The sequence below is a fragment of the Streptomyces sp. PKU-EA00015 genome, from assembly GCF_013387495.1.
GTDB lineage: Bacteria > Actinomycetota > Actinomycetes > Streptomycetales > Streptomycetaceae > Streptomyces.
Window position 1 is genome coordinate 57672 of record NZ_JABZEE010000028.1, and the last position, 114343, is coordinate 172014.

Annotated in this window: 120 protein-coding genes and 1 pseudogene (2 of these 121 only partly in view); 67 read left to right on the plus strand and 54 right to left on the minus strand. The window is 69.6% G+C overall.

Annotation, left to right across the window (positions count from 1 at the left end; translation table 11 throughout):
* Together HW130_RS18100 and HW130_RS18105 are read right to left on the minus strand one after the other, a co-directional pair.
* Positions 1-229, minus strand: partial view of a DNA-3-methyladenine glycosylase I gene (locus HW130_RS18100; RefSeq protein ID WP_177150650.1) — the start only. Its footprint begins 359 nt before the window's first position; 229 of the gene's 588 nt are visible here — the first part of the coding sequence; it begins with the start codon at positions 227-229; the stop codon falls past the left edge of the window.
* Positions 226-579, minus strand: a complete 354-nt coding sequence (locus HW130_RS18105; RefSeq protein WP_177150651.1) for a DivIVA domain-containing protein — start codon at positions 577-579, stop codon at positions 226-228. The genes HW130_RS18100 and HW130_RS18105 overlap by 4 nt, the downstream gene beginning before the upstream one ends.
* 120 nt (positions 580-699) lie before the next feature.
* Here HW130_RS18105 and folP point away from each other — a divergent pair, with 120 nt between their 5' ends.
* Positions 700-1560, plus strand: coding sequence for a dihydropteroate synthase (gene folP, locus HW130_RS18110; protein WP_177150652.1), 861 nt, complete (start codon positions 700-702; stop codon positions 1558-1560).
* A gap of 58 nt (positions 1561-1618) precedes the next feature.
* On the opposite strand, the gene HW130_RS18115 is transcribed toward folP, so the two are convergent.
* Positions 1619-2371, minus strand: coding sequence for a TIGR00730 family Rossman fold protein (locus tag HW130_RS18115; protein ID WP_177150653.1), 753 nt, complete (start codon positions 2369-2371; stop codon positions 1619-1621).
* Between the two features lie 147 nt (positions 2372-2518).
* Entirely contained in the window at positions 2519-3598 is a 1080-nt protein-coding gene (gene dapE, locus HW130_RS18120) for a succinyl-diaminopimelate desuccinylase (protein ID WP_177150654.1), read from the minus strand.
* Between the two features lie 39 nt (positions 3599-3637).
* On the opposite strand from dapE, the gene HW130_RS18125 reads away from it, so the two are divergent.
* On the plus strand, positions 3638-4603 hold the full coding sequence (locus tag HW130_RS18125) for a hypothetical protein (RefSeq protein WP_177150655.1): 966 nt from the start codon (positions 3638-3640) through the stop codon (positions 4601-4603).
* A 310-nt stretch (positions 4604-4913) separates the two neighbouring features.
* Entirely contained in the window at positions 4914-5351 is a 438-nt protein-coding gene (locus tag HW130_RS18130; RefSeq protein WP_177150656.1) for an ATP-binding protein, read from the plus strand.
* Positions 5352-5495: 144 nt separating this feature from the next.
* Here the strand turns inward: HW130_RS18130 and dapC are convergent, their stop codons facing one another.
* Complete coding sequence (gene dapC, locus HW130_RS18135; RefSeq protein WP_177150657.1) at positions 5496-6590, minus strand: succinyldiaminopimelate transaminase; 1095 nt, start codon at positions 6588-6590, stop codon at positions 5496-5498.
* Between the two features lie 162 nt (positions 6591-6752).
* The gene (fdxA, locus tag HW130_RS18140; RefSeq protein WP_003985062.1) at positions 6753-7073 is read right to left on the minus strand and encodes a ferredoxin; all 321 of its coding nucleotides are present in this window, start codon (positions 7071-7073) and stop codon (positions 6753-6755) included.
* Between the two features lie 114 nt (positions 7074-7187).
* Between fdxA and HW130_RS18145 the strand changes: the two genes are divergently transcribed.
* Positions 7188-8183, plus strand: a complete 996-nt coding sequence (locus HW130_RS18145) for a GNAT family N-acetyltransferase (RefSeq protein WP_177150658.1) — start codon at positions 7188-7190, stop codon at positions 8181-8183.
* Between the two features lie 17 nt (positions 8184-8200).
* The gene (locus HW130_RS18150) at positions 8201-9037 is read left to right on the plus strand and encodes a transglutaminase-like domain-containing protein (RefSeq protein ID WP_177150659.1); all 837 of its coding nucleotides are present in this window, start codon (positions 8201-8203) and stop codon (positions 9035-9037) included.
* Between the two features lie 90 nt (positions 9038-9127).
* On the opposite strand, the gene HW130_RS18155 is transcribed toward HW130_RS18150, so the two are convergent.
* The 5 genes from HW130_RS18155 to HW130_RS18175 all read right to left on the minus strand — a co-directional run bounded on the left by HW130_RS18155 (position 9128) and on the right by HW130_RS18175 (position 14725).
* Positions 9128-10288 (minus strand): S8 family peptidase, encoded by a 1161-nt coding sequence (locus tag HW130_RS18155; protein ID WP_309140468.1) that lies wholly within the window; start codon positions 10286-10288, stop codon positions 9128-9130.
* A gap of 317 nt (positions 10289-10605) precedes the next feature.
* Positions 10606-12741, minus strand: a complete 2136-nt coding sequence (locus HW130_RS18160) for a hypothetical protein (protein ID WP_177150660.1) — start codon at positions 12739-12741, stop codon at positions 10606-10608.
* Between the two features lie 238 nt (positions 12742-12979).
* Positions 12980-13519: a DUF6113 family protein gene (locus HW130_RS18165; protein ID WP_256356156.1), complete on the minus strand. Its 540-nt coding sequence runs from the start codon at positions 13517-13519 to the stop codon at positions 12980-12982.
* Positions 13516-14493 carry an N-acetyl-1-D-myo-inositol-2-amino-2-deoxy-alpha-D-glucopyranoside deacetylase gene (gene mshB / locus HW130_RS18170; RefSeq protein ID WP_177150661.1) on the minus strand — a complete coding sequence of 326 codons (978 nt, stop codon included), beginning with the start codon at positions 14491-14493 and terminating at the stop codon, positions 13516-13518. Before mshB ends, HW130_RS18165 begins: the two co-directional genes overlap by 4 nt.
* A gap of 37 nt (positions 14494-14530) precedes the next feature.
* Positions 14531-14725, minus strand: coding sequence for a hypothetical protein (locus HW130_RS18175; protein WP_177150662.1), 195 nt, complete (start codon positions 14723-14725; stop codon positions 14531-14533).
* 170 nt (positions 14726-14895) lie between these two features.
* Here HW130_RS18175 and HW130_RS18180 point away from each other — a divergent pair, with 170 nt between their 5' ends.
* Positions 14896-17052, plus strand: coding sequence for an alpha/beta fold hydrolase (locus HW130_RS18180; RefSeq protein WP_177150663.1), 2157 nt, complete (start codon positions 14896-14898; stop codon positions 17050-17052).
* A gap of 609 nt (positions 17053-17661) precedes the next feature.
* Here the strand turns inward: HW130_RS18180 and HW130_RS18185 are convergent.
* From HW130_RS18185 to HW130_RS18240, 12 genes are all read right to left on the minus strand, one after another.
* The gene (locus tag HW130_RS18185; protein ID WP_177150664.1) at positions 17662-18732 is read right to left on the minus strand and encodes an ABC transporter ATP-binding protein; all 1071 of its coding nucleotides are present in this window, start codon (positions 18730-18732) and stop codon (positions 17662-17664) included.
* Entirely contained in the window at positions 18725-19696 is a 972-nt protein-coding gene (locus tag HW130_RS18190; protein ID WP_177150797.1) for an ABC transporter ATP-binding protein, read from the minus strand. The genes HW130_RS18185 and HW130_RS18190 overlap by 8 nt, the downstream gene beginning before the upstream one ends.
* Positions 19697-19747: 51 nt before the next feature.
* The gene (locus tag HW130_RS18195; protein ID WP_177150665.1) at positions 19748-20728 is read right to left on the minus strand and encodes an ABC transporter permease; all 981 of its coding nucleotides are present in this window, start codon (positions 20726-20728) and stop codon (positions 19748-19750) included.
* Positions 20721-21644: an ABC transporter permease gene (locus tag HW130_RS18200; RefSeq protein ID WP_177150666.1), complete on the minus strand. Its 924-nt coding sequence runs from the start codon at positions 21642-21644 to the stop codon at positions 20721-20723. Before HW130_RS18200 ends, HW130_RS18195 begins: the two co-directional genes overlap by 8 nt.
* 76 nt (positions 21645-21720) lie before the next feature.
* Positions 21721-23349, minus strand: a complete 1629-nt coding sequence (locus HW130_RS18205; RefSeq protein ID WP_177150667.1) for an ABC transporter substrate-binding protein — start codon at positions 23347-23349, stop codon at positions 21721-21723.
* 293 nt (positions 23350-23642) lie between these two features.
* Positions 23643-24794, minus strand: coding sequence for an ABC transporter ATP-binding protein (locus tag HW130_RS18210; RefSeq protein WP_177150668.1), 1152 nt, complete (start codon positions 24792-24794; stop codon positions 23643-23645).
* Complete coding sequence (locus HW130_RS18215; RefSeq protein ID WP_218183691.1) at positions 24787-25836, minus strand: ABC transporter ATP-binding protein; 1050 nt, start codon at positions 25834-25836, stop codon at positions 24787-24789. Before HW130_RS18215 ends, HW130_RS18210 begins: the two co-directional genes overlap by 8 nt.
* 32 nt (positions 25837-25868) lie before the next feature.
* A complete protein-coding gene (locus HW130_RS18220) occupies positions 25869-26840 on the minus strand; it encodes an ABC transporter permease (RefSeq protein ID WP_177150669.1) in 972 nt (323 codons plus the stop codon).
* Positions 26833-27762 (minus strand): ABC transporter permease, encoded by a 930-nt coding sequence (locus HW130_RS18225; RefSeq protein WP_177150670.1) that lies wholly within the window; start codon positions 27760-27762, stop codon positions 26833-26835. The genes HW130_RS18220 and HW130_RS18225 overlap by 8 nt, the downstream gene beginning before the upstream one ends.
* 139 nt (positions 27763-27901) lie before the next feature.
* Entirely contained in the window at positions 27902-29518 is a 1617-nt protein-coding gene (locus HW130_RS18230) for an ABC transporter substrate-binding protein (protein WP_177150671.1), read from the minus strand.
* Positions 29519-29919: 401 nt separating this feature from the next.
* The gene (gene typA / locus HW130_RS18235; protein WP_177150672.1) at positions 29920-31827 is read right to left on the minus strand and encodes a translational GTPase TypA; all 1908 of its coding nucleotides are present in this window, start codon (positions 31825-31827) and stop codon (positions 29920-29922) included.
* Between the two features lie 401 nt (positions 31828-32228).
* Entirely contained in the window at positions 32229-34541 is a 2313-nt protein-coding gene (locus HW130_RS18240) for an ABC transporter family substrate-binding protein (RefSeq protein WP_177150673.1), read from the minus strand.
* Between the two features lie 319 nt (positions 34542-34860).
* Between HW130_RS18240 and HW130_RS18245 the strand changes: the two genes are divergently transcribed.
* The 6 genes from HW130_RS18245 to HW130_RS18270 all read left to right on the plus strand — a co-directional run bounded on the left by HW130_RS18245 (position 34861) and on the right by HW130_RS18270 (position 41595).
* Complete coding sequence (locus HW130_RS18245) at positions 34861-35103, plus strand: hypothetical protein (protein ID WP_177150674.1); 243 nt, start codon at positions 34861-34863, stop codon at positions 35101-35103.
* A 52-nt stretch (positions 35104-35155) separates the two neighbouring features.
* Positions 35156-35977 (plus strand): hypothetical protein, encoded by an 822-nt coding sequence (locus tag HW130_RS18250; protein WP_177150675.1) that lies wholly within the window; start codon positions 35156-35158, stop codon positions 35975-35977.
* Between the two features lie 18 nt (positions 35978-35995).
* Positions 35996-37924, plus strand: coding sequence for a fumarate reductase/succinate dehydrogenase flavoprotein subunit (locus tag HW130_RS18255; protein WP_177150676.1), 1929 nt, complete (start codon positions 35996-35998; stop codon positions 37922-37924).
* Positions 37921-38703, plus strand: coding sequence for a succinate dehydrogenase/fumarate reductase iron-sulfur subunit (locus HW130_RS18260; protein ID WP_177150677.1), 783 nt, complete (start codon positions 37921-37923; stop codon positions 38701-38703). The genes HW130_RS18255 and HW130_RS18260 overlap by 4 nt, the downstream gene beginning before the upstream one ends.
* Before the next feature lie 78 nt (positions 38704-38781).
* Complete coding sequence (locus HW130_RS18265; protein ID WP_177150678.1) at positions 38782-40842, plus strand: TPM domain-containing protein; 2061 nt, start codon at positions 38782-38784, stop codon at positions 40840-40842.
* Positions 40843-40884: 42 nt separating this feature from the next.
* Entirely contained in the window at positions 40885-41595 is a 711-nt protein-coding gene (locus tag HW130_RS18270; protein WP_177150679.1) for a PspA/IM30 family protein, read from the plus strand.
* 133 nt (positions 41596-41728) lie between these two features.
* Here the strand turns inward: HW130_RS18270 and HW130_RS18275 are convergent, their stop codons facing one another.
* Together HW130_RS18275 and HW130_RS18280 are read right to left on the minus strand one after the other, a co-directional pair.
* Complete coding sequence (locus HW130_RS18275; protein WP_177150799.1) at positions 41729-44287, minus strand: SpoIIE family protein phosphatase; 2559 nt, start codon at positions 44285-44287, stop codon at positions 41729-41731.
* 179 nt (positions 44288-44466) lie between these two features.
* Positions 44467-44883 (minus strand): ATP-binding protein, encoded by a 417-nt coding sequence (locus HW130_RS18280; RefSeq protein ID WP_177150680.1) that lies wholly within the window; start codon positions 44881-44883, stop codon positions 44467-44469.
* A 458-nt stretch (positions 44884-45341) separates the two neighbouring features.
* Between HW130_RS18280 and lxmK the strand changes: the two genes are divergently transcribed.
* The 17 genes from lxmK to HW130_RS18365 all read left to right on the plus strand — a co-directional run bounded on the left by lxmK (position 45342) and on the right by HW130_RS18365 (position 63098).
* Positions 45342-46784 carry a class V lanthionine synthetase subunit LxmK gene (gene lxmK, locus HW130_RS18285; RefSeq protein WP_256356157.1) on the plus strand — a complete coding sequence of 481 codons (1443 nt, stop codon included), beginning with the start codon at positions 45342-45344 and terminating at the stop codon, positions 46782-46784.
* Positions 46781-47743, plus strand: a complete 963-nt coding sequence (locus HW130_RS36745) for a T3SS effector HopA1 family protein (RefSeq protein ID WP_177150681.1) — start codon at positions 46781-46783, stop codon at positions 47741-47743. Before lxmK ends, HW130_RS36745 begins: the two co-directional genes overlap by 4 nt.
* Positions 47744-47909: 166 nt before the next feature.
* The gene (locus tag HW130_RS18295; protein WP_177150682.1) at positions 47910-48077 is read left to right on the plus strand and encodes an LxmA leader domain family RiPP; all 168 of its coding nucleotides are present in this window, start codon (positions 47910-47912) and stop codon (positions 48075-48077) included.
* A 114-nt stretch (positions 48078-48191) separates the two neighbouring features.
* Positions 48192-48377 (plus strand): LxmA leader domain family RiPP, encoded by a 186-nt coding sequence (locus HW130_RS18300; protein WP_177150683.1) that lies wholly within the window; start codon positions 48192-48194, stop codon positions 48375-48377.
* 93 nt (positions 48378-48470) lie between these two features.
* A complete protein-coding gene (locus HW130_RS18305; protein ID WP_177150684.1) occupies positions 48471-49556 on the plus strand; it encodes a methyltransferase in 1086 nt (361 codons plus the stop codon).
* Positions 49549-51363, plus strand: a complete 1815-nt coding sequence (locus tag HW130_RS18310; RefSeq protein WP_309140470.1) for an ABC transporter ATP-binding protein — start codon at positions 49549-49551, stop codon at positions 51361-51363. Before HW130_RS18305 ends, HW130_RS18310 begins: the two co-directional genes overlap by 8 nt.
* Positions 51360-52328 (plus strand): LLM class flavin-dependent oxidoreductase, encoded by a 969-nt coding sequence (locus HW130_RS18315; RefSeq protein ID WP_177150686.1) that lies wholly within the window; start codon positions 51360-51362, stop codon positions 52326-52328. The genes HW130_RS18310 and HW130_RS18315 overlap by 4 nt, the downstream gene beginning before the upstream one ends.
* Positions 52325-53182: a flavoprotein gene (locus HW130_RS18320; protein WP_177150687.1), complete on the plus strand. Its 858-nt coding sequence runs from the start codon at positions 52325-52327 to the stop codon at positions 53180-53182. The genes HW130_RS18315 and HW130_RS18320 overlap by 4 nt, the downstream gene beginning before the upstream one ends.
* On the plus strand, positions 53179-54132 hold the full coding sequence (locus HW130_RS18325) for a phosphotransferase (protein ID WP_177150688.1): 954 nt from the start codon (positions 53179-53181) through the stop codon (positions 54130-54132). The genes HW130_RS18320 and HW130_RS18325 overlap by 4 nt, the downstream gene beginning before the upstream one ends.
* Positions 54133-54152: 20 nt before the next feature.
* Positions 54153-57221 carry a M16 family metallopeptidase gene (locus HW130_RS18330; RefSeq protein WP_177150689.1) on the plus strand — a complete coding sequence of 1023 codons (3069 nt, stop codon included), beginning with the start codon at positions 54153-54155 and terminating at the stop codon, positions 57219-57221.
* Between the two features lie 135 nt (positions 57222-57356).
* Positions 57357-57800, plus strand: a complete 444-nt coding sequence (locus HW130_RS18335) for a hypothetical protein (protein ID WP_177150690.1) — start codon at positions 57357-57359, stop codon at positions 57798-57800.
* Positions 57797-58111: a transcriptional regulator gene (locus tag HW130_RS18340; RefSeq protein ID WP_309140472.1), complete on the plus strand. Its 315-nt coding sequence runs from the start codon at positions 57797-57799 to the stop codon at positions 58109-58111. Before HW130_RS18335 ends, HW130_RS18340 begins: the two co-directional genes overlap by 4 nt.
* Before the next feature lie 41 nt (positions 58112-58152).
* Entirely contained in the window at positions 58153-59316 is a 1164-nt protein-coding gene (locus HW130_RS18345; protein ID WP_177150692.1) for a nucleotide disphospho-sugar-binding domain-containing protein, read from the plus strand.
* A gap of 124 nt (positions 59317-59440) precedes the next feature.
* Positions 59441-60322: an ABC transporter ATP-binding protein gene (locus HW130_RS18350; RefSeq protein WP_177150801.1), complete on the plus strand. Its 882-nt coding sequence runs from the start codon at positions 59441-59443 to the stop codon at positions 60320-60322.
* Positions 60319-61257, plus strand: coding sequence for an ABC transporter permease (locus tag HW130_RS18355; RefSeq protein WP_218183663.1), 939 nt, complete (start codon positions 60319-60321; stop codon positions 61255-61257). The genes HW130_RS18350 and HW130_RS18355 overlap by 4 nt, the downstream gene beginning before the upstream one ends.
* Positions 61258-61307: 50 nt before the next feature.
* Positions 61308-61958, plus strand: a complete 651-nt coding sequence (locus HW130_RS18360) for a GPP34 family phosphoprotein (RefSeq protein ID WP_177150693.1) — start codon at positions 61308-61310, stop codon at positions 61956-61958.
* A gap of 6 nt (positions 61959-61964) precedes the next feature.
* Positions 61965-63098, plus strand: a complete 1134-nt coding sequence (locus tag HW130_RS18365) for a glycosyltransferase (RefSeq protein WP_177150694.1) — start codon at positions 61965-61967, stop codon at positions 63096-63098.
* 79 nt (positions 63099-63177) lie between these two features.
* Here HW130_RS18365 and HW130_RS18370 read toward each other — a convergent pair whose 3' ends face one another.
* The 5 genes from HW130_RS18370 to HW130_RS18390 form a co-directional block, all read right to left on the minus strand.
* Positions 63178-63597 carry a (deoxy)nucleoside triphosphate pyrophosphohydrolase gene (locus tag HW130_RS18370; protein ID WP_177150695.1) on the minus strand — a complete coding sequence of 140 codons (420 nt, stop codon included), beginning with the start codon at positions 63595-63597 and terminating at the stop codon, positions 63178-63180.
* A 39-nt stretch (positions 63598-63636) separates the two neighbouring features.
* A complete protein-coding gene (locus HW130_RS18375; RefSeq protein ID WP_177150696.1) occupies positions 63637-63816 on the minus strand; it encodes an SPOR domain-containing protein in 180 nt (59 codons plus the stop codon).
* A gap of 386 nt (positions 63817-64202) precedes the next feature.
* Positions 64203-64955 (minus strand): GntR family transcriptional regulator, encoded by a 753-nt coding sequence (locus HW130_RS18380; RefSeq protein WP_177150697.1) that lies wholly within the window; start codon positions 64953-64955, stop codon positions 64203-64205.
* A gap of 77 nt (positions 64956-65032) precedes the next feature.
* Positions 65033-65413: a hypothetical protein gene (locus HW130_RS18385; RefSeq protein ID WP_177150698.1), complete on the minus strand. Its 381-nt coding sequence runs from the start codon at positions 65411-65413 to the stop codon at positions 65033-65035.
* 63 nt (positions 65414-65476) lie between these two features.
* Positions 65477-67051: a S8 family peptidase gene (locus HW130_RS18390; protein WP_177150699.1), complete on the minus strand. Its 1575-nt coding sequence runs from the start codon at positions 67049-67051 to the stop codon at positions 65477-65479.
* A gap of 223 nt (positions 67052-67274) precedes the next feature.
* Between HW130_RS18390 and HW130_RS18395 the strand changes: the two genes are divergently transcribed.
* Positions 67275-68369, plus strand: coding sequence for a threonine synthase (locus HW130_RS18395; RefSeq protein WP_177150700.1), 1095 nt, complete (start codon positions 67275-67277; stop codon positions 68367-68369).
* A gap of 147 nt (positions 68370-68516) precedes the next feature.
* On the opposite strand, the gene HW130_RS18400 is transcribed toward HW130_RS18395, so the two are convergent.
* From HW130_RS18400 to HW130_RS18485, 18 genes and pseudogenes are all read right to left on the minus strand, one after another.
* The gene (locus HW130_RS18400) at positions 68517-69680 is read right to left on the minus strand and encodes a thiolase family protein (protein ID WP_177150701.1); all 1164 of its coding nucleotides are present in this window, start codon (positions 69678-69680) and stop codon (positions 68517-68519) included.
* A 1154-nt stretch (positions 69681-70834) separates the two neighbouring features.
* A complete protein-coding gene (locus HW130_RS18405) occupies positions 70835-71305 on the minus strand; it encodes a DIP1984 family protein (protein ID WP_177150702.1) in 471 nt (156 codons plus the stop codon).
* Positions 71306-71505: 200 nt separating this feature from the next.
* Positions 71506-72368: pseudogene (locus tag HW130_RS18410) on the minus strand (ATP-binding protein); the annotation flags it as partial.
* Between the two features lie 348 nt (positions 72369-72716).
* Positions 72717-73997 (minus strand): tyrosine-type recombinase/integrase, encoded by a 1281-nt coding sequence (locus HW130_RS18415; protein ID WP_177150703.1) that lies wholly within the window; start codon positions 73995-73997, stop codon positions 72717-72719.
* Positions 73998-74033: 36 nt separating this feature from the next.
* A complete protein-coding gene (locus HW130_RS18420) occupies positions 74034-74216 on the minus strand; it encodes a helix-turn-helix domain-containing protein (RefSeq protein ID WP_177150704.1) in 183 nt (60 codons plus the stop codon).
* A 27-nt stretch (positions 74217-74243) separates the two neighbouring features.
* Positions 74244-74486 (minus strand): hypothetical protein, encoded by a 243-nt coding sequence (locus HW130_RS18425; RefSeq protein ID WP_177150705.1) that lies wholly within the window; start codon positions 74484-74486, stop codon positions 74244-74246.
* Positions 74487-74497: 11 nt separating this feature from the next.
* The gene (locus HW130_RS18430; protein WP_177150706.1) at positions 74498-74929 is read right to left on the minus strand and encodes a hypothetical protein; all 432 of its coding nucleotides are present in this window, start codon (positions 74927-74929) and stop codon (positions 74498-74500) included.
* 9 nt (positions 74930-74938) lie between these two features.
* Complete coding sequence (locus HW130_RS18435) at positions 74939-75526, minus strand: hypothetical protein (protein ID WP_177150707.1); 588 nt, start codon at positions 75524-75526, stop codon at positions 74939-74941.
* Positions 75527-75558: 32 nt separating this feature from the next.
* A complete protein-coding gene (locus HW130_RS18440) occupies positions 75559-76122 on the minus strand; it encodes a hypothetical protein (RefSeq protein ID WP_177150708.1) in 564 nt (187 codons plus the stop codon).
* An 83-nt stretch (positions 76123-76205) separates the two neighbouring features.
* Positions 76206-76616: a hypothetical protein gene (locus HW130_RS18445; protein WP_177150709.1), complete on the minus strand. Its 411-nt coding sequence runs from the start codon at positions 76614-76616 to the stop codon at positions 76206-76208.
* A gap of 30 nt (positions 76617-76646) precedes the next feature.
* Complete coding sequence (locus HW130_RS18450; RefSeq protein WP_177150710.1) at positions 76647-76871, minus strand: hypothetical protein; 225 nt, start codon at positions 76869-76871, stop codon at positions 76647-76649.
* Between the two features lie 15 nt (positions 76872-76886).
* Entirely contained in the window at positions 76887-77072 is a 186-nt protein-coding gene (locus tag HW130_RS18455; protein ID WP_177150711.1) for a hypothetical protein, read from the minus strand.
* Between the two features lie 81 nt (positions 77073-77153).
* Entirely contained in the window at positions 77154-77879 is a 726-nt protein-coding gene (locus HW130_RS18460; RefSeq protein ID WP_177150712.1) for a DUF2786 domain-containing protein, read from the minus strand.
* Between the two features lie 26 nt (positions 77880-77905).
* A complete protein-coding gene (locus tag HW130_RS18465) occupies positions 77906-78232 on the minus strand; it encodes a hypothetical protein (RefSeq protein ID WP_177150713.1) in 327 nt (108 codons plus the stop codon).
* 76 nt (positions 78233-78308) lie between these two features.
* Entirely contained in the window at positions 78309-78800 is a 492-nt protein-coding gene (locus tag HW130_RS18470) for a hypothetical protein (RefSeq protein ID WP_177150714.1), read from the minus strand.
* Between the two features lie 158 nt (positions 78801-78958).
* The gene (locus HW130_RS18475; RefSeq protein WP_177150715.1) at positions 78959-79585 is read right to left on the minus strand and encodes a hypothetical protein; all 627 of its coding nucleotides are present in this window, start codon (positions 79583-79585) and stop codon (positions 78959-78961) included.
* A gap of 82 nt (positions 79586-79667) precedes the next feature.
* Positions 79668-80087 (minus strand): hypothetical protein, encoded by a 420-nt coding sequence (locus HW130_RS18480; protein WP_177150716.1) that lies wholly within the window; start codon positions 80085-80087, stop codon positions 79668-79670.
* An 860-nt stretch (positions 80088-80947) separates the two neighbouring features.
* Positions 80948-81343 carry a hypothetical protein gene (locus HW130_RS18485; RefSeq protein ID WP_177150717.1) on the minus strand — a complete coding sequence of 132 codons (396 nt, stop codon included), beginning with the start codon at positions 81341-81343 and terminating at the stop codon, positions 80948-80950.
* 459 nt (positions 81344-81802) lie between these two features.
* Between HW130_RS18485 and HW130_RS18490 the strand changes: the two genes are divergently transcribed.
* The 4 genes from HW130_RS18490 to HW130_RS18505 all read left to right on the plus strand — a co-directional run bounded on the left by HW130_RS18490 (position 81803) and on the right by HW130_RS18505 (position 83716).
* Positions 81803-82336 carry a DNA cytosine methyltransferase gene (locus tag HW130_RS18490; RefSeq protein ID WP_177150718.1) on the plus strand — a complete coding sequence of 178 codons (534 nt, stop codon included), beginning with the start codon at positions 81803-81805 and terminating at the stop codon, positions 82334-82336.
* A complete protein-coding gene (locus tag HW130_RS18495; RefSeq protein ID WP_256356158.1) occupies positions 82305-82727 on the plus strand; it encodes a DNA (cytosine-5-)-methyltransferase in 423 nt (140 codons plus the stop codon). The genes HW130_RS18490 and HW130_RS18495 overlap by 32 nt, the downstream gene beginning before the upstream one ends.
* Positions 82728-83051: 324 nt before the next feature.
* The gene (locus tag HW130_RS18500) at positions 83052-83276 is read left to right on the plus strand and encodes a hypothetical protein (RefSeq protein WP_218183711.1); all 225 of its coding nucleotides are present in this window, start codon (positions 83052-83054) and stop codon (positions 83274-83276) included.
* A 74-nt stretch (positions 83277-83350) separates the two neighbouring features.
* Entirely contained in the window at positions 83351-83716 is a 366-nt protein-coding gene (locus tag HW130_RS18505; RefSeq protein WP_309140473.1) for a hypothetical protein, read from the plus strand.
* 2 nt (positions 83717-83718) lie between these two features.
* Here HW130_RS18505 and HW130_RS18510 read toward each other — a convergent pair whose 3' ends face one another.
* Entirely contained in the window at positions 83719-83967 is a 249-nt protein-coding gene (locus HW130_RS18510) for a hypothetical protein (protein ID WP_177150722.1), read from the minus strand.
* A gap of 10 nt (positions 83968-83977) precedes the next feature.
* Positions 83978-84436, minus strand: a complete 459-nt coding sequence (locus tag HW130_RS18515) for a hypothetical protein (RefSeq protein WP_177150723.1) — start codon at positions 84434-84436, stop codon at positions 83978-83980.
* A 127-nt stretch (positions 84437-84563) separates the two neighbouring features.
* On the opposite strand from HW130_RS18515, the gene HW130_RS18520 reads away from it, so the two are divergent.
* The 5 genes from HW130_RS18520 to HW130_RS18540 all read left to right on the plus strand — a co-directional run bounded on the left by HW130_RS18520 (position 84564) and on the right by HW130_RS18540 (position 90302).
* Positions 84564-86135, plus strand: coding sequence for a terminase (locus HW130_RS18520; RefSeq protein ID WP_309140474.1), 1572 nt, complete (start codon positions 84564-84566; stop codon positions 86133-86135).
* A 32-nt stretch (positions 86136-86167) separates the two neighbouring features.
* On the plus strand, positions 86168-87595 hold the full coding sequence (locus tag HW130_RS18525) for a phage portal protein (protein WP_177150724.1): 1428 nt from the start codon (positions 86168-86170) through the stop codon (positions 87593-87595).
* Positions 87596-87609: 14 nt separating this feature from the next.
* Entirely contained in the window at positions 87610-88629 is a 1020-nt protein-coding gene (locus HW130_RS18530; protein ID WP_256356160.1) for a hypothetical protein, read from the plus strand.
* Between the two features lies 1 nt (position 88630).
* Positions 88631-89161, plus strand: a complete 531-nt coding sequence (locus tag HW130_RS18535) for a hypothetical protein (protein WP_177150726.1) — start codon at positions 88631-88633, stop codon at positions 89159-89161.
* A gap of 79 nt (positions 89162-89240) precedes the next feature.
* Complete coding sequence (locus HW130_RS18540) at positions 89241-90302, plus strand: hypothetical protein (protein WP_177150727.1); 1062 nt, start codon at positions 89241-89243, stop codon at positions 90300-90302.
* On the opposite strand, the gene HW130_RS18545 is transcribed toward HW130_RS18540, so the two are convergent.
* Positions 90299-90817 carry a hypothetical protein gene (locus HW130_RS18545; RefSeq protein ID WP_177150728.1) on the minus strand — a complete coding sequence of 173 codons (519 nt, stop codon included), beginning with the start codon at positions 90815-90817 and terminating at the stop codon, positions 90299-90301. The two genes, HW130_RS18540 and HW130_RS18545, sit on opposite strands and share 4 nt — an antisense overlap.
* A 31-nt stretch (positions 90818-90848) precedes the next feature.
* On the opposite strand from HW130_RS18545, the gene HW130_RS18550 reads away from it, so the two are divergent.
* The 14 genes from HW130_RS18550 to HW130_RS18615 all read left to right on the plus strand — a co-directional run bounded on the left by HW130_RS18550 (position 90849) and on the right by HW130_RS18615 (position 104666).
* Positions 90849-91310, plus strand: a complete 462-nt coding sequence (locus HW130_RS18550) for a hypothetical protein (protein WP_177150729.1) — start codon at positions 90849-90851, stop codon at positions 91308-91310.
* Positions 91307-91642, plus strand: a complete 336-nt coding sequence (locus HW130_RS18555) for a phage head-tail adapter protein (RefSeq protein WP_309140475.1) — start codon at positions 91307-91309, stop codon at positions 91640-91642. The genes HW130_RS18550 and HW130_RS18555 overlap by 4 nt, the downstream gene beginning before the upstream one ends.
* Positions 91642-92025, plus strand: a complete 384-nt coding sequence (locus HW130_RS18560) for a DUF5403 family protein (protein ID WP_256356161.1) — start codon at positions 91642-91644, stop codon at positions 92023-92025. The genes HW130_RS18555 and HW130_RS18560 overlap by 1 nt, the downstream gene beginning before the upstream one ends.
* Positions 92025-92522, plus strand: a complete 498-nt coding sequence (locus tag HW130_RS18565; RefSeq protein ID WP_177150731.1) for a hypothetical protein — start codon at positions 92025-92027, stop codon at positions 92520-92522. Before HW130_RS18560 ends, HW130_RS18565 begins: the two co-directional genes overlap by 1 nt.
* A gap of 75 nt (positions 92523-92597) precedes the next feature.
* Positions 92598-93338 (plus strand): hypothetical protein, encoded by a 741-nt coding sequence (locus tag HW130_RS18570; protein WP_177150732.1) that lies wholly within the window; start codon positions 92598-92600, stop codon positions 93336-93338.
* A gap of 108 nt (positions 93339-93446) precedes the next feature.
* Positions 93447-93785, plus strand: a complete 339-nt coding sequence (locus HW130_RS18575) for a phage tail assembly protein (RefSeq protein WP_177150733.1) — start codon at positions 93447-93449, stop codon at positions 93783-93785.
* 140 nt (positions 93786-93925) lie between these two features.
* The gene (locus HW130_RS18580; RefSeq protein WP_218183665.1) at positions 93926-94165 is read left to right on the plus strand and encodes a hypothetical protein; all 240 of its coding nucleotides are present in this window, start codon (positions 93926-93928) and stop codon (positions 94163-94165) included.
* A 4-nt stretch (positions 94166-94169) separates the two neighbouring features.
* The gene (locus tag HW130_RS18585; protein WP_309140476.1) at positions 94170-98894 is read left to right on the plus strand and encodes a hypothetical protein; all 4725 of its coding nucleotides are present in this window, start codon (positions 94170-94172) and stop codon (positions 98892-98894) included.
* Positions 98891-99739 carry a phage tail domain-containing protein gene (locus HW130_RS18590; RefSeq protein ID WP_309140477.1) on the plus strand — a complete coding sequence of 283 codons (849 nt, stop codon included), beginning with the start codon at positions 98891-98893 and terminating at the stop codon, positions 99737-99739. The genes HW130_RS18585 and HW130_RS18590 overlap by 4 nt, the downstream gene beginning before the upstream one ends.
* On the plus strand, positions 99739-101937 hold the full coding sequence (locus HW130_RS18595) for a hypothetical protein (protein ID WP_309140478.1): 2199 nt from the start codon (positions 99739-99741) through the stop codon (positions 101935-101937). Before HW130_RS18590 ends, HW130_RS18595 begins: the two co-directional genes overlap by 1 nt.
* Positions 101938-101949: 12 nt before the next feature.
* Entirely contained in the window at positions 101950-103260 is a 1311-nt protein-coding gene (locus tag HW130_RS18600; RefSeq protein ID WP_177150734.1) for a tail fiber domain-containing protein, read from the plus strand.
* Positions 103257-103604: a DUF2746 domain-containing protein gene (locus HW130_RS18605; RefSeq protein WP_177150735.1), complete on the plus strand. Its 348-nt coding sequence runs from the start codon at positions 103257-103259 to the stop codon at positions 103602-103604. Before HW130_RS18600 ends, HW130_RS18605 begins: the two co-directional genes overlap by 4 nt.
* Positions 103605-103674: 70 nt before the next feature.
* Entirely contained in the window at positions 103675-104460 is a 786-nt protein-coding gene (locus tag HW130_RS18610) for an N-acetylmuramoyl-L-alanine amidase (RefSeq protein WP_177150736.1), read from the plus strand.
* Positions 104457-104666, plus strand: a complete 210-nt coding sequence (locus tag HW130_RS18615; protein ID WP_177150737.1) for a hypothetical protein — start codon at positions 104457-104459, stop codon at positions 104664-104666. The genes HW130_RS18610 and HW130_RS18615 overlap by 4 nt, the downstream gene beginning before the upstream one ends.
* Before the next feature lie 52 nt (positions 104667-104718).
* Here HW130_RS18615 and HW130_RS18620 read toward each other — a convergent pair whose 3' ends face one another.
* The 3 genes from HW130_RS18620 to HW130_RS18630 form a co-directional block, all read right to left on the minus strand.
* A complete protein-coding gene (locus tag HW130_RS18620) occupies positions 104719-105087 on the minus strand; it encodes a hypothetical protein (protein WP_177150738.1) in 369 nt (122 codons plus the stop codon).
* Between the two features lie 78 nt (positions 105088-105165).
* Positions 105166-105864 carry a hypothetical protein gene (locus tag HW130_RS18625; protein ID WP_177150739.1) on the minus strand — a complete coding sequence of 233 codons (699 nt, stop codon included), beginning with the start codon at positions 105862-105864 and terminating at the stop codon, positions 105166-105168.
* A 40-nt stretch (positions 105865-105904) separates the two neighbouring features.
* Positions 105905-106840, minus strand: coding sequence for a hypothetical protein (locus HW130_RS18630; RefSeq protein ID WP_177150740.1), 936 nt, complete (start codon positions 106838-106840; stop codon positions 105905-105907).
* Positions 106841-107105: 265 nt separating this feature from the next.
* Between HW130_RS18630 and HW130_RS18635 the strand changes: the two genes are divergently transcribed.
* The 14 genes from HW130_RS18635 to HW130_RS18700 form a co-directional block, all read left to right on the plus strand.
* Positions 107106-107483, plus strand: a complete 378-nt coding sequence (locus tag HW130_RS18635) for a hypothetical protein (RefSeq protein ID WP_256356162.1) — start codon at positions 107106-107108, stop codon at positions 107481-107483.
* A 367-nt stretch (positions 107484-107850) separates the two neighbouring features.
* On the plus strand, positions 107851-108036 hold the full coding sequence (locus tag HW130_RS18640) for a hypothetical protein (protein ID WP_177150742.1): 186 nt from the start codon (positions 107851-107853) through the stop codon (positions 108034-108036).
* A gap of 16 nt (positions 108037-108052) precedes the next feature.
* Positions 108053-109006: a hypothetical protein gene (locus tag HW130_RS18645; protein WP_177150743.1), complete on the plus strand. Its 954-nt coding sequence runs from the start codon at positions 108053-108055 to the stop codon at positions 109004-109006.
* A gap of 28 nt (positions 109007-109034) precedes the next feature.
* Positions 109035-109526, plus strand: coding sequence for a hypothetical protein (locus HW130_RS18650; protein WP_177150744.1), 492 nt, complete (start codon positions 109035-109037; stop codon positions 109524-109526).
* Between the two features lie 115 nt (positions 109527-109641).
* Positions 109642-110079, plus strand: a complete 438-nt coding sequence (locus HW130_RS18655) for a hypothetical protein (protein WP_177150745.1) — start codon at positions 109642-109644, stop codon at positions 110077-110079.
* A 124-nt stretch (positions 110080-110203) separates the two neighbouring features.
* Positions 110204-111076, plus strand: a complete 873-nt coding sequence (locus HW130_RS18660) for an AAA family ATPase (protein ID WP_177150746.1) — start codon at positions 110204-110206, stop codon at positions 111074-111076.
* Positions 111077-111079: 3 nt separating this feature from the next.
* Complete coding sequence (locus HW130_RS18665) at positions 111080-111454, plus strand: hypothetical protein (protein WP_177150747.1); 375 nt, start codon at positions 111080-111082, stop codon at positions 111452-111454.
* Positions 111451-111603, plus strand: coding sequence for a hypothetical protein (locus tag HW130_RS18670; RefSeq protein WP_177150748.1), 153 nt, complete (start codon positions 111451-111453; stop codon positions 111601-111603). The genes HW130_RS18665 and HW130_RS18670 overlap by 4 nt, the downstream gene beginning before the upstream one ends.
* Positions 111600-112013, plus strand: coding sequence for a CHC2 zinc finger domain-containing protein (locus HW130_RS18675; protein WP_177150749.1), 414 nt, complete (start codon positions 111600-111602; stop codon positions 112011-112013). The genes HW130_RS18670 and HW130_RS18675 overlap by 4 nt, the downstream gene beginning before the upstream one ends.
* Positions 111895-112512: a topoisomerase gene (locus HW130_RS18680; protein WP_256356174.1), complete on the plus strand. Its 618-nt coding sequence runs from the start codon at positions 111895-111897 to the stop codon at positions 112510-112512. The genes HW130_RS18675 and HW130_RS18680 overlap by 119 nt, the downstream gene beginning before the upstream one ends.
* A complete protein-coding gene (locus HW130_RS18685) occupies positions 112509-112871 on the plus strand; it encodes a hypothetical protein (protein ID WP_177150751.1) in 363 nt (120 codons plus the stop codon). The genes HW130_RS18680 and HW130_RS18685 overlap by 4 nt, the downstream gene beginning before the upstream one ends.
* Positions 112868-113074: a hypothetical protein gene (locus HW130_RS18690; RefSeq protein ID WP_177150752.1), complete on the plus strand. Its 207-nt coding sequence runs from the start codon at positions 112868-112870 to the stop codon at positions 113072-113074. Before HW130_RS18685 ends, HW130_RS18690 begins: the two co-directional genes overlap by 4 nt.
* 3 nt (positions 113075-113077) lie before the next feature.
* Positions 113078-114274: a hypothetical protein gene (locus HW130_RS18695; protein WP_177150753.1), complete on the plus strand. Its 1197-nt coding sequence runs from the start codon at positions 113078-113080 to the stop codon at positions 114272-114274.
* Positions 114271-114343, plus strand: partial view of a hypothetical protein gene (locus HW130_RS18700; RefSeq protein ID WP_177150754.1) — the 5' portion only. The gene runs 257 nt beyond the window's last position; 73 of the gene's 330 nt are visible here — the first part of the coding sequence; the start codon lies at positions 114271-114273; its stop codon lies beyond the right edge, outside the window. The genes HW130_RS18695 and HW130_RS18700 overlap by 4 nt, the downstream gene beginning before the upstream one ends.

Below are 114343 nucleotides of genomic sequence, written 5' to 3' on the forward strand. Positions count from 1 at the left end.
CGATCTTGAAGCCGTCGAAGGCGCTGCGGAAGCCCTCCCGGCGGCGCAGGATCGTGATCCAGGACAGACCGGACTGGAAGGCCTCCAGGCAGAGCCGCTCGAAGAGGGCGTCGTCGCCGTGGACGGGACGGCCCCACTCCTCGTCGTGGTAGGCCACGTAGTCCTCGGTGGACAGGCCCCAGGGGCAGCGCAGAGCGCCGTCGGGGCCGGGCACGGCACCGCCGGTCATCGGTCCGTCTCCTCGTCCGGCTTGGCGAACAGGTCGCGGCGGCCGGCGGCCGTCGCCTGTGCGCCGGCCAGCGCCGACTCCAGGTCCGCGATACGCGCGTCCCGCTCGGCGAGCTCGGCGCCGAGCCGGTCGAGGACCTCGTCGACGTCGTCCATCCGGTAGCCCCGCGGGGACACGGGCAGGCGCAGGGCCTCCACGTCCGCGCGACCCAGCGGGCGGTTCAGCGGGAGGGGGTCGGTCAGCTGCTCGGGCGCCACCTCGGGCAGGGCCGCGCTGTCGCCGCCGCCCACGACGGCGAGCGTGACCGCGGCGACGACCACGACCATCGCGATCAGCAAGAACAAGAACACGAGCGACCCTCTCCCCTGACGACCTGGGAACACCCCGAGCGGAAAAACTCCCGTGCCGATCGTGCCACGGGACACTGACAGTAGGGTCGCAGGGCGGACGATCTGAGGAGGAAACAGCGGATGCTGCGGCTGGGACGGCGCGAGTTCGACGCGCACGAGCCGGTGATCATGGCGATCGTGAACCGGACGCCCGACTCCTTCTACGACCAGGGCGCCACGTTCCGCGACGAGCCCGCGCTGTCCCGGGTCGAGCAGGCGGTGGCCGAGGGCGCGGCGATCATCGACATCGGCGGGGTGAAGGCGGGCCCCGGCGAGGAGGTGAGCGCCGAGGAGGAGGCGCGGCGCACGGTGGGGTTCGTGGCGGAGGTCCGCCGACGGCACCCGGACGTGGTGATCAGCGTCGACACCTGGCGGCACGACGTCGGCGAGGCCGTGTGCGAGGCGGGCGCCGACGTGCTGAACGACGCGTGGGGCGGGGTGGACCCCGGCCTGGCCGAGGTCGCCGCGCGGTACGGCGCCGGCCTGGTGTGCACGCACGCGGGCGGCGCCGAGCCCCGAACGCGCCCGCACCGGGTGGCGTACGACGACGTCATGGCGGACATCCTGCGGGTCACGGTCTCTCTCGCCGAGCGGGCCGTCGAGCTGGGCGTACGCCGGGACGGGATCATGATCGACCCCGGTCACGACTTCGGGAAGAACACCCGGCACAGTCTGGAGGCGACCCGCAGGCTGGGTGAGATGACGGCGACCGGCTGGCCGGTGCTGGTCTCGCTGTCCAACAAGGACTTCGTCGGCGAGACGCTCGACAAGCCGGTCAAGGAGCGGGTGCTCGGCACGCTGGCGACGACCGCCGTCTCGGCCTGGCTCGGGGCGCAGGTCTACCGGGTGCACGAGGTGGCCGAGACGAAGCAGGTGCTGGACATGGTGGCGTCGATCGCGGGCCACCGCCCTCCGGCGGTCGCCCGGCGGGGACTGGCCTGACCGCAGGCCGCCGGTGCGCTCCGGGGACGTCCGGGGGCACACCGGCGACGTACGGGCGCTACCTGCCGGTCTCCTTGGTGACCATGGCGACGGCCTCCTCCACGTCGTCCGTGACGTGGAAGAGCAGCAGGTCACGCTCCGACGCCTTGCCCTGCGCGACCACGGTGCCGCGCAGCCAGTCGACCAGGCCGCGCCAGTACTCGCTGCCGAACAGGACGATCGGGAAGCGGGTCACCTTGCGGGTCTGGACGAGGGTGAGCGCCTCGAACAGCTCGTCCAGGGTGCCGAGACCGCCGGGCAGGACGACGAAGCCCTGCGCGTACTTCACGAACATCGTCTTGCGGACGAAGAAGTAGCGGAAGTTCACTCCGATGTCGACGTGCTGGTTGATGCCCTGCTCGAAGGGCAGCTCGATGCCGAGGCCGACGGAGATGCCCTTGGCCTCCCGCGCGCCCTTGTTGGCGGCCTCCATGGCGCCCGGCCCGCCGCCGGTGATCACGGCGAAGCCGGCGTCGACCAGCGCCCGGCCGAGCTGCACCCCGACCTCGTACTCCGGCGTGCCGGGGCGGGTACGGGCGGAGCCGAAGACGCTGATGGCGCTGGGCAGTTCGGCGAGCGCGCCGAAGCCCTCGACGAACTCCGACTGGATGCGCATGACCCGCCAGGGGTCCGTGTGCACCCACTGGGAGTCGCCTTCGGTGTCCAGCAGCCGCTGGTCGGTGGTCGTCGGCTGGACCTGCTCCCTGCGGCGCAGTACCGGTCCCAGTCGCTGCTCCTCCAGCGCGCGCAAACCCTCGGAGTTGCTGCTCATGACCTGCTCCCTCCGCCGAACATCATTTTTCTTCGGGCCAGGGTAGGTCGGCGGACGTTACGAAGGGCGAAATGAGAGCGATCCGCCGGCCTTCGATGTCGGGAAGCACGGCCGCCGCGCAGAGCCACGGACGCATGCCGGGGCGGGTCAGGCGGTGAGCCACTCTCGCAGCCGCTCCTCGCAGTGCGTGATCTTGGCGACGGCCACATGCTCGTCCCGCTTGTGGGCGAGGAGCGCGTTGCCCGGTCCGTAGTTGACGGCCGGGACGCCGAGAGCGCTGAACCGTGAGACGTCGGTCCAGCCGAACTTCGGCTGCGCGGTGCCGCCCACGGCGGCCATGAACGCGGCCGCGGCGGGGTGCGAGAGTCCGGGCAGCGCACCGCCTGTGTGGTCGTCCACCACGAATTCGCTCACTCCGCAGTCGGCGAACACCTCACGGACGTGGGCTTCGGCCTCCTCCATGCTGCGGTCGGGGGCGTAGCGGTAGTTGACGACCACGGTGCACGCGTCGGGGATGACATTGGTGGCCACACCGCCCTCGATGCCGACGGCGTTGAGGCCCTCGCGGTACTCGAGCCCGTCGATCACCGGTCGGCGGGGTTCGTACGCGGCGAGTCGGGCGAGGATCGGGGCGGCGGCGTGAATGGCGTTGGAACCCATCCAGCTGCGCGCGGAGTGGGCGCGCTCGCCCTCCGTGCGGAGGTGGACCCGCAGCGTGCCCTGGCAGCCGCCCTCGACCTGGGCGTCGGAGGGCTCCAGCAGGATCGCGAAGTCACCCGTGAGCCAGTCGGGATGGGCGTCTGCCACATGCCCCAGGCCGTTCAGGTGTGCTGCGACCTCCTCGTTGTCGTAGAAGACGAACGTGAGGTCACGGTTGGGCTCGGGGACCGTGGCCGCGATACGCAGCTGGACGGCGACGCCCGACTTCATGTCGCTGGTGCCGCAGCCCCACAGGATGCCGTTCTCGTCGAGACGCGAGGGCAGGTTCTCCGCGACCGGAACCGTGTCGATGTGCCCGGCGAGCACCACGCGCTCGGCCCGCCCCAGGTGCGTACGGGCCACGATGTTGTTGCCGTGCCGGTCGACGGTGAGGTGCGGCAGGAGGCGCAGGGCCTGCTCGATGGCGTCGGCGAGGGGCTTCTCCTCCCCGCTGACCGAGCGGTGGTCGACCAGCGCGGCGGTGAGCGCCGGGCCGTCCAGGGTGAGGTCAAGCACGGTTTCGGGCATGGCTCAGACCCTAACCCCACCTCCAGTACCGTGGGCGTCGTGTCCGAGACCGCCTCCCCCGTCCGGCGCGGCCGCCTCCTTCGCTTCGCGGCCGCGTTCCTTGTGCTGCTGGCTCTCGTCGGCTACGTCGTCGTGCAGTACGTCAACGGCGGCGGCCCGCCGCGCTGCGTCGTGCGCACGGCGGAGGACGGCGGCACGTCCTACGAACTCTCGGCGGAGCAGGCGGACAACGCGGCGACGATCTCCGCCGTCGGCACCACGCGGGGCATGCCCCAGCGCGCGGTCACGATCGCGCTGGCCACCGCGCTCCAGGAGTCGGCGCTGCGCAACATCGGGCACGGCGACCGGGACTCGCTCGGCCTGTTCCAGCAGCGTCCCTCGCAGGGCTGGGGCACGCCGGAACAGATCCTCGACCCGGTGTACGCGGCCGGGAAGTTCTACGACCACCTCGCCGAGGTGCCCGGATACTCGCGTCTGCCGCTGACCGTGGCCGCTCAGCGCGTCCAGCGCAGCGGCTTCCCGCAGGCGTACGCGAAGCACGAGCCGGACGCCACGCTGCTGGCGGCGGCGCTCACGGGCCGTGCCGCGGCCACGCTGACCTGCGAGTCCCGTCAGGGCGGGCGGTCCGGCGATCCGGTGAGGCTGCGGTCGGAGCTGGTGCGCGCCTTCGGGTCCGACGTGCTGCCGCGCGGTGGTGCGGGGCGTGGGAGCGCCGGCGCGCAGGACATGACGGAGCTTGCCGTTCCGGTGCCGTCCACGGCGGCGGCGGACGACGAGGGCGCGTCCCGGCGGGGCTGGGAGCTGGCGCACTGGGCGGTGGCCCGTGCGGACGCGCTGCGCATCGCGGAGGTCTCGTACGGGGGCCGGGTGTGGAGCACGGCGCAGTCCGGGCAGGGCTGGCGCGAGGAGCCGTCCCGCGCGGGCGGCAGGGCCGGCGCGGGCGCGTCCGGCGGCGGCACCGCCGATCAGGTCACGGGCGACGTCCGCATTCGGCTCGCACAGTAGTCCGTCGCTTCCCTCGAAGGAGGCATTCCACTCCCGTCCCGCGGAGGGCGCACAGCCCCTGTCGCGCCGAGCCGGGAGTATGCGCGAAATCCCTTTCGCGCCAAGGGAAGTGACGGTTCACCAGCGTACCGGACATGGCAATGTTTGCCCGTTTTCCCGCGAAACCGATTATGCGACGCGTTACCAATTCTTTACCTGGGGGCACCGCAACTTCCCCCGCCCTCCTTGCGGTTGTCAGGACGTCCGTACGCCGGACAGCACCATCACGCACCACGCACAGTCCGAACGTCCTCTCGCTTCAAGGAGCATCATGTCCCTCCCCCTGACCCGTCGGATCGCCCGTGCCGCGCTGCTCATCGCGGCGGGAGCAGCTCCCGTGGTCGGTGCGGCCGGCTCCGCAGGCGCCGTGGAACTCCCCCAGGCCCCGGTCGGCGGCCTGACGGCCCTCGACTCGGACAACGTCGACGGCACGGTCGGCGGCGTCTCGAAGGAGACCACCAAGGTGGCCCGCCAGGTCGGCGGCAAGCCGGTCGAGAAGGCCGCCCCCGCCGCGGCGAAGACCGTCGCCAAGACCGTCACCAAGACCGCCAGGACGGCCGCTCCGGTCGCCAGGAAGGCCGCCGCTGACACCGCCGGCGAGGCGGGCGGCCTGATCGGCGGCGCCACCAAGGGCGGTCTGCCGGCCGACTCGCTCGGCGGTGGCGGGCTGCCCACCGGCACGCTCGGCGGTCTGCCGCTGGGCGGCTGATCCGCCTCCGGCCGGCCGGTGCTTCGGCGCATCGACGCGTCGGCTGCCGGCAGGCCGGCAGGTGCACGCGAAGGCCCGGGAGCCACTACTCCCGGGCCCTTCCGCAGATCCGGTGCGCCGACGGCGCACCGGCACGGTGAGGGCTCAGCCCAGACGCTTCACGGCCGCCTCGACCCGCTCGTCGGTGGCCGTGAACGCCACCCGTACGAACCGCTCGCCCGCCTCTCCGTAGAAGTCGCCGGGCGCGACCAGGATGCCGAGGTCCGCCAGGTACCCGACGGTCTCCCAGCACGGCTCGTCGCGCGTCGCCCACAGGTACAGGCTGGCTTCGCTGTGCTCGATGCGGAAGCCGTGCGCCTCGAGCGCCGAGCGCAGCGCCGTGCGGCGGGCCGCGTATCTGGCGCGCTGTTCGAAGACGTGCGCGTCGTCGCCGAGCGCGGCGACGGTCGCCGCCTGCACGGGGGCCGGGGTCATCATCCCGCCGTGCTTGCGGATCCGGAGCAGTTCGCCGAGCACGTCCGCGTCACCGGCGATGAACGCGGCACGGTACCCGGCCAGGTTGGAGCGCTTGGAGAGCGAGTGGACGGCGACGACGCCCTCGTACGTGCCGCCGCAGACGTCCGGGTGCAGCACGGACACCGGCTCGGCGTCCCAGCCGAGCTCCAGGTAGCACTCGTCGCTGAAGACCAGCACGCCGTTCTCGCGCGCCCAGGCGACGATCCGGGTCAGCTCGTCCTTGGCCAGCACCTTGCCCGTGGGGTTGGACGGCGAGTTCAGCCACAACAGCTTGAGGCCGGCCGGGTCGAGCTCGGTCGGGTCGTCGTAGACGACGGGCTCCGCGCCGCACAGGCGCGCGCCCACCTCGTACGTCGGGTAGGCGAGCCGCGGGTGGGCGACCGTGTCCCCCGTGCCGAGGCCGAGCTGTGTGGGCAGCCAGGCCACCAGCTCCTTGGAGCCGACGACGGGCAGGACGTTGGTGTGCTCGACGTTCACCGCCCCGAGCCGGCGCTCCACCCAGCCCACCAGCGCGTCCCGCAGCACGGGCGTGCCCCACACCGTGGGGTAGCCGGGTGAGTCGGCGGCGGCCACGAGGGCCTGCTGGATCAGCGGGGGCACCGGGTCGACGGGCGTGCCGACGGAGAGGTCGACGATCCCGTCGGGGTGGCCGGCGGCCGTCGCCTTGTACGGCTCGAGCTTGTCCCAGGGGAAGACGGGGAGGCGCGAAGAGACTGAGGCCACGGCGGCGCTCGCTTTCTGGTACGTGGGCGTCAAACGCCTCGGTCCCGTACGGACGACGAGCCGTACGGGACCGGAGGATGCGGATCGGAGCTGCCGTCCCGCGGCGGATCAGCGGCTCAGCGGCCGATCCGCCGGCGGGGGCGGATCAGTCCTGGCGGCTGATCAGCCGTTCTGCGGGGGCAGCGCGGCGATGAAGGGGTGGTCGCGCTCGATCAGGCCGAGCTTGGAGGCACCACCGGGCGAACCGAGCTCGTCGAAGAACTCGACGTTCGCCTTGTAGTAGTCCTTCCACTCCTCCGGCGTGTCGTCCTCGTAGAAGATGGCCTCCACGGGGCAGACCGGCTCACAAGCACCGCAGTCGACGCATTCGTCCGGGTGGATGTACAAGGACCGGGAGCCCTCGTAGATGCAGTCGACGGGGCACTCCTCGATGCACGCCTTGTCCTTGACGTCGACACAAGGCTGCGCGATGACGTAGGTCACGCTGTCGTTCCTCCTCGGTAAGGGCTGGCTTGCGCGGGAGCGCGGCGTCGTCGATGCCCGCCCCTAGTATCTCCGTTCTTGGCAACGATCCGAACAGGAGGGGCTCGCAGAGCTGTGGAATTCACTGCCGGCGGACGACTCAAGGTCCGTATTACACCTGATGACGTGGGGAAACGAGTCTCCGTCCGGACCGTGGACGCGCCCGGTGGCCCGGGACACGAGTTCACCGACACGGTAGGTGTTCTCACATCATGGACCGGCGGTGTGCTGCTGATCACACGGCGGACCGGCGAGACCGTCCACATCGCGGAATCGTCCCTGGTCGCGGGCAAGGTCGTGCCCCCGGCCCCGGCCCGGCGGCGGGGTCCGGCGGCCAGCTTCGAGGAGCTCGCGCGGGTGATGGCCGGGGCCTGGCAGCCGGTGGAGAGCGAGCGGCTCGGCGACTGGGAGCTGCGGGCGTCGTCCGGCTTCACCCGGCGCGCCAATTCGGTGCTGCCCCTCGGTGACCCCGGGATGGAGCTCGACGCGGCGCTGGAGCGGGTGCGCGACTGGTACGGACGGCGCGGTCTCCCGGCGTACGTGCAGACCGCGACCGGCGCGGCGGGCACACAGGAGGAGCTGTGCGCCGAGCTGGAGGCGCGCGGGTGGCGGCGCGAGGTGTCGGCACAGGCGCAGGTCGGCGGCCTCGCGCCGGTCGGCGACCTGGACGCGGACGTCACGCGGGTGGAGCTGGCTCGCACCGTCGACGAGACCTGGCTGCGGCGCTACCAGCGGTCAGGTGTACCGGGCCCCCATGTGCTCCAGGTCCTGCGCAGCGGCCCTTCGGTGTGGTTCGCCACCGTACCCGGCACCGGGGAGGTGCCCGCGGCGATCGGCCGGTGTGTGGTCGACGGACGCTGGGCGGGCTTCATGGCGGTGGAGGTCGACCCCGAGTACCGCCGTCAGGGGCTCGCCCGCGCGGTCATGGCGGCCCTGGCCCGCCGGGCGCTGGAGGAAGGCGCGTCGGCCGCCTGGCTGCAGGTGGAGACGGACAACGAGGCGGCCCGTGCGCTGTACGGAGGCATGGGTTTCGCGGTCCACCACCACTACCACCACTTCCGAGCGGCGTAGACGGGTACGAGAGGCGTATGCAGCACGATTCCCGGCGGCAGTCCTGGCGGGAGCGGTTCGCCGAGGAGGCCCGCGCCGAACGCCCCGACCTGGCCCTGCTGTGCCTGCTCATCGGCACGCAGGCGGACCCCGCGCTGGACGAGGCCGGCATCGACGAGGCCCAGATAGAGCTGGACCGTCTCGCGGGGATGCTGCCGTACGGGCTCACCACGCCCCACGCCTGGGCGCGGGCGCTGGCGGACCTGCTCGGCGGCCGCGAGGGCTTCCACGGCAGCCCGGGGGACTACGAGAACCTGGAGTCCTCGCTGCTGCACGAGGTGCTGCGGCGCCGCCGCGGCCTGCCGATCCTGCTCTCGGTCGTCTGGACGGAGGTCGCCCGACGGGCGGGCGGGCACGTGTACGGCGTGGCCCTGCCCGGCCATTTCGTGGTCGGCTTCGGCGAGGCCGACGCACAGGTCCTCGCGGACCCGTTCGCCGCGGGCCGGCTGCTGACGGCGCAGGACACGGAACTCCTCGTCACGAGCACGACGGGCGCACCGCTGACCCCCTCGATGCTGACGCCCGCGGACCCGCTCTCGGTGGTGTCGCGCGTCCTGAACAACATCCGCGCCTGGGCGGCGCCCCGCCCGGAACGCTCGGAGGTGGCCCTCTGGGCGCTCGACCTGCTCCTGCTTCTCCCCGCCCACCCGGCCCGGATCCGCTACGAACGGGCCCGCCTGCTGGTCCAGCGCGGCGAGTTCACGACGGGCGCGGCGGAGATGGAGGCGTACGCGGACGTGGTGTCCGCGGTCGACCCCACGACCGCGGAGGCGGTCAGGGCCCGGGCCCGGGCGGCACGGGCGATGCTGAACTGACGGGGCGGCCCGTCTTCCCGGGGCGCGGGACCGCCCTTCTGGCCGGCCCGGTCGTGGTGGGCCGGGCCGGCCGGGGGGCGGGGGCCGCGGTCAGAGGGTGTTCTTGTAGAGCAGCAGGTTCGGGGTGCCCGCCGGGTTGTTCTTGATCGCGCCCTTGGTGGCTTTGGTGGTGATCCAGCTGTTCACCGTGGAGGAGGCCGCGTCGCCCATGGCGCCCTTGTAGAGCGCTCCGACGCCGGCGACGTGCGGGCTGGCCATCGAGGTGCCGCTGATGGTGTTGGTGCCGCCGAGGAGCCAGGCGGAGGTGATGCCCACACCCGGTGCGTAGGTCTCGACGCAGGAGCCGTGGTTGGTGAAGGAGGCCGCGGTGTCCGTCTTGTCGGATGCGGCGACCGTCATCACGCCGGAGGCGCTCGCCGGGGAGGTCGCGCAGGCGTCCTCCCCGTCGTTGCCCGCCGCGACGGCGAGGAAGACGCCCGCGTTGTTGAGGCTGGTGGCGGCGCTGTTGACGGTGGCGGAGAAGCCGCCGCCGAGCGACATGTTGGCGACGGCCGGCTTGACCGCGTGCGTGCGGACCCAGTCCATGCCCTCGATCACGTCGGCGTTGGTGCCGATGCCGGCGCAGTTGAGAACGCGTACGCCGCGCAGTTTGACGCCCTTGGCCACGCCGTAGGCGGAGCCGCCGATGGTGCCGGCGACGTGGGTGCCGTGGCCGTTGCAGTCCAGGCCGGTGCCTTCGAGGGTGGCGTCGTAGGCGATCGCGGCCCGGCCGCCGAAGTCCGGGTGGCCCGGGTCGATGCCGGTGTCGATGACGTACGCCGTCACGTTCGAGGCTGTGGTGGTGTAGCCGTACGTGGTGGACAGCGGCAGGGTGCGCTGGTCGATGCGGTCCAGCCCCCAGGTGGCGTTGTTCTGGGTGGCGCCGGCACGGACCTCCTGGTCCTCCTCGATGCGCGTCACCGACGGGTGCTTGCGCAGGGCGGTCAGCTGACCGGGGGTGAGTGCGGCGGCGAAGCCGTCGATGACGGCGTCGTAGGTGTGCTGGGTCCGCACACCCGCGAGGCGGGCCAGACCGGCGGCGCTCGTGCCGGACTCGAGGGTGACGATGTAGTGGCCGGGTACGGCCTTGCCGGTGGCCCGGACCACCTCGACCAGAGGGCCGTCCGAGGGGGTCGCGGCCTCCGCGGTAGCGGGCAGGGCGGCCACGGCGAGGGGGATCGCCATCAGGGCGGCGGCAGTTCGTGTCTTCACGGGGTGCCAGTCCTCCTTGTCGACGTCCGCCGAGGGTTCACCACGGCGGACGTTCCGTGTGGGGGGCGCGACAGGGAACGTATGAGCGACGAATGCCGGCGGCAAGGGGCGGGACAAGGTTTTCTTCACGAGTGGAGGGTTGTGCCTCACTTCGCTGCCCCTCCACCGCATACCGGTCAACTACCGTTCGGCCGCGGTGACTTCATGACGGCATCGACCGAGGCGCAGTCCCCCGCGAGTGGACGGCCGCTCAGCACGCGACAAAGCCCCTGCCCGACTCGGGCAGGGGCTTCGACCGGCGGTTTCGCTCAGATCGCTCAGTTCGGGTCGAGCGAGATCACGGCCGTGCGCTCCGCGGGGGTCTTGCCGCGCAGGGCCGGCCCCATCGCCTGGGCCACGTCGTCGGCGGACACCTGGTGCTGCTTGCCGTCGCCCTTGGTGATCATGATCCCGTCGAAGACACCGTCCAGCAGCTCCTCGATGGCCCGCTTGTCGTAGACCTCGACCAGCTTCCCGTCGATCGGCTTCATGGAGAGGATCTTCGGCAGGGACTTCGCCGGCCCGAACTGGATCGACTTGTCACCTGCCTTGATCGTGATCAGGCCGGACATCGCGGGCTGGGCGAACTCCTTCATCGCCCGGTCCAGTTCCGCCTTCGTGATCGTCGGCTCGCGGGTGGTCACCGGGACTTCGACCACGTTCGGCCTGCCGGTCTCGACCTGGGCGCGGTACGCGTCCTTCACCGAGATCATCGAGCGGCCGACGTCCAGGGACTGGCCCGCCTTGCCCGGCACGGCGACCGCCTTGCCCGGCTCGAAACGGATCGTGCCGTCGGTGGCCGAACCGGACGTGCCCGCGAGGTCCGCGAGCGCCACGCTCAGCTTCTCCTCGTCGACGAGGATCACCGGCTCGGCGACGCGCTCGCCGCCGAAGAGGGAGCCGATCACCGACACCGGGTTGTAGTCGCTGCCCGCGGCGGCGCGCACCGTCGCCTGGCTGTCCAGGGAGAGGCCGGCCTTGTCCGGGGCGAGCTCGGCCTTCTTGCCGCCGACCGAGAGCTGGAGCGGCGTGCCGGCCCGCTCACCGAGCGCCGCGTCGAGCTTGTTGACGGCCTCGTCCCGCGTGCCGCCGCCGATGTCCACCCCGAGGACCGTGGTGCTCTTCGGCACGTCCGAGTGATTGAGCAGCAGACCGGCGCCGTACGCGATGCCGAGCACGGCGATCACGCCGACGCCCGCGAGCACCAGCTTGGAGCGGCCCTTCTTCGCGGGCGCGGGCGCGGGCCGGGGCGCCGGCCGCGGCTCCGCGGTGGACACGGGTCCGGCCGGCCCCGCCGGGCCGCCGCCGGGGCCGGCCGGGAACTCCGGCGCGGAGAACTCGGCTTCCGGCCCGTGCGGGCCGCCCAGCGTCGGGAACGGGGAGCGGTGCTCCTCGGGGACGACGGGAATGCCGCTGGTCAGCGTGTCGCCGGAGACGTGGCCGCCGCCCGGTCCGGGCGCGGGCTTCTGCGGGGTGAGCACCGCGGTGTCGTCGGACATGCGGGGAGCGACGCCGGGGCCGCTGGGCATTCCGCCGGGCGTCATCGCGCCGGTGGCGGGGCCGGACGTGGGGCCCGCAGGGCCGGAACGACCCGGTCCGCCCGGCGGACGCACGCCCAGCGGGGGCGTGTTGCGGCCGGGGGCGAAGCTGTTGCCGTTCTGGCCGGGGCCCTCCTGACCGGGGCCTGCCTGGCCGCGACCGCCGCTTGGACCGCCCGGGCCGGGCGCGCCGCCGGGGCCGGGCCGGGGGCCGTCGGAGAAGTACGGGGTGCCCGTGCCGGGAGGCGTGCCGGTGCCTGGAGGCGTGCCGGTGCCGCCGCGCGGGCGCGTGGGGAGGGGAGGCGCACCGGCGTCCTCGGCGAGCGCCGCGAGTCCCGACTTGCGGGGTGCGCCGTCGCCCGCGCCCGGCCCCTGGGGCCCGCCGTCGGCGGAACCCGGACCGCCGGCCGCCGGGCCACCCTGCGGTGCCGGTGCCGGTGCAGCGGACTTGCGCGGCGCGAACCAGTCGCTCGCCGCCTGCTTCTCCTCGGCCGCCGGAGCCTCCGTCGTCTCCTGGGAGGCGGCGGGCCGCGGGACGCTCCCGGTGCGCTCGCTCTCGCGCTCGCCGGTGTCGGCACCGGCGTCGGCCGCCGATCCGTTGCGCGCGGCGGCGTCGGTGTCGCCCATCGGTGTACGCATCACGACGGGCGGGATCGGCCTCGACCCCGGGATGTTGATCCGGATCCGCGTCGTCAGCGTGGTCTCGGTCTTCTTCTCCTCCGGCTGCCGCGGGGAAGCGGCGCCCTCGTCCGGAACGTCCTGCGTCGGATGCAGCGACGGATACTGGCGGGATCCGTACGGCGGTGTTCCCGAGGGGTACGCGGCTCCACCGCGCCCCTGGGGGCCGGAGGACGAACTGTCAGTTTCACGACTCAAAGCAGGTTCTCCCGGTTGGCTTCGCCGCCCGTTCTTACTGGATAGCTACTGCTGCGGGCGGCTCGGCGGCGCGCACCACCATACTGGCCACCAACGACGCAGACCCGGGGACTGCGGGAAGCGGCCCCCGGCGGCCCTTCGGCGGGCCATACGGGCATGGCCGGTTCGGGGGCTCCCCGGCCCGTCGGTCGACCTACCTTAGGGGGCCGCCGAACCGGCTGCGTGCTGGGGGTACGGGTTACGGCTGCCCGCCAAGTCGGCCCGGCCCGCCGCCCTGTTGCGGCAGTCGCGACAGGGTGGCGCAGATCACAGCCGTGGCCATGCCGCCGAGCATGTAGACGAGCGGCCCGATCCCGGAGGTGAACATGGCGTCGCCCTCGGGGCGTCCGACGCTGAGGACGACGATGGACAGCAGCCAGCCGACGGCGGACGCGGCCACCCCGAGCTGCCCCCCGGTCACCCGCAGCGAGCCGTAGAACAAGGCGGCCGTGGCGGCCAGCGCGAGCGCCAAACCGCCCGGGAACCAGGCGCCTTGGAGGAGCGAGCCCGCGATGCCGACGGCCGCGCCGAGGAGCGCGAGACCGAGGTACGCGACGGCACGGCCGGGCCGCGGGGGGCGGGCGAGGAAGGAGCCGGCGGCGCCCCCGCCCGGCCCCTGCGCACCGCCCTGACCGGCCGCACCGCCGGAACCGGCCTTCCCGCTCTGTCCCTTCGTTCCGCTTTTTCCGGTCGTGTCGGCGCGCCCGCGCGTTCCGCCCTTTCCGGTCGTTCCGCTCATGTGGTCACCCCCGAAGTCCCCTCAGGATCCTCACCTCGTGAGAGCTTCCCAAATGCCGCGTTCTGCGCGAGCCCTTCCTGCTCCCCGGGCTCTTCGATGCCCGCGAAGAGGTCGTGCTCGCGCTCGCCGGCCGACGCTCCGGAAGTGCCGGCGGCCAACTGGTAGTACTCGGTGGTGAACAGCGGCTGCCCCAGGTCGTTGGAGAGCGCGAAGAACGTGCCGTCCACCGCGATCTGTGTGGCGTGTGCGCGCATCGCGGCCGCCTTGCGCTCCGCGTACGCGGTGCCGTCGATCTCCGTGGTGATCTCGGAGTCCTCCACCACGCCCGGAATGTCGCCGATATCCGCGATGCCGGGAAAGTCCGCCCCCGCGGCGCGCAGCCGGGCGAATCCCTCCTCGGCGGCCGACCTCGGCACCCGGTTCCAGTAGATCTTGGCGATGACGTGCGGAGCTCCGAGGTCGCGCCGGTAGGCGGGCTCGGCGGCCAGCTCGGCGGCGCGCATCGCGACGCGGTGGGTCTGGATGTGGTCGGGGTGGCCGTACCCTCCGTCGGGGTCGTACGTCACCATCACCTGCGGGCGCACGGAGCGGATGATCTCCACGAGGTGTGCGGCGGCCTCGTCGACCTCGGTGTTCCAGAACGCGCCCTCGCGGTGGTTCTGCTCGACACCCATCATTCCCGAGTCGCGGAACCGGCCCTGTCCCCCCAGGAAGCGGTGGTCGGTGACGCCCAGCTCCTTCATCGCGGCGGCCAGTTCGCCGACGCGGTAGGGGCCCAGCCGGTCCTCCCGGTCGGGCGCGAGATGGGCGAGATCGGCCGGGATGACCTCGCCCTCCTCGCCGAGGGTGCAGGTCACCAGGGTGACCTGGGCGCCGGCGGCCGCGTACCGGGCCATCGTGGCCCCGTTGTTGATCGACTCGTCGTCCGGGTGCGCGTGCACCAGGAGCAGACGACGGGCGGGAACATCCTTCATACCGGACAGACTAGGCCCCCGCCGTCGAGGGCCCTGCTCAGAACTTGATGCCCCCGATCATTCCCGCCACGTTCGTGGTCAGCTCCGTGATCGTCGGAGCCACCGAGGAGCTGGCGAGGTAGAACCCGAGCAACACGCAGACCGCCGCATGTCCGCCCTTCAACCCGGCTTTCCGGATCAGCAGGAAGACGACGATCGCCAGCAGCACCACCGCCGAAATCGAGAGTGCCACGGCGGTTCACCTCCACAGATATTCGGTCGGGACGGGCCAGTTGCATGTGCCGGGGGGGTTCATACCCACCTTGCGCTACGGATCATAACTATCCGTGCCTACGCATCGATCGGTGCACGGCAGCACACGGGGGCGCACACGCGCGGTCCCGGTGCCTTAGGTTCGGTGCCATGACAGCGACGCAGCAGCTCTCCTTTCCGCGTCAGTCGGCGCGGACCCAGCGCTTCACGCTCGGCGCTCCCCGGTCCTTCACCGTTTCGCCGGACGGCTCGCGGGTGGTCTTCCTGCGGTCGGCGTCCGGCACGGACCGGACCGGCCTGCTCTGGGTGCTCGACCTCGACGGCGCCGCCCCCGCGGAACGGCCGGCCGCCGACCCGCGCGACCTTCTCGGCGGCTCCGCCGAGCACCTGTCGCCCGAGGAGCGGGCGCGGCGTGAACGCAGCCGGGAGGGGTCGGCGGGCATCGTCGGTTACGCGGTGGACCAAGCGGTCGAGTTGGCGGCGTTCGCCCTGTCCGGGCGGCTGTTCACGGCAGAGCTGCGGGCCGGGACCGCGCGCGAACTGACCACCCCCGGGCCGGTGATCGACCCCCGGCCCTCCCCCGACGGACGGCACATCGCCTACGTCGCGCGGGGCGCGCTGCGGGTGACGGGCGCCGAGGGCGAGGGGGACCGCGCGCTGGCCGAACCGGAGGACCGGAATGTCACCTGGGGTCTGGCCGAGTTCATCGCCGCCGAGGAGATGGGGCGTTCACGCGGCTTCTGGTGGTCGCCCGAGTCCGACCGGCTGCTCGTGGCCCGCGCCGACGACCGGGAGGTGCGGCGCTGGTGGATCGCGGACCCGGCGCATCCGGACCGGGAACCGGCGAAGGTCGCGTACCCGGCGGCCGGGACGCCCAACGCCGAGGTCCGGCTGTACTTCGTCACCTTGGACGGCCTGCGCACCGAGGTCTCGTGGGACCGGGTCCGCTATCCGTACCTCGCGCGCGTGCACTGGTCGGCCTCCGGCCCGCCGCTGCTGCTCGTGCAGTCGCGCGACCAGTGCACGCAGCTGCACCTGGCGGTCGACCCGGAGACGGGAGGCACGCGGACGGTGCACGTGGACGAGGATCCTGCGTGGCTGGAACTGTTCCCCGGGGCGCCCGCGTGGGCGCCCGAGTCGTCGTACGCGCACGGTTTCGGCGGCGGGATGCTGGTGCGGATCGCCGACGAGGGCGGCGCGCGGGTGCTCGCGGTGGGCGACCGGGTGCTGACGGGGGCCCAGTTGCAGCTGCACGCCGTGCTCGACATCGGCGAGAGCGATGTCCTCGTGTCGGCGGCGGCGGGCGAGGAGGCCGCGGATCCGGAGATCGGCGAGATCCACGTGTACCGGGTCAACGAGCTGGGGGTGGAGCGCGTCTCGGACGGGCCGGGCGTGCATGCGGCCGTCCGCTCGGGCGGGGTCACGGTTCTCGCGTCCTCGGTCACCGGGGCGAGCGGCACGAGCGTGCGTGTGCTGCGGGACGGCAAGCAGATCGCGGAGGTCGTGTCGTACGCGGAGCGGCCGGTGCTCACCGCCCGCCCGCGGCTCGTCGAGGCGGGCGGGCACCGGATTCCGTGCGCGGTGCTGCTGCCGTCCGGCTACCGGGAGTCGGACGGTCCGCTGCCGGTGCTGCTCGATCCGTACGGCGGGCCGCACGGCCAGCGGGTGCTGGCCGCGCACAACCCGTACCTGACCTCGCAGTGGTTCGCCGATCACGGCTTCGCGGTGATCGTCGCGGACGGGCGGGGCGCGCCGGGCCGCTCCCCCGCCTGGGAGAAGGCGGTCAAGAACGCGTTCACGCTGACGCTCGACGACCAGATCGAGGCGCTGCACGCGCTGGCCGGATCGCATCCGCTGGACCTGGACCGGGTGGCGATCCGCGGCTGGTCGTACGGCGGTTACCTGGCGGCGATGGCCGTGCTGCGCCGCCCGGACGTCTTCCACGCGGCGGTGTCGGGCGCGCCGGTGACGGACCTGCGGCTGTACGACACGCACTACACGGAGCGCTACCTGGGCGACCCTGCCGCACAGCCCGAGGTGTACGGCGCCAACTCCCTGGTCACCGACGACGGTCTGACGGTGGCCGAGACGCCGCACCGCCCGCTGATGATCATCCATGGTCTGGCGGACGACAACGTGGTGGTGGCCCACAGCCTGCGGTTGTCGTCGGCGCTGCTGGCCGCGGGACGCCCGCACGAGGTGCTGCCCCTCACGGGCGTGACGCACATGACCCCGCAGGAGCAGATCGCGGAGAACCTGCTGCTGCTCCAGGTGGACTTCCTGAAGCGGTCGCTGGGCCTCGCCTGACGGCGTTCTGCCCCGGCCGCCGTCCCCGTCCACCGGTCCGGGGGCGGGGACGGCGGCCGGGTCGGCGCGTTCGGTCCCGCGACCAGCGCGAGGGCGGCGACGAGGACGGCAAGCCATGCCGACGGTGTCTCCAGCAGCCGCACCGGCGTCCCTTCACCGCCGGTGAAGCGGTCGAGGTAGGCGTCGGCACCCGACGTGTACGCCCAGCGGACCTGCCATGCGGCCGTCACCGCGCCGGCCGTGCCCAGCAGCACGGAAGGCGGACAAGGGCACACGGGGCCCACACGGGACATGGCCGGAAACGGGCGGGGGGCCGGCCGGGGCCACATGGCGAGGCCCCGGCCGGCCCAACGGCACCCGCACGGCCGTACGCTGTTCAGCGTGACGCGTTCGTATATCGGAGTTGCGACAGTCAAGTTGCCTGCGTGTTAACGAATTTGGTGGGCATTCCGCATGCTTTGGGCCTCGTTCCGACGGCCTGTCGAGCACGTCGCCACGTCGATCCACCACACCTTCGCTCAAGAGGCGTTCTCGTGCGGTTTGTTCCCTCGCCGGGTCCTCACAGAGACAGCGGTTGCCACAGTCCCTTCAACCGTTCCTGGCATTGGGTCAGGGGGACGTGTAAAGCGTCGCCCCGCCGCCGTCCGGCTCGTCCCCGCCCGGCACCACATGCCGTTCCTCCGCGAAGTGGCACGCCGACGGATGCTGTACGGGCCCCTCGGCGGTCCGCAGATGGGCGGGCACGGCCAGCAGCGGCACCTCCCGTGCGCAGCGCTCCTGTGCCTTCCAGCACCGCGTGCGGAACCGGCAGCCCGAGGGGATGTTGGTCGGTGACGGCACGTCCCCGGTCAGGATGATCCTCTCCCGGTGCTCGCGCGCCTCGGGGTCCGGGACGGGGACGGCCGAGAGCAGCGCCTGGGTGTACGGGTGGGTGGGGTGGTCGTAGATCTCGGCGTCCTTGCCGATCTCCACCACGCGCCCGAGGTACATCACGCCGACCCGGTCGGAGATGTGGCGCACGATCGACAGGTCGTGGGCGATGAAGACGTAGCTCAGCGAGAACTCGCTCTGCAGCCTCTCCAGCAGGTTGACGACCTGCGCCTGCACCGACACGTCGAGCGCGGAGACCGGCTCGTCGGCCACGATGATCTCGGGCCGGAGCGCGAGCCCGCGCGCGATGCCGATGCGCTGGCGCTGGCCGCCGGAGAACTGGTGCGGATAGCGGTTGACGAACTCCGGGTTGAGCCCGACGACGTCCAGCAGCTCCTGCACCTTCTGTCGGCGCGAGCCCTTCGGCGCGACCTCGGGGTGGATCTCGAAGGGCTCGCCGATGATGTCGCCGACCGTCATACGCGGGTTCAGCGACGTGTACGGGTCCTGGAACACCATCTGGATGTTGCGGCGCACGGCCTTGAGCGCGCGCCCCGACAGCCTGGTGACGTCCTCGCCCCTGTACCGGATCGAACCGGCCGTCGGCCGCTCCAGGTGGACGAGCATCCTGGCGAGCGTGGACTTGCCGCAGCCCGACTCCCCCACGATGCCGAGCGTCTCGCCCGCCAGCAGGTCGAGGTCGACGCCGTCGACCGCCTTGACCGCGCCGACCTGCTTCTTGAACAGGACGCCGCGCGTGAGCGGGTAGTGCTTGTACAGGTCGCGGACCTCCAGGATCGCCTCAGCCATTCAGGGCCTCCTCCCAGAAGTGGCACGCGCTCCCGCGTTCCTCGTTCACCTCGTACAGCGGCGGCTCGTCGGTGCGGCACACGTCCCGGGCGAGCGGGCAGCGCGGGTGGAAGGCGCAGCCGGGCGGGATGTGCATCAGGTTCGGCGGCAGGCCCTTGATCGCGTAGAGCTCCTGGCCCTTCCGGTCCAGGCGCGGGATCGACTCGAGCAGACCCCGGGTGTACGGGTGGGCGGGCGCCTTGTAGATGTCGTGCACGGGGGCGGTCTCGACGATGTGGCCCGCGTACATCACGGCGATCCTGTCGGCGACGTCGGCGACGACGCCGAGGTCGTGGGTGATCAGGATCAGCCCCATGCCGAGCTCGCGCTGGAGCTCGGCGAGCAGGTCCATCACCTGCGCCTGCACGGTGACGTCGAGGGCGGTCGTCGGCTCGTCGGCGGTGATCAGGTCCGGCTCCAGGGAGAGCGCCATCGCGATCATGATGCGCTGACGCATGCCGCCGGAGAACTGGTGGGGGTACTGGCCGACGCGTTCCTTCGCGGCCGGGATGCGCACCCGCTCCATCAGCTCGACCGCCTTGGCCTTCGCGTCCTTGCGGGACATGCCCCGGTGCACGACGAACATCTCGCCGAGCTGGTCGCCGACGCTGAGGACGGGATTGAGCGAGGAGAGCGCGTCCTGGAAGATCATGGCCATCTCGGCGCCCCTGACCGTCCGCCGCTCGTCCTCCCCCAGCTTCAGCAGGTCCCGCCCCTTGAAGAGGATCTCGCCGCCCGCGATCCTGCCGGGCGGCGTGTCGAGGATCCCCATGACGGCCTGGGCGGTGACCGACTTCCCGGAGCCGGACTCGCCGAGGACGGCGAGCGTCTCACCGGCAAAGACCGAGCAGTCGACGCCGTTGACGGCCTTGGCGACCCCGTCGCGGGTGCGGAACTCGACGTACAGGCCCCGTACGTCGAGCAGCGGCCCCGACTCGGCCGGCGCGGCTGATGTGACGGACACGGCGGACACCTCCTAACGCAGCTTGGGGTCGAGGGCGTCGCGCACCGCGTCGCCGAGCATGATGAACGCGAGCACGGTGACCGCCAGCGCCCCGGCGGGCCAGAGCATCATGTGCGGGGCATTGCGGATGTAGGGGGACGCCGAGGAGATGTCGATGCCCCAGGAGACGGTCGGCGGCTTCAGTCCGGCGCCGAGGTAGGAGAGCGTCGCCTCCAGCGCGATGTAGGTGCCGAGGGCGATCGTGGCGACGACGATCACCGGCGCGACGGCGTTGGGCGCGATGTGCCGCAGCAGCATGCGGGTGTTGGACGCGCCGAGGGCCCTCGCGGCCTGGACGTAGTCGTTCTGCTTGGCGGTGATGACCGAGCCGCGGGCGATACGGGAGATCTGCGGCCAGCCGAGCAGCACCATGAAGCCGACGACGGGCCATACGGTGGTCGAGCGGACGACGGACAGCAGGACGAGGCCGCCGAGCACGACGGGGATGCCGAAGAAGATGTCGGTGAGCCGGGACAGGATCGCGTCCCAGAACCCGCCGAAGAACCCGGCGAGCGCTCCCAGTACGGAGCCGAGCAGCGCGACCCCGAGCGTGGCGCAGACGCCGACGGTGACCGAGGTCCGCGCGCCGTAGACGGTCCGCGTGTACACGTCGCAGCCCTGCCCGTTGAAGCCGAACGGGTGGCCGGGCTGGGAGCCCTCCTGGGCCTTGGCGAGATCGCATGTGAGCGGGTTGCCGGAGGCGATCAGCGAGGGCCACAGGGAGATGACGACCAGGAAGAGGATCACCAGGGCGGAGACGACGAAGACCGGGTTGCGCCGCAGGTCGCGCCAGGCGTCGGACCACAGGCTGCGCGGCTTGCCGGACGGCCCGGCGCCGAGCGGGCCACCCGGTGTCCTCTCCAGGGTCTCGCCCTCGCTCATCGCGAGGTCGGTCCCGCCACCCGCTCCGGTGGACGCGATGGCGCTGTCGTCGAAGGGCTGCTGCTCAGGCATACCGGATCCTCGGGTCGAGAACGGCGTACAGGAGATCGACGAGCAGGTTCGCCAGCAGGAAGACGATGACGAGCACGGTCACGAAGCCGACGACGGTCTGCGTGTTCTGGCGGAGGATCCCCTGGTAGAGCTGGTAGCCGACGCCGTGGATGTTGAAGATGCGCTCGGTGACGATGGCACCGCCCATCAGGGCGCCGACGTCCGTGCCGATGAAGGTGACGACCGGGATCAGCGAGTTGCGCAGCAGATGACGGCGGATGACCCGCCCCCGGGGAAGGCCCTTCGCCTTGGCGGTGCGGACGTAGTCGGAACGCGAGTTCTCGGCGATCGAGGTCCGGGTGAGACGGGTGACGTACGCGAGGGAGACCGAGGCGAGCACCAGGCCGGGCACGATGAGTTCGTCGAGGCGTGCGTCGGAGGACACGGACGGGTCGATGACGGCCCATTCGATGCCGAGCACCAGCTGGACGATCAGACCGGTGACGAAGGTGGGCACGGCGATGACCACCAGGGTGATCAGCAGGACGCCGGAGTCCACGGGGCGGCCGCGGCGCAGCCCGGTGACGACGCCGAGGGTGATGCCGATGAGGATCTCGAAGAAGATGGCCACGAGGGTCAGCCGGATGGTGACCGGGAAGGCGTCGCCCATCAGCTCGGTGACCTTCTGCCCGTTGAACGCGGTGCCGAAGTCTCCGGTGAAGACGTTGCCCATGTAGGTCAGGTATTGCTGCCACACGGGCTTGTCGAGACCGAACTCCTTGCGCAGCCGGGCGGCCGTGGCGGGGTCGCACTGCCGGTCGCCGCAGAGGCCGGCGACCGGGTCGCCCATGATGTTGACCATCAGGAAGATCAGCAGCGTGGTGCCGAAGAAGACCGGGATCATCTGCAGCAGACGCCGGATCACATAGCGTCCCATGAGGCGCTCCTGGGGTCGTCGTGGGAAGGGGTACGGCCCGGCGCGGGCGGTGCGCCGGGCCGGATGGCTTCCGCCGTCAGTTGACCGTGATCTCTTCGTAGACGGGAACGCTGAACGGGTTCAGGGCGACATGGGAGAGCCGCTCCGAGTAGCCGGCGCTGCCGTTCTGGTACCAGAGCGGGATGGCGGCCATCTCGTCCCGCACGACCTTCTCGGCCTCCTTGAAGGTCTCGACGGCCTTGGCCTGGTCGCTCTCGGCGTTGGCCCGGTCGACGAGGTCGTCGAACTTCTCGTTGGTCCACTTGCCGTCGTTGGAGGAGGCGTTGGTGTAGTAGAGCGGCTGCAGGAAGTTCTGGATCAGCGGGTAGTCCATCTGCCAGCCGGCCCGGAAGGGGCCGGGCATCTTCCGGTCGCCGATCTGGTTGCGGAAGTCCGCGAAGGTGCCGACGGGTGCGCCGACACAGGCCCTGTCGTTCCCGAGGGCGTTGTTGACCGAGTTGCACACGGCGTCGACCCAGTCCTTGTGGGAGCCGGTGTCCGCGTTGTACGTGATCTTCACCTGGCCGCCGGGGATGCCGCCGCCCTCCTGGATCAGCCTCTTCGCCGCCGCGGGGTCGTACTCGCAGGCCTCGCCGCACAGGGTGTCGTCGAAGCCGCCCTCGGCGCCCAGCACCGGGGAGGTCCAGTCCTTGGCGGGGGTGCGGGTTTTCTGGAAGATCGTGTCGGTGATCTGCTCGCGGTTGATCGCCCTCGACAGACCGGTGCGCACCTTGGCCCCGTCAGGGGTGTTCCACGCCTTGTCGTAGAAGGGGAAGGCGAGGGTCTGCAGGATGCCCGCCGGTGTGTTGATGTACCGGTCCCCGAGGTCGGCCCGGACGTTCTTGAGCTGGGCGGCCGGGACGTCGTCGACGAGGTCGATGTTGCCCGCGATCAGGTCCGTGTAGGCGGTGTTGTTGTCGGTGTAGACCATGAGGTCGATGCCGCCGTTCTTCGCCTTGTCCGGACCCTTGTAGCCGTCCCAGCGGCGCAGCTCCGCCATCGATCCCTTCTTGTAGGAGCTCAGGGTGTACGGTCCGTTGCCGATCGGCTTGGAGACCCAGGCGTCGTGGTCGTCGAAGAAGGCGCGGGGCAGCGGGGCGAAGGCCGCGTAGCCGAGGGTGTCGGGCCAGGTGGAGAACTTCTGGCTGAGCTCGACCGTGAAGCGGAGGTCGTCGACGACCTTCAGTCCGGACATCGTCTCGGCGGTGGCCTCGCCCTTCTCGGGGTGGACCTGTTCGTAGCCCTCGATGTAGCCGAAGAAGTAGGCGTTCTTCTGGTTGTTCCTGATGTGGGCGCCGTAGTTCCAGGCGTCGACGTAGGACTTGGCGGTGACCTTCTCGCCGTTGCTGAAGGTCCAGCCGTCCTTGAGGGTGACCGTGAAGTTCCTCGAGTCGGTGCTCTCGATCTTCTCGGCCATCATGTCCGTGGCCGCGCCGGTCTTCGGGTCGTATCTCTTCAGGCCGCGGAAGATCATGTCGAGGACCTTGCCGCCCTGCACCTCGTTGGTGTTGGCGGGCTCCAGCGGGTTCTGCGGGTCGGTCCAGGAGGACTTCACGATCCCGTCGGCGCCGCTGCCTCCGCTGTCGCTCCCACCGCCGCAGCCCGTCGCCGCCAGGGCGACGACGACCGCGCATGCGGCCCACTTGGCGGGCGTGGCTCGACGCATGGGGTTCCTCCCGTGTCCTCAGCATGGCTTAGGACCGATATATCACCCCATAGCGGATCTAACGCACTTTCAGAGCGTCCGGGTGGTCGGTGCGGTCACCGGGAGGGTGACACCCCACGTGTCGACGGCGTGGTGCGGGGTCATCGCGTGCGCCTCGCACAGGGAGAGCGTGCAGGTCGGTCTCCGGGCGGCCGATCTCGACGAGGCCGACGGCGTTCATCGGTTCGGTTTTCTCTACGAGAAGACCCCGCCCGCCGCGGTGCGGCAGACGGGGCCCTCGTGTGCGCGGATGACTAGTGCACCGCGTGGACGACGTCCTTCTCCTCGGCGAAGTGGCACGCCGACTCGTGCGCGGCCGGGGAGTCCGAGCCCTGGAAGCGCTCGGGGATCGCCAGCAGCGGCACCTCGGTGGCGCACTTGTCCTGGGCCTTCCAGCAGCGGGTGCGGAAGCGGCAGCCCGACGGCGGGTTGGCCGGCGAGGGGACGTCGCCGGTGAGGATGATCCGCTCGCGGCCCTCGCGGGCCTCGGGGTCGGGCACCGGGACGGCCGACAGCAGCGCCTGTGTGTAGGGGTGCGTCGGGTGGTCGTAGATCTGCGTGTCCGTGCCGATCTCGGCCATCTTGCCGAGGTACATGACGCCGACCCGGTCCGAGATGTGACGGACGATCGACAGGTCGTGCGCGATGAAGACGTAGGACAGGTTGAACTCGTCCTGCAGCTTCTCCATCAGGTTGACGACCTGCGCCTGCACCGACACGTCCAGCGCCGAGACCGGCTCGTCGCAGATGATGATCTCGGGGTTGAGCGCGAGACCGCGGGCGATGCCGATGCGCTGGCGCTGACCACCGGAGAACTGGTGCGGGTAGCGGTGGATGTACTCGGGGTTGAGACCCACGACGTCCAGCAGCTCCTGCACCCTGCGGCGCCGGTCGCCCTTCGGGGCCACCTCGGGGTGGATCTCGAAGGGCTCGCCGATGATGTCGCCGACCGTCATTCGCGGGTTCAGCGAGGTGTACGGGTCCTGGAACACCATCTGGATGTTGCGGCGCACGGCCTTGAGCGCGCGCCCCGACAGCCTGGTGATGTCCTGGCCCTTGTAGAACACCTCGCCCGCGGTGGCGGTCTCCAGCGTCATCAGCAGCTTGGCCACCGTGGACTTGCCGCAGCCGGACTCGCCGACGATGCCGAGCGTCTCGCCCTGGTACAGGTCGAAGGAGACCCCGTCCACGGCCTTGACCGCGCCGACCTGCTTCTTGAAGAGGATGCCCTGGGTAAGCGGGAAGTGCTTGACCAGGTTGCGCACCTGAAGGATCGGCTCACCGCGCTGGACCGGGGCCTCGATCGCCGCCACCGCCTCCTGGGTGGTGGCGGCGTCGACCGTCTCGACCTCGGTGACGTTGGGAGTCGCGTCCACGGCCTCGTCCGTCTTCCTGAGCTCAGCCATGGATCGTCTCCTTCCAGAAGTGGCACGCGCTGCCGCGGCCGGGCAGCTCGGTGCCGTCCTGCTCGGTCACCGGCGCGAGGGCCGGGATCTCGGTGCGGCAGATGTCGTCCGCCTTCGGGCAGCGCGGGTTGAAGGCGCAGCCCGCCGGGATCTTGAGCAGGTTGGGCGGCAGGCCCTTGATCGCGTACAGCTCCTGGCCCTTCTGGTCCAGGCGCGGGATCGAGTCCAGAAGTCCCCGGGCGTAGGGGTGCGCCGGACGCTTGTAGAGCTCGTGCACGGGGGCGGTCTCGACGATCCGGCCCGCGTACATGACCGCGATCTTGTCCGCGACGTCGGCGACGACGCCGAGGTCGTGGGTGATCAGGATCAGGCCCATGTTGTACTCGCGCTGGAGCTCGGCGAGCAGGTCCATGACCTGCGCCTGCACGGTGACGTCCAGTGCGGTGGTCGGCTCGTCCGCGATGATCAGGTCCGGCTCGAGGGCCAGGGCCATGGCGATCATGATGCGCTGGCGCATACCGCCGGAGAACTGGTGCGGGTAGTCGCCGACCCGGGCCTTGGCGGCGGGGATCTTCACCCGGTCCATCAGCTCGATCGCCTTGGCCTTGGCGTCCTTCTTGGACAGGCCCTGGTGCACCCGGAACATCTCGCCGAGCTGGTAGCCGACGGACAGCACCGGGTTCAGCGAGGACAGCGCGTCCTGGAAGATCATGGCGATCTTCCGGCCGCGGATCTTCCGGCGCTCCTCGGCGGACATGGTGAGCATGTCCTGGCCGCGGAAGAAGATCTGACCCTGGGGGATGCGGCCGGGCGGCATGTCGAGGATGCCCATGACGGCCTGGGCCGTCACGGACTTGCCGGAGCCGGACTCGCCGAGGACGGCGAGCGTCTCGCCCGCGTCCACGCTGTAGTTGACGCCGTTCACGGCCTTGGCGACACCGTCACGGGTGTGGAACTCCACGTGCAGGTCGCGTACTTCGAGCAGATGGCCCTCGTGGTCCCCGGAACTCCGGGGCCTGGGGACGGCTGTCGTCTTGTCCAGCGGACTGTCGATACTGGTCACGTACGCCTCCCTCAGCGCATCTTCGGGTCGAGGGCGTTGCGTACCGCATCGCCGAACATGAGGAACGAGAGCACCGTGATCGAGACCATCACCGAGGGGATGATCAGCACGTATGGCGCGTTGCGCAGCTGCTCCCGGCCGCTGGAGACGTCCACGCCCCAGGAGACGGTCGGGTCGGCGAGGCCGACACCGAGGAAGGACAGCGTGGCCTCGGCGGCGATGTAGCCGCCGAGCGCGATCGTCGCGACGACGATGATCGGGGCGAGCGCGTTGGGCAGCACGTGCTTGAAGAGGATGCGCGTGGTCGAGGCGCCGAGCGCCTTGGCCGCCACGACGTAGTCGGCCTGCTTGATGGTGATGACCGCACCGCGGGCGACGCGGGCGATCTGGGTCCAGCCGAGGAAGGCCAGGGCGAGGATCACGACCCAGATGGCACGGTCGTCGAAGGTGGTGAGCACGACGAGCGCGCCCAGCAGGAACGGGATGCCCATGAAGATGTCGGTGACGCGGGACAGCAGCGTGTCGGTGATGCCGCCGAAGTAGCCGGCCAGCATGCCGACGATCGTGCCGAGGACGCTCACCAGCAGGGTGACGCCGACGCCGACGATGATCGAGGCGCGGGCGCCGTAGATGACACGCGCGTAGATGGAGCGTCCCTGTCCGTCGTAGCCGAACCAGTCGGGGGCGAAGAAGTGACCCCAGTTGGGGTGCTGCAGGTAGTGCTTCGCGAGGTCCGCGTCACGCGGCGAGGCCGAAGTGAACAGACCCGGGAACGCGGCGATCACCAGCAGCAGGACGATCAGCCCGGCGGAGATGAGGAACAGCGGGTTGCGGCGCAGATCGCCCCAGGCGTCGGACCACAGGCTGCGCGCCTTGTCCGGCTTGGGGGCGCCCGCGACGAGCGCGGTGTCCGGGGCGGCGGCGGTGGTCGTGACCTTCTCGGTCTCGGTGGACGCCGCGGTGGCTGCGGTCTTCTCAGGCATACCGGATCCTCGGGTCCAGGACCGCGTAGAGCAGGTCGACGAGCAGGCTGCAGAGCAGGTAGACGAGGACGATCAGCGAGGCGATGCCCACGACCGTCGCGCCCTCGCGGCTGACAAGAGCCCGGAAGATGGCGTTGCCGACGCCATGCACATTGAAGATGCCCTCGGTGACGATCGCGCCGGTCATCAGGTTGCCGATGTCCGTGCCGAGGAAGGTGACCACCGGGACAAGGGAGTTGCGCATCAGGTGGACACCGACGACGCGACGGCGCGGCAGGCCCTTGGCCACCGCGGTGCGCATGTAGTCGGCTCGCAGGTTCTCCGCCATCGACGTGCGGGTCAGACGGGCCACGTAGGCCAGGGAGAGCGAGCCGAGGACGATCGCCGGCAGGAACAGGTCGCCGAAGCTCTCGGAGTCCTGCACGGTCGGGGTGATCAACTTCAACTGGAAGGCGAACAGGTACTGCATCAGGTAGCCCAGCACGAAGGAGGGCATCGAGATCAGTACGAGGGTGAGGCCGAGAAGGCCGCGGTCCCGCACCGACTCCGGCTTCAGGCCCGCGACCATGCCGAGGCCGATGCCGACGACCACCGTGAAGGTGAAGGCGAAGAGCGTCAGCCGGAGGGTGACCGGGAACGCCATGCTGATGGTGTCGGCGATGGGGAGCCCGCTGCCGATCTCCGTACCGAAGTCGCCCTGCAGCAGCCCGGTGAAGTAGTTCAGGTACTGCTGCCACAGCGGCAGGTCGAGACCGAGTTCGTGCCGCTTCGCTTCGAGGATCGCCGGATCGAACTGCTGTTCTCCCATGAGCGCTCTGACGGGGTCTCCGGGCAGCGCGTACATCATGGCGAAGATCAGAAAGGTTGACCCGATGAACACCGGGATCATCTGGAGCAGTCGTCGTGCGACGTAGCGCCCCATAGGTGCCTCCGTGAGGGGTTGACACGCCCGGGGGCGTCCCTGAGTGCAGCAGGGCACCCCCGGACAACCGCCGCCGCCGGATGACCGACGGCGGCGGGTTATGGCCGAGTGGGGATTGGGCCCGTCAAGCGCGTGGCGCTTACTTGACGGTGACTCCGGTCAGCTCGAGGTCGCCGTGGAAGTCGACCTGGACGTTGTCGACGCCCTTGCCGTGGCCACCGTTGATGCGGTAGTACCACAGCGGGATCGCCGGCATCTTCTCGAGCAGCTTCTTCTCGACCTCCTGGTAGCCCTTCACGGACTCTTCCAGGGAGTTGGCCTTGTCGGCCTCCGCCATCATCTTGTCGATCTCGGCGTCCTTGAAGCGACCGTTGTTCGCCTCGGCCTTGGAGTTGTAGAGCTCCTTGATGAAGTTCACGTTGACCGGGTAGTCGGCCACCCAGCCACCGCGGTACATCGACTTCACCTGGTCGTTGTCACGGGCCTCGAGGTCCGTGGCGAAGTCCGGCTTGGCGTCGCCGACGCAGTCGACGCCGGTCGCCTTGCGGATGGACTCGCAGACCGCGGTCACCCACTCCTTGTGGCCACCGTCGGCGTTGTACTGGATCATGATCTTGTTGCCGGGGACGCCGCCGCCCTCGGTCACCAGCTGCTTCGCCTTGGCGGGGTTGTACGTGAAGACGTCCGTGCCCAGGTCCTGGTTGCCCTTGACCTGCGGCGGCGTGAAGCTCGTCGCGGGGGTACGGGTGTTGTTCAGGACGGTCTTGGTGATCGTCTCACGGTCGATCGCCATGGACAGACCCTGGCGGACCTTGGGGTCCATCTCCTTGAACGTCGCGGTGTAGAACGCCGGGACGAGCGTCTGGATCGCCGCGTACGGCTGCTCGATGGCGCCGTCGCCGAGGTCCTGCTTGTACTTCGGCAGGTCGGTCGGGCCGACCTGGCGGATGATGTCCAGGTTGCCGGAGACGACGTCCTGGTACGCGGCCTCGACGGTCGCGTAGTTCTTGAACTGGATGCCCTTGTTCTGCGCCTTGTTCGGGCCCTGGTAGTCAGGGTTCGCGGCGACCTGGATGAGCTTCTTGTGGGTCCACTTCTCGAACTTGTACGGGCCGTTGCCGATCGGCTTCTGGCCGAACGCCTTCGGGTCGTCGTAGAAGACCTTGGGCAGCGGCGCGAACGTCGCGTAGCCGAGCTTGTAGTTGAAGTACGGGACCTTCTCGGTCAGCTCGATCGTGAAGGTGGTGTCGTCCACGACCTTCAGACCCGACATCTTGTCGGACTTCGGGTCGCCCTTCTCGGGGTGCACGTCGGCGTAGCCGGCGATGTCGCTGAACCAGAAGCTGTTCTGCTGCTGGTTCTTGACGTTGGCGTACCAGTTCCACGCGTCCACGTAGGACTGCGCGGTGACGGCCTCGCCGTTGTGGAACTTCCAGCCGGACTTGAGCTTCACGGTCCAGGTCTTGGAGTCCTCCGTCTCCACGGACTCGGCGTTCGTGTAGACGATGTTGCCCTTGGCGTCGAAGTCCAGCAGCTGGGTGAAGAGCGACTGAATCACGTACGAGCCGAGGCTCTCGTTGGTGTCCGCCGGGATCAGCGGCTTCTGCGGCTCACCGACGTCGATCGAGACGTAGCCCGCGGGCTTGCCCGAGGCGTTGTTCTTGTCCGAGCCACTGTCGCTGCCGCCACAGGCAGTTGCCGACAGGGCGACGACGATCGCACCCGCGACCCACTTGGCGCTCTTGGCACCGCGCATGGGTTCCTCCTCATGAGTCCACTTGTCACTACAAGAAGGGCACTGGAAGTTGCGCCGACACCCCTGACGACGCTGTGTCAATGCCCCGAGTGTGCTCGTGAGTCGGCGCTCCCCACAGCGCGTGACCCATTGACCCGAGCTCAATGGAGCCAACTATTAAGTACGTCCGGGCGGTAAACCACACTTAAAGGGTCTCGTTTTGACAACATCAGCTGGCGTTCACAGATCGAAATCCGGACAAAGCGAGCACAGACAGACACCCGCGAAACGGACCGTTAACACATGTTCCGGAGAGCGACGGCCGATATGCGGACACTCGGACCGTTAAAACGAGTTGACGAAACGGCCCGGCCCCCCACACTGTCTGCGGGGGGCCGGGCCGTCGGTCAAGGGCTGCTGCGTCAGCCGTGCTTGGCGCGCGAGGCGGCGCGGCCGCGCTCCTTCTGGTCGAGCACGACCTTGCGGATACGCACGGCCTCCGGGGTCACCTCGACACACTCGTCGTCGCGGCAGAACTCCAGGGACTGCTCCAGCGACAGCTTGCGCGGCGGGACGATCGCCTCGAACGAGTCGGCCGAGGACGACCGCATGTTCGTGAGCTTCTTCTCCTTGGTGATGTTCACGTCCATGTCGTCGGAGCGCGAGTTCTCGCCGACGATCATGCCCTCGTAGACCTCGGTGCCCGGGTCGACGAAGAGGACGCCGCGCTCCTGAAGGTTCGTCATCGCGAAGGCGGTGACGGAGCCGGACCGGTCGGCGACCAGCGAGCCGTTGTTACGGGTCGTCAGCGTGCCGAACCACGGCTCGTGGCCCTCGTGGATGGAGTGGGCGATACCCGTACCGCGGGTGTTCGTCAGGAACTCCGTACGGAAGCCGATCAGGCCGCGGGACGGGACGACGAACTCCATGCGGACCCAGCCGGAGCCGTGGTTGGACATGTTGTCCATGCGGCCCTTGCGGACGCCCATGAGCTGCGTGACGGCGCCCATGTGCTCCTCGGGCACGTCGATCGTCATGCGCTCGACCGGCTCGTGGACCTTGCCGTCGATCTCCTTGGTGACGACCTGCGGCTTGCCGATGGTCAGCTCGAAGCCCTCGCGGCGCATCTGCTCGACCAGGATCGCCAGCGCCAGCTCACCGCGGCCCTGCACCTCCCAGGCGTCCGGGCGCTCGGTGTCCAGCACGCGCAGCGAGACGTTACCGATCAGCTCGCGGTCCAGACGGTCCTTGACCTGACGGGCCGTGACCTTGCGGTCCTTGACCGCGGCCTTGGCGTCCGCGCCCTTGCCGGTGCCGCCCCGGCCGACCAGCGGCGAGGTGTTGGTGCCGATGACCATGGAGATGGCGGGCTCGTCGACGGTGATCAGCGGCAGCGCGATCGGGTTCTCCGGGTCGGCCAGCGTCTCGCCGATCATGATGTCCGGGATACCGGCGACCGCGCAGATGTCACCGGGGCCGGCCACCTCGGCCGGCTTGCGGGTGAGCGCCTCGGTCATCATCAGCTCGCTGATGCGGACGTTGGAGATCGTGCCGTCCCGCTTGATCCAGGCCACTGTCTGGCCCTTGCGCAGCTCACCCTGCTCGACACGGAGCAGAGCGATACGGCCGAGGAAGTTGTCGGCGTCGAGGTTGGTGACGTGCGCCTGCAGCGGGGCGGCCTCGTCGTACTCGGGGGCCGGGACGTGCGACAGGATCGTGGTGAAGAACGGCTCGAGGTTCTCGCTGTCGGCCGGGACGGTGCCGTCCTCCGGCTTGGTCAGCGAGGCGACGCCGTCACGGGCACAGGCGTAGACGATCGGGAACTCGATCTGGTCCTCGTCGGCGTCCAGGTCCAGGAACAGGTCGTACGTCTCGTTGACGACCTCGTCGATCCGGGAGTCCGGGCGGTCCGTCTTGTTGATGCAGAGAATGACCGGCATCCGGGCCTGAAGCGCCTTGCGCAGCACGAAGCGCGTCTGCGGGAGCGGGCCCTCGGACGCGTCGACGAGGAGCACGACCGCGTCCACCATCGACAGGCCGCGCTCGACCTCGCCGCCGAAGTCGGCGTGGCCGGGGGTGTCGATGATGTTGATGGTGATCGGGTCGCCGCCGTCCTTGGGGTGGTACTTGACGGCGGTGTTCTTGGCCAGGATCGTGATGCCCTTCTCACGCTCCAGGTCGTTCGAGTCCATCATCCGGTCGTCGAGGTGCTCGGCGGCGTGCGCGGCGAAGGCACCGGCCTGCTTCAGCATGGCGTCGACCAGGGTGGTCTTGCCATGGTCGACGTGGGCGACGATGGCGACGTTACGGATGTCGTGGCGCGTGGGCATGCTGGCTGGCGCTTCTCTCGATCGTGGGATGCGGCGTCTTTCCTCGTACGCCCGCCGGGCGGACACGCCACGGCTCCTCCCATGGTACGGGCACGCCGGACGAACAGGCTTCCGGGACGGATGGGGGAGGCCGAAGGAGGCGGGGATCACGCCGAGGAGCAGCGCGCGGGGGTGTGACCGGCAACAGCCGGAGAAACGGGAGGCGTCGTACGGGTGCCGGGCTGCGAGCGCGCTGTTCGGGGAGCACGCCGGCTGCTGTCGGCGCCGGGCGGAGCTGGGTCGGGAGGCGGCACGAGCTTGCCCGCCGGCGCGACCGGCGGGCAAGGGACTTGAGGGACTTCTGAGGTTGGCGGGACAAGGGGTGCCCGGCGGCCGAGGGGCGGACGGCCCGGGGACGGGCCCTACTGCGCGGCGGCGCCCTCGGCCCCGGCCTTCTTGAAGCCGATGTCCTGGTAGACGGGGGTGGCGAAGCCGAAGGCGCCGACGTTGACCAGCCCGGAGCGCACCGCGACCAGCTCGGGGCGCTGGTAGAGGGGAATCGACCCGGCCGCGGCCCAGATGCGGGCGTCGGCCCGGCGCATCAGATCACGGGCGGCGTCCTCGTCCAGCTCGCCGGCCGCGTGGTCGAAGAGCTGGTCGATGTGGTCCGTGCCGACGCGGGTGTAGTTCTGCTCGACCAGCAGCGAGCCATCCGACGCCGGACGCGGCTTGGCGTAGATCGGGCGGGCGTCGGTCGCCGGGTAGGCGCTCGCAGGCCAGGAGTAGAGGGCGAGGTCGAAGTCGCCGGACGCGATGTGGTCCGTGAAGTAGCTGTCGTCGGAGACCTTGCTGATCTCGGTGCGGATGCCGATGCGGCGCAGCATCTCGGAGATCTTCTCGCCCACCGTGCGCACCACCTCCGAGCCGGGGCCCGAGGGGAGCACGAAGCGCAGGCTCAGCGGCTTGCCGTTCTTGCCGACGGCCCCTCCGGCGGACGCCGGATCGGGGGCGGCCGTGCCGCGCGGGGCGTAGGCCCCGGCCGTGCCGTCGTCCTCCCGTGCCGTGATGTCCGTGCGGCGGCCCCCGGTCCCGTCGCCTTCGGAGAGCGACCGCGCCTGGCGCTCGATGACGAGGCTCTGGAGGGCGGCGGCCGGGGCGGGGGCAAGGACGTGCCTGCCGGAGGCGGCGGGGTCGCGCAGGCGGGCGTCGGCCGGGGGCTTGTCGTCCCCGCCGATGTAGAGGCCCTCGTCAGAGGCGCTGTCGCCCGCGCCCGAGGACTTCTGGCCGGGCTTCTGCGCGTCCTTGTTCTTCCCCGACCCGGTGGCCTCGCCGCCCGCCTTGGCCGGCCCGGAGGTCTTCAGGGCGCCGTCGGGCGTCCAGCCGGCGTCGGCGAGCAGGGCCTGCGCCTCCTGCGTGTTCTGGTCGCCGAGCGCACCGCTGTTGTCGCTGTACGCGCGCTGCCCGGCCAGCGCGACATGGCTGCCGGGCGGGTCGGCGGGCAGTCCGAGCGGTGTCAGCACGGTTTCGGCCAGTTCCTTGCGGTCGATGGCACGGGCGACGGCGCGCCGGACACGGTCGTCGGACAGCGGCCCGGACTCACCGTTCATCGCGAGCTGGGTGTAGGCGGGCTCCAGCGACTTGCGGACCTGGAAACGGCGCAGCACCGACTGCTCCGCGGCGTACTGCGCCTGCGCCTTCGCGGTGCGCTCGCGGGCCGCCCGCGCCGTCTCGGCCAGGTTCTCGTCGGAGCCGTACGCCTGCGCCCAGGACCTGAGCGCGGCGGAGGGGGTGATGTCGGAGCCGGGGCCGTGCGCGAGCGGCCGGCCGCCGCGGCCGGCGTCCTTCGCGGCGTAGGAGATACGTTCCGCCGCGGACCTGTCGACGTCCGCCACGTCGAGCGTGCCGGAGGTGAGCGCGGTGACGCGCCCCTCGCGCGGCACGGCGGCGAACACCAGGGTGTCGAGCTTGGCCTGCCGCCCCCACCAGCGCGGATTGCGGACCAGGGTCGTGGCGGCGGCCTTGCGGTCGATCTTCTTGACCGTGAAGGGTCCGGCCGTCCTCGCGAGCCTGGCACGGGCGCCGTCGTTGAAGGCGGCCGGCGTCGCCGTCACCTCCTTCGGGTACAGCGGCGTGAAGAGCGCCCGCCAGTCCGCGTAGGGCTTGGCGAAGGTGACCTTGACCTCGAGGTCGTCCTTGCCGCGCTCGATCCGCTCGATCCGCTCGTAGCCGGCGTTGCGGGCCGTCCAGTACGCGGAGTCCTTGCCGCTCAGCGCGCGCCACTGGGCGAGGAAGTCGGGTGCGCCGATCTCGCGGCCGTCGCTCCACACGGCTTGCTGGTTGAGCTTGTAGAGGACGACCTGCTTGGGCTCGCGCTCGACGATCTCGGCCGATTCCAGATAGTCGGGGTTGCGCTCGGGGCGGCCGTTCTCGTCGAGGACGAACAGTGCGGGCAGCACGGCTCCGGCGATCCGGCTCGTGGTGGCGTCGGCGTCGGCCTGGAACGCGTTCAGCGTGGCGGGCACGCTGTCGACGGCCCACCGCACGGTGCCGCCGTCGGCCGTCTTGTCCCGTCCGGCCGGAGCGATGTCCTGGGCCACGGGCTTGCCCGTGTCCTCGTCGTCGCCCGAGCCGCAGCCGGCGAGGACGGGCAGGGCGAGCACACCGCTGGTGAGCAGCGCGACGGAGCGGAGCTTTCGGGAGCATGTCCGCCCGCGGAGGGCCTCGACCTGGGACATGGCTTATACCTCTTAGTCCTGGTTTGTCGATTTTGGAGATGATCACACCTATTCCCCCCACTGAAGTGGACGAGGGCGGCGGGCCGCCGCCGACACGGCGAAGGTTCGCGGAAGGTCACCCGCGCGGGTCAACCGCGAATGCCGCACCGACGTGCATAAAGGAACAAAATGGGGGAGCGAGACACCAACCACGAGGGGCGCGCCGACAGCGCGTGCGCCGGGAATCCCCTGCACGTCCCTTCACAAGCGGGGATGTGACGCGCGACACTCTCAGGCGCATGAGCGATGCCACCGCACCCTGCGGAAGTGAGGACACGTCATGTCCCAGCAGGAAGAGATGACGGCGATGCGGCAGCGCATCGACGAGCTGGTCCAGCGCGTCGGACAGCTGGAGCGGACCGTCGATCAGCTGCGGGTGTCGGGCCGGGCCGAGCCCGGCGGCCGACCGAAGGAGCCGAGCCGCCCCGAGCTGGTCACCATCCCGGACACCCCCTACAACCACGCCCTGTGGACGGACACGGACGACGAGGGGCTGGGCGCGCGCGACCGGCACGCACCCTGACCGGCACGCACCCCCCGGACCTCACCCGATCCCACTCCACCCGGAGTCCTCGTTGGCCACAGGTACCGAACCACCACAAATCCACAAGGGCGTGCACGGGCGGACGCGCGCCGCCATCGGCCCCCGCCATCTGCGGACGGACCGGTGGTGGCTCGCCCCGGCCCTCACCACCGCCGGACTGCTCGCCTTCATCGTCTACTCGACCTGGCGCGCGTTCGCGAACGCCGACTACTACGCGGCGCCGTACGTATCGCCGTTCTACTCGCCGTGTCTGGCCGAGAACTGCGTGCCGATGCGGGCGGGACCCAACTGGGAGATCTTCGGCAGCTGGTGGGGGCTGTCCCCCGCCCTGCTGATCCTGATCTTCCCGCTCGGCTTCCGGCTGACCTGCTACTACTACCGCAAGGCCTACTACCGGGGCTTCTGGGCCTCGCCGCCGGCCTGCGCGGTCGCCGAGCCGCACACGAAGTACAGCGGCGAGACGCGCTTCCCGCTGATCCTGCAGAACATCCACCGGTACTTCTTCTACGCCGCCCTGCCCGTCGCCGGGATCCTCACCTACGACACCGTGCTCGCCTTCCGCGACGAGCACTACACCTGGGGACACATGGGCCTCGGCACGCTCGTCTTCCTGGTGAACATCGTGCTGATCTGGGCGTACACCCTCTCCTGCCACTCCTGCCGGCACATCGTCGGCGGCCGGCTGCGGCACTTCTCCAAGCACCCGGTGCGCTACCGCCTGTGGAGCTGGGTCGGCGCACTGAACGCCCGGCACATGCAGCTCGCCTGGGCCTCGCTGTTCAGCGTCGCGTTCGCCGACCTCTACGTCTACCTCGTCGCGTCGGGCGCCTTCGACGATCCGCGCTTCTTCTAGGGGAAGGTGCCAACCGACATGACACAGCTCGAACGGCAGGAGTGGGACGTCGTCGTGGTCGGCGCGGGCGGCGCCGGTCTGCGCGCCGCCATCGAGGCGCGCGAGCGGGGGGCGCGTACGGCCGTCGTCTGCAAGTCCCTGTTCGGCAAGGCGCACACCGTCATGGCCGAGGGCGGCATCGCCGCCTCCATGGCCAACGTCAACGAACACGACAACTGGCAGGTCCACTTCCGCGACACGATGCGCGGCGGCAAGTTCCTCAACCAGTGGCGGATGGCCGAGCTGCACGCCCAGGAGGCGCCCGAGCGGGTGTGGGAGCTGGAGACCTGGGGCGCGCTCTTCGACCGCACGAAGGACGGCCGGATCTCCCAGCGCAACTTCGGCGGCCACGAGTACCCGCGCCTCGCGCACGTCGGCGACCGGACCGGCCTGGAGCTGATCCGCACGCTCCAGCAGAAGATCGTATCGTTGCAGCAGGAGGACAAGGAGGAGTTCGGGGAGTACGAGGCCCGGCTCAAGGTCTTCCAGGAGTGCACGGTCACCCGCGTGCTGAAGGAGGGCGACAGAGTAGCCGGGGCCTTCTGCTACGAGCGCGAGACCGGCCGCTTCTTCACCCTCGAAGCGCCCTCCGTGGTGCTGGCCACCGGCGGCATCGGCAAGTCCTTCAAGGTCACGTCGAACTCGTGGGAGTACACCGGCGACGGGCACGCGCTGGCCCTCCTGGCGGGGGCCCCGCTGCTCAACATGGAGTTCGTGCAGTTCCATCCGACCGGCATGGTCTGGCCGCCGTCGGTGAAGGGCATCCTGGTCACCGAATCGGTGCGCGGCGACGGCGGGGTGCTGCGCAACTCCGAGGGCAAGCGGTTCATGTTCGACTACATCCCCGACGTGTTCAAGGAGAAGTACGCCGAGTCCGAGGACGAGGGCGACCGCTGGTACGACGACCCGGACAACAACCGTCGCCCGCCCGAGCTGCTGCCCCGCGACGAGGTGGCCCGCGCCATCAACGCCGAGGTGAAGGCCGGCCGTGGCTCCCCGCACGGCGGCGTCTTCCTCGACGTGTCGACCCGGATGCCGGCCGAGGTCATCCGGCGCCGGCTCCCGTCGATGTACCACCAGTTCAAGGAGCTCGCGGACGTCGACATCACCGCCGAGGCGATGGAGGTCGGGCCCACCTGCCACTACGTGATGGGCGGGATCGCCGTCGAGTCCGACACCGCCGCCGCGGTGGGCGTCCCCGGCCTGTTCGCCGCCGGGGAGGTGGCGGGCGGGATGCACGGCTCCAACCGGCTCGGCGGGAACTCCCTCTCCGACCTGCTGGTCTTCGGCAGGCGGGCCGGGCTGTACGCGGCCGAGTACGCCGAGGGCCAGGCCGTCCGCCCGGTCGTGGACGGGGCCCAGATCGACGCCGCGGCGGCCGAGGCACTGCGCCCGTTCAGCGCGGAGGGGGCCGAGCCCGGGGCGACGCCGGAGAACCCGTACGCACTCCACCAGGAACTCCAGCAGACGATGAACGACCTGGTCGGGATCATCCGGCGCGCGGGCGAGATGCAGCAGGCGCTCGACAAGCTCGCCGAGCTGCGGGTGCGGGCGCGCCGGGCCGGGGTCGAGGGGCACCGGCAGTTCAATCCCGGCTGGCACCTGTCCCTGGACCTGCGGAACATGCTGCTCGTCAGCGAGTGCATCGCACGGGCCGCGCTGGAGCGCACGGAGAGCCGCGGCGGCCACACCCGCGAGGACTGCCCCGCGATGGAGCGCTCCTGGCGCCGGGTGAACCTGGTGTGCCGGCTCGCCGGTCCGGGCGGTGACGTCGCGGCCACCGACCCCGAGCGCGGCCGGATCGTCCTGGAACGCACGACGACCGAGCCCATCCGACCCGACCTGCTCGGCCTCTTCGAGAAGGAGGAGCTGGTCAAGTACCTCGCCGAAGAGGAGCTGACCGAATGAGCACGTACGACGCCCGCTTCAGGGTGTGGCGGGGCGACCAGGACGGCGGGGCGCTCACGGACTTCACCGTCGAGGTGAACGACGGCGAGGTCGTCCTCGACATCATCCACCGCCTCCAGGCCACCCAGGCTCCCGATCTCGCGGTCCGCTGGAACTGCAAGGCGGGCAAGTGCGGATCGTGCAGCGCGGAGATCAACGGCCGGCCGCGGCTGTTGTGCATGACCCGGATGTCGGTGTTCTCGCCCGAGGAGACGATCACGGTCACCCCGCTGCGGGCGTTTCCCGTCGTACGGGACCTGGTGACCGACGTGTCCTTCAACTACGAGAAGGCGCGCGAGGTCCCCTCCTTCGTGCCGCCGCCGGGCGTGGCGGCGGGCGAGTACCGGATGCAGCAGATCGACGTGGAACGCTCGCAGGAGTTCCGCAAGTGCATCGAGTGCTTCCTGTGCCAGGACACCTGCCATGTGGTGCGCGATCACGAGGAGAACAAGGCGGCGTTCGCCGGCCCCCGCTTCCTGATGCGCGTCGCCGAACTGGACATGCACCCGCTGGACGCGGCGTCCGCCTCGGGCCTCGACCGGAAGACGACGGCCCAGGACGACCACGGCCTCGGCTACTGCAACATCACCAAATGCTGCACGGAGGTGTGCCCGGAGGGCATCAAGATCACCGACAACGCGCTGATTCCGCTGAAGGAGCGCGCGGCGGACCGCAAGTACGACCCGCTGGTGTGGCTGGGGGCCAGGATCCGGCGGCGCAAGGATGATGCGATCGAGTGATGCCCAGGCCTTCTCTGAGGGGTTCCCGCGGCGGGCGTGCGGTCGCGGGCGTTCCGTACCGGGCATAGCCTCCCCAATGTGACACGAAGAGCCACCCGGACCGCCCTCGCCGTGCTGGTGGCGGCGTGGTGGCTGGTCGTGCCCGCCGCCCCGGGTGTCCGTGCCGACGACCCCGTCGAACTGTCGCGGCAGGGGCAGATCACCGACCGGGTGGGCGCGCTGGGCGACCGGGAGCCGCAGGTCGTACAGGCGCTGGACCGGCTCTACGACGAGCAGCGGCTCCAGCTGTTCGTGGTGTACGTCCGCGACTTCTCGGGCCTCGGCGCACAGCAGTGGGCCGGCGAGACGGCCGGCCGGAACGGCCTCGGACAGAGCGACGTCCTGCTCGCCGTCGCCACCCACGACCGGCAGTACGCGTACTGGGTCGACGCCGCCTCACGCCTGACCGACCCCCAGCTCGCCGAGGTCGCCGCGAGGGGCGTCGAGCCCGCGCTGCGGCAGAACGACTGGGCGGGCGCGGCGATCGGCGCCGCCGAGGGCTACGGCGCCGTACTGGCCGGCCGGCCGGCGCCCGAGGTCTCCGTCACCCCGGGCGTCGCGGATCCCGGCTCGGACCAGGGCGCCGGGACGGGCGCGGGCGACCTGGTGCTGCCGGTCGCGGTGCTCGGCGGGGCCGCCGCGCTGGCCGCCTACGCGTACGCCAGGCGCCGGCGGCGCACGGCGACCCGTACCACTCCGCAGGGCGGTCAGGAAGGCTGGGGGGAACCGCGGCACAGACCGCTTCCCGAACTCGACGCCGCGGCGAAGCGGGCCCTCGTGGACACCGACGACGCGCTGCGCACCAGCCAGGAGGAACTGGGCTTCGCCGTCGCGCAGTTCGGTGAGGAGGCGGCCGGGCCGTTCACCGCGGCCGTCGAGCACGCGAGGAACGAACTCACCGCGGCGTTCCGGCTGCGGCAACAGCTCGACGACGCCAGTCCGGAGGACGACGCGACCCGGCGCCGGATGCTGGACGAGATCCTCGCCAGATGCGCGGAGGCCAACCGCCGCCTGGACGCGGAGTCCGAGGACTTCGACCGGCTGCGCGCCCTCGAACAGAATGCCCCCCAGGCACTCGCCGCGGCCGAGGCCGCCCTCGACGACGTCGGCGGGCGCATGGTGAGCGCGGAGGCCGCTCTGGGCGTGATGCGCGAGCGGTACGCGCCGACGGCGTCCGCTCCGGTCTCCGACGACGTGGAGCAGGCGAAGGACCGCCTGGAGTTCGCGACGAACGGTCTCGGACGGGCGCGCGAGGCCGTCGAGAGCGGTGACAGCGGCACGGCCGCCGTCCACGTACGCGCCGCCGAAGGCGCGGTCGCCCAGGCGGTACGGCTCGTCGACGCGGTCGACCGGCGGGCGCAGGAGCTGGCGGAGGCGGCCGGGAAGCTCCCCGGGGCGCTCACCGAGACCGAGGCCGACCTGGCGGAGGCCCGCGGGCTGCTGGAGGGGACCGCGGGCGGCGTGTCCACCGCCGCGCTGCGGGGGCGGGTCGCCCGCGCGGAGACGGTGTCGGCCGAGGTGCGGCAGGAGTTCGACGCGGGGCCGTACGACCCCATCGACGCCCTGCGGCGGGTCGAGGAGGCCGACGCCGGGCTCGACGAGGCTCTGGCGGAGGTACGGAAAGGCGAACAGGGGACGCTGCGCGCCCGCGCGCTGCTGGACCACGCCCTGCTCGGCGCGCGCGCGGCGACCGACGCTGCGGCCGACTACATCGCCACCCACCGCGGCGCGGTCGGCAGCGAGGCCCGCACCCGGCTCGCGGAGGCGCAGCGTCGGCTGGAACGGGCCCGGGCGCTGGGCGAGGGTGACGCCCGGACGGCGCTGGCCGAGGCCCAGAACGCGGACGCGCTGGCGCGGCAGGCGCAGTCGCTGGCGGAGAACGACGTACGGGGTCACCCGGGTCACGGGGACTTCGGGGGCGCCTTCGGAGGCGGGGGCGGACTGGGCGGTGCCGTGCTGGGCGGGATCATCCTCGGCGGAATGCTGGGCGGCGGGGGCAGGGGCGGGGGTGGTGGCTTCGGGGGCGGTTTCGGAGGCGGGGCGCCCGGGAGCTTCGGTGGCGGGGGCACGCGGGGTCGGATGGGCGGTGGCCGTTTCTGACCCTGCTCCGATCCCGACCGTACGGCGTTCAAGGAGAGTGCGATGACCAAGCAGACCGTCCTCGGACGGGTCGCCCGGTTGGCCAAGGCGAACATCAATGCGCTGCTGGACCAGGCGGAGGACCCGCAGAAGATGCTCGACCAGCTGATCCGCGACTACACGGACAACATCGCCGAGGCGGAGCAGGCGATCGCGGCCACCATCGGCAACCTGCGGCTGATGGAACAGGACCACCGGGAGGACGTGGAGGCAGCCGAGGAGTGGGGCGGGAAGGCGCTCGCGGCGAGCCGGAAGGCGGACGAGCTGCGCGCCGCGGGGCAGTCGGCGGACGCGGACAGGTTCGACAGCCTGGCGAAGGTGGCGCTCGGCAGGCAGCTGCGGTCCGAGGGGGAGGCGAGTACGGCGGAGCCGACGATCGCCGCGCAGACGGAGGTCGTGGACAGGCTGAGGTCCGGACTGGAGCAGATGAAGTCGAAGCTGACCCAGCTTCGGGCGAAGCGGGACGAGCTGGTGGCGCGGGCGGCGTCGGCGCAGGCGCAGAACCGGATGATGGACGCGGTGAAGAGCATCGACGTGCTCGACCCGACGAGCGAACTGAGCCGCTTCGAGGACAAGGTCCGCCGCGAGGAGGCGCGGGCGCTGGGCAAGCAGGAACTGGCGGCGTCGTCGCTGGACGCACAGTTCGAGGAGCTGGAGGCGATGGGCGACCGCGCGGAGATCGAGGCGAGGCTGGCGGCGCTGAAGTCACGGTAGGGGGCGGGGCCGCTGCGCGGACCACCGAACGGCTGCAAAGCAGCCCCGCTGGGGGCACTTGCTCTGGCTTCGCCGGGCCCCCGCCCACGGCCGCCAGGCCGTGGGGCCGGGTGGGGAAACGGCGCCCGCCCCGTCAGAACATGCTCAGCAGCTGCTCCACCGTGGGCTCCGCCGACCCCCCGCCGTCCGGGAGCGGGAGTTCGAACCAGACCGTCTTGCCCCGGGGCGTCCGTCGGGAGCCCCACGACGCGCTCAGCAGGCCCACCAGTTGCAGGCCGCGGCCGCCCTCGTCCGTGTCGCGGGCGCGGCGGCGGCGGGGCTGGACCAGGCCCGCGTCCCAGACCTCGCAGACCAGCGTCCGGTCGCGCAGCAGGCGCAGCCTGATCTCGCCCTCTCCGTAGCGCAGCGCGTTGGTGACCAGTTCGCTGACGAGCAGCTCGACGGTGTCGACCAGCGCCTCGAGGTCCCAGGCCACGAGCTGCCCGCGGGCCAGCTCTCGGGCCCGGCCCACCGAGCGGGGTTCGCGCGGCAGGCGCCAGTCGCCGACGGACTCGGCCGGCAGGCCCTGGACACGGGCCATGAGGAGGGCGATGTCGTCCTCTCCGTGCCGCGTGTCCAGCGTGCTCAGCACGTGGTCGCAGACGTCCTCCAGCGGACGTCCCGGATCGGTGAGCGCCGTGCGGAAGGCTTGCAGGCCCTCGTCGAGGGGGTGGTCGCGGGACTCTACGAGGCCGTCGGTGTAGAGCGCGAGGAGGGCTCCTTCGGGGAGCTCGACCTCCACCTCCTCGAAGGGCTCGCCGCCCACTCCCAGCGGCATCCCGGGCGGTACGTCGAGCAGCAGCGCCTCCTCGTCCGGTTCGACGAGGACGGGTGGCAGATGGCCGGCGTTGGCGAAGGTGCAGCGCCGGGTGACCGGGTCGTAGACGGCGTACACGCACGTGGCGAGGTAGACCTCGGAGAGGTCCGCCTCGCGTGACCTGGGCGAGGCCTGGTGCGGGACCTGGGCGCCTCCCGTGGAGCGGCGGAGCTGGGAGGGGCTGCCCGGGCTGCCGAGGCCGCGGGCGATCTCGTCGAGCGCGGAGAGCACCTCGGCCGGTTCCAGGTCGAGCAGCGCCAACGTCCGTACGGCTGTGCGCAGTTCGCCCATGGCGACCGCGGCCCGCAGCCCGCGGCCCATCACGTCGCCGACGACGAGCGCGGTGCGGTGCCCGGGGAGTTCGATGACGTCGAACCAGTCCCCGCCCACCTCGGTGGCCGTGGTGCCGGGCAGGTAGCGGCAGGCGATGTCGAGGCCGGCGGCCTCGGGGTCGCCGGGCGGGAGCAGGCTGCGCTGCAGGATGAGCGCGCGCTCGTGCTCCCGGCGGTAGAGGCGGGCGTTGTCGATGCAGACGGCCGCGCGCGCCGCGAGCTCGACGGCGAGCGCCCGGTCCCGGTCCCCGAAGGGTTCACTGCCCTTGGCGCGGGCGAACTGCACCAGGCCGACGACCGTGTCGTGCGCCACCATCGGGACGGCGAGCGTGGACTGGACGAGGCTGCCGTCGCGCCCGGGGATGTTCTGCGGGCTCGCGGTCCGAAGGGCGCTCGCGCAGGGCGAGTTGAAAGGGTAGCGGTGGACCTCGCCGACCTCGGTGGGGCCGCCGCCCTCGGGCACGCAGTCCGGTGTGGTCATCAGGGGCGCGTCGGACACGGCGCTGGCGAAGGCGACCCGGCGCAGTTCGGCGCTGCCCCCGCCGAAGCTCTCGGCGTGCACGGCGGCGAACTGTCCGGGCGGCGCCTCGTCCCCGGTGAGCAGGCCCTGGTAGAGGTCGACGGAGGCGAGGTCGCAGAAGCCGGGGACGGCGACGTCGAGCAGCTCCCGGGCGGTGGTCTCCAGATCGAGGGAGTTGCCTATCCGCGCGCTCGCCTCGTTGAGCAGGGCGAGGTTGCGCCGGGCGTTCGCCGCCTCGCGTGCGGCCATGTGACGCCGTGTGACATCAGTGCCGAGTCCCGCGACCCCGACGGGCCGGCCCGATCCGCCGTGGACCCGGTAGAGGTTGATCGACCAGTGCCTGCGGTCGGTGCTGCCGGGTACCGTGCCCACGATCTGGAGGTCGGTGACGGCATCACCGGTCTCCAGGACGCGGCGCAGGGCGGCGTTCATCCGGTCGGCCTCGGGGCGGGAGAGGTAGTCGTCGACGGTGCGTCCGCGGTGCTCCTCGACCGCGCCGCCGAAGACGGTGGCGAAGCGCTGGTTGGCACGCTGCACGGTGAGGTCCGTGCCGAAGAGCAGGAAGCCGAAGGGGGATTGACCGAAAATGGCCTGCGATGCGGCGAGATCGCTCTCGATCCGGCGCAGCGCCCGTACGTCGACGACGATGCACAGCGCGGCCTGTTCGCCGTGCTCGGTCTCGCTCGGCATCACATAGATCTCGGCGAGCCCGTGGGTACGGTCCTGGCCCGGCACACGGAAGGGGACGAGGCCCGTCCACTCCTTGCCGTCCAGGATCTCGGCGACCTTGCGGTGACCTCGTGGTCTGAGGTCGGCCGGCATGAAGACATCGACGGGGTCCTTGCCCCTGACCTCCTCGGCAGTGATGCCGAAGAGCTCCGCGGCGCGTTTGCTCCACTGATCGACGAGCCCATCGGGGCCGATCGAGAACGATGCGACCTTGATGTAGTCATAGATCGAGCCAGGCGCGCTGCTCTGCCACATGGCACCGCTCGCCGTCCCAGGTATCTCGCTCACGCGACCGTCCCCTCCAGCTCACCGCACCGGACCGGCCATGACCGCAGTATTCAGCACTACGGCTCCGACCGGCACGGCGTTCACGATCACAGAGAGGTCTCGTTCATTTTCGGCCGAGCCCCCGTGATCGTCGTCCCTCCAGACTCCTAACCCGTCAGGGCCAGCTCGAACCACACCGTCTTGCCGGTCCTGCCCCGCCGGGTACCCCAGCGACGAGCCGTGCAGGCCACCAGTTGAAGACCTCGGCCGCCCTCGTCGTCGGGGTGGGCGGACCGCTCGGTGGGGGGATCCGGCAGCGGGTCCGACACCTCCACCCGCAGGGTCGGCGCGGCGCCGTCGCCGTTGGGGCGGACCATCCGCAGGCCGATCGGGCCCGAGGTGTAGCGCTGGGAATTGGTCACCAGCTCGCTGACCAGCAGCACGGTCACATCGCCGACGGCGGTGTCCAGGCCCCACGCCCTGAGGGTCTCGCGGACGGCGTGGCGCGCGGCACGCACGGCGTTCGGCTGCGCCGGGAAGGTCCATTCGGCGCTGTCGCCTTCGCTGCCGGTCACGCCGATCACTTCCCCAGACCGAACACGGGAGCAATGACCCTTTTAATGGTGTCAATCAGGACATACCCGATATTCGGTGCCGAGTATCGCGGTACGGGCGGGATCCGGGGCACGGTGGCCCGTACGGCGCACCCCTCGCGCCGCGCGGCGTCCGACGCGCCCCGCACCCTCTCCCCAAACGCCGGCCCAAACGCCGGAATGTCATGCTCCAGTCACCCACGGGCCGCCGGCACCTCGCGCTCGGGACACCTGTGCCCGTGCCGGACATCCGACCCGCGACGGACACGAACGACTCTTCACCCCTTATCGGGGCGCAGAATTCCGGCCCGCCGCCGAAGAATGCATCCATGTAAATAGGGAGTAAAGACATCCATGTGACCTGGATCACAGTATGGTGTTCCGAACTTGTGCGCTGGATCACTTGCTGCCTAGGGTTGTGGCCATCGCCGACCGGTATAGCCGGACGATTGCAGGACCTGAAGCAATACGGGGAACAGGACAGCAACAATGGCACGGGGGATTCACAGGGGACGCGCTTCGATCGCGCCCCGCATGCCCGGATCGGGCACACGACCATTTCCGCCGCGTTCGCGGCATCTCTGACGACGCACGACCTTCCCGGCCGTCGGCCGCGGCATGGCAGAACCATGCCGTTTCCGATCACGCCGTCATTCCGCGACATCGTCGCGCATTCACGTCGGCTGACACCGGCCGACGAGAATCCTTTATGCGGCCTGCAAAGCCGCACCTGGACACGCGTGTGTCCCAACGGGGATTCAGCCATGCTTCGAGGGGAAATGCAGATGGCTGTCATGCAAAAAGAAGTGGCGTCCATTGATCTGGACGCCACTCCGGAGGTCGACAGACTGCTCGTCGATCTCGGTCTCGGCACCATGGTGCGGGAGTCGGTCACGTCTCCGATCGGCAGGAACGACGCCTGGGCCGGAATCACCACCGGCGGCAGGGACGTGTTCGTCAAACGCCTCACGGGCGCCGAGCCCGATGTCAGGGCGCGGATGCGGCGGATGCTCGCCTTCGAGGAGTACGCGGGTGCCGCCCGCCCGCCGGAGCTCTTCCGGCCGGCGCTGCTGGGGACCGACACCGAGCATCACATCGTGGCGTTCGAGCGGGTCATGGACGCGCAGAACGGCGCCCAGCTGATGGTGGACGAGGTCTTCACCGGTGACCACGCGTACCGGGTGGGGCGCATCATCGGCCGGCTGCACGGCACCCCGCCGCCCACGGCGATGGAGGTGGACAGCGTGCCGCCGCCGTTTCCCCCGGTGGCCTTCCTGCGCGGACTGCCCATGTCCGTGTACACCCGCTCCAGCGCCGGGGAGCTGGAGGCCTGGCGCCTGCTGCAGAACGACGCGGTCCTCGTCCGCGCCCTCGAGCGGCTGCGCGACATGGAGGCGGACTCGCCGCGCGTGCCGTCGCACTGCGACTTCCGCGTGGACCAGCTGCTGGTGCGCCCGGAGGCCGTCTACGTCGCCGACTGGGAGGAATTCCGGCTGGCGGACCCGGCCCGCGACGTCGGCGCTTTCGCGGGTGAATGGATCTACCGGTCCGTCCTGGACGTCGTCACGAACAGGGGAGACGACGTCTTCACCGACGTCGAATTCACCCACGACATGATCATCCAGCGCGGCGTGGCGAAGATGCAGCGCCTTCTCCCGCTCGTGGGGGAGTTCTGGCGGGGTTACCGCGAAGTACTGCCCGTGGTCGACGAGGGGCTGGCCGTGCGCGCGACCGCATTCGCCGGATGGCATTTGCTCGACCGACTTGTCGCCGGCGCGCTTTCCTCTTCGCGCCTCACGGGAATTCAGCGTGCCGCGGCCGGCGTCGGACGAGCAGCCGTGGCGAATCCGGAGAAATTCGCGTTGACGCTCGGGTTCGAGGATGTGAAGTGACCGTGGAAATTCGGGGGACCAACGAGTTGCTGTCGTCGGACGTACGCGCGGTCATGCAGCGGATCAGTGTGTCCGCGGACCGTTCGAAGGCCGTTGTCGGCGAGCGGGAGATCGAGGCGGAAACCCCTCGGGAACTGCGGCGACTGCTCGCCGAGGCCATTTACGACGTATTCCATTCGGGTCAAGGACACGGAAAGGTGCCCACCCGGCTGAGGGACGACGAACTGGAGGTGCGGCTGGCCGCCGCCGTGCCGCACAAGGAAATCGCCACCCGCGCACTGGCCCGCTCATCGGCCGAGTCGGACGACAAGGGGAACGTCCGGGTCCTCGTGGAGCGCGAGGGCGTCAGGTTCTGGGCGCCCGAAGCGGCGCTGCGGAACACGGAGGTGAGGGAGGGGGAGGTCGTCGAACTGACCATGCCCTCCGTCCGCGCGGGCCTCTCCCCCGGCTTCTTCCTGGTCGACGGCTCGGTCCCGCGCAAGGGCGACCGGGACGTGCTGCGGGTGTACGTGAACGTCAGGACCGTCGACGACGCCGTACGGGTGTGGGGCGCCACGCTCACGTTCCTGGAGGACCGCGGGCTCCCCTACCGCGCGAAGGTGCTCTCCGCGCCGGAGCTTTACCCGCGGCGCGACGCGGTCGTGGTCTACCTGGACGCGGAGTACGCCCACGCCGCGCCCGAACTGGCCCGACGGGTCCGGGAACTGCCCGGTCTCGGCACCGATGTCTCCTGTTTCACCGAGGAGTTGTGCCCGGGCGTGGCCACCGCCTGGGAGCCCGCCGATCCCCATTCCGGCAGGCAGGGCCTCAGCTTCGGGCAGCACCGCGCCAGCGTGCTGGCGAGCGCGCTCGTGGACAGCGCCGATGTCCGCGAAGAGGCCGAGCGCACCGTGGCCGAGCAGTTCACGCAGGCCGGGATCGATCCCGCCCACCCCGCGCGCAATCTGCCACGCGCCTGAGTGGCGCACGCCGGCCGCACCGAAGGCACGGCAACGTCCTGCGGCCGCCCGGAGCGTGGCCGGCACCACTCTCCGGGCGTACGGCACCGGGCGCTGAACCCATCACTGGGAGCGTCACCGACGCTCTCAGCCTTGAGTTCAACGACTCGGAAACGAAAGGACTGTCATGAACAGCACCGACAGCATCATGGACCTCGTCGCCGGTTACGAGACCTACATGGACGCGAGCGAGCTCGACGTCACCGCGGTCGCCGACGCCCCGGCCACCACCTGGTACTGCGCGTCCGCCGCGGTCAGCTTCCTCAGCGCCATCACCTACGAGGCCACCTGCTGACTCGGCCTGCGCCGACGCGCCCGCGAACGCGAACAGGCCGACGACGGGCGCACCACATGCACCACAGCACACCGATTCCCATTCATCCGCTCACCCCTGAGGGAGAGAAAGAGCATGGAGAAGGCATCTTCCATCGTCGAGCTGCTGTCCGGCTACGAGGCCTACAGCTCGCCCGAGGACATCAACCTGTCGGCGGCCTCGGACGCCCCCGCCACCACCTGGGGCTGCGCCGCCGTGACGGCCAGCATCAGCTGGATGAGCGGCCAGGTCGTCTCCAAGACCATCGACGACGGCTGCTGACAGCCGTCCGTCCCGCGTGAAACGGCGTGTGTGGGCCACGGACCGGCCCACACACGCCGCCCAACCCCAATTTCTACCCTGAGGCGGCGAAAGATGGCAGAGCCCCAGCCCTACGAGAAACTGTTGTCCCTGGCGGATCTGCTGACACCTGCCGCCATCCGCGCCGCGGCCACACTCGGCCTCGCGGACCACATCCGCGCCGGCGCGACCACCTCCGCCGCCGTCGCCGAGAAGGCGGGCACCCAACCGGACGTCACGGACTCGCTGCTGCGCCACCTCGTCGACACCGGCCTGCTGACCAGCTCGGCCGAGGACGGCGATCGGCACTTCGCACTGACCCCGCTCGGCGAGCCGCTGCTGAGCGACCACCCCACCAGCCTGCGCCAGGTGCTCCGCAACGACAGCATGATCGGCCGAGGCACCCAGGCCCTGCTCCACCTCGACCACACCGTGCGCACCGGCGAGCCCGCGCACGCCGCGGGCCCCGGCGGCGGCTACTGGGAAACCGTCAACAACGACCCCGCCTTCGCGGCGGAATGGGCCGAGCAGGCCCGCGCCGTGGACGCCACCCAGGACCAGCCGCTGGGCTGGGGCGCGCAGCACATCGTCGCCGACTACGACTGGAGCGGCGTCACCAGCGTCGTGGACGTCGGCGGCCACCTCGGCGCCATCCTGATGGGGCTGCTGCGGGCGCACCCGCACCTGAGGGGCACGCTCGTCGATCTCAGGAACGTCTCCGAGCAGGCCGGCGCCCGGTTCGCACGCAGCGACGTGGCCGACCGCGCGACCGCCGTCGTCGGCAGCTTCTTCGACCCGCTGCCCAAGGGCTCCGACGTCTATCTGCTCTCCGCGATCCTCGCCGACTGGGCCGACGACGACGCCGTACGGATCCTGGCACGCTGCCGCGAGGCCGCCGGTACGAACGGCAAGGTGCTGCTTGCCGACGTGGCCATGCCGGCCCACGGACCCGCCACCGAACTCCAGTACCGCTCGATGATGCCCGCGCCCTCGCGGTCCGTCGCGGACCTGGAGAGGCTCTGCGACCGAGCCGGGCTCGACATCACCTGGCGGGGCCCGACCACCGGCCTCCGGTCCCTGCTGGAGCTGACCCCCCGTCCGGGCCCGGTCACCGCCGGGGATGCGGACGCGTGCCGGGAGAGGAGCGGCGACCGTGGCTGACCGGACGACGACACACAAGGCGGGCGCGCCCGCGCCCGACCGGGACTTCCGCATCATGCGGGAGCTGGCCGCGGACCGGGGTGGCCAGCTCGCCCTGATCGCCCTGATGGCCCTGCTCTCCACCGCCTCCACGCTGGCGCTGCCCTGGGCCGTGGGCAAACTGATCGCCTCGCTCGACGAGAACGGGCTGAGCGCCTACACCTGGCTCCTCGTCGGGCTCGGCCTCGGTTCCGCGCTCGCCGGAGCCGGTGCGACGTTCCTGCTGTCCCGGCTCGGCCAGCAGATGATCTGCCGGCTGCGGGTGCGGACGATGCGGCACACGCTGGGCATGCGGGTGCCCGACATCCGGCAGGAGGGCAGCGGCAACCTGGTGGCCCGCATCACCGCGGACACCGCGCGGGTGAAGAAGCTCATCGACGCCGGCCCCGTCCAGCTGCCGATGGCCGCGCTGACGACCGTGGGCACGCTGGTGATCATGGGGTTCATCGACTGGATGCTGCTCCTCGTCACGCTCGGGGCGTTCCTGGTCGCCGCGGCACTGATCTTCGCCGTGGTCAAGGGGCTCCGGCACAGCTACGTCGCCGTGCAGGAGGCCACGAGCGGCCTGGCCCAGCGCTACATCGCCGCCACCGACGCCGTGAAGGTGATCAAGGCGTACCGGGCGGAGCGGCAGGTCGGCGACGACCTGGCCGAGCATGCCGAGGGCGTGGCGCGGCGGGAGATCGCCGCGGCGCGGATGGAAGCGCTGATGATGCCGACGATCACGCTGGGGCAGCAGATCGCCCTGGTCGCGGTGATCACCGGCGGCGGTGCGCGGATGCTCGACGGCAGGCTGTCGCTGGCCGACTTCGTGGCGTTCCTGCTCTATCTCCTCCAGCTGACCGGACCGTTGATGATGATCGCCTCGTCCGTGACCGCGCTGAAGATGGGCGTCGTCGCACGCGAGCGCTTCACCAGCCTGTTCGCCAAGGACAGGGAGCAGGACGGTGACGCCGGCCCGGCCCCCCAGGCCGATGAGCACGCGGGCTCCGCCGCCCCCGCCGTCCGGTTCGACCAGGTGCACTTCAGCTACGGCGCCAATCCGGTGCTGCGCGGCGCCGACTTCCACGTACCGGCGCGGGGCCTGACCGCGATGGTCGGCCTGTCCGGCTCGGGCAAGACGACCAGCCTGGAGCTGATGCAGCGGTTCGCCACCGCCGACAGCGGCAGCGTCGAGATCTTCGGGCGGGACACGTCGCAGTGGCCGCTGTCGGAACTGCGCGGCCGGATGGCGTATGTCGACCAGTCCTCGACCCTCGTCCAGGACACCATCCGCGCCAACCTCACCCTCGGCCGCGATCCGTCGGCGGTGTCCGACGAGGAGTTGCTGCGGGTCCTCGACCGTGTGGGGCTCGCCACCGAGCTCGGCCGCACACCGCAGGGCCTGGACACCGTCCTCGCGGGCAACGTCGACCTGTCCGGCGGCCAGCGCCAGCGCCTCGCCATCGCCCGCGCGATGCTCACCGACGCGGACCTGGTGCTCCTCGACGAGCCGTCGTCGCAGCTGGACAGCATCAACGAACAGAAGCTCCGCGACCTCGTGGACGAACTCTCCCGGGAGCGTGCCCTGCTCGTCGTCGCCCACCGGATCTCGACCGTGCAGCACGCCGACCACGTGATCGTCTTCGAGGCCGGCCGCACCGTGGGCGAGGGCGACCACGCCACCCTGATGCACGAGTGCCCGGCGTACGCCCAGCTGGTGCACGGCCAGATGCTGACCGCCGGGGACGGCGGCCGAACGACTGTGAAGGCGGGAATGCCGGCATGACAGACCACTCGTTTCTCGTTCCGTTCGTCCCGACCCGGCCCGAGCAGCTGCTGCCGTTCGCCGCGCTCGCGCAGTGGAGCAGGGCCGTCCGGCTCTGGCAGGGCCAGGGCACGGCCAGCGACACGCACCAGGCGTTCAGCTACGCCGCCGCCACCGGCTTCCGGGTCCCCGTCGGCACCTCGGTGTCGCTGATGCCCTTCTGCCATCCGTACGACGCGGCCCTGCGCGCCCAGAGCCTGGCGGCCGCGATGGGGCACTCGGTGGTGGCCGGCTACGGTCCCGGCGCCAAGGTGCTGCAGCGCAGCATTCTCGGCTCGCCGTACCGGAGCCAGCTCGGCGCGGTGCGCGACTACGTCACGATCCTGCGCGGGCTGCTCACCGACGGGAAGGCCGACCACGAGGGCGAGTTCTACAGCTGCAGCGCCGTGCTGCCGCGGCTGCCGCTGCCCCCGGTCGAGATCGGTCTCGGGGTGCTGCGCCCCCGGATGGCGGAGCTCGCCGGGGAGGTGGCCGACGTGGCCATCACCTGGCTGACCCCGGCCGCCTATCTCAAGGACACGGTCGTCCCCGCCCTGCGCGCGGGTGCGGAGCGAGCCGGGCGTGCGATGCCGCGGGTCGTGGCGATGGTGCCCGTCGCGCTGGACGGGCCGGAGCGTGACGCGACGAAGCTGGCGCTGGCGGGCAACTCCGGCCACATGAGCCTGCCGCACTACACCGACATGCTCAGCCGGTCCGGCATCGACGTCGACATGAGGGCCGACCCGGAGGCCAGCGGCAAGGCGCTGGTCGGCGGAAACGCGTTCCTGTTCGGCAACGAGAGCGAACTGCGCGACAAACTGCGGGAGTTCGCCGACGCCGGGGCCGACGAGATCGTGTTCAACGTCACGGGTGTCGCGTTGACACAGGGCGGCACGGCGGCACTGCGGGAACTGGAGCAGCTGCTGCGACTGGTGGACGCGGCATGACCGTGCCCGCGACACCGGGCGGGCACGGGCCGCACCCGGGACCCGCCGGGCGGGGCGGTCCGAAGGCGTCTGGACCGGACGCGGGCGGCCCCGAGGCGACCGCCGACGCGCTGACCGTGCCGCCCTTCGGCATCCGCCGGCTGCTGCTGGTGGTCACCGGCTCGACGACGGCGGCCGGACTGCCCCAGTGGCTGACCTGGCTGCGCCAGGGCTACCCCGAGCTGACCGTGCGGGTGGTGATGAGCCGCAGCGCGCAGCGCTTCGTCACCCCGCTCTCGCTCGGTCTGCGGGTGGACGGCGGGGTGGACACCGACGCGTGGGAGGAATGCGACGACGCCCGCCATGTGGAGTACGCGCAGTGGGCGGAGGCGGTCCTCGTCTATCCGTCGACGTTCCACTTCACGGCACGGCTCGCGCTCGGCCTCGCCGACACCCCGGCGCTGCTGGCCCTCCAGTGCACCGACGCGCTGGTGGCCGTCGCGCCGTCGCTGCCGCCCGGCGGTTTCGACAGCCCCGCGTTCCGCGCGCACTGGGCGGCGCTCGCGGCGCGCCCCAACGCGGTGCTGGTGCCGCCCGTCCCGGGCTACAGCCTGACCACCGGGCGCGAGGACGGCTGGGTACCGCCGCCGATCAGCGATGTGGTGCGGCGGATCGAGGACCGCAGAACGGCCCGGGAGAGGGAGCGCGCCGCCGCGGCGGACGGCCCGGGCACGACCCCGTACGCGGCCCTGCTGGCCGACGGCGCCGACGCGGCGGTGCACGGGGGCCGGACGGCGTCCGCCCGTACGCCGGCAGCGGCGAGCGGCGCCGGGGCCGAGGCCGGGTCGACAGCAGGAGCGGGGGCAGGGGCATGAACAGCACGGCAGCGGGCCCGACAGCGACGGAGACCGGCGCCGCGGCACCCGAACGGGCCGCGGCTGGCAGGGACTTCGGCACCGGACTCCTGCGCACCCGGGTGACCGGCGGCACGGAGGGCGGCGGCTACACATGGGTGCGCCGCCCCGGCCCGCAGGCGCCGGCGCCGTTCGCCGCCCCCGTCCCGGACCTCGACGCGCTGATCGCGGCGGGGTGCGCAGGCCGGCACGTCCTGTGGGCGCCCGGCACAGTCACCGGCGACGGCGCCGGACGCGTCTACCGGGTGCGCGGCCCCGAGTCGGCCGCCGGCCGGCTGCTCCACCACGGCCCGGACGACGGCCTGGCGGAGCTGCTGCGGGGCCTCGGCCGTGCGCTGCGGGCCCTGCACGACACCCCCGTCCCGCCCTCGGCCGCCGACGCGCTCCGAACCGCGCCCCGCGGCCTGGACCGGTTCACCGACTGGCTGGCGGGGCGCTCACCCGAACCGCGCGCGGCCTACGCCGAGTCGCTGCTGCGGCCCCGGCTGGGCGAGGTGCGCATGGCGGCGCTCCACGAGCTGTGCGAGCGCATCGCGGCGGACGGGGACCGGGTGCTGTGCCACGGCGCGCCGGCCCTCGGCTCCCTCGTCCCCGCGGAGGGCACATCGCCGGGTGCCGCCGACATGCTGATCGGCGAGGACGTCTGCCTGGCCCCGTGGTACCTGGACCTCGGCTGGACCCTGGGCGAACTCGTCGAACTCAAGTGGTACCGCGGCGACAGCGGTCCCGCCTGGCCCCTCCTGCTGAACGCGCTGTTCGAGGGCTACGGCCGCGACCTCGGCGACACCTGGCCGCGCCTGGCGGCCCTGCGCGTCCTGCTGCATCTGCACGACTACACCGCCTATGTCGGCTGGGACGAGAAGAACTTCGAGAAGTACACGGGGTTCGTGATGTTCCTGCTGGACCTCTGACCGCTGTCAGGAGCACTTACATGACCAGCCCTCACCCGACACCGGACGCCGGCGCGGCGGGCGGCCCGCACCGGCGCACGCTGGCCAACGGGCTGCGCATCGTCCTGGCCCCGCACTGGCCCACGCCCCGTACGGCCGTCGCCGTGCACTACGGAGCGGGCTTCCGTTCCGAGCGTCCGGGCCAGGAGGGCATGGCCCACCTCTTCGAGCATCTGATGTTCCGGGGCAGCGAAAGCCTCCCGGACGGTGCCTTCTACGACGCGCTGCACCCGCTCGCGGGCGCGGCCAACGGCACGACGCACCAGGACTACACGGACTACTTCCAGACCGTGCCCGCGCAGGCGCTGGAGCAGGCGCTGTTCCGCGAGGCCGACCGGATGCGGGCGCCCCGCTTCACCCCCGGCCAGCTCGCCGCCCAACTCGCCGAGGTGGCACGGGAGATCGAGCACATGCGGGACGGCCGGCCGTACGGCGGGCTGCCGTGGCCGCTGCTGCCGCAGGTGATGTTCCGCGACTTCGCCAGCGCGCACGACGGCTACGGCGACGCGCGGGAGCTGGGCCGGGTCACGGTCGAGGACTGTGCGCGCTTCTTCGAGGCGTACTACACCCCGTCCAACGCCGTGGTGACGGTCGTCGGTCCGCACCGGCCCGAGGACGTCTGGCCGCTGGTGGAACGGCACTTCGGCGACATCCCCCGCCGCGCGACGGCCGAGCCGCCGCCGCTCGACGAGCCGCTGCCCACCGGTGAGCGGCGGCTGCGCCGCACGGTCGCGGGGGTGCCCCGTACGGCGGTCGCGGTCGGCCACCGGCTGCCGGACCCGGCGGCACGACCCGGCGCGTACCTGGCCCACATGGTGCTCGCAGAGCTGACACAGCGCTCGGCCGCCCAGGAACTCGCGGCACCCGTGAGCGCGGGCTGCGGCTTCTTCGGTCCGCTCGACGCGCGGGGGCCCGACGCGCTGGTGGTCACGTCGCTGCTGCCGCGGGGACTGACGGCCGGCGAGTTCACCGACCGGCTCACCGCGTGGTGGGCCCGGCACGGCGACCCGCGGACGGTGGCCGGCGCGGCCGAGGGGGCGGTCCGCTCCCTCGCCTCGCGCCTGCGGCGCGAGCACGCCGACCTCCAGCAGCGCTGCCGTGCGCTGGGCCGGCTGGAGCTGCTGTTCGGCCGCGCGGAACTCGTCGACGAGCTGCCCGGACTGGTCGAGGCGATCGCCTCCGACGACCTCGCGCAAGCGGCCACCGCACTGGCCGCCGCACCCCGGGCGGTCCTGGTGCTGGAGCCGGAGGCCGTACCGGCGGAGGGGGCGGAGCCACCGACGCGGACGGAGGCCGCGCCTGCGCAGGCCGCGGCGACGTCGGCCACGCCTGCGGCGGGCGCGCCGAGGCCCGGAACGCCTGCGCCGTTGACCCAAGGCGCGCCACTGTCCGAGGCCACCGCCGCGCCGGCGCAGGGCTCTCCCGCACACGACACACCGAGGCACACAACGCCCGCCGCAACGCCCGCCGCACCAACAGCGCACAGCGCGACCACACCCGCCGCGCCGGCGCAGGTCGCACCAGCGCCCGGCGCGTCAACGCACGCCGCTCCCGCCGCACCGGCAGCGCGACGCCCACCCACCGTACGGGCACAGGGGGAACCGGGGCAGGACGCACCCGCACCAGGCACGCCGGCGCCCGCCGTGCCGGCCGTTGACGCACCCGTGCGCAGCGCATCAGCGCGGGAAGCGAAGGTCGGCGGCGCGCCAACTGCCTTTCTCTGTGCATCGCTTGGAACGAGCACCGCCCAGGCCCTCGCCCCGCGCGGCGCCGTCGAGCTGGGGCGCACGTCCCTCGGGCCGCGGCCTCTGCCGCCGCCCGGCGAGCCCGTCGGGCCGCGCTTCACGGGGGCGAAGGAGACCGTCCTGGCGGGCGGACCGCGGGTGCTGGCCGTGCCGGACCGGCGCGCCGGCCTGGTGGAGGTGCGGCTGAGGGTGCCGCTCGGCCCCGACGGCTGGCGCAGGCCGGCCGAGTCCGCGTGGCTGCTGCGCCGCGCCGACGCCGCCACCGGGGCGTCCGCCCGCGCCCGGCGCCTCGGCGGCGAGCTGCGGGTGTCCACCGGAGGCCAGTGGGTGGACATCGGCGGATGGGCACCGCGTGAGGCGTACAGCAATCTGCTGCGCATCGTCGCGGACCTGCTCGAACCACCGCCGCTGCCCGACGCCTTCCCCCCGGCCGCCGCCGTCGCACCCCGCCTGTCGCCGGAGCAGCGGATGGACCAGGCGCTGCGACTCCACTGGCTGGGCGGCGACGCGGACGACGTTCTTCCGCCCACCGCCCTGTATCGCCGGATGCTGGCGCCCAAGGGCACGGTGTTCGTCGTGGTCGGTGACGTGGAGCCGGAGCGAGCGGCGGAGGAGGCCGCCCGGCTGCTCGGCCCCTGGGCCTCGTCGGCCGCGGCGGAGAGGGCCGACGCGCCGACGACCGGGACCGGGCCCCCCGGTACGGCGGACGCACCTGTGGTGCTGGTCGTGCGCGAGCCGTCGGCGGGCGGTGCCGTGGGCATGACCCTGTGCGCACCGGAACCGGCCCACAGCGACGACGTCCCCGCTCGCTATCTGGCCACCGCCCTGCTCGGCGGCCACTACGGGGCGCGGCTGGCCGAGCGCTGCCGACGGCTGGGCCGTGCCGGGCACGTGATGTTCGCGGCGCGGGATGTCGTCGCCGACCGGGCGCGGGCCCTGGTCCGGGTGACCGCGCCACGCGCCGAGGTGGCCCAGGCCCTGCACGACGTACGGGAGGAGGCGGCCGCTCTGGCGGCCGTACCGCCGACGCGGGACGAGCTGGATGTCGTCCGGCGGTACTGCGGCGCCCAGTTGCTGACGGCCTTCGACTCACCGGGGCTGCTGGCGGACGCGTTGCGGCACACCATGATCTCCGGCCGAGGACTGGAGTGGGTGATCAGCAGGCCCCAGCTCCTCGGTGCGACAACGGGCGAGGAGGTGGCGTCGGCGGCCAAGGCCCTCTTCGTACCCGTAACGAACACCGTCGTCGCCCTGGGAGACGTCGAACAGCAGGCGCTGGCAGGCGAGTTGGAGGCCGACCGGTGACACGCCCAAGCTTCCGGCCAGGGCGTCGGACAGCACGCTCCTCCCCTTGCCACTCCGGAAAGAGAAGGCTACTGTTTCCACCATGGAAAGTGGCGGATCGCCGAAGGGGGCCGCTGCCGGACGGAAGGGGACGCGATGAATTCGGAGGAGGCGCGACAAGCGCTCGCGCAGGCCGGGGCCGCCAGGGCGGGAGTCGCCGCCCGAGCCGCCGCCCCGCGGTGGTACTACCCGGCGGTCGGCGGCTGCTTCCTGTTCGCCTTCGCCTCGGTCAGCATCGACTGGGACCTCATCCCGTTCGGCGTCGTGCTCGGCATCTCGCTGGGGCCGACGCTGCTGACGATGGCCGCGGGCCACGCCACGGGCGTGTCGTTCAACCGCTACTACGCCACGCCCGGGGCACGCCGGATCACCTCCGTCCTCGGCCCTCTCCTGGTGACACTCATCGCCCTTGGTCTCGTCCTGGAATGGGGCGCGGACCTGCGGTGGTCCATGGCGGCGTGCGGAGTGGTCGCCCTGGTCGCCACGGTGGTCGCCGGCCGCAGGCTGGACCGGGCCGTGACCGAGGAGCTGCGGGCGTGATCCAGCCGGTGTTCGACGAGGTGATCCACCCGATCAACCGGCTGCGGATCTGCTCCATGCTGGCGCCGGTGGACTCGCTCGCCTTCTCCGCCGTGCGGGACGAACTGGGTCTGAGCGACTCCGTGCTCAGCAAGCAGGTGAAGATCCTTCAGACGGCCGGGTACGTGACGCTGCGCAAGGAACCGCTCAACTCCCGCGTGCGGGCCTGGCTGAGCCTCACCCCCGAGGGCCGTACCGCCCTGGCCGCCCATCTGGCACATCTGCGGATCATCGCGGAGGCCGCGACCGCTCCGGGCGGCACGGAGAGCTGAGGACCGCGCCGCACGCACCGCACACAAGGGAAGAGCTGTCCATGCACGAAGCCCCGGGCGCGCACATCGCCCTGATGTCCGTGCCACTGCACGGCCATGTGAACCCGATGCTCGGCCTCGCGGCCGAACTGACCGCACGCGGCCACCGGGTCACCTTCGCCACCGGTGACGACTTCGTCCCGCTGGTCGAGGAGACCGGCGCCGAGGCCGTCGGCTACCGCTCCACCTTCCCCTCCCTGCGGGGGGCCTTCGGCGACTGGCTGCCCGCCGAGGACGACGGCACACTCGCCGTGGCCGCCTTCGACCGCGAGTGCGCGGCGGCACTCCCCCAGCTGGCCGGGGCGTACGCACAGGACGTCCCCGACTTCGTCGTGTACGACACGGTGACCGGCCACGCCCCGCTGCTGGCCCGCCGCTGGGGCGCGGGCGAGGTCCAGTTCTCGCCGACGCACGCCTTCCCCGACGCTGTCGCGGGACCCGCGGTGGGCACGGGCGCGGCGGCACTGGCACATGAGGTGCCGTGCGTGGTGGCCATGCCGCGGTCGCTTCAGTTCCGGCCGGAGGAGATCAGCGACCGGCACGTCTTCGTCGGGCCGGTCGCCGGACAGCGGCGGGCGCACGGCGACTGGTCCCCGCCGCCGGGTGCGCGGAAGACCGCGCTGGTCTCGCTCGGGACGACGTACAACCGGCGCACGGACATCTTCCGCGCATGCGTCCGTGCCCTGCGCGGCCTCGGTGACGGCCGGCACGTGGTCGTCGCCACCGGCCACGCCGCCACGACGGACGAACTGCGGGACCTGGCCCGCGAGAACGGCGTCGAGGTCCATACCTGGGTGCCGCAGATGAGGGTGCTCGACCACGCCGACGTGTTCGTCACCGCGGGCGGCACCGGCAGCGTGCTCGAGGGTCTCGCGCACGGTGTTCCGCTCGTCGTCCTGCCGCAGGCCGTGGAGCAGTTCGTGACCGCGGAACGGGTCGCGGCCCTCGGCGTCGGCCGCGTCCTCGCGCCCGGGACCGCCGACACGGCGTCCCTCGCCGCGGCGGTGCGGGACCTCCTGGCCGATGCGTCGGCAGCCGCCCGCCTGTCGGACATCCGGGCGGAGATGGCAGCCGCGGGTGGCGCCCGCGCCGCCGCCGACGTCGTCGAAGCGGTGCTCGAGGACGGACCGGGCTCGCGGACACGACGGACCGTCACGGCCCGCTGACACACCCGAAGAGAACGAGAACAAGCACGGAACAGGGGGAGATCCGGTGACGGAGACCGTCGAGCCGGCCGCCCCGGCGACCGGAAGCACCACACCACTCGTCATCGATGTGCGTGACCTGCACATGCGGTACGGCAGCCACGAGGTGCTGCGCGGTGTGGACTTCAAGGTCCGCCGCGGCGAGGTCGTCGCGCTGCTGGGACCCAACGGCGCGGGCAAGAGCACCACCATCGAGATCCTGGAAGGCTTCCGGGACCGGTCCTCCGGGGCCGTGCGGGTCCTCGGCAGCGATCCGGCCGAAGGAGACGAGCGCTGGCGCTCCCGCCTCGGGATCGTCCTCCAGTCGTGGCGCGACCACGGCAAGTGGCGCGTCCGGGAACTGCTGCGCCACTTCGCCGCGTTCTACGGGCCGTACTCCACTCCCGGACACCCCGGGCCGTGGGACGCCGACGAACTGCTCGCCCTCGTCGGGCTGACGGAGCAGGCGGGCCGGCGCATCACGAGCCTGTCCGGCGGGCAGCGTCGCCGCCTCGACATCGCGCTCGGCGTCGTCGGCCGCCCCGAGGTGCTCTTCCTCGACGAGCCCACCGTCGGCTTCGATCCCGAGGCACGCCAGGAGTTCCACGCGCTGGTGCGGTCCCTGGCCCGGGCACGGAACACGATCCTGCTCACGACGCACGACCTCCAGGAAGCGCAGAAGCTGGCCGACCGCGTCCTGATCCTCGTCGGCGGCCGGATCATCGCGCAGGGCACCGTCGGCGAACTCGCCCACCGCGTCGGCGTGGACGCCGAGGTGACCTGGACCAGCGGCGGCACCGCCCACCGCCACAGCACATCCGACGTCACCGGCTTCGTCCGGCGGCTCTTCGAGGAGTACGGAGACGACGTGAGCGACCTCGACGTGCGGCGCGTCGGCCTGGAGGACGTCTATCTGGCCATGGTCAGGGAGGCCGAAGCCGGTCGCGAGGACGAGGCGGCCCGCCACTTCGAGGGAGCGGTGCGATGAGCCCGACGACCCGTACGCGTCCTGCCGGATACGCCCGTCCCGCCGGCTCCCCGCCCGACGCCGCTCAGGGGCCCACCACGCCCGTGAGCCCGCTGCGGAACACGCTGCGCGAGGGGCTGCGCCGCGGCGGCCGCGAACTGCAGCAGATGGCCACGACCAGGCAGGATCTGATCAGCAACCTCGTCTGGCTGGCCGGCCTGCTCGCGCCGCTGCACATGCTCCGGGACAACGAACTGGCGGGCACCGGCATGTCCGTCGCCGGATTCCTGCTGCCCAGCCTGATGAGCATGTGCGTCGCCTTCAACGGCATGCTCGGCCTGACCCAGCAGCTGATCGTGGAGCGCCAGGACGGCACCCTGCTGCGGCTCAAGGCCCTGCCCAACGGCATGCCGAGCTACCTGGTCGGCAAGCTGGTCGCCGTCTCCGGGACCGTCCTGTTCGCCTGCGCCGTCGTCACCCTGACCGGCATCGTCATGCTGCCGGACGTCTCGGCCTCCGACCCGGGGGTCTGGACCGCGCTCGCCTGGGTGCTGCCTCTCGGACTGCTCGCCATGCTGCCGGTCGGCGCGATCCTGGGCTCGCTGATCGAGAGCCCCCGCAACCTCGGCCTGGTGATGCTGCCGCTGTTCGGACTCGCGTCGATCTCCGGCATCTTCTACCCGGCGTCCCACCTGCCCGTCTGGCTCCAGCACGTGGCCGAGGTCTTCCCGCTGTACTGGCTCGGTCTGGCCGCCCGCGCCGCGCTCCTGCCCGACTCGGCCGTCACGGCGGAGATCGGCGACTCGTGGCGGCACTGGGAGACCGTCGGCGTACTCGGCGCCTGGGCGGTCGTGGGCCTGCTCGTCGCGCCGATGGTGCTGCGCCGGATGGCCCGCCGCGAGTCCGGGTCGGTCATGGCCAACCGGCGCGAGCACGCGATGAAGCGGCCCGTCTGAACCCGCCGCCCCTGTCTCATTCACCCTCCACCCAACGGAAAGAGGCACCCATGTCCGTCCTCGCCCAGGACCTCGCCCTGCTGCTCCTCGACAACGAATCCGGCCGGAGCACGGTCGACCTCGGCCGCCGCCACCGCGCGGTGGGCAGCGCGATCCTGCTGGACCTGATCCGTACCGGCAAGGTGACCGTCGACGTCCCCGCCGGTGACCCGAAGGCCGCCCGGCCCGTCGTGCGCGACACCGCGGCCACTGGTGACGCCGTGCTCGACAAGGCCCTGTCCGTCCTCGCCGACAAGGACAGGAAGCTGGGCTGGGCCGCGGAGAACATCGGCCACGCGTGCTGGCGCCCGCTGCTCGACGCGCTGACCGACCGCGGCCTGGTACGGCACGAGGAGGGACGCTTCCTCGGGGTCGTTCACACCAACTCATGGCCTTCCGGCGACCCTTCGCACGAAGAGGCCGTCGTGGACCGCATCCGCGACGCCGTCGTCGGCGGACAGGAGCCCGACGAGCCGACCCTTCTGCTCGTGATGATCCTCAACGGGATCGGCGCCCTTCCCGCGCTGCTGCCGGACGAGGACAAGAAGGCCGTCACCGAGCAGGCTGCCCGGCTGGTGCGGGAGCACACGGAGAACGGCCCCTGGGGCGAGGTGTTCAAGGGCCTGGACGCCGCCCTGTTCACCGTGCTGCTGGCAGGCTGAGCGCCGATGAGCGACGCGCACCGGGCACCCGGCACGGCCGGCGTCGTCCTCGTCGTCGACCACCAGCTGCCCTCACCGGACCAGGACTCGGGATCCGTACGGATGTCCCGGATGATCGAGGAACTGGTACGGCTCGGGCGCCAGGTGATCGTCTTCCCGCTGGACGGCCACACCGACGTTCCGTACGCCACAAGGCTGAAGGAGCTGGGAGTCGCGGTCCTCGGAGGGAGGGCGCGGCAGCTGCGGTTCCTGCGCGAGCAGGGACACCGCATCGGTCTGGCGCTGCTGTGCCGTCCGCAGCCCGCGATCCAGCTGCTCGGGGAGATACGGGACGCGGCGCCGCACTGCACGGTGGTGTACGACACCGTGGACCTCCACTTCCGCCGCCTCGGCCGCGCCGCGGACCTCGCCGAACGCGAAGGCCGCACCGACCGCTTCGCGCTGCGGGCCCAGGCCGAGTCCACGCGGGCGCTGGAGCTGTTCCTCGCCCGGACGTGCGACGTCACCCTCGTCGTGTCCGGCGAGGAGCGCGCCGCACTGCGCTCACTGGTCCCGGAGGCGGACGTACGGGTGCTCTCCAACATCCACGTCCCGGTCACGGACGGCGCACCGGGCACGGCGGCCGGCTCCCGGGTGCTGTTCGTCGGCCACTACCTGCACGAGCCGAACGTGGACGCCGCGCAGTGGCTGGCCCGCGACATCATGCCTTTGGTCCGCCGGGAGATCCCGGAGGCGGAACTGGACCTGGTGGGCGGTGCGGCGCCGGAGTCCGTCCTCTCGCTGGCGGGGGACGGGGTCACCGTGCACGGCTGGGTGGAGGACCTGTCCCCGCTGTACGCGGCCGCACGCGTGGCGGTCGCCCCGCTGCGGTACGGGGCCGGGGTCAAGGGCAAGGTCGGCGAGGCACTGGAGCACGGCCGGCCGGTCGCCGGGACATCCCTCGCCTTCGAGGGCATGGGCCTGCGGCACGACGCCCAGGTGCTGATCGGCGACACCGCGCAGGAACTCGCCGCGGAGATCGTCCGGCTGATGAGGGACGACGCGCTGTGCGAGCGGCTGGTCCGGTCGGCGCTGCCGCACCTGACAGCGGAGTTCGGCCCGGCCCGGGCGCGCGGGACGCTGCTCGGCCTGCTGGCGTGACCACCGCCCCGGCCGGCCGGGCTCCGCGGCGCGGGCGCGCGCCGGCCCTCTGGTATCCGTGGCCGGGCCCGGTCGCGTCTCAGGTCCGCGTCGTGCCGTTCCCCGGTCGCGAGAGCAGCAGGCGCGCGGCCTCCGCCACCGCGGGCCGGTCCTGGTCGAGCCAGTCGACGTCGTCGCTCTCGTGGGGCGCGAGCCAGCGCAGCTCGTCATGGTCCTGCAGGGCGCGGGGGCGGCCGGAGACCAGCCGCACCGTCCAGACCTGGAGCACATAGCCTGGCTTCAGCGGCCACTCGCCGGGGATGCGCTCCATCGGCTCGGTCTCCACGCCCAGCTCCTCGCGCAGCTCGCGCACCAGCGCCTGCTCGGGGCTCTCCCCCGGCTCCAGCTTGCCGCCGGGCAGCTCCCAACGGCCCGCCAGCTCCTCGGGGGCGCTGCGCCGGGCGGCGAGGAGCCGCCCCCGGTCGTACACGGCTCCGGCCACCACCACGCGATCACTCATGTGCCGGAGCGTACTGCGGCATTCGCGGGCGGCCGGCTGTCAGGGGCCCGTCGGCCCGACGCGCTCCACCGAGTAGAGCTGCTTGTGGCCCCGGCCGTCGAGGGTGTCCGCTATCTGCTGGGCCTCGTCGCGCGTGGCGTAGCGGCCGACGCGATAGCGGTTGCCGTTGTCGTCCTGGCGGACGACCTGCCAGGGGAGCGCGGCGCCGCCGTCGTTCATCGCGACCCTCCTCGACTCGCCCTGCCTGCCCGTAAGTTGATGCTTGAAACCCCACTCAGCATATGCCCAAGCGTACGCCTGACCTTCACTGAGCGGATACGGGTTTTCACAAAGAGGTACGCGAAGGGGGCGCATCCGGCTGGATACGCCCCCTGTTCCGCCTGAAAGGCCCGATCGCGCGCTGCCCGGCCGGGGCTCCCTCAGCAGGCCCGCACCGTGGGCAGGGGCATCAGGACCGGTTCCCGGGCCGGTTCCTTGCGGCACGCGTCACCGCATGCGGCGTCCAGGGAACAACACAGCGAACAGATCGGGCCGCATGGGAACGGCCGACCGCCTCCAGCGCCACGAAGGCGAGGAACGCGCCGTCACCGACCGGGCCGACACCCTCACTTCACGGGAAGGTGGTACGCGACCCGGTAACGGTCCGCCGGCACGACCACGTCCGCCGTCTCGACCGCGCGCCCCGACGCGTAGTACGTCCGCTCGATCACCATCACCACATGGCCCGGTACGCCGCCGAGCGCGAGCAGCTCCTCCGCGAGGCCGGGCCGCGCGCCGACCTCCTCCACCACGTTGTCCACGACGACGTCGATGGCGGCCATGCGCTCGACCACACCGCATCCGCCGAGCGGTCCCTCCTCGGGGAGCATCACCGGCGTCCGGCCCGTGACCTCCAGGGGCTCCCAGGAGGTGGAGATCATCATGGGCTCACCCGCGTCCCGGTAGAGATAGCGGGTGCGCATGACCCGGTCGCCGCGCTGGATGCCGAGCCGGGCGGCGATCTCCGGGCTCGCGCCCTCCTGCTCGCTGCTGGACTCCCAGGTACCCCGGATACCGCCCTCCGCCTGCTCCTGGCGGAACGGACTCGCGCCCGACGGCGGCCGGAACCCGGAACGGGCCACCCGCCGCGGAACGGGTCGCTCGCGCACGTACGTCCCGGATCCGGAACGGCCCTCGACGAGCCCCTCCGCCATGAGCACCTTGCGGGCCTCGAGGGCGACGGTGTCCGAGACGCCGTACTCCTCGCGGATGCGCGCCTGCGAGGGAAGCCGGGTGTGCGGCGGCAGCGAGCCGTTCACGATCTTCTCCCGCAGATCGCTCGCAACGCGCAAGTAGGCGGGCTGCTCACCGAATGACACTGGCCACTCCCAACAGGTTGACAGACAGCAACAGACTGGCAACCGTTAGTCGTTGACCGCAAGTGTGGGCCAAAGTTTCACTCGATGTGATGATTTGCCGGTCGACGGCGGTTTACCGCCGGTACGTCCGGGTTCCGAACGCGCTCAGATCCCGGCCCCGTCGCCCTCGGATCGTCGGCGGCCGCGCGGCCTTGCAGGCTTCCCGTGAGCTTGCCCTCGGTCGCCGCACAGGCGCAGGTCAGGGTGCGGCCACCGGTCCGCCAACTGTCCTTGGTGGGGACGTAGTAGTACAGCTCGGCGTTCGACGGAACCGCGGCGGGGGCGACGTACGCGTCGTTGATCGCCCGGCAGCGTTCCTGGACGTCCGCATCGGCCTCCTCGGAGCCCGGGTAGCCGTGCGCCCCGCGACGGGACGCCTGCCGGCCGGCAGGCGGCGGACACTCGGGACACCCCGACACGGAGAAAGGGGCGGCCGCGAACGGCCGCCCCTCCCGATTGTCAGATCCCTACGAGGGCTGAGCTCAGAACTGCAGCGCCCAGACGTCGATCCTGCCCGTGTCGTAGCGCGCGTTGTCGCTCACCCGCAGCTTCCAGGTGCCGTTGGCCGGCTCGGACGACGCGTTCACCGTGTAGGTGGTGATCACGTTGTCCGCACTGCCGCCGGACCCGTAGGCCTTCAGGTTGTAGAGCGAGCCGTCGGGGGCGACGAGGTCGATCTTCAGGTCACCGATGTAGGTGTGCTTGATGTCGACCGAGACGGCGAGGTTCGAGGGCGCGTTGCCCGTGACACCGCTGACGGTGATCGGCGACTCGACGGTGGCGTTGTCGTTGATCGCGTAGTCGCCGGTGTTCTCGAACTTCGGTCCGGGCGGGGTGGTGCTGCCGCCGCCGACGTACAGCAGGCGGTTGGCCGAGCCGGTGCCCGGGTTGCCCACCACGCCGGAGGTGGCGGCGGCGGTCAGGGCCGAGGACACCTGGGCCGGGGTCGCGGTCCTGTTGTCGGCCAGGTACAGCGCGGCCGCACCCGCGACGTGCGGCGTCGCCATCGAGGTGCCGGAGATGGTGTTCGTCGCCGTGTCGCTGGTGTTCCAGGTCGACTTGATCGACGAGCCCGGGGCGAAGATGTCCAGCACGCTGCCGTAGTTGGAGAAGCTGGAACGGGCGTCGGTGCTGGTGGTGGAGCCGACGGTGATGGCCTCGGTCACCCGCGCGGGCGAGTAGTTGGAGGCGTTGGACCCGTCGTTGCCCGCCGCGACCGCGTAGGTGATGCCGGAGGCGATGGAGTTGCGCACGGCCGTGTCGAGGGCGGTGTCGACGCCGCCGCCGAGGCTCATGTTGGCGACGGCCGGCTTGACGGCGTTCTGCGTCACCCAGTCGATGCCGGCGACGACCTGCTCGGTCGTACCCGAGCCGGAGTTGTCGAGCACGCGGACGCCGACGATCTTGGCCTTCTTGGCCACACCGTGGGAGGACCCGGCGACGGTGCCGGCGACGTGCGTGCCGTGACCGTGGCCGTCCTGTGCCGTGTTGTCGTTGTCGATGGCGTCGTAGCCGTAGGACGCGCGGCCGCCGAAGTCGCTGTGGGAGATGCGCACGCCGGTGTCGATGACGTACGCCGTCACACCCTCACCCGCGGTGTCGGGGTAGGTGTAGCTCTGGTTGAGCGGGAGCGCCCTCTGGTCGACCCGGTCGAGGCCCCAGGACGGCGGGCTCGGCTGCGTGCCGGAGATCGTGAAGACGCGGTTCTGCACGACGGACTCGACGGCCGGGTCCGCCGCGAACTTCTTGGCCTGCGCCTCGGTGAGCTGCACGGAGTAGCCGTTGAGCGCGGCGTCGAACGTCCGCTTGATCTTCGCGCCGTACTCGGCCGCGAGAGCCTTGCCCGCCTTCGAGCCCGCGTCTGCCTCGGACTCGTCGAGCGTGACGATGTAGCTGCCCTTGATGGCGCCGGGGGCGCCGGCGTTCTCGATGACGCCTTCCGGCGCAGCGGCGGCCGCGACGGCCGGAAGGGCGGAGACCGTGCCGAGCGAGAGCGCGGCGACGGCTATGGCGCTGGCCGCGGCGAGTCTTCGCCGCGAGTCACGCATCACAGACATGTGAGGGGTCCTCCTCATAGGTGGTGCGTTGCTGTGGGGGTCATGACAGAAGGACGACAGGGGCATGCCAACGATTCGGTCTCAATGCGACTACCCCCCTTGTCCGTCCGCCGAGCGAAAGATTGGCGGATCCATAGGAATCGCACAAGAGGACGGACGGCAGTGAAACGCAACCGCCACACAGCCGCCATCAGGCACCACAGGGCTGCCATGCTGGCGGCCCATGACGTCCTACCGCTGTCCCGATTGCACGAGTTACTGGCCGGTCGATTCTGACATCTGGTGCTGCCCGGCCTGCCGGAGCCCCCTCGACCTGGACTTCCCCGCCTCGGCCGTTCCCCGTTCCGCGCTGGCGGGCCGCGTGAATTCGCTGTGGCGTTACGAAGAGGCGCTTCCGCTGTCCGCGCCCGCGGCCACGCTCGGCGAGGGCCGGACCCCGCTCGTTCCCCTCACGGCGAACGTGTCGGCGAAGCTCGACTTCGTCATGCCGACGCTGTCCTTCAAGGACCGGGGCGCGGTCATGCTGGCGGAGCTGGCCCGCCGGCTGGGGCCGCGCCGGGTGATCGCCGACAGCAGCGGGAACGCGGGCACGTCCGTCGCCGCGTACTGCGCGCGGGCGGGCCTGCGGTGCACCGTGTACGTCCCCGAGGGCACGTCCGCGAAGAAGACCGAGCAGATCCGGGCGCACGGCGCCCGCCTGGAGGTTGTCCGCGGCGACCGCGAGGCCACGGCGTCCGCCGCGCGGGCCGCGGCCGGCGAACCCGGTGTCTTCTACGCGAGCCACGTCTACAACCCGTACTTCCTGCACGGCACCAAGACCTATGTCTACGAGCTCTGGGAGGACCTGGGCGGCCGGCTCCCCGAGGCGGTCGTCGTGCCCGTCGGCAACGGCACCCTGCTGCTCGGCGCCGCGCTCGCGCTCGACGAACTGCTCGCCCACGGACTGATCGACGCCCGCCCCGCCCTGGTCGCCGTGCAGGCGGAGGCGGTCTCCCCGCTGGCGGCGGCGTTCCGCGCGGGCGCGCAGGACCTGCTCGCTCCGGCCCGTGCGACGCCCACGCTCGCGGAGGGCATCGCGATCTCCCGCCCGCCGCGCGCCCGTCAGATCCTGCGGGCGGTACGGGAGTCGGGCGGCGAGTTCCTGACGGTGACGGAGCCCGAGATCCGCGCGGCGCAGAAGGACCTGGCGGCACGGGGCCTGTTCGTGGAGTCGACGGGCGTGGCGTGCTGGGCGGCGGCCGGTTCGTGGACCGACCGCACGGCGGTGGTGCCCCTGTGCGGCGCGGGCCTGAAGACGGGGTTCGTCGGCGACGACTGAGGCGTGGGTACGTGTGAAGCCCCGGCGGCGGCGCGACAGAGGCGTACGGCGGGCCGACCGGCAGCCCCGCCGGCGCGATGGAGGCGCGGCCCGTCAAGGCGGCGGCCCACCGGGGAATCCCGGTGGGCCGGCCGTGCCCACGCTGCATCAGAGGCGCTCGAGGACCGTCGCGTTGGCCATGCCCCCCGCCTCGCACATCGTCTGGAGGCCGAAGCGGGCGCCCCGGTCCTCCATGGCGTGCAGCATCGTCGTCATGATGCGGGCCCCGCTGGCGCCCAGCGGGTGCCCGATGGCGATCGCGCCCCCGCGCACGTTCACCTTCGCGTGGTCCGCACCCGTCTCGCGCAGCCAGGCGAGCACCACCGACGCGAACGCCTCGTTGACCTCGAACAGATCGATGTCCCCGATCGACAGCCCGACCCGCGCGAGCACCTTCTCCGTCGCCGGGACGATCGCTGTGAGCATCAGCAGCGGATCGTCGCCTGCGACGGCGAAGGAGTGGAAGCGGGCACGCGGCCGCAGCCCCAGCCGCTCCGCCACGTCCGCGCCCATGACGAGCACGGCCGCGGCTCCGTCGTTGACCGGTGAGCTGTTGCCCGCCGTGACCTGCCATCCGATCTCCGGGAAGCGCTCGGCGACGGCGGCGTCGTGGTACGCGGACCCGAGCCCTGCCAGCGCCTCGGCGGACGTCGTGGGCCGTACGCTCTCGTCCCGCTGCCCGGTCCAGGCCACCTCGCGGTCGAACTCCCCCCGCTCCCAGGCCTCGGCGGCACGGCGATGCGACTCCAGGGCGTACGCGTCCTGTTCCTCGCGGGAGATCTTCCAGCGGGCTGCGATGAGTTCGGCGCTGACGCCCTGTCCGACGAGCCCGCCCGGGTAGCGCTCCGCGAGCCGCAGCCCGAACGGATCGCTGCCCGGCAGCACGGCGGACCCCATCGGGACCCGGGACATCGACTCGACGCCGCAGGCGATGGCGATGTCGTACGCCCCGCTGATGACGCCCTGCGCGGCGATGTGCGCGGCCTGCTGCGAGGAACCGCACTGCCGGTCGACGGTCATGCCCGGCACGCTCTCGGGGAACCCGGCGGCGAGCACGGCGTTGCGCGTGATGTTGTACGACTGGTCCCCCACCTGTGTCACGCACCCGCCGATGACGTCGTCGACGAGCCCCGGGTCGATCCCGGCCCGCTCGACGAGCGCGACGAGGGTGCGCGCGAGCAGATCGACGGGCCGCTCCTCGTGCAGCGCACCTCCTGACTTCCCCCTGCCGACGGGCGTACGCACCGCCTCGACGATCACCGCGTCCCGCACGACAACCTCCTGAGTTGGAATTCCGAACCGTCCATGGCAGCGACTATTCCGTGGTCGGTTGGAATTCACAACCCACTCACGGAAACGCATCGCGTGGGCCCGGTCACAACACCGCTCCACTTGTCGGCTGCACTTCGCGGGCGGCACGGGTGACGAAGGGTTCACGGCGGCTCACCGTCGACGGCGTCGACACCGCTGGAGCGAGCGACCGCCCGACCCACGTCCAGGGCCTGTGCTGGTCACCGCTGACGTACGCGGTCGAGCTCGCCGACCGGCCGGGCGCGACGCCGATCGCCGCGCCGGACCGCCCGGCCGCCCGGCCGCCCGGCCGCCCGGCCAACTGGAGGGCCGCCGCCTCAGGTGGGCGTCCGGCTGGACGCCCACGGCACCGGGTACCCGTCCCAGCTCGACCGGCCGAAGGGCTTCACCCCCGGATCGCCCCTGACCCCCGCGGTCACTCTCCCGACCGGACCGGCGCCGATCAGCTCCCGCCGTCAGCCGCTCCGGTAAAGCCGAGCGCCTCGGCGTGCCGGCGGCTCCCGCAGCCATTCGCGGCCCGGGCGCGCCACTGCCGGCTGCGGTCACTATCCGCGCGGGCGACCTCCGCGTCGTACGCGGCGGCGCGAGGCTCACGGTCGAACCCCGAAACGCTGAGGGACGCGAACGACGTCGTTGAACACCATGTCGCCGGCCTGGAACTCGGAGACCTACTCGGCCAGTTGCTCAGAACGTGTGCCGGGGACGCCGCCGAGCAACGGCCGGCCGGGATGCTCTCGTCCGGACACTGCGCGTACGCGCAGAACGGCGGAACGGGCACAGCGGCCCTCTCGATGGCCGTCACCGCGCGGAGCGGAGCTCGATTCTTTGGACTGCGCGCGGCATGCCGCCACGAGCCCGGAGCCGCGAGGCGACAGAAGCCGCTCGGCAGCGTGATGTGGAGATACCCCGATCCCGCCCTCACCGTCCCGGATCTGCACATGGTGGTGAACTGTGCGCTGTGCACGGTCACCTGTGCGCTGTGCTGAGCTGCTGTGTGATCCGGGGAATCGAACCCCTGCGCTGCTCTCCACGCACCAGGCGAGGGCCGAATTGACCGCCGGCCCGCGGCTTGTGCACGCCTCCGTGACGACTACCTGCTCCACACCGGGCACCGCTCAGTCCAGCAGATCGACCTCCCAGTTCGACCGCTGGATCAGGACGTCGATCTCGCGGATCTCACGGGCCAGCACATCCGCCTGCGCGCGCAACTCCGCGACCGGGAGTGCCGAGAGCATCTTCAGCTCGGATCTCAACTGCCGGACCATACCGTGCTGGTCACGGCCGGCGGCCGCGTCGGCCGCCGAAGTGATGACAGCGTGGCGGAGGCGCAGCACGTCCCGCCGCGCCAGCGCATCGGTGAGGGTGCCGCCCCCGTCGATGACCGCCTGGGCGTTGGTCCGGTTGATCCGCCGGATCAACGACTCGAGTGCGTCCAGCGTCTCTCCCGCCTCCGCCAGCAGGCTCGCCGAGTCCTCGGCCGGCGCTTCGCCCTCCTGGTACCGGGCGTTGTCGACGACGCGGGCGCGCAACTGCTCCACCCGACGTACCGCGTCCGCACGCAGCGCCAGCGCTTCGGCGAGCTTCAAGGTTCCGCACCTCCATCACCATGAGTCCGGATGAAGTATGCCTGTGCACCCACCTGTCGCCGTCCGACGGGTAGGGGTTCCGGGCCGGACTCGCCCCTTGCACCCGCGGGTGGAATCCGCAACGTCTGCGGCCTGATCGCGCTCACCAAGTCCGTCACCCCCGTCGGACAGCGCACATCACCTCGCCGACAGTCCGCTGCTCACAGCGGCCAGGCGGTCAGCAAATCGCCGGGGCCGTAAACAGCATCGAGCCCCGGACAGTCGAGGGGTTCGTCAGTGAGGGCTGCCCGGTGTCGATGGAGAGCTGCCAAGTCGCGCCGATCGAAGGGCGACTGCTCCAGCCACTTGATGGAGCCGACGAAGAGCAGCTCCTTGGCAACGGGGGCGCGATCCGCCCCGACGATGTCGATCTCGACGTCGTTGGTGCGGGTCCAATAGCCGCCCACAGCGGGGGCCGCGGGGAGCCGGCCGTCGGGCAGTATCCGGGCGAGCGCCTCGCGGATGAGCGGCTCGATCGCCCGGCCGCGCCAGCTGGTCCAGCTCTCCCGGATCCGCGCCAAGGTCACATCGCCCCGCCCTCGCTCGATCTCCTCCATGGACGGGCCGAGCAGGTGCAGCCAAAACCGCAGGTAGGGATCTGTCACCCGGTAACGGCGGTCCTTCGACGGACGCGGCGATACGGGTAGCTCAGCGGCGACGATCCGCTTGTCCGTATGCAGCTCCAGCGCTCGCTGCAGCGGCGTGGCCCGATTCCGCCGGCCGCACGGGCGATGTTGGTGAAGGTCCGCTCGCCACTGCCGATAGCCGCCAGCACCGTGCGCGCCTGAGCCTGCGGGCGGAATTCGGCAGCCAACGAGCGCTCGGCCGACACCAGCAGGGCCGAGACGGGGTCTGTCAGGGCTTCGCCGAGGAAGTCCCACAGCCCCGCGCCATGCGGCCACTCCGCGCAGATCAGCGGCAGCCCGCCGGTGACCAGCGCGGCGTCGAAGGCTTCCGCCGGATCCAGCCCGAGCATCCGCCCCACCGCGGCAGGGTTCAGCGGCCCGAGCACCATCTCCCGGCCGGAGCCGCACAATCGTCTCGGCCGCGGCCTTCGCAGCCCCGTACGGGGTGATCGGGCCTGGGTCGCAGGTCTCGTCGTAGTGGACCCGGCCAGGGATGAGCAGGGGCGGGGGCAGGTGACAAGGGGTCAGCTGTCCCAGCGCCATTCCAGCACGGGAAAAGATCAGGGGCCCGACCCCGGAGAGTCGGACCCCTCTTGACCTGCACATGTGCCAGATCAGCGATGCGGCGGCATGTCATCCGCTACACGTTGAAGCGGAACGTCTACCACAACGCTCTCACCTGCGGAAACGTGCCTCTGCAGGATCCAAGTCAGCACAGAATCAGCACGGGGAACCAAGGTCAGCACCTACGCCGCTTCGTCGTATCCCTCGGGCACCTGAGGCGCCTCGCTGGGGACCTCCACCGGCACAGGCCGCATGGCATTCTGCATGACCTCACGGCAGCGGTGCCAGGCTCCCGGCACGAGGTGCCCGTAGATGTCCACGGTCGTCTTGATCGACTTGTGACCGAGCCAGCGCGAGACCTCGTGAATCGGGATGCCGTTCGCCAACGCCGTCGAGGCGAAGAAGTGCCTCAGGGAGTGCGGGGTGTACTTCGGCTTGCCGTTCGCATCAACCAGCCCGGCTGCCTTGCACGCCTTCTTGAAGTGGTAGCCGTACGTCGAGGCAGTGGGCATGGTGCCCTTGCCGCGCTCGCGGGGAGCGAAGAGAACGTCGAGCTGCCGATCCTTCCCCGCCCTGTCCTTGAAGATCACCGGGATCGGGCCCCATTGCTCCATGTGGGCGTCAATCTCTTCCTCAAGGAAGGGGGCGATGGGAATGTCGCGATACTCACCCTCGGCCCTGTGCTTCAGCGGGACAAACGTCGTCCGACAGTCTCCTCGGTTCGCCTTCGAGCTCACCTGCCAACGGACGCGGATGAAGTCGGTCCGCCGGCACTCACTCGCGAAGGCCAGGGTCTCGCTGATGCGCAGGCCAGCGCCCGCCTGCAAGTAGATCGTGAGCCGATACTGAGGCGAGATGCACTTCCCCAGGAGCTCGACCTCTTCTAGCGTCGGAATCTCGTCCTCGTCCACGGCAAGCGAGCTCGTCCGGGGGATCTTGACGCCCTTCGCGGGGTTCTCGGAGATGCGCTTCTCGACGACGGCGGCATCGAGCATTGCCGTCACGAACTTCATGCGGTCGTTGATCGTCGAGGCGGCCATGCCCTCACCCTTTCGGTGCAGGGCAGAGACGAAGCGTTCGAAGTCGGCCTTCGCGAGCCCCGCCAGGGTCTTGCGGCCGAGGTGCGGAACGAGGTGGTTCTTCGTGAACCCCTCATAGTTCCGTATGGTGCCTTCGCCGATGACCTGCCGTTCGAGCCACTCCTTTGCCCAAGCACGCAGGGTTATCGCACCTCGCTGCGGGTCGAGGTAGATCCCCATCCCCTTGTCGTGTTCGACCTTGGAGGCGAATGCGTCAGCTCCGTCGGGTCCGGTCTTCTTGGCGAACGTCTTCTCTCTCTGGCGGGCGGTCCTGCCGCCAGGCTCTCGGTAGCGGACCGTCCAGTTGTGGCCGCAGCGGCTTTTCTCGCACGGGTAGTTCTGATTCGTCGGGTCTGTCTTGCACTTCTGAAAGACAGTGGCCATGTGGCCTCCCTTCCTTGCAGGGGCAGGGCTTTGCCCTCACCCGTAGTGGTTGTCGAGGTAGGCGACGATGTCCCGTTCCCGGAATCGCAGAAGGCGACCAACCTTCTGGGCTTTCAGCCCCCAGGACCGGTACTTGTTCTTGACGGTGGTCTCGCTGACCTTGAGCCACGCGGCGACTTCCTCCGGCGTCAGCAGCCGATTACTTCCGCCAGCGGTCACGGGCCCCTCCTGGTTACATGTTTACATTCAGGCGGCAAGGCGTGCGGCGCCCTCTTCGTAGGAGCGGCGGGACTGCTTCGTGAGGTGCCACATGCCGTAGTCGCACTGGTAAATGCGGTTCTCGCGGTTCATCGGGTGGCGATTTTCCCAGCGCTGGGCCTGGCGGTCGCGCTTGGCCTGGGCTCGGCCGAGGGCCTTCTCTGCGGACCGACGGTCAGCGAAGGCTCGTTTCTCGGAGCACTCGCAGGTGTGGAACTCGACGGTCTTCATTGGGGCGTCTCCTACTTCTGTTGGAACTTGCCGCACGGGCAGGTTGGGATCTGGCACGCGCCTCGGGCGGCGCTGGCAAGGGAGTGGGTGAAGGGTGCGTGGCCGCACTCCGGATGGAAGCACCACCCCTTCCAGCCCTTCTTGCCGTCGACGTTGGCGAGCATGATGCCGGGGGCGTACAGCTTGACCAGGTGGCAGGTCCCCCCGATCGACAGTTTGTTGGCGAAGGATTTCGCCTCTGCCTCGTTGCCGAACGGGGCCCAGTTCAGGCCGCGACTGCCGTCCTTCCACGTGTGTACGAGTGCGACCCAGTCACGCATCTGGAGAATCTCGCCGACTTGCTTGATCACTGCCTTGGCCATTTGGTCGGCACTCTCGAAGGTGGGGTCCTCCAAGAGCGCCTTAACCGCCTCGACCTCTTCCTTCCGTGGGGTCAATCTCATGGCTCCACCTTAACATTGTGGTTCCATGTTTACAGAAGGCTCCCGCGGGATGAGCTGCATCACACGGTCGTGGAGTTGCCCCACGGTGCCGTCATTGCGGATCACGTCGTCGAACAGGTACCCGGCGAGGGCGTTCTCGCTGACGTGGCCCGCCTCGCGTATCGGCTCCAAGCCGGGGCGCTCGATCGCCACCACTAGCCCGCCACGGGCCCGGATCGCGTCGGCCTCGTTGGGGAACCGCACGTCCGTGATGACGGTGGGCCCCCACGTTTCGAAGTCGCCGAGAAGGGCGTTTACCCACACGTCCTTGCCGAGGACCCCCCGGCCGCCCTCGGTGCCGAGGCGCTGAAGGTAAGTGCGGACCACGGGGAACAGTTCCTTCACGGTGTCCCATCCGTACGTGTCGACCTCGTAGCGGAGGCTCTGGGCGCACTCGCAGCAACTCTCGTCGACCACGATCGGGTCGAGGGCGTACAGCATGGCCTTCACGTTGTCAGCGAACGCCTTGCGCTGCCATCCGGCGTCGAGGAGGGCCTGAGCGGCGCTGTCCTTGCCGGACCGGGCAGTCCCGGCGAAGCCAACCAGGGGGATGCGCATTGCAGTGATTCCCTTCTCCGGGGTGTAGGTGGTCAGACGGAGGTGCCGGCGGAACGTCCGGCGTAGAAGCGGAGGGCATCGCGGGCCTGGCCTCGGGCGTACGGACCGCCGTAGAAAGCGGAGCAGGAGTCGACGTGCTGCCACTCGGTCTCGTCGTCGTCCGGGTCGGCGGCCTCCTCGACGACGAAGCCCCACACGTCCCCGGAGAGCCACGCCTCGTACTCCCGCATCTCCGCCTCGATGTATCCCTCGGAGAGAAGTCCGCAGTCGAGGTCGAAGATCTCCTCGCCGGTCATGTACCAGAGGGAACGCGGGCCGTTATCGGGGCTGGATTCGAGGACGATTCCGCCGTGCATGATCGCCACGTAGCGAGTGAAGGTCTCTACGCCCTTCCACTGGTTCCAGGCCAGGCGACGCCAGGCGTGGGCGAGGGGGCCACCGTCCTTGTCGACCGGCCCGTACTGGCCGAGGTGGGTGTCGATGGTGATCACGTGGGCGAGGGTGTCGGCGTCGTTGCGGGGGTTTTCCGCGTGTTCGTCGCGGACCAGACGCACACGGAAGCGGCCGTCGTCGGTAGTGGCAAGAACGTCGGACATGTGGACTCCTTCGAGGGTTCGGGGTGGGCCGCCCTGGGCTCTCCCTGTGTGCCAGGGCGGCCCGTGATGGGTGCGAAGATTGGTCAGTCGGTCGGGACGGCGGCACGGGCGTCGGTGTCCCACGCGGGGATGGGGCGGCCGATCTCGATGTAGCGGGCGGCGCGCTTGATGGCGTTCGCCGGGCCCGAGTACGGGCAGCCCTTATGGCGTCGCGGCGGTGCGGAGTTGGCGCCCTTCCGGTCCCGCATGTGCGAGTAGTAGACCTCGATCTCGGCGCCGCATAGCTCGTCGACCAGGGCCCAGCGGTGTTCGCTGCCGGGGTAGCCGTGGTGGGCGCCCGCGCACCGGGTGCGGGTGCAGCCTTCCGGCTCGGCAACCGGGGTGGTGCGGGGGGAGTAGCCGAGTTCGTGCATACGAGCCCAAGCGGCTTGGAGGCTCTCCAGGTTGCGCGGGGTGGCACGCAGATGGGAGGAGAGGAACGGGCCGGTGGTCATGTGTCCTGCCTTTCAGGTGAGTTGGGGAGATCAGCTGCCGTTGAGGCGGTCGAGGGTCTCGTCGGCGTGGCGTTCGAGGATTCGGTGAGCGATCTCGTGCTGTCGGTACTCGCTGGAGAGGAGTCGGATCTTCTGGCCGTAGTTGGCGAGGTAGCCGAGGTACGGGCCGAACTCCAAGGTCACGGCGTACTGCATGTCGTCCTCGATCTCTGCCTTCTCGTCGGTCAGCTCGATGTGGTCGCGCAGGTTCTTCATGTCGGGGCCTTCGGGTCAGATGGAATCGGGCTCGGGGAGGTAGCAGAGGGTGCTAGCGGAGTCGACGGCCCAGACCTCGCCGGGGTCGAGGACCAGATCGAGGACGGTGATCTCGGAACCGCAGTCGTCGCAGCGGAAGAGTCCGGAGGGCTGGACGCCGAGAGGGGCCTTGCTGCACTCGGCGCAGATGATCGTGATCACGGGTAGCCTTTCTGGGCGGCCCCTCCCTCTCCCTGTGGGAGGGGCCGCGTGCGTCAGGAAGCGGTGATGGATGGGGGGAGATCAGGCGGTGAGGGCGCGGCGCCGCTGGCCGACGCGGGTCTGTCCCAGGTCCGCGCGCTTGGCGGCTTCCTGTCCGGCGGCGTATCCGGTCCCGCGTCGCCGCGTGGTGCGGCCCGCGTTACGGGCGTTGGGGTATGCGGCGTTGAAGCGCGCCAGGACGACGGTCTTGCGGTCTGCGACGACCAGCTCGGCGGAGCGACCCGAAGCGGCTGCCGGGGCTTCCTGCCGGGCGCGGGCCTCAATCTCCTGGAGCCGCTTGTAGACGGTCAGGATGAACCCGGCGAGCCACGACTTCCGGTAGGTGACCACCTTCTCCCCGTAGGCGGGGCGGCCCTGGCGCATGCCGTTAAACGCCTGGAGGCACAGGGAGGTGAACAGCAGCTCAACTCGGTCGAGGTCGGACTCGTAGCCGAAGAGGTGGACTTCGGTCCTCCCCCGGTTCTTGTCCTTTGTGATGCCGTGGCAGTTCAGGGCGTCGGCGATGTAGCCGAGGAGATAGATCCGGTCGTTGGAGTACGTGCCCTCGACGACGATCACTCGGTCGCCCGGCCGGTCGAGGTCAGGGTCGGCGTCGGCGAGCATCGCCCGCTCGATCCCGTACTTAGCCATCAGCTCGGCGGCCTTCGCGAAGAACGCTTCCGCTTCCTCGGGCGTGGCAGCCGGGTCCTCGGCCTTCGCAAGTATCGCGCGGATCTTGGCGAGCTTCGGATCACTATTCGGGTTCATGTTTACACTCCGTGCTGTTGAAGGAATTAGGCCGGGATCTTGACCGCGGTCGGCTGCATAACGGCCGCGTACTGGGCGGCCACGAAGGCAATCCACGTCTCGCGGAACTCGCGGTCCCGCAGGGGCAGTACCGCCCCGAGGTGGAGGATCACGCGGTCGAGAAGGCCGGTCATGTCGTCGGCGTCGACCAGGGACGAGCACGCGATGCAGGCTCGCCAGGTGCCGTCGTCGTCCATCAGGGCCACGTCGCCGAGGCCGTTCGCCAGGCCGACGATCGGCCGGTCGGGGCCGAGCACGTAAACCCATGCGGCGGTGCCGGCGAGGTTGCAGAAGTCGCAGTCCTGCTTGTTCATGGAGTCCTCACGTTCGAGGTAGGGGCCGCCCCTGCCCTCTCCCTGTGTGGGAAGGGGCGGCCGGGAGAGGTGGAGGTCAGGTGGCGGGCTCGTACGGGGCCAGCTCGCCGACCTCGCGCAGTGCGTTGCGTACGGCCGTGAGTCCGGCCTTGACCTCAGCGAGGGCCTCGGCCCGCTTCGTGGCCGCCCTGTACTGCCAGGACTGGACCTTGAAAACCGGGGCATCGGTCGGGCCCTCGTATGTCGGGAGCCACTTCAGGACCGAGGAAACGAGTGCGCGGTCGGTGGCCTCGCGGCGGACGACGGCCGCCAAGATCGCCTGCCAGTGGTGCTCAACCCAGAAGGCCGGGGTGGCGACGAGGTTCGTGAGGGCGGTACCGACGTACCCCGCGAGTCCGGCCTCGTCGTCGCGCTCGTTGGCGATGTTGTGGATGCCCTTCTCACGGAACCGGCGGGCGGAGAGGCGCAGTTCCTCGCGGTCGGTTGAGAGGGCGAGGACCACGACCTCGCGGTGCTTCTCAACGAGGGTCGCGGCCGACTGCACCGCGGATCGGACTACGGGCTTCATAGAGTCCTCGCATTCGAGGTAGATGGACTGACGCCGGTTGGCATCGTCAGAGGGCAGGTCCCGCCTGCCGCTGACGCCCGGAGGGCGTTTCGCCTTTGCGTTCTGGAGGTGGCTGCCCCTCCCCTCTCCCTGTGGGGGAAGGGGCAGCTGGGGGAAGATCAGGCCCGCGCAAGGTCCGAGTTGCTCGTAACCTCCTGCACGGAGATCCCGTGCTCGTGCAGGACGCCGCAGTCGTCCTCGCCGCACTCGCACTCGTCGCGGAGCGTCTGTGCATGCATCTCGGCGCAGCCCTGGGCGTACTGCCAGGCCGACCACAGCGAGGTGAAGTGGGACTCGGCGTCGCGCTCGTATCCCTCGCGCTGCGTCACCAGGACCCGGCCGTTCGCCTGCGCCTCGACCTCCCACAGGCCCACCAGGTCGCCGTTCTCGCGCCAGACCCGCACCTCATGGTTCGGCTCGCACTCGCCCTCGAAGGTGCACCCGGAGCCATCGCAGTAGCCGGTGAAGCAGTGCCACGACTCGGCCGGGTCGCACTCGCCGTCACGGCAGGTGTCGCACTCTCGGGCGTTCATGATGTGCGACCCGCAACACTCGCAGTCGTACGCGCCTCGGATGATCTCCTGGGACTCGTCTTCGAGCAGGTCCCAGCCCTCGGGGATGAACTCCCACACGTCGGCGGGCTCGTCGTCGAGGTAGTGGTCGATGTACGTCGTCTCGCCCTGGTCGTCCTCGACGATCAGCATCAGGTACCAGCGGGCCTCGGAGGGGGCAACGATGGCAGTCATGCGTCCTCGCATTCGAGAGAGGGGCCGCCCCTGCCCTCTCCCTGTATGGGAAGGGGCGACCGGGTCAATGTTTACACCAGCCCTAGAAGGCGGCGGTCTCCGCGAAACCGGTCTCCCGCTCGGTGCCCTCGCCCTTGAGGCGCGCTATCTCCGCCCGCAGTGCGTCGTTCTGCTGCCGGGCCTTGTCGAGTGCGTACGACACCTCTTCGACGCGGCGACCCAGGTTGTAGGCGATCGTCAGCAGGTCGAACCGCTGGACCTCACGCTTCGCGAGGTTGACCGGACGGACGGGCTTCGGCACCTCCAACTGGGCGATGACCTCCGAGGTAATGAAGACGAAGCCGGCACAGTAGGTGCACCTCTCCCCGGCGTCCGGCTCGGAGACCTCCCGCTCGTAGAAGCTGAAGTCGATGCACTGGTAGCACCGGAAGTCACCTTCCGAGCGCTTGACCCCAACCTTCTTGCCGTACTGGCGGTCGGTGTCGCTGAACACGTACTCCATGTGGACCGTGCCTTCCCTGGGCGACTGGCTTCAACTTTACACCAGCCGGAAAGTTCCGCCGAGCCGGTTGGCTCAGCGCGGTTCAAATTTTACTGCACCGTCGGGCTGGAGTTTCGCGTTTGGGCTGGTCAGCGCCGCGATCCCTTTCGCGACGCCCGGACCCTTGCCCGGTTGCGAGCTTCCCGGATCTTGTGACCCGTTCCGTTCGGGTGTGGCTACATCTTAACACTCTGGCTGGTTCGCTCCGCAACCCTTGCGTGAGCTGCGGTTTCTGCCTGCCTGTGGGCGCCTGCCGGTCGTCGTTGCCGGGACTTCATTCGATGTGGCTACACCTTAACACGATCCGACGGGGGCGCGTCCACTCCTGCCCTGTCTCTGGCCTGCCCTGTGCTGCCTGTCCGTGCGTACGTACGTGTGAGGCAGGCAGACAGCGGCCCAGCGTCCGGGCATGTCTGCCCGGCCCGCTCATGTGCCGCTATGTGCGCTGTTGCCCTACGTGTGCTCGCATACGTCATCACATACGTTCGATGAGCTGCTACCCCTTACGGCCCGATGCGGCATCACATGCCCCTGCATGGCCGTATTGAATTGGAACGCCGACCTGGTGCCCGCGTGCGCGCTCTCGACACGCCTTGCCTGCCCTTGCCCCGGGGGGTGGGGGTACGACCCGGCCGGCGTTGGCTTCCCGGCCGCCGGGTCTTAGCAGCCCGGATTCTGCCACGGTTCCAAGGTCGACGAGGCCCCCCTCGCGCCTCGTCAGGCAGCCTCATACCCGCAGGTCAGCGGCGGCGCGAGCGTTCTGCAGTGCCTCCGCCGGAACTGCACAGGAATGGGAGGCCGCGGCGGCTCCGTCCAGGTGTTCAGGCTGCCTTTCCGTACATCCAGCGGCGAACCACGGTGTAACCATCAGGAAGCTCGTCCCCTGTCAGTTCCCTGTACCTCGCCCTGGCCTCGTCGCTGGCGCGCTGACCGGGAGGGAGCCTTCGGAGGAAGGGGTCGCGGTCAGGATTGGGGGAGGACTGACGGGGCTCGCTCGCGGCTTCAGGAGGGAGGAACGGCCCCTGATCGTCGGCGTCTTCAGCGTCCCGCCCTTCCATGAGGCGGGCGACTGCGGCAGTCAGGGCCGCGCTGACGACCACGCCGCCGACGGCATGGATCTTCTCCCTGTGCTTCTGGTACAGCCCCTTCGCCTTCTGGGTGAAGGACGTGGGCTTGCTGTCCTCGGGGGCGGGCTCGCAGGGCGTGGAGTCAGTCACATGCACACATCTACCGGACTCAGCTCCCATCTGTCAGGAGATCACGCGACATCGGCCGATCAGGGGCAGTGGCGCTCGCCAGACTGAAGTACGTCTTCGCGTCTTCACGAAGGGGCGGCCTACCGGCCGCCACAGCCGCAAGCCGTCTTCCCGCTGTCCGCCCTCCGGGCGGCACTGCTCCTTCGCCGCTGCACTCCTTCTCCGTCGCCCTTCGGGCGCCGCCGGAGTGTGAGTGAGGTCACAGGATTTCCCGTTTCCGGAAGCAAGATCATTTAGCGACTTGTAAGTGTAAGTACGTAAGTCGCGAGGCTCGCAAGGCTTGAGCCCCTGTCGGGGCTCGCCTGCATGAAGACGCCGTACGTACATCGCAGGTCGCAGGCTTGGCCCCCGAAGGGGGCCTCCTGAACGAAGACGAAGGACGCGAGTACGTACGTACGTCTTTCGCGCGAGGGGGTCTGCTTGAGACTCCTCGAACTCTGCGCTGGGTACGGCGGCCTGGGTATGGCTGTGGCCCCTCTCGTGAACGGCCGCGTCGTGTACGTGGCCGAGAGTGCGCCCGGCCCGAACGCCGTCCTGGCCGAGAGATACCCGGACGCTCCCAACAACCTCGGCGACATCCGCGAGATCGACTGGGCTCAGCTCGTCGGCCGGGTCGATGCGATCACCGCAGGGTTCCCCTGCCAGGACATCTCGATTGCGGGGAACCGGGTTGGCATACGAGGCGCTCGCTCTGGAGTTTGGGTCCACGTCGCTGAAGCAGTTCGCGTCATACGACCCCGAATCCTCTTCCTGGAGAACGTCTCGAACCTCCGGACGCGCGGCCTCGAAGTCGTCATCGCCGACCTGGCCGCGATCGGGTACAGCGCACGGTGGGTGTGCGTACGAGCTTCCGAAGCTGGTGCTCCACACCTCAGAGACCGTTGGTTCTGCATCGCGACCCCTGAAGACACCGACTGCGAACTTGGGGTCGAACGGCGGGCCCCGTCACCCTGACGAACGCCGAGCTGGTGGTCACGGCCCCACGCTGGACGACGAGGCGAGCTTCGTCCTCCCCTACTCGATCGCGCTCCGTGAAGGCCGCGAGCCCGAGCCTGAGATCGACGGTCCCCACTCCCCCGCCTCCTGGTGGGGCGAGTACCTTCCCGGCATTCGGCGCTGGGAGGGCGTGACCGGCCGGGCCGCTCCCTCGCCTACCGAGATCGGCCTTCAGGGCAGCCCGCGCGTCAGCGCTCGGTGGGTCGAGTGGCTCATGGGCCTGCCTCGCGGATACGTCACCGACGTACCCGGCCTGACGCGCGGACAGCAGCTCCAGATCCTCGGCAACGGCGTGGTCCCCCAGCAGGCTTCGGCGGCGTTCGCCGCGCTCCTCGACCTGGGGGTGTGAATGCCGAACTGGTCCTCGTCGGACAGGCGCGAGCGCCTGCCGGCGGATTGGCCGCGAATCCGACTCCGCGTCCTACGGCGAGACGGACACCGCTGCACCGCCCGCGATCAGTACGGGCAGCGCTGCGAGGAACCGGCCACGGACGTAGATCACATCGTGCCTGGTGATGACCATCGAGAGACCAACCTACGAGCGCTCTGCGGGTTTCACCACCAGGTCAAATCCTCTCGCGAGGGAGCCCTCGCACTCGCCGCACGACGGCGCCGGATCGACAAGCGCTTCAAGCGGACGGAGGCCCATCCGGGCCTCATGTAGGGGGTGGCCGTGTTCACTGCCGCATGGGTCGCCTGGATCGCCGCCTTCTGCGTGATCGAGGGCGTCGCCCTGTACCGGAAGCAGCCAGGCGACACCTTGTCCGAGCATGTCTGGAAGTGGTTTCACACCGCGAAGGGCACCGCGCCGGACCGGACAACCCGGCTGCGCCGCTTCGTCCTGGTCGCGTTCATGGCATGGCTCTCCGCCCACTTGCTGACGGGCGGGACAGTCTGATGCCCGGCCCCGTACCCAACCGTGAAGCCGACCTGGCTCGCCCGCGCGAGCGTAAGGGCGGCGACGTTCAGTCCGTGACGCGCGGCGTCGCCCGCCCCACAAAGGTGCCGAACGGCGACCGCTCCTGGCACCCGATCGCGAAGCGCCTGTGGGACTCCCTGAAAGAGTCCGGCCAGGCCGACTTCTACCAGGCGAGCGACTGGGCCCTCGCCTACTCCCTCTGCGAAGACCTCTCCTTCTACAAGAAGTCCGGAAAGAGGTCGGGTCAGATGCTCCAGACCATCTACGGCGCCTTCGAGCGGCTCCTCGTCGCCGAGGGCGACCGGCGCCGTGTGCGCATCGAATTGCATGAGCCCGAGTCGGACGAGACGTCGGCCGCGGTCCTGGCCATCGCGGATTACAAGAAGGCTCTGGGCGTGACAGAGCGTGGCGACGCCTGAGATCAGCGCATCCCAGTGCCGGCGATAAGATCGTCGTCGGCGTCTATGGTCTCGATGACATCTCCAGCAGCGTTCCGCTTGATCGTCTGCGTTACGTAGCCGTCCCCATCGCGGATGATCTCGATCCTAGCGACGACGTCGTCTCTCGGCTCGTCGTGCTCCGATTCCCTGACGTGTGTCACGCCGTAACCCTTCACTATGCCCTTCAGTAGGTGGGCTATTTCGTGTTCCGTCTTCATGATTCGGTTCATGTTGGCACTCCTAGCCGAAGATCGCGCCCGCAGCTCGGCAGGCTGCCGCAACGGCGAGTGCGACGACCGCTGCCGTCAGTGTACGTTGCCGCCCTCTGATCTGGTGCTTTTTGTTTTTTTTCAGGGCGTTCAGCGACGCCTGTAGGAGTTTGTCTTCCAGTCGGGTCGGATGGTTGTCCAGCAGGTCCTGGATCTTCTCGTGGCTGACGCCCTGAATCGCCGGTCGCAGCAGGGGCTTTTTGAGCCGTAGTCCCACGAGGTTGAAGATCAGGACGACGATGCTGGCGAACAGGAAGTATGCGGAAATCGTATTCCACCACGTGTCGGAATTCACAAGTGCCACCGCGGCCCCTTCAAAGCCGAGCAAGGCGGTTGCAGAGACCTGAAGCGCATCGATCTGCGAGACCTGCTTGGTCTCTTCGTGACGCCCTGCTTCAAGCGCAGCGCGTGTGTACGGATCGGTGGCCATGACACGAGCATGACCTCGGCCTGGTTGTGCCGCACTTTCAAGTAGTGCAAGGGGGCGAGCTGCCATAGTCGCCCTGACTACCGAAGATATCGAAGCCCTGGAGCCCGCGTTCCTCGGGCCTACGTGGGTGAAGGACGCGTCCGGTCAGTGGAAGCTGCCGCAGCGCACGCTGGGCTGGCAGATCGCTGGCTGGTGCGCGGAGTACCTGAAGGCCGAGAGCGGCGGCTCCTGGAAGTTCACCAAGGAGCAACTCCGCTTCGTCCTCCACTGGTACGCCGTCGACGAGAACGGGCGGTTCACGTACCGCAAGGGCGTGCTCCAGAGACTCAAGGGCTGGGGCAAGGACCCGCTTCTCGCCGTGATCAGCCTCGTCGAGTTCGTCGGCCCAAGCCGCTTCTCGCACTGGGGCCCGGACGGACAACCGGTCGGCGTGCCCCACCCGCAGGCGTGGGTGCAGATCGCGGCCGTCAGCCGCGACCAGACCCGTAACACGATGACCCTGATGCCGAGCCTCATGAGCGACAAGCTCATCGAGACGTACGGCATCAAGGCCGGGGCCGAGCTGATCCGTGCGAACGGTGGCCGGCAGAGACTCGAAGCGGTCACCAGCTCGTTCCGCGCCCTCGAAGGCGGCCGAGTCACCTTCACCGTGCTGAACGAGACGCACCACTGGGTGACCGGCAACAACGGCGACCGCATGTACGAGACGATCGACGGTAACGCGACGAAGAAGGACTCGCGGTATCTGGCGATCACGAACGCTTACCTTCCCGGCGAAGACTCCGTGGCCGAGAAGATGCGCGAGGCGTACGAGAAGATCCTCGAAGGCCGTGCGGCCGACATCGGCTTCATGTACGACTCGATCGAGGCTCACCCCGCAACTCCCCTGACGCCCGAAGCGATTCGGATCGTCCTGCCGAAGATCCGCGGTGACGCGGTGTGGCTCCGAGTCGAGACGATCCTTCAGTCGATCCTCGACACGACGATCGCGCCCAGCCGCTCGCGGCGTATGTGGCTGAACCAGATCGTTGCGAGCGAGGACGCCCTCTTCGGCCCAGCCGAGTGGGATGTCCTGCGGGACGACGAGAAGCAGCTCCGACCAGGCGACGAGATCACGCTCGGGTTCGACGGCGGCCTCCGCGACGACAGCACAGCCCTGGTGGCTCTGCGCGTCACGGATATGTGCGCCTTCGTACTCGGCCTGTGGGAGAAGCCGGACGGGCCGCAGGGTAAGGACTGGGAAGTCCCCCGCGCTCAGGTCGACTCGGCGGTGCACGACGCCTTCCGTCTGTTCGAGGTGCAGGGCTTCTACGCCGACGTGGCGCTCTGGGAGTCCTATATCTCCGAGTGGTCGGCAACGTACGGCGAGGGCCTGGCCGTGAAGGCGCCCGGTAAAGACGCGATCGGCTGGGACATGCGTACCAGCCTGAAGGCGTCGACCCTCGCGAACGAGCGCCTCATGAGGTCGATCTTCGACCGGAAGGTCTCCCACGACGGCGACCGCAAGCTCCGCCGGCACGTACTGAACGCGCGGCGCCGGACGAACAACTACGGGGTCAGCTTCGGCAAGGAAAGCCGAGAGAGCCCCAAGAAGGTCGACGCCTACGCGGCGCTCATGCTCGCGCACGAGGCCCTGGTCGACCTTCGCGCCCGTGGCAAGAAGGTCCGTAAGCGGACCGGCCGAGGGTTCTTCCTGTAGCGGTGTAAACATGTAACCAAGGGTGGTGAACCATGGCCGACCCCTCGCCCGCCTCCCTGGCGGTGCAGCTCCTCGCCATCCTTGGCCGGGACAAAGACCGGCTGACCCGGATCGACAGCTATCTCCACGGCAAGCATGACGACCCGTACATGCCTGCCATGGCTGACGACGAGTACCGGCTCCTCGCGAAGCGGGCCATCTCGAACTGGACGCCTCTCCTGGTCAACACCCCGGCGCAGGCCCTCTATGTGGACGGCTACCGCGCGGGTGACGACGAGGGCAAGGGCTCGGCGACGGACCTCACCTCCCCGCAGTGGGAGCACTGGCAGCGGTCCCGGCTCGACGCCCGGCAGTCGGCCATCTACAAGGGCGCTCTCACGTACGGTCACTCGTTCACGCTGACCGAGCGCGTCAAGGGCGTGGTCCTGACGAAGGGCCTGTCCGCGCTGCGGACGGCCGCCCTGTACGAGGACCCGGCGAACGACGACACCCCGTATGCGGCCTTGACCGTCACGTCCTGGCCGTCCGGCGAATCCGTCGGCACCGCCCGCATGTGGGACAGCCGCTTCGAGTACGCGGTCCGCTTCAAGTCCCTCGACGACGCGGACGGCGTGAAGGTCGCCAAGGGCAAGCGCCACGGCGCGAGCGAGTGCCCCGTCACTCGCTTCGCCGCATCGGTCGACCTCGAAGGCCGCACGGTCGGCGTGATCGAGCCGATGATCCCGCTGCAAAACAGAATCAATCAGACCATCTTCGATCTGTTGCTCGCACAGTCCTACGGCAGCACGAAGGTGCGGACGGTTACGGGCATGGCCCCGCCGGTCCAGCGTGACCCGGAGACGGGCGAGGTGGTCTACGACGAGCAGGGCAATCCGATCCCCCTGCCGATGAACCACAACGCGAAGCGTTTCCTTTTCGCGGAAGATCCGGATGTCAAGTTTGGATCGCTCGACGAGACGCCGCTCGGCGGGTTCATCGACTCGATCGACATGAGCATCCGGCACCTCAGCGCCGTCGCGCAGGTGCCCCCGCACCACCTACTCGGGCAGATCGCGAACCTCTCGGCCGAAGCCTTGCAGGCTGCCGAGACGGCGCTCTCCCGCAAGATCCAGGAGTTCCGGACCGTGTTCGGCGAAGCGTGGGAGAGAGTGTTCCGCTTGGCCGCCGAGCTGGAAGGCGCGGCCGGTGTGGACGACTTCAAGGGCGAGGTCATCTGGCGCGACATGGAACAGCGCTCCTTGGCCCAGGCCGCTGACGCGCTGGGCAAGCTGCGCGAGCAGCTCGGCATCCCGGCGAAGGGTCTATGGAAGCGCGTCCCGAACGTCACGCAAACCGAGCTGGACGAGTGGGACGACCTCGCGGACGAGGAAGACTCCGTGGGTCAGCTCGCTTCCGCGCTGACGCGGGCGACCTCCGAGCCTAAACCGGTCACCGCGGATTCGGTGGCGGTGGCCGCGTAATGGCCCTGTCGAGGATGGCTGAGACCGACGAGGTTGCAGCCGCCTTCCACGTTGCGCTGACGGAGATAGGGGCCAGGACCACAGCTGAGGCCCTGGCCCTGTGGCAGGACGTTCCGCCCGAGCGGCGGGCGGCTACGGCTGGGGCCTGGCTGCGTAAGGCAATCACGCTCGTGATGAGCAGACGCCGGCAGAGCCGGGACCTCGCGCGGGCCTACTACCGGCTCGCCCGAGCGCTCCAGACCGGCCGGACCGTCGCCGACCCCTACCACCCTGAACCGTCGTACGTGACCCTGGCGGATCTGCGCAGGGAGTTCGCCGAACTGGCAGGCACCTACGAGCCGCCCACGGAACAGGGCGGGGCCGCGACCGTCGAGGACGGGGAAGCCCCGCCTGCCCAGCCCGACGAGGACGACGAGGACGCGCCCGAATGGGAGCGGGTTCTCGTCGAGGACCTCGAAGGGCTTCGCGAGGAAGAGGAGCGCATCGAGCGCCAGGCCGAGGCCGAGCTTCGGATCGCGCTGGAAGCCCTCGGAACCGCCAACCTCGACCGCCGGCTGATTCTCGAGGATTCAGATCCCGAGGAAGCGCACCGCCAGGCGGGCGCCCAGCAAGCCGCAGCCGCGTCCCGCGTCGCGATGAACGGCGCCCGGTCAACGAACTGGAACCACATGCGCCGCGACGGGCGGGCCCTCGGGTACGTGCGCCTGTCCCGCACGGGAACGCCGTGCGGCTGGTGCGCCATGTTGATCAGCCGGGGGCCGGTCTACAAGAGCCGCGAGTCCGCGCTGTTCAACGACGGCGACAAGTACCACGACAACTGCCACTGCTACGCGATGCCGGTCTGGAACCGGGATCAGTACCAGTCGAGCGAGCTGACTGCGCTCTCGCGGCAGTACGAGGCCCTGTGGCCGGAGGTCACGAAGGGCCATAGCGGAAAGGCCGCGGTGACCGTATGGCGCCGCTTCATCCGCAGCAAGCAGAGAGCCGCAGCCCAGGAGGCGCGGCAGTCCACTGACACAGCCCCGGAGGCGTGAAGTGCCCGAAGAGAAGCCTGACGACAAGCCGACCGAGGAGAAGCCCGGCGAGACTCCGCCCGGCCAGAAGCCGGACGACGAGCAGAAGCCGGAGGCCAAGGCCGGTGCCGGCGGCGAGTCCAGCAGCTCAGAAGACGAGCTGCCCGACTGGGCCCGCAAGGAGCTGGCCAAGGTCCGCAACGAGGCGGCCGGTTACCGCACTCGACTGCGGGACGCCGAGACGAAGCTCTCCGAGGCGAAGACCCCGGAGGAAGTCGAGGCCGCGCTCGCGGACGTGAAGGCGAAGAACGCCGAGCTGGAGCGGTCGCTCGTCGTCGCCACCGTGGCCAGGAAGTTCGACCTGCCTGCCGAGCTTGCCGGACGCCTTCAGGGTGCGACTCCCGAGGAGCTGGAAGCCGACGCGAAGGCCCTTCAGGCACTCCTCACCCCTGCCGCCCCGCCCGCTCTGGGTGGCGGCCTCACTCCGTCCGACGACGAGGACGACGGAGAGATGGACCCGCGCAAGCTCGCGCGGCGCACTCGGCGCTTCTAGCGCCCCCGATGACTCCCCTTACTCAACCCCCGTGCTGACTCGGCCGGGGGTTTTCTCATGCCCCCGGAGGTAGCTCCCCTTGCCCACTCCTCAGCACCAGGTAGTCAAGCCGCAGAAGCTCGTCAATGCGGCTGTCGGGATGCTGGAACAGGAACTCCTGATCCCGAACCTCTTCCAGAAGCAGGGCGTCGACCAGTTCAAGGGCGCCGAGAACGACACGATCTCAATGAAGGTGGAAGGCATCCTGCCCTTCCACGACTACGCGTGGCGAAACGACCGCTCCAGCCCGATCGTCTTCGACGAGTACGCGGAGCGGACCATCGCCGTGACCTTCGGCGGCAACGTCTACTCGGCGGTCAAGCTCACCGACGAGCAGAACGACTTCGACATCGACAACTGGTCGAAGCTCCTGCGCCCGCAGTCCAAGGCGGTTGCTCGGGGTCTTCAGCGCCGGGCCGTCAACCTTCTGACCGGCCAGACGTACAACGTCACCATCGGCAACTCGCAGCAGAACCTTCGCGGTGCGCTGATCGAGGCGCGGCGCGTTCTGAACGCCTTCCACGCCCCGAAGGAGGGGCGTTACCTCCTGGTCGGCACGGAGTTCGAGTCGGCGCTCCTGAACGACGACAAGCTGAACCTCGCGCAGAACGTCGGCGACAGCGAGGCCGAGTCCGCGCTTCGCACCGCGAGCATCGGCGACCGCATGGGCTTCCGGATCGTGGTCGACCAGACCATCCCGGCCGACACCGCGTACGCCTTCGCGTCCAGCGCGTTCATCTTCCTGTCCGGCGCCCCCTCGGTTCCGCAGTCCGTTCCCTACGGCGCGACCACGAGCTTCGAGAACATCGCCCTGCGCTGGGTCCGCGACTACGACCCGCTGTACATGCAGGACCGCTCGGTCGTGAACACGTACGCGGGCTTCCGCTCCGTGACCGATGTCCTGGTCGGCTGGGACAACGTGAACCAGAAGGAGATCGTCTCGACCGGCGAGCACTTCGTCCGGGGCATCAAGCTCACGCTCGACGGCTCGTCCAACTACCCGGCCGCCGCATCCGAGCTGGCCACCATCACCGGCGTCTCTGACGCGAAGGTCTGGACCCCGACCGGCATGAAGGCCGAGACCGACCCGGCCAACGCCTAGTTGTCCTCCTCTGCCGCGACGGACGCTTCCTTCAGTTCCTCGACTTCTGTTTCGGCCGAGTGCTTGTCGCCAAGGGCCCGAGCAACATCGTTCAACAGAACGAGGTCGACCCTCGCCACGCGGCGAGCGGTCGCAACGAGGGTGCGCAGCCGTCGCGGCAGCCGGTCGTCCGGCCGGACGCCGTACCACTGTTCGGCGATCAGCTCCTTTACCTCGCGTTCCGACATCTTGAGCACTTCCGCGATGCCAGGGATGTACTTCGGCGCGGGAGGGGTGTCCATGTGGTAGTTGGCCATGTTGTTCCACCATCCCGAGGATCGGCTCTCCTCCTTCCCGCCGACTTCCCAGGTCTTCGCCTCCATCTGGCTGTAGGTCATACCTGCGGCGTTGCGTGCGCGTACCGCTTGGCTGAATACGTCTCTGAACACGTCCCCGGTCACGCCCACATCCTTCAGCCAGATGAACGTGCCGTCTAGCTGATTGAAGAAACTGGAACGGATCGTTTGAGAATCCACCTGAACACCGGGTGGCAGAGAGGAGGGTTGAGTGTCCTATGCAGACCTCGACGAGCTGAAGGGCCGCCTCGACTGGGACCTCGATCCCGACGAACTACGGATCGCGGCCGGGGCGTTGGAAGACGCCTCCGACCTTGCGGCCACCTACGGGCGCGAGTGGCCTGAGGAGACCGTTCCGCGCCTGGTGCGCACCCTGGTCCTGAAGGCTGCGGCGCGGTACCTGCGCAACCCCAACGGCTACACGCAGAGCCGGGCCGGTGACGAGACGCTGGCCTGGTCGGACGCTCACGGCCGAGACGCCGGCAGCGTGTATTTCACGCGAGACGAGATCCGTCTCCTCGAAGACCTCGCCGGGCGCAAGCGCGGCATCTACAGCGCGGCCGTCTCCGCCTGGGGCACGAAGCTCCCCGCACGAGACGCGGCCGGATACGTACCCGTCGACTACAACGGCGACCCCTTCCCCCTGTTCGGGGATGAGGTGAGCCCCTGGTGAGCGTGCAACGCAGGCGAGGCCAGACGGCCCGCGTGTGGCGGACGAAGGAAGTCGTCGACAACCGGGGCAACACGGTGATCGCCGTGGACGAGGACAACCCCGTCACGGTCAAGGCCGCCTTCATCCCGCAGCGTTCGGGCAAGGCCGAGGTCCCCGGTCAGCAGCAGATCAACGTGACGCGGATGATCGTGGACGCCCATGTCGAGGGCGTCACCCTATGGTCCCGCGTCGAGTACCAGGGCCGCATGTGGGACATCGTGACGCCGCCCGCCTACCACCACGGCGACCGCCGCACACGGCACTGGTCGATCGACATTCGGGAGCGGCCCTGATGGCAGAGATCGAAGACAAGGTGGGCGGTAAGAAGCTGGAGGAGTACATCGCCCGCTTGCGCGGTGTTCAGGACACGCTCGACGAGGCCCGCTTCGAGGTCGCCGCGCGAGCCGAGGCCCTGCTTCTCCAGCACCGACAGGAAGGCCACGCCACGATCGACGTGGAAGACGGCCGGATCGACAAGTACGTGATCCTCGACGACGAGCGAGGCAAGGACGCCGCCCTGTCGATCGAGTACGGCCGCGCAGAGTCGAACGTCGTGAAGAAGCGCAAGGACGGAACCACGTACCTCGACGTGATCCCGGCTTCTGAGGGCCTGTTCATCCTGGCTCGCGCCGCGAACCTCCCGAAGAAGCGGAAGGGGAAGGTGCACCTCGACTGATGGCAGGACTCCCCGACCACATCAAGGCCATGGCGGAGCTGTCGCCAGTCGAGGATCTCCTTCTCGCTGTGCTACGCGAGGGCCTGCCCGGAGTTCGGGTCAAGTCCCTCGTCGACCTGCACGAGAAGTTCCCTCTCGTCCTGGTCCGCCGCGACCCGACCTGGGGTGAGTGGCAGGGCGACACCCGCTTCACGGATGCGGCTCGCATCGTGATCAACACGTTCGCGCCCGACCCCAACGGGGACGAGGACGCGGCGATTCTCGGCGAGGCCGTCCGCGTCGTGATGCGCGACGCCTGGCTGAACCAGAAGGTGTATCCGCGCCTCGGCCACATCATCCGCGTGGACCTCAACTCCGCGCCGAGGCGGGCTACGGACTGGGCGACCGCTACCGGCCCCGTCCAGTACGCCGACCTCCCCACGGGGATCTGGCGTTACGAGTCGATCTACGACGTGCAGATCCGCAAGCCGCGGACTCGCCCCTATCTCCCCCAGTAAGCGCAGCAGACGAAAGGCCCGACCCCTTCGGGGGTCCGGGCCTTTTTTCATGCCCAAACGAAGGAACGTTTCTCCTTGGCGATCAACGATGACGCAACCCTTGTCGTCGGGTCCGGTAACTACCTGACCGCGCCCGTCGGAACGGCGATGCCGGCGGATCTCCTGACACCCACTTCCCCGTGGCAGAACGTCGGGCACACCAGCCTCGAAGACATCTTCGGCATCACGTCCGAGGGCGGCGAGGCGACCACGATCGGGTCGCTTCAGAACAAGTCCCTGCGCACGAAGTACAGCGCGCGCACCGAGACCATGACGTTCACGCTCCAGCAGTTCGACACGGCCGCGCTGAAGCTGTACTTCGGCGCCAACGCGCCGATCCTGCCTGACGGCAGCGTGGGCGTCCCGACCGACCCGGAGCCCACCCAGTCCGCCTTCCTCGCCGTGTTCGTCGATGGCGACAACCACTTCGCGTTCTACGCACCCCGCGCCGAGATTTACCGCGCGGACGACATGGCGATCTCGGACACCGAGTCCCTGGCGGGCCTGCCCCTCGGCATCAAGCCGATGGCCCACGGCTCGAACGTCTGGACGTACGCGATCACCCCGCTGGGCGGCATCCTCGCCACGGGTGCGACCGCCGGTTCGCCGGGCTCCTTCACCCCGGCTGGCGCGGACGCCCCGGCCAACCTCGCCGCGATGTCGAGCGTCATCGCCTCGCCGTCCACCGCCTGGACCACGGGTCAGCACGTCGTTCTCGGCGACGCCTCGAAGGCGTACTGGAACGGAACTGCCTGGGTCGCTGGTCAGGCCGCCTGATGGCTCCCGGCGCGGGTGTGATGCGGACCCGCCCGCGCCGGGTCTGCCCCTTCTCTCTCAGGTCCGCAGCCCTTTCCCTGTCTTCTCACTCTGGAGGTCCGCACCCCCATGGCTTCTTTCTCCCTCGACGACATCCGCGCCGCCGCAGAGCGCAAGTACGGCTCGACCGACATCACCTTCGGCGAGGACACCGTTCGTCTCCTCAACCCGCTCCGCCTGCCCAAGGCTCGGCGTGACGCGCTCCTGGCCCTTCAGGAAGAGATGGGCAAGGAGGAGTCCGACCAGGCCGAGCTTCTGGCTCAGGCCATCCGCACCATCGCGGAGTCGGAGAAGGCCGCCGAGAAGCTCCTCGAAGCCGTGGATGGGGACCTCGCGATCCTCGCCGAGATCTTCGGTCACTACGGCGAGAGCACTCAGGTGGGGGAAGCCTCGGCCTCGCAGGACTGATCGACAAATACGCAGAGGGCCTCTACCCGGATCTCCTCTTTCACTTCGGCGTCGACCTCGCCGACGTAATCGAGGGCCGGGGGCCCTCTCCTGCGCTCGTCCTTCTCCTGATTCAGAGGCTTCCCGACACCTCCCTCACGATGGCCCTCGCGTCCGGCGGCCGTGAGCATTTCGGCTGGGGTCAGGACCGGCATATAGCCGCCGACCTATTCGACGCGCTCAACCAAAACACCAGAGCGACCGGCCAGTGGGGTAAGGGCAAGGCTCCCAAGATCCCCGCCTATCCCAGGCCGAAGGCGACCAAGGCCGAGAAGAAAAAGGACCAGGCCAAGAAGCCGCGGACCGTCGCGGAGATTTACAAGCACTTCCAGCGGAGGTAAGCCCGTGGCGTCGGAACCGAATATCGTCGGTCGGATCGCGGTCAAGGTCATGCCGGACACCACCGGCTTCAAGCAAGACCTGAAGACCAAGCTCGAAAAGATCGAGAACGATCTCGCGATCACGATTCGCACGAAGGCCGACGCCGCCGGCGCACGCGCGGATGTTCTTCAGGCCGTCCGGGACATCAACCGCGACAACAAGTCGACGGACTCCCGGAAGATCCGCTTCTACACGAAGCTCGACCTGACCGGCATGTCGTCCGAGGTCAAGAAGGCTGCGCAGGCGTACCAGCAGAGGGCGAACCAGCACCGCATCACCTTCCGGGCCTCCGGTCAGCAGATGATCCAGGAAGCCCGCCGCGTCCGCCAGGGCGCCGATGCAGAGCTGTCGGACCTGAGCCTCGGCGTCAACCTCGACTCGCAGGCGTCGGTGTCCAAGGCGATATCGAAGGTCCGGGCCGCGCTCGACGAACTCGCCCAGACCGACATCGACATCGACATCAACGCGGACTCACTGAACGCGGCCGTCGGCCTGTTCGAGGAGCGCCTCGGCGAGATCGCGCACATCAACCTGCGCGTCGACAAGGACTCACAGTCCTCGGTCAAGTCGGCTATCGCGCAGATCGACCGCGATCTTTCCGACCTCCGCGCCGTCAGCATCAAGGTGAAGCTCGACGAGGCGTCACTCGAAGCTGAGAAGGAGCGGCTCGAAAAGCTCCTCCGCCTGGAGATCCGCTTCAACCCCCGCTCGACGAATTCCGTCAAGGCCGCTATCGCGAAGATTGACGCCGAGCTGGAGAAGTTCAAGGAGATCGACCTCTCGGTCAAGATGGACGAGGCGTCTCTCCTGAAGGCGCGGAAGCGCCTCGAAAAGCACCTGACTCTTGACCTCGCCGTCGACAAGAAGTCGATGTCCTCTGTCGAGGGCGCGCTGAAGCAGATCGAAGACCAGCTCGCGGAAATGGGCCGGGAAGAGATCAAGGTCAAGATGGACAAGCGGTCTCTCCTGACCGCTCAGGCCGAGATGAAGGCCGTTCTCGAAGCCCAGATCCAGGCCAAGGTCACCGCGGATCGCGAGGCTGCCCAGAAGGCGCGCGACGAGATCCAAGCCCAGATGGACGGGATCAGGGTCCGGCCGAAGCTCGACAAGGAGATGGTCGCCCAGACGAAGCGTCAACTCGAAGCCTCCTTCGAGCAGATGCGGGAGCTGAAGGCGAAGATCACGCCCGAGCTGGACGCGATGGAGAAGCGCAAGGTCGAACGCGAGGTCGAGGAGCTTCAGGACAAGATCAAGAAGCTGCGGTCGACGATCGAGCCCGAGGTCTCGCGTGCCGGCATCATGGCGTCGATCGCGCACCTGGCAGCTCTCTCGCGGGACCGGATCGTCGAGCTGATCCCGCGCGTGAAGCTCTCGGCCGCCGCGACGGCTACCGCGATGCTGCAAGCCCTGTCGGGCGCCCGCGTCCTGGGCGACATGTTCGAGCGCCTCGGTAACTCGATCAAGAATCTCGACCGGAACGCGCCGATCATCGGCACCCTGGCGACCGCGATAGCGGGCCTTTCGGCGTGGGGTATCAGCGCGGCCTCGAACCTCTTCACGATGTCCGCCTCGCTGGCGCAGATCGGAGCAACGTCCCTCGCCCTGCCGGGAATTCTCGGCGGAATGGCGATCGGGCTTGGTGTCACGGTTGCCGCCTTCAAGGACTTTAATAAGGTCCTGCCCGAGGTCAAGGGCAAGTTCTCGGAACTCCAGAACCTCATCAGCAACAACTTCTGGGCCAAGGCCAAGGCGCCGATCCGAGAGCTGATCGACACCCTCATACCCGAGCTGGAAGCCGGGTTCGGGAAAACCTCTACGCAGCTCGGCCAGTTCTTCGGCGGATTCGCCACCGCCATTCAGTCGACCGTCGCCCCCGCACTGGGCGGCATGTTCGATGACCTCTCCAAGTCGATCGAGATCGCCACGGGCGGCACTGCCACCTGGGCGAACATGATCAAGATTCTGGGCGAGGTCGGCGCTGGTTATCTCCCGCGACTCGCGCAGTGGTTCGTGGATGCCTCCGAGAAGGCAAACGCCTGGATGGAGAAGAAGGGCGAGTCCGGCCTCCGTCAGGAGATCGACGCCGGTATCCAAGCCCTGAAGGATCTGGGCGGAATTCTGTACGAGGTCGGCGGAATCTTCGCCGGTATCGCTCGTGCAGCGAGTGAGGCTGGCGGCTCCACGCTCGGGATGATCCGGAGCACGCTCGCGGGGATTCACACGGCAATCGACAGCTCTGGCGTTCAGGACGCCATGCGGATGCTGTTCTACGCCGCGCACGTGGCGATTGAAGAGATCGGGATTGTCGGCGGCTCTCAGCTAAGGGAATTTCTGGGGGAGTTCGTCGGTCTCCTGACGAGCGTTCTCCCGCAGGTCGGCAACATCATCGGTACGGCTGTGGGCGCCATCGCTAGCGCGCTGAATCAGCCGGCGGTTACCGAGGGCATCCGGGCCGTTTTCGACGGCATGCAGCAGACGGTGAACGCCCTCGCCCCGGCGATGGCGCCGCTCGGTACTGCGCTCGGCGCCCTTCTGTCCCTGGTCGGCTCGTTCCTGACGATGCTCGGCCCGCTGGTCGCGGCCGTCCTGACGCCTCTGTCCGAGGCGTTCACGATGCTCGCCCCGGCGATCGAGCCCCTGATCGGTCTCTTCGGCGAGGCCCTGGGCGGCGTGGTCGCCGCGCTAGCTCCGCTCATCATGGCCGTGGTCGCGGCTGTCGTTCCGCTGATCGACGCGCTCGTTGCGGGTCTGACTCCGATCATCCCCATCCTGACCGAGGCATTCGCCACGATGTCGGCCGCCCTTCAGCCGGTCATCGAGATTCTTATGTCGATTCTGTCGGCTGCGATCCTGCCGCTTATCCCGGTTGTGCAGCGCCTCGCCGCCGAATTCCTCCCGAAGATCTCCGAGGCTTTCGCCAAGGTGATGGAAGCCGTTCAGCCTCTCCTGGAAAAGCTGAAGGCTGTAGTCGACTTCATCATGCCGATCCTGGTCCCAGCGATTGAGTGGCTGGCCGGGATTCTCCTCGACTCGCTCGTCGGTGCACTGGAAGGCGTCGCAACGTTCTTCGAGGGAACGTTCGACGTCATTATGGGCATCTGGAACACCTTCGCCGGTCTGTTCACCGGCGACTGGGACCGGATGTGGAACGGCATTAAGCAGATCGGTTCCGGCCTCTGGGACATGATCAAGGGCGCCTTCATGGTGTTCATCAATGTCGGAATCCTGGGCGTCGGAAAGAAGATCCTCGCCGGACTGAAGTCTCTCTGGGACAACATCTGGAACGGGATCAAGGGAACCGCGCTCTCGATCTGGGCCTCGGTCAAGACGAACTGGAATACGTTCATCACGGCCTTGAAGGACGCCCCCGGCGCCGCTCTGCGGGCGATCGTCAAGTTCTTCAGCGACACCTGGAAGACGATCAAGACCGAGGCGGGTACCGCCTGGGAAGCGGTCAAGAAGACCTTCTCCCAGAAGATCGACGACTGCGTGAAGTTCGTCAAGGACATCCCGAAGAACGTCAAGCAGATCTTCTCCGATGCGAAGTCTCTGCTCGTCGAGGCGGGCAAGAAGATCATCACCGGTCTGATCGACGGTCTGAAGTCGATGTTCGGTTCGGTGAGGGACACCCTCGGTGGCCTGACGGACAAGCTCACCGACTGGAAGGGCCCGGCGCCGAAGGACGCCAAGCTTCTTTACGACGCCGGTCGCCTGATCATCTCGGGTCTGATCAAGGGCTTGGAGTCCCAGTACGACAAAGTCAAGAAGTCGCTCAACGAGCTGACGGCGAAGATCCCGAAGAACGCCTCGAAGGGTCTGAAGGACCGGATCAACAAGGACCGGACTCAGCTTCTCAAGCTGGCCGCGCAATGGGAGGCCGGGGCGAAGCGGCTCGAAGCGGCGCAGGACAAGCTCGACAAGCTCCGCGAGGACTTGGCGAACTACGCGGAGAAGGTGCGCGACAAGGTCATCAGCACGGGCGACGTGACCAAGGTCCAGGACGCCAGCTTCGAGACGATCTCGAACTCCCTGAAGAACGCGGTCGAGCAGGCCAAGCGGTTCGCGGCCGTGCTCGCGAAGCTCAAGAAGCTCGGGCTGAACCAGACCTCGTTCGATCAGATCGCCATGGCCGGACCGGAGGCGGGGCTCGCCGCAGCCGAGGCCATCGCCAACGCGGGCGCATCCGGCGTGTCTGAGATCAACGACCTGCAAAAGGAGCTGGAGAAGTACGCCACGAAGGCCGGGTCCACCGCATCGCACTACATGTACGACGCGGGGATTCAGGCGGCCGAGGGCCTGGTGCGGGGCCTCGAAGCGCAGCAGGACGCGATCGAGGAGCAAATGCTCAAGATCGCCGATGCGATGGTTGCCGCGATCAAGAAGGCGCTGGACATTCACAGCCCTTCGCGGCTGTTCCGCAAGCTCGGCTCGTTCGTCGGCAAGGGCTTCGGCCTGGGTGTCGAGGACGAGCGCGGGCGGGTCGAGCGTGCAACCCACGCGCTCGCGGCGAGCGCCACTTCGGGGGCGTCTCGCGAGGTCACTGCCGCCGTTTCTGGCGGCCTGTCGGCGGCTGGCTCGGGCCAGGCCGTGACGAAGGTTCTCAATTACTACGCAGGTTCCGGAAGCTCCCTCTCGTCCGAGGAGGAGCTGTTCGCGGCTGCCTCGCGGGCAAGGATGGTCGGCTGGTGAAGCTGGAACTGAGTTCGGCCTCGGACAGGCTCAACCTGGACGGGTTCGAGGCGGATGGACTGGGGTTTCAGGCCCTCGCCGGGGTGACCGGCCTGGGCCTGCCCCAGCTCTCCGTTCAGTGGCTCGAAGGCGCAGGGGACGGCGCCGCCTACCGTGGGCGGCGCGTCCTCCCCCGCGACATCGACATCCCCCTCGACATCGTGGGACGGGACAGGATGCACCTGTCCGAGCTGGTGACTCGCCTCGCGCGGGTCCTGGCGGACGAGAGCGGCCTGACCCTGACGTACATCGACAACACGGGCGGGCGCTGGTCAACGCCGGTCGCATGGATCGGTGGCGGCGAGCTGGACGCGGGCGCCGGCACTCGGGACGCGCAGACCGTCATCACCCTGCGGGCCCCGTCCCCGTACTTCCTCGCCGAGTCCCCGCAGACGGTCACGATCGGCGGAGCAACGGCAGGCGCGTTCCTGTCGTCGATGTCGTCCATGCCGCTCGCCTCGTCGCAGGCGATCGGCTCCGTACAGCTCTCCAACGAGGGCGACGTGCCCGCCTTCCCCATATGGGAGGTGACCGGGCCAGGCGACAACTTCAAGGCGATTAGCCCCGCCGGCAAGACCCTGCACTGGACGGGGACGCTCACGGCTGGACAGAAGCTCATCGTCGACATGGGCGCAGGCACCGTGAAGGACGGGACCGGCGCGAACCGGTACGCCTCCCTGGCCACGGCTCCTCAGTTCTGGTCGGTCGCGCCTGGCGTATCGACGGCGACGGCCTCTCTCCTCAACACCACGTCCGCTTCAAAGATCGTGTGCTCGTGGCGTCCTCGTAAGTGGGTGGTGATCTAGTGAGGCAAGAGGATCTCCTCGTCGAGGTGCGCGACAAGACCCTGACACGGGTCGGCGCCATCCCCGCGGATCTCCTGACCATGGAGGCCGAGGACATCCACAACAACGTCGGGACGTGGAAGCTCCAGATCAACGCGGAGTATCCGCTCGCCGCCGTCCTGTCCACGCCCGGCGCAGGCATCATCGTGACCGGCCCTACGGATGTCCTGTTCTCGGGGCCGGTGACGAAGACGGAGACCGCCGTCACCGCGACCGACCCTCTCGGCACGCTGACCGTCGAGGGCGTGGACGACACGATCATCCTCGCGGACATGCTCGCCTGGCCCGAGCCATCCAACGGGGACGCCGCCACACAGAGCCGCGCCTACGACAGCCGGACCGACACGGCCGAGTCGCTCATGCACTACTACGTCAACGCCAACTGTGGGCCTGGCGCCCCGGCCAACCGGCGCCGGACCGGGCTCATCATGGGCACGAACGGCGCGCGGGGCTCGATCCTCAGCAAGTCGGCCCGCTTCCAGCAGCTCGGCGAGCTATGCAAGGAGCTGGCCGAACCAGCGGGCCTCGGCTTCCGCATCGTCCAGCGCGGCTCGAACCTCGTCTTCGAGACGTATGCCGTGCAGGACCGCACCGCGGAGGCCCGGCTCGGCGTCGTGAACAACACGCTCGCGGGTCAGCGGGTGTCGGTGTCGACGCCGGTAAAAACTCGAGTAATCGTCGGTGGCGATGGGGACGGCTCCAACCGCCTCTTCGTCGGTGTCGACAACGCGGACTCGATCGCGGCCGAGACGGACTGGGGCCGCCGGATCGAGACCTTCATCGACGAGCGCTCCTCGACCGACACGGCCGAACTGACGCAGAAGGGCACGGAGGCCCTCGCCGATGGCGGCACGACCGTCAAGGCGGCGCAGGCCGTACCGATGGAGGACAGCGCGCTCGACTTCGGCCGCGAATGGTTCCTCGGCGACCGGGTGTCAGTGATAGTGGGCAATGCCGAGATGGCGGCCGTGGTCACTGGCATGGTCCTGAAGGTCGACTCGGACGGCTACCGGCTCGGCGCCACGCTGGGTGACCCGACTCCCCTCTCCCCTGATGCGGCGGCGGCTGCCGCGCAGAAGGATTTGGAGTCTCGCGTCTCGTCGCTGGAGCGGACGGCAGAGGCCACCCCGCCTGGCCCTCGCGTCATCGAGCCAGGCGGCATCACGCAGGCGACGCCGCCCACCGGCTACCCGCAGAACGAGATCACCGAGTTCTACCTCAGCGCTGACGCCGCTACGCAAGGCGGCTGGGACTTCGCCGGTAAGTGGGGGTACGTCACCACCCGCGCGTGGAGCGGTGGCGACGCCACGCAGACATGGCGCCGAGTCCACCAGAACACCACGGCACACGAGATGTGGGTGCGGGGTGGCAACACGAGCGGCTGGTCGCCCTGGCGGCAGGTCGGCTTCGACAACCAGCTCGTACCGGCGGACTTCACGCAAAGCTCTCTGCCCAGCGCGTACCCGTACGGCGTGTCCACGCTGACGATGAACGAGACACAGGCCGCTGCCGGCGGATGGAGCTTCGGCAATGGAGGCAAGTACGGCACGGTCCGGACTGTTCATCCCGTGGGCAGTACGTACGCCCACCAGACGTGGCTACGGCTCAGCCCGACCACGGTCGAGGAATGGACGCGTACCGGCAACGACGCCGCGGGCTGGACTGCTTGGCGTACGTCGGCGTTCAACGAGAAGGCCGCGAAGGGCGTCGTCGCCATTCAGTCGCTCGGCACCTCGGCTTACGTCGGCGACACGGCCACGATGATCTACACGCAGCAGTTCACGGCCGAGGCAGGCCGCTGCTACAAGGTCACGCTCAGGATCGCGTCGGCCGACACGGACGGCACAGGTGACAACGCGAACACGGATATCCGGTACGCGAAGCAGGGCGCCTACACCAACATCCGCTGGGCTGCCGGTGCGACCGTCACAACGACGAGCACCCTCGCTGGCGACTTCTTCAGCACGACGTTCGACGACGACTCGAACAGCTCGACTGGCATCAACATGCAGTGCTTCATCAACAACCCCCCGGCCGGACCGATCACGGTCGGCGTCACGCTCAACAGCCGCCGAGCCGCAGCGACATACGGCATGGTCCGCTATCTGCCGGGCGGCTCGTCGACGCTCGCCATCGAGGACGCGGGCGCGGCCATCTAAGGAGTCTCCCTCTTGGCTATAACGTCCTACCCCTTTGACGCCCAGGTCGTCACAGAGACCCAGTACAGCCAGATGTTCCGCGAGTTCCAAGACTCGGGCGTCGTCGCGAGCTTCGGCTCGTCTTCGGGCTTCCAGGTAACCGCCGGCTCCGGCATGAACGTCAATGTGTCGTCGGGCCTGGCCTTCCTGCGCGGCTTCATGGTGCAGTCGACCGCGACCGAGGTCGTAGCGATACCGGCGGCGAGTGCGTCCGTCCGTGTAGACCGTGTGGTCCTGCGCCTTGATCCGGCCGTGAACAGCATCGTCCTGGCGGTGAAGCAGGGCACCGCGGGCTCGGCGACTCCCCCGTCCCCCAACCAGACGGATACGGGGATCTTCGAGATCGGGCTCGCGTCCATCACGGTCAATGCGAACGTCACCTCGATCACGGCTGGGGACATCACCCGTATCCGCCCGTTCGTGGGACATCGCGTCGGCGCGTGGAACACCAGCACTCGCCCCACGTCTCCGCGTTTCGGAATGCTCGGCTTCAACGCCGACACCGACAAGTGGGAGTACTGGAACGACACGGCGTGGACGCCGCTCATCTCCAACGTGGACTGGGCGAACCTGTCCGGTAAGCCTGCGACGTTTCCTCCGTCCACGCACACGCACACCTGGTCCCAGATAACCGACGCGCCCACGTCCCTGCCCCCGTCTGCCCACACGCACGACTGGTCGCAGGTCACGAACAAGCCAGCGAGTTTCGCCCCGAGCGCGCACGGCCACGCCTGGTCGGACCTGACCGGTGTCCCCGCGACCTTTGCCCCTTCAACGCACTCCCACTCGTGGTCGAGCATCACCTCGAAGCCGACGACGTTCACCCCGTCGTCCCACACGCACTCGTCCTACCTGGAAGCCGGGGACACGATCTCCTGGGCCAACGGCACGAAGCGCGTGCACAACGACTCGGTGTCCGGCTCCGGGACGTACTACGCGGTGTGGGTGCAGGGAGACGGGACCTTCGCCCGGAACACCTCGTCCCGACGCTTCAAGCAGAACATCCGGGACATCGACATCGACCCTGACGCAGTTCTGTCCCTGCGTCCCCGCGTCTACGACCGGCTGCCGAAGGAAGAGGGCGGCGAGTACCTGCGGGACGAATTCGGCCTGATCGCCGAAGAGGTCGCCGAGATGCTTCCCGAGATCGTTCAGCACGACGAGGAGGGGCGTATCGACGCCCTGCGCTACGACCTTCTCGGCGTGGCCCTTCTGTCTGTCGTGCAGGACCAGGCCGAGCGCATCGAGCGTCTGGAGCAGCTCGTAAGGGACATGTCCCGATGAGCCTTGACCCGAACGTTCAGGTCGCGCTCGTCTCGGCCGGCGGGGTGGTCACCGCGGCCTTCATGGGCGTCCTCGTCGAGCTAGTGAGACGGCAGGGGACAGCCCTCGCCGAGGTGCGCGAGCACGCGCAAGAGGCCCGCGATCAAGTCTCCAACACGCACACCACGAACCTGCGAGACGACCTCGACCAGGTCATCTCGGGACTCGACCAGGTCCTCGAAGGACAGGCCGAACACAGCCGAGATATCCGCGAGTTGCGCACCGAGCTGTCCCACGAGCGCAGCGAGCGCCTGGCCGTCGCCGAGCGTCTCGACACCCACATCTCTACAGCTGTCACGCGCTGACAGCTGCCCCCCTTACGTCCCTGCGGCCCCGCCTGAGGCGGGGCCTTTGTCATGCCCGGAGGTATGTCCCTTGTCTGTCTCCATCGTCAGCCGTAAGAGCTGGGGCGCGAAGCCCTGGAACGGCGCCCCGGCCGCTGTCCCGCTGTCCAAGCGGACCGAGTTCTTCATCCACTACGACGGCGGTAACCCGATCAACTACACCGGGGTCAAGGTTCCGCAGGCGATCCAGCGCTCGCACCTGGCCCAGGGCTGGGCCGGGGTCGGCTACAACTTCGTCATCGACCAGGACGGCACGATCTACGAGGGCCGCGGCTGGACCCTTCAGGGTGCGCACTGCCCTGAGCACAACGTCTCCGGTATCGGCGTCCAGATCGCCATCGGCGGCGACCAGAAGCCGAGCGACAAGGCCCTCGCGGCTGCGCGTGCGCTGTACGACGAGGCGTGCCGAAAGACCGGCCGGACCCTGGCCAAGAAGGGTCACAAGGACGGCTTCGCGACGGCCTGCCCCGGCAAGCACCTGTACGAGTGGGTCAAGGCGGGCATGCCCGCGCCGAAGGGTGCCGAGTCTGAGAAGCCGAAGCCGCCGACACCGAAGCCCGTCTCGAAGATCGTCGCCCTGAACCCGGCGGTGAAGCCCGGCGCCACCCACAAGCAGGTGCGCGAGCTTCAGCAGCTCCTCGTCAAGGCGGGGTACGGCCCCATCAAGGGTGCGTACACCGACTTCTACGGCCCGGAGACACAGCGCGCCGTAGCTCGCTTCCACGACCGTAACCCGGCTTACCGCAGCGGCCTGCACGACCCGAAGATCGGGCCGAAGGGGTTCGTCGCTCTCCAGAAGAAGGCGGGCCACCGATGAGCAAGCACCGGCGCCCTGCGTCTGTTCTCGTCTCCGTCCTGCCCGTCCGCTACCGCTCGCGCGTCGCGGCCGTCCTGTCGGCCGTGGGCGTGATCGTGAGCATTGCGGCTGTCGTTTACGCCGACAAGCCCGAGGTCGCCCTGATCGTCCAGATCGCCACGTCGCTTGGCCTGGTCGACGGCTCGGACTCCGAGGAAACCGAGTAGCAGCGTCCCCTCTGTTGGCCCTCGCGGGCTGGCAGGGGGCGTCTTCGTCGTCTCAGGACTCGGCTGCCTTGGCTGCCTTCATCGCCTCAATCTCTTCCAGAGTCGCAACCGGTGTCCGCCGAGATCGGCGCGGCCTCGCCTCAGGCTCAGCCGTCGCCTCACGGGTGCGCACCTGCCTCCCGTTCCGCGGCCTTGCAGTCCCGGCCTCCTCGGCGACGGCAGTCTCCACGGCGTCGACCAGGGCCTCAGTGCGGGGCTCGGGCAGGGTGCCCCCGAAGAGGTCGAGCAGGGGCGCGGCGTCCTCGTCGCACAGGTCGCGCTCGCGCGGCTCGGCCTCATCTGCGGTCAGTGTGTAGCGAGTTGCGGGCCTGTCCCGTCGCTTGCAGATATCACATACGCGCACGGTGATCGTTACGTCCATTCCTCCGCTGTCTCCTCGCCCGTGGGGGACTCTCGCTGTAGACATTGTCCCTCACGGGCGAGGAGCGGGTCACTGTTGTCAGGCGGTGGGGGCGTTGAGCTTGGCGAGGTAGCGGCTGCCAGTACGGCGGTCGCGGCCCATGACATCGGCGAGGTTCGGGCCGTTCACCTCTCGTCCCTGGTCAAGGAGCTTCGCGGCGGCCTGGCGGATGTCCTCGATGCTCGGGGACGGACGGCCGGGGCGACGCCGGGCGCGTGCCTTGGCCACCTCGTCGACCAGCAGATCGGCGCCGTCGAGGGTCGGCTGAACCGGCGAGGCATCCTGGTCCTGGTGCTCGTCGTGCTCCTGGTCCTCAACGACCCCCGCGGCTTCCGCCGGCACCGGCTTGGCGGCGCGGATGACCATGTGCGCAACGTGCCCAGCGACGATCGCGGGTACGGCGGAGACAGCGGCGACCAGCTCCTTCGACGAGGTCATGTACCCGGCCGAGATCCAGTGAGCGACGACCTGACCAGCCAGTGTCATCCCCAGTGCTCCCACGGCGCCCGCTATTGCGCTCCCCCTGCCCTTTTCTCCCTTGGCCCGACTCTCGGTGAACCAGACCGCGACGACCGCGTACACGGACATGCAGACCGGCATACCGGCTGCGACCCACTCGTTCCATCCGGCAGTGCGGGCGAGCTGGTACTCGCCGGGCGCGGACATCGCCAGGGCGACGGCGAGCACCAGGCCGCCGACGACGTAGGCGTACCGGGGCATGCGGGCAGGCTGAGACATGGGTGTGCCTTTCAAGGTGATGCAAGTGAAGGAAGAGGGGTTACTTGGCCATAGCCGCGCGGGCAGCGCGGAAGGCGGCCAGGCCCTCGGGAGCGAGGGGGCCGGACTCGGCCTCGCTGAGGAGTTCGCGGGCGACGGCGGACGGCTGGACGCCCGAGCAGATGCCGCAGATGCCGGACTCCTGGCCAGCGGGCAGGACACGGCCGCAGCCGTCCGCGCAGTCGGCGTACTGCTTCCATTGCCGCTTGCGCTCCGGGCGCTTGCGGTCGAGCCGGTCAGCGATCAGCTTCGAGGCGGAGTAGACCTTCGCCGGAAGGCCCTGCGTCACAGCGTCGGTGATCTCGGCGATGGTGGCCCCACGGTCCATCCAGTCGGCGACCGAGGGGAGGAGCTTGCTGACCTGCCGGTCGGACAGTTTCAGGCGGGTGTCGATCGCAGCCAGGCGGCGCAGGATGCGGGCCGCCTCGGCGGACTGCTTGTCGTCCTGCTTCTCGCTGGAGCCCTCCCGCTCACCAGCCCCGAACGGCGCGGCCTCGTCCTGGGCGGGCTCAGCCGGAGGGAAGGGAGGGTTCTTTTCCCCGTGCTTAGAAGAGTCCTTTTCCCCGTAAGGGGACGTGCCCGCCTTGCGGGTAGCCGCCGGGCTGGTGATCGGGCGGGTGGGAACCGGAGCAGGGGCCAGGTTCGGCAGCTCGTACACGTCCACACTGGAGACGATCTGGTTCGTCTCGTCGTCACGGCCGGTCTTGGTCACCCAGTAGCCGAACTCGCGCAGCTCGGCGACAGCCTTCGCGACCGCGTTGCGGCCTTGCGGGTAGTTGTCCGAGAGGGTGCGAACGTTCTCCTTGACCCCGCTGGGCAGGGACAGGACAAGAGCGAGGATGCCGCGCGCAGTGTGGGAGATGCGCGGGTCCTGGATCGCCTTGTTGGCGATGATCACGAAGTCCCGCTCATGCGTCGGGATACGATGAATCTGCATTGGGAGCTACCACTCTCAGTGCCAGACCCCGGAGCGTTGGCGCGCTGCCGGGGTCACCTGTTTACTTGGTGCAACAACGCCGTCGCTGTCGGGTTTCAGCTTGACATGATCGCCTCGGATTGGTCAACCTTTACTCGAACACGGCCTCGGTCTCACCCGAGGGATGAGCCGATCGCCCACTCAAGGGGGACAGATGCCGCCAAGGAAGATCCAAGATGAGCAAGAGGTCATTAGGTGGTTCGAGGAAGGTCGAACCTACACATGGATGCAGGAGACGTACCTGAAGAAGTACGGCATCGAGACAAGCATCCCGATGTGGGCAGCCTTCCGCCGGCGCAAGGGGCTGGATCGCCGCAACCTGCGGGATGACGAGCTTCTCCCCTGGAAGGTGAAGGATGAGCACCGGCACATGTATCCGGCGATCATGCTACGAGTCGAGGCGCGGAGGCGTGCCGACCGTGACGTGAGCGACCGCGACCTCAAGCGCCTCACCTCCTGGAAGCAGAGTCTCAACGAGGACCAGCTCGTCGTGCACTACGACCCCGACACCGAGGCGGGCTTTTTCTACGTGCCTCGCGAGGCGCAGGACGACGACCTCATTCGCAAGCCGAGCCTCAAGACGGGCAACCAGGCTCGCGACTGATGCACGCATAGTACCCGAATCTTCGAACGTTCGTTCGTACGCACCCCCGCCAAGGTCGGCGGGGGTGCTTCCGCACACCCCCTGACCTGGCCCTTCGCCGCGCTCGATCGATTGTTCGAGCGATTGTCAGACCCGAGTGCAACCATTGACCCGCTTCGACGGTCACCCTCGTGGCATATGCCTGCGGCATGTCCCGACGGACATTTATGCAGGTTGACACCACCTTCGAGGGCCACGTAGAACGGTCCTCCACTTGTTCAATGTTTACATGCAGGGGGGCACCGCGTTCATGAGAGGTTTCGAGTCGCCGAGTCTTCCGCCTGGTGTTCGTCTCGTCGGAGACCCGACCGACTGGAACTGTGCTCTGGTGATTCGGCCGGACAGCCCGGCCTGCGACGTACGGGAGGCCCTGAACGCGACACGGCTCGTCGGCCTGGAGCCGCTCACCGAGGAGGAGCACGAGCCTGAGTTCCTCGACGATGGCTCGGTCCGGCTATGGCTGGTGCCGACTTCCCCCGACGATCCGTTCAACGAGCCCCCCGCTACCGCCTAAGACATGGAGGCCACGCTTGAGAATCGTTGACCTGACCCCGGCACCTGTGGTCCCCCGCGACGGCTGGGACCGACCGCTCGTCATCCCGAAGCAGGGCGGCAAGCCCGTGCCACTGACCCGCACGACGACGTTCATCGACTGCATCGAGGACAAGTCCGCCCTGGGTGACTGGCACAAGCGCATGACCCTGGTGGGGGCGGCGAAGCGCCCGTCCATGCTGGACGTGGTGAAGCAGCTCAACCCCGACGACCAAGGCGACAAGCGCAAGCTCAACACACTCGCCGATCAGGCGATCGACATTGCCGGGGCCAACACCAAGCGCGAGAAGGGTACGTACCTTCACACGCTGTCGGAGTACGTAGACCGCGGCGAGCCTCTGCCCGCCGGTACAGCGGCGCTCGACCTGCGGGACATGACCGCGTACATGGGTGCCACCGTGGACTTCGAGGTCAAGGCCGTTGAGCGGTTCGTCGTGGTGCCCGAGCTAGGCACGGGCGGCACGTTCGACCGGCTACTCGAATACGCCGGACCGGACCCGGAGGGCAAGCACGTCGAGGGCCGCTTCATCGGCGACCTCAAGACCGGCTCCGTCCGGTACGGCGCCCTGAAGATGGCCTCCCAGCTCGCGGTCTACAGCCGGGGCGAGTTCTACGACTACACCCGCTTCCCCGTGGACCCTGCCGACAGGAAGGCGTTCGCGGCCTGGAAGAAGCGGGAGGTGCCGGCGGAAGAGGCCGCCCAGGCGTACACCTCCCTGCCGGGTGACGTCTCCCAGAAGTGGGGCATCATCATCAACCTGCCCGCAGGCTCGGGGGATTGCACCCTTCACTGGGTGGACCTTGAGATCGGCTGGGCTGCGGCCAAGCTCGCCCGCGAGATCCGCGTCATGCGCAGCGTGAAGGGCGCGATGCGCCCCTGGGTGAGCGGCCTCACAGATCCGAAGGTCGCTCAGCTGCGGCCTGCGTGTTAAGTTTGAACCCACACAACGAGGGAGTGAAGTGAAAGCAGATCAGGCCGAACTCGTCACGTCCTACCCGGACGGCTCCATTGGAGTCACCATCAAGTACGGCAAGGGCTATGAGGACACCTGGGCCGTCTTCCGCGGCTCCGTGAGACAGGTCCGCGATTTGATCTGCGACTACTTCGGGTTCGAGTGTAAAGATGTAACCACCCTCTCGCTTAGCGATCTCGTCGTCAACGCAACGAACCTCGCGCACGGGAAGGGCAACATCGCCTCGATCCTCGACGCTCAGATCATCTCCGACCCTGCTCTCGCGAAGTCAGCGGCGGACGACCCCTGGGCAGCCGCTTCGGCCGCTCAGCCCGAGTCCAAGAACGACAACGCGTCCGCCTGGATTCTCGGCGAGATCCAGAAGCAGACGACCATCGCCGACCTGCAAAAGCTGTGGGCCGCCAACCAGGCGATGTTCGCCGATCCCAGCGTAATGGCCTCCTACAAGGCCCGTGGCCGGGCCCTGAAGAACGGCTAACCCCAGTGCCTGTCATCGCCCTCGTCCTGGTCCTGGCCGTCTCCGTGCTGGGCGCAGTGATCACACCGCGGCTCTCCGAGCCGACCCCCTTTTGCCGAACTGAAGGAGAAACCGAGTGCCCCTGAACTTCGTTGAGATCCCGACCGCTGGCGGCGGCTGGTTCAAGCCCGCTGAGGTCAAGGACGCCATCGCGTTCCTCATCGAGGTCAACAGCTACGAGCACCAGCGCCCCACCCCGAACGGGCCGAAGGACTCGGCCCTGTGTGACGTGACCGTGTTCAAGGACCGCGAGAGCCTCGACAGGCTCTCGCCCGAGGTCAACAAGGGGATGCGGGTAGAGCAGACCCTTCTCGCCCGTGACCTGGAGAAGGTCGTCGGCGGAGCCACAATCGTCACCCTGGCGCAGGTCCCGCCGAAGCGGCCGGGCGCGCACCCTGCGTGGGTCTGGCGCCCCTGCAACGACGCTGTGGTCCGACAGAAGGTCATCGAGTACGCCGAGGCCCGCGAGGCCGCCCTGAACGCGGCCGTCGCCGAGGCCCCCGATTTCGACTGACCTCCGTGACGAGCTGGGGCCGGTCATAGGGCTGGCCCCAGCTCTCGCGGGTTTGGAGGACCCGTGAACCACTTGAATCCTTCGACAGGTGCCCACTGCGTCGTTCACCGAGAGGAGCCACCGAGTGCTGACCCCTGCTAGGTCGCTGGCCCTGCATGTCGAATCCGGCAAGGAGTTGCCGCGCGTCGAGGCGTTCGACGCCCTGTATGCGATGGGGTGCCGTCCTCGCCACGGCGAGGTGGTCATGATCGCGGGCCGCTCGGGTACGCAGAAGTCCGGGTTCGCTCTGTACTGGACGGCTCAGATGGGGTTGCCGACCCTGTATTTCTCCGCCGACATGTCGGCCTTCACTGCGAGCAGCCGCCTGGCGTCGATGATGACCGGCGACACGACCGAGATGGTGGAAGCGGGTATGGCTGCCGGCGGCCGTCACCGTGTTGAGTACCTCAACGCCCTGTCCGGTCTGCCGTTCACCTTCTCCTTCGGCTCGCCGATCACGTGGCAGGCCATCGACGAGGAGCTCGAAGCCTGGGTGGAGTTGTGGGACAACTACCCGCAGGTGTTCGTGTTCGACAACCTCATGGATTTTGACGGCGCCGAGTCGGACTACACGGAACAGATGGCCGTCATGTCAGGCCTGACCGAGCTGGCCCGCGCGACAGGCGCGACCGTGATCGTCCTGCATCACGCGTCAGATAAGTCATGGGAGGCAAAGTCGGACCCATGGGCCCCGCCGAGCCGGGACCAGGTTAAGGGCGGCTTGAGCGAGAAGCCCGAGCTGAGTCTCTCTGTGGCCCTCGACCCGACGAGCCACGAGTACCGGGTCGCGGTGATCAAACAGCGCATGGGTCCGTGCGACCCGACCGCCAAGCGGTACGCGTCGATGCGCTGCCACCCCGAGGTGACGCGCTTCTCGAAGCTCGAACGCCTCGTCCCCGTTGCGTCCCCGGAACAGCCCTGGTCACCGACCGCCGTCCTTCAGAAGCAGGGAGTGTAAAGATTGACCTCAATCGCTGAGCGGAACAAGACCAACCGCCGTAAGGGCGCCGCTTGGGAGACGGAACTCCTCGCGGGCCTGCGGTCCGTGGGCGAGGACGCTGAGCGGCTGCGGCTGACCGGCGCAGAGGATGAGGGAGATCTCGTCATCCGCGAGGACGGCGGCCTGTTCACGGTCATCGAGACGAAGAACGCCAAGTTCACGCCCGGCCCGTTCCTCGACGAGGCCGAGCGTGAGCGCCTGAACTTCGCCAAGCACCGCGGAATCGAAGCCGACCGCGTTGAGACCGTCGTCGTGGTGAAGCGCCGAGGCAAGGGGTGGCGCAAGGCGTTCGTCCTGACCACGGTCGAGGCGTACTTCGGGCTGGACGCCGAATGACCGCGATCACCTTCGAAGAAGTGGCCGAACGTGAGCGTCTTATCAGAGAGTTGGGCCGGTTCGACCTGAGCACGGCCGCCGGTCAGGGGCTCGACGAACTCGGATACGACGACGACAAGGGGTGGTTCGTCGGGAGGCGGGTCTCATGAGGTTCCGCCGAATCGAGGGCGTGCACCAGGACCAGGAAAAGCCGACGCTCGAATCGGTCCTCGATCACTACGGCGTCGACTACGACACTCAGCGCGCTACGGGCATGGCCCCATGTCCACTCCACGACGACCAGACACCGTCCTTCTCCTGGAACACCGACCGACAGCTCTGGAAATGCCACTCCTGCGGCAAGGGTGGCGACTCATTCACTCTGATCATGGAAAAGGAAGGCACCGACTTTGGCGGAGCGCGAGCCCTTGCGGCCTCTCTCTCCCTCGCAACGCGAGATGCTGGAGGAAGCGACCGCGGCCTATCAGGCAGCGCTTACGGCGGACGCCGCAAGGTATCTCCTCGGCCGGGGAATCGGCCGCGAGGAGGCGGCTACGTACCGGCTTGGCGTCGTCGGTGACCGCCCCTTCCCCGGCCACGAGAAATACAGGGGAATGCTCGCCATCCCCTACCTCGACCGCACGGACGCCCCGCTGACGATCCGCTTCCGCTGCCTGGAAGACCACGATCACCGCGCCTTCGGCCACGGCAAGTACAACACCATCAAGGACGATCCGCCCCGCATGTACGGCGTCGGCTCCGTCCACAAGGCCGACAGTGTGATCGAGGTGACCGAGGGCGAACTCGACCGGATCATCCTGGAGAAGCTCGGCCTTCACGCAGTCGCCATCCCCGGCGCCTCCATCTGGCAGGGCCGGCACAGGCGCATGCTGGCGGGCTTCAACCGCGTCCGGGTGTGGGGCGACCCCGACGATGCCGGCGCTGAGTTCACAGCCCGCATCTGCCGCGCTCTGCGTTCCGCGAAGGGCATACGCCTGCGGGACGGCGACGTAACAGAGACCTACATGCAGGAGGGCGCGAACGCCCTTCTGAGCCTGATTAAGGAGGACGACCAGTGACCGAGGCGACCGTCAAGAAGACCGCAGCCAAGCGGCCCGCACGGACGGCCGACCCGCTGGCCCCCGTACTCACGGAGGTCCGCAACCACGCCCGGACGATAGGCGACCTGCCCTCGAAGCTGGTCGGCGGGCATCTCCCCGAGCGGGGCGCCGACAACTACCGCAGACGGGGCGACGACTGGGAGCGGATCAACAAGAACCGGGAAACCGAGGGCCGCCTCGGGATCGACGGCCTGGCAGTGCAGGTCGCCTTCGCCGCCTTCGGCGGACGCACTGCTGCGGAGATCCGCAGCGGCCTCGTACGTCTCGCCTCGCTTGCCGTGGCAGCCATTGGCCAGATCGACCGGGAGCCAAAGTGAGCGACCCCCTGCCGGGCAACCCCGGCCCCACGCTCAAGCGCCTGTACGAGGAGCTGGAACCCGACGTTCGCGAGACGGTCCTCGTCCGGCTCCTCGACGGTTCCTCGGCCGAGCGCCTTGCCCTGGTCCTACGCAAGCACGGCCACGCCGTATCGGCATCCACCATCCGCACATACCGCCGATCCCTTCGCGATGGAGTGTAAAGTTTGAACAAGTCCGAGCTGCTGAACGACCTTCTTGCGACACCGACCGCACCGGCCCTCGCAGGCCGCCAGGCCGACCCCGACAAGGACTTCACGCGACAGATCGAGGTCACGGGCGACGCGGCCGAGGTGACCGTGCGCGGCCCCGAAGGGACCGACCCGGAGTCCACCGCAGCCGACGTGCTCCGTGCGCACCAGCTCGACCCCGCCGAGTGGGAGATCACCGGCTTTCGGTCGAGCGAGTGGACCATGGCGAACGGCGAGCCGGGCGTCTCGGCCCGCTTCTCCTTCGGCCGTCGCAAGGCTGACGCGGTCGCCGAGCGGCCGGACCTTGACGAGCTCCTTCGAGCATTCGACACCTACACGCCGAGCCGGGCCGTCACGGAGGCCGGCGGCGAATGGACGTACGTCGTCGCGCTTGGCGACATGCAGTTCGGCAAGCTCGACGGAGACGGCCCCGAGGGCACCCTTCGCCGCGCAATGAAGTGCATCGACAAGGCGGCCAACCTGCTTCCCGAGTACCGGAAGCGGTTCCGCATCGGGCACGTTCACATTGCCTGGCTCGGCGATCACGTCGAAGGTTTCCAGTCGCAGGGCGGGGCGAACGTGTGGCGCACCCCGCTGACGCTGACGGAACAGATCCGGCTCACCCGCCGCGTGATGGCGCACGGCGTAATGGAATTCGCGCCGCAGGTGGACCGGCTCACGGTCGCGGCTGTGCCTGGCAATCACGGCGAGGCTGTCCGGCCGGGTGGTAAGGGCGTCACCCGCTACGACGACAGCCACGACACGGACGCCCTTGTCGCGGTCGGTGAGGCCCTCGCGATTGCGGGCGAGGAGTACACGCACGTCGAGGTGTACGTCCCGGACACGGACGAGCTGACGGTCGTCGTCGACTGCTCGGGGACAGTCGTCGCTCATGCCCACGGACATCAGTGGCGCGCGGGGCGGCACTTCGAGTGGTGGCGCGGCCAGGCGTTCAACAAGGCCAGCGCAATGCATACAGCCGATCTGCTTCTCGCTGGTCACCTGCATCACGAGTTCATCGACACGGACGGCCCGAGGACCTTCGTGCAGGTGCCGGCGATGGAGTCCGAGTCGACGTGGTGGCGGCACCGCACGGGAACCGTGGGGGCGCCGGGCCTGATGGTCATGGTCACGCGTGACGGTCAGGTGCCGGTGAAGGAGGTGGTCAGGTGACCTCTTCCCCGGCCGCCGACTGGCGCGTCCTCGACTTGCCCGAGGTGGTGGCTCTTGCTGGCCGGGCTG

What these genes read in the sequence shown, in the direction of transcription:
- folP (WP_177150652.1), top strand. Translation starts at nt 700, where the DNA reads ATGCTGCGGCTGGGACGGCGCGAGTTCGACGCGCACGAGCCGGTGATC.
- HW130_RS18115 (WP_177150653.1), bottom strand. Translation starts at nt 2,371, where the DNA reads ATGAGCAGCAACTCCGAGGGTTTGCGCGCGCTGGAGGAGCAGCGACTG.
- dapE (WP_177150654.1), bottom strand. Translation starts at nt 3,598, where the DNA reads ATGCCCGAAACCGTGCTTGACCTCACCCTGGACGGCCCGGCGCTCACC.
- HW130_RS18130 (WP_177150656.1), top strand. Translation starts at nt 4,914, where the DNA reads ATGTCCCTCCCCCTGACCCGTCGGATCGCCCGTGCCGCGCTGCTCATC.
- HW130_RS18150 (WP_177150659.1), top strand. Translation starts at nt 8,201, where the DNA reads ATGCAGCACGATTCCCGGCGGCAGTCCTGGCGGGAGCGGTTCGCCGAG.
- HW130_RS18165 (WP_256356156.1), bottom strand. Translation starts at nt 13,519, where the DNA reads ATGAGCGGAACGACCGGAAAGGGCGGAACGCGCGGGCGCGCCGACACG.
- mshB (WP_177150661.1), bottom strand. Translation starts at nt 14,493, where the DNA reads ATGAAGGATGTTCCCGCCCGTCGTCTGCTCCTGGTGCACGCGCACCCG.
- HW130_RS18180 (WP_177150663.1), top strand. Translation starts at nt 14,896, where the DNA reads ATGACAGCGACGCAGCAGCTCTCCTTTCCGCGTCAGTCGGCGCGGACC.
- HW130_RS18185 (WP_177150664.1), bottom strand. Translation starts at nt 18,732, where the DNA reads ATGGCTGAGGCGATCCTGGAGGTCCGCGACCTGTACAAGCACTACCCG.
- HW130_RS18195 (WP_177150665.1), bottom strand. Translation starts at nt 20,728, where the DNA reads ATGCCTGAGCAGCAGCCCTTCGACGACAGCGCCATCGCGTCCACCGGA.
- HW130_RS18200 (WP_177150666.1), bottom strand. Translation starts at nt 21,644, where the DNA reads ATGGGACGCTATGTGATCCGGCGTCTGCTGCAGATGATCCCGGTCTTC.
- HW130_RS18205 (WP_177150667.1), bottom strand. Translation starts at nt 23,349, where the DNA reads ATGCGTCGAGCCACGCCCGCCAAGTGGGCCGCATGCGCGGTCGTCGTC.
- HW130_RS18210 (WP_177150668.1), bottom strand. Translation starts at nt 24,794, where the DNA reads ATGGCTGAGCTCAGGAAGACGGACGAGGCCGTGGACGCGACTCCCAAC.
- HW130_RS18220 (WP_177150669.1), bottom strand. Translation starts at nt 26,840, where the DNA reads ATGCCTGAGAAGACCGCAGCCACCGCGGCGTCCACCGAGACCGAGAAG.
- HW130_RS18225 (WP_177150670.1), bottom strand. Translation starts at nt 27,762, where the DNA reads ATGGGGCGCTACGTCGCACGACGACTGCTCCAGATGATCCCGGTGTTC.
- HW130_RS18230 (WP_177150671.1), bottom strand. Translation starts at nt 29,518, where the DNA reads ATGCGCGGTGCCAAGAGCGCCAAGTGGGTCGCGGGTGCGATCGTCGTC.
- typA (WP_177150672.1), bottom strand. Translation starts at nt 31,827, where the DNA reads ATGCCCACGCGCCACGACATCCGTAACGTCGCCATCGTCGCCCACGTC.
- HW130_RS18240 (WP_177150673.1), bottom strand. Translation starts at nt 34,541, where the DNA reads ATGTCCCAGGTCGAGGCCCTCCGCGGGCGGACATGCTCCCGAAAGCTC.
- HW130_RS18245 (WP_177150674.1), top strand. Translation starts at nt 34,861, where the DNA reads ATGTCCCAGCAGGAAGAGATGACGGCGATGCGGCAGCGCATCGACGAG.
- HW130_RS18255 (WP_177150676.1), top strand. Translation starts at nt 35,996, where the DNA reads ATGACACAGCTCGAACGGCAGGAGTGGGACGTCGTCGTGGTCGGCGCG.
- HW130_RS18260 (WP_177150677.1), top strand. Translation starts at nt 37,921, where the DNA reads ATGAGCACGTACGACGCCCGCTTCAGGGTGTGGCGGGGCGACCAGGAC.
- HW130_RS18270 (WP_177150679.1), top strand. Translation starts at nt 40,885, where the DNA reads ATGACCAAGCAGACCGTCCTCGGACGGGTCGCCCGGTTGGCCAAGGCG.
- HW130_RS18275 (WP_177150799.1), bottom strand. Translation starts at nt 44,287, where the DNA reads ATGTGGCAGAGCAGCGCGCCTGGCTCGATCTATGACTACATCAAGGTC.
- HW130_RS18295 (WP_177150682.1), top strand. Translation starts at nt 47,910, where the DNA reads ATGAACAGCACCGACAGCATCATGGACCTCGTCGCCGGTTACGAGACC.
- HW130_RS18300 (WP_177150683.1), top strand. Translation starts at nt 48,192, where the DNA reads ATGGAGAAGGCATCTTCCATCGTCGAGCTGCTGTCCGGCTACGAGGCC.
- HW130_RS18305 (WP_177150684.1), top strand. Translation starts at nt 48,471, where the DNA reads ATGGCAGAGCCCCAGCCCTACGAGAAACTGTTGTCCCTGGCGGATCTG.
- HW130_RS18315 (WP_177150686.1), top strand. Translation starts at nt 51,360, where the DNA reads ATGACAGACCACTCGTTTCTCGTTCCGTTCGTCCCGACCCGGCCCGAG.
- HW130_RS18320 (WP_177150687.1), top strand. Translation starts at nt 52,325, where the DNA reads ATGACCGTGCCCGCGACACCGGGCGGGCACGGGCCGCACCCGGGACCC.
- HW130_RS18325 (WP_177150688.1), top strand. Translation starts at nt 53,179, where the DNA reads ATGAACAGCACGGCAGCGGGCCCGACAGCGACGGAGACCGGCGCCGCG.
- HW130_RS18330 (WP_177150689.1), top strand. Translation starts at nt 54,153, where the DNA reads ATGACCAGCCCTCACCCGACACCGGACGCCGGCGCGGCGGGCGGCCCG.
- HW130_RS18335 (WP_177150690.1), top strand. Translation starts at nt 57,357, where the DNA reads ATGAATTCGGAGGAGGCGCGACAAGCGCTCGCGCAGGCCGGGGCCGCC.
- HW130_RS18345 (WP_177150692.1), top strand. Translation starts at nt 58,153, where the DNA reads ATGCACGAAGCCCCGGGCGCGCACATCGCCCTGATGTCCGTGCCACTG.
- HW130_RS18350 (WP_177150801.1), top strand. Translation starts at nt 59,441, where the DNA reads ATGCGGTACGGCAGCCACGAGGTGCTGCGCGGTGTGGACTTCAAGGTC.
- HW130_RS18355 (WP_218183663.1), top strand. Translation starts at nt 60,319, where the DNA reads ATGAGCCCGACGACCCGTACGCGTCCTGCCGGATACGCCCGTCCCGCC.
- HW130_RS18360 (WP_177150693.1), top strand. Translation starts at nt 61,308, where the DNA reads ATGTCCGTCCTCGCCCAGGACCTCGCCCTGCTGCTCCTCGACAACGAA.
- HW130_RS18365 (WP_177150694.1), top strand. Translation starts at nt 61,965, where the DNA reads ATGAGCGACGCGCACCGGGCACCCGGCACGGCCGGCGTCGTCCTCGTC.
- HW130_RS18370 (WP_177150695.1), bottom strand. Translation starts at nt 63,597, where the DNA reads ATGAGTGATCGCGTGGTGGTGGCCGGAGCCGTGTACGACCGGGGGCGG.
- HW130_RS18375 (WP_177150696.1), bottom strand. Translation starts at nt 63,816, where the DNA reads ATGAACGACGGCGGCGCCGCGCTCCCCTGGCAGGTCGTCCGCCAGGAC.
- HW130_RS18390 (WP_177150699.1), bottom strand. Translation starts at nt 67,051, where the DNA reads ATGTCTGTGATGCGTGACTCGCGGCGAAGACTCGCCGCGGCCAGCGCC.
- HW130_RS18395 (WP_177150700.1), top strand. Translation starts at nt 67,275, where the DNA reads ATGACGTCCTACCGCTGTCCCGATTGCACGAGTTACTGGCCGGTCGAT.
- HW130_RS18415 (WP_177150703.1), bottom strand. Translation starts at nt 73,997, where the DNA reads ATGGCCACTGTCTTTCAGAAGTGCAAGACAGACCCGACGAATCAGAAC.
- HW130_RS18425 (WP_177150705.1), bottom strand. Translation starts at nt 74,486, where the DNA reads ATGAAGACCGTCGAGTTCCACACCTGCGAGTGCTCCGAGAAACGAGCC.
- HW130_RS18430 (WP_177150706.1), bottom strand. Translation starts at nt 74,929, where the DNA reads ATGAGATTGACCCCACGGAAGGAAGAGGTCGAGGCGGTTAAGGCGCTC.
- HW130_RS18435 (WP_177150707.1), bottom strand. Translation starts at nt 75,526, where the DNA reads ATGCGCATCCCCCTGGTTGGCTTCGCCGGGACTGCCCGGTCCGGCAAG.
- HW130_RS18440 (WP_177150708.1), bottom strand. Translation starts at nt 76,122, where the DNA reads ATGTCCGACGTTCTTGCCACTACCGACGACGGCCGCTTCCGTGTGCGT.
- HW130_RS18445 (WP_177150709.1), bottom strand. Translation starts at nt 76,616, where the DNA reads ATGACCACCGGCCCGTTCCTCTCCTCCCATCTGCGTGCCACCCCGCGC.
- HW130_RS18450 (WP_177150710.1), bottom strand. Translation starts at nt 76,871, where the DNA reads ATGAAGAACCTGCGCGACCACATCGAGCTGACCGACGAGAAGGCAGAG.
- HW130_RS18460 (WP_177150712.1), bottom strand. Translation starts at nt 77,879, where the DNA reads ATGAACCCGAATAGTGATCCGAAGCTCGCCAAGATCCGCGCGATACTT.
- HW130_RS18465 (WP_177150713.1), bottom strand. Translation starts at nt 78,232, where the DNA reads ATGAACAAGCAGGACTGCGACTTCTGCAACCTCGCCGGCACCGCCGCA.
- HW130_RS18470 (WP_177150714.1), bottom strand. Translation starts at nt 78,800, where the DNA reads ATGAAGCCCGTAGTCCGATCCGCGGTGCAGTCGGCCGCGACCCTCGTT.
- HW130_RS18475 (WP_177150715.1), bottom strand. Translation starts at nt 79,585, where the DNA reads ATGACTGCCATCGTTGCCCCCTCCGAGGCCCGCTGGTACCTGATGCTG.
- HW130_RS18480 (WP_177150716.1), bottom strand. Translation starts at nt 80,087, where the DNA reads ATGGAGTACGTGTTCAGCGACACCGACCGCCAGTACGGCAAGAAGGTT.
- HW130_RS18510 (WP_177150722.1), bottom strand. Translation starts at nt 83,967, where the DNA reads ATGAACCGAATCATGAAGACGGAACACGAAATAGCCCACCTACTGAAG.
- HW130_RS18515 (WP_177150723.1), bottom strand. Translation starts at nt 84,436, where the DNA reads ATGGCCACCGATCCGTACACACGCGCTGCGCTTGAAGCAGGGCGTCAC.
- HW130_RS18525 (WP_177150724.1), top strand. Translation starts at nt 86,168, where the DNA reads ATGGCCGACCCCTCGCCCGCCTCCCTGGCGGTGCAGCTCCTCGCCATC.
- HW130_RS18530 (WP_256356160.1), top strand. Translation starts at nt 87,610, where the DNA reads ATGGCTGAGACCGACGAGGTTGCAGCCGCCTTCCACGTTGCGCTGACG.
- HW130_RS18560 (WP_256356161.1), top strand. Translation starts at nt 91,642, where the DNA reads ATGGCAGAGATCGAAGACAAGGTGGGCGGTAAGAAGCTGGAGGAGTAC.
- HW130_RS18565 (WP_177150731.1), top strand. Translation starts at nt 92,025, where the DNA reads ATGGCAGGACTCCCCGACCACATCAAGGCCATGGCGGAGCTGTCGCCA.
- HW130_RS18575 (WP_177150733.1), top strand. Translation starts at nt 93,447, where the DNA reads ATGGCTTCTTTCTCCCTCGACGACATCCGCGCCGCCGCAGAGCGCAAG.
- HW130_RS18580 (WP_218183665.1), top strand. Translation starts at nt 93,926, where the DNA reads ATGGCCCTCGCGTCCGGCGGCCGTGAGCATTTCGGCTGGGGTCAGGAC.
- HW130_RS18605 (WP_177150735.1), top strand. Translation starts at nt 103,257, where the DNA reads ATGAGCCTTGACCCGAACGTTCAGGTCGCGCTCGTCTCGGCCGGCGGG.
- HW130_RS18615 (WP_177150737.1), top strand. Translation starts at nt 104,457, where the DNA reads ATGAGCAAGCACCGGCGCCCTGCGTCTGTTCTCGTCTCCGTCCTGCCC.
- HW130_RS18620 (WP_177150738.1), bottom strand. Translation starts at nt 105,087, where the DNA reads ATGGACGTAACGATCACCGTGCGCGTATGTGATATCTGCAAGCGACGG.
- HW130_RS18625 (WP_177150739.1), bottom strand. Translation starts at nt 105,864, where the DNA reads ATGTCTCAGCCTGCCCGCATGCCCCGGTACGCCTACGTCGTCGGCGGC.
- HW130_RS18630 (WP_177150740.1), bottom strand. Translation starts at nt 106,840, where the DNA reads ATGCAGATTCATCGTATCCCGACGCATGAGCGGGACTTCGTGATCATC.
- HW130_RS18635 (WP_256356162.1), top strand. Translation starts at nt 107,106, where the DNA reads ATGCAGGAGACGTACCTGAAGAAGTACGGCATCGAGACAAGCATCCCG.
- HW130_RS18670 (WP_177150748.1), top strand. Translation starts at nt 111,451, where the DNA reads ATGACCGCGATCACCTTCGAAGAAGTGGCCGAACGTGAGCGTCTTATC.
- HW130_RS18675 (WP_177150749.1), top strand. Translation starts at nt 111,600, where the DNA reads ATGAGGTTCCGCCGAATCGAGGGCGTGCACCAGGACCAGGAAAAGCCG.